The organism is Flagellimonas chongwuensis, assembly GCF_013376415.1.
In the GTDB taxonomy this organism is placed as follows: domain Bacteria; phylum Bacteroidota; class Bacteroidia; order Flavobacteriales; family Flavobacteriaceae; genus Flagellimonas; species Flagellimonas chongwuensis.
The window spans coordinates 1-115,343 of sequence record NZ_WYET01000007.1 but is presented as its reverse complement, the minus strand read 5'-3'; the positions used below and the strand labels follow the sequence as shown (position 1 = coordinate 115,343).

The window sequence follows — 115,343 nt, the reverse complement described above, 5'->3', positions numbered from 1 at the left end:
CCCAGAATTATAGAAACCTTTTTCTTCTTCGTTAAGCACGACTTTAAAATCCAATTTTCTTTCAATTAACTTTTCAAATCGGATTAAGGGAGTGAGTTTTACCTTGGACCTGTAAAATTGAGTAAAGTGATACTCCTTTAAAAACTTAGCTTTTGAGTTCAAAAACGGAAAAAAGAAGGTTACAGGAATATGATTGGCTATAATAACTAAATCGGGATTTAAATTTTTCAACAACTTTTTTAGCTTTCTATAGTTTTTGAAAACTTTTACAATGTTGTTTTTGCCAAAGTAGCTGCTATTTCTATCGTACAGAATACCTAAATCATACAAACTTATTTGTTCGGTAAATGGGTAGAAGGTCGCTTTACCTTCTTGTTCTGTAGTGACTACGTCAACTTTATGCTTTTTAACGGTGGACCAATAATTCGCTTTTATGTTGATTAAGCTATTAATCCCACCAATTTTATGAAGTTGGTCTGTTAGAATTACAATATTTAACTTTTGTTTTTCCATCTAACTATTTGTGGCAGGGATATTAATAGAGTTTTTAATAGATATTATAGAATCACACAGGGTTTTTGTGAAATTTTGCCCGCCTATTTTATCCAAGTGATGCCCATCGTAGGTTTTGAATTTGGTTGCAAAGAATTGTTTGTTGAAATTGAAATAAGGAATGTTAAATTTTTGTGCAGCCCTTTCCATATCACTGTCAAAACTTGGATAAAATAAATGCTCCTTTTCTATAAAGTCTGAATCAATAGGCATTCTAACTAAGATGACTTCACCATGCTCTTGAAGTCTGACGACTAGTTTATGAAAGCTTTCTAAACGTATGTCCGAAACCACATATTCTTCCATCATATTGTCAAATATTTTGGATTGTCCCTCTTTCCAAGCTTTAAAAATCGCTTCACTTTGAGGTAAGTTTTTTTCTTCTAACCAGCCATCTTTGTGCATTTCGGCGGATTGTCTAAAAATAGTTCTAAAATGGAAGTACTGGAGGTTTTTTAAAAGATATTCATAGTTTGGGTTCACATCTACATAGTGCATGTTATGTGGAGGACTATTTTCCTCTCTAAATTCTCCTTTGGCGTTGTCATTGTTTTTATCAGAACCAAACATCCAAGGAGTAACTGAAATAATAAATAAACCATTGGATGATGATGTATCTAGTTTTTTTAAAATGCTTTCATTATACAGGGGCCCCATTGAAGCTTGGGCAATGGTGAAACTATAATTGAAAACTGGCAAGGAATAGTCCTTACTTGATAGGGCCTCGTTCACAACACTTGGTTGTATTCCTTGCATACTCCTAGAATCTCCAATAATCATTGATTTTGCCTTGGGAGTAGTGAACTTAACGTAGAAATAATCCACATAGCCTCCATACTTTAGTAAAACAAGTGTAATCACAGCAAAGCAGGCTAATAGAAATATGAGTGTCTTAAATAAGTATTTCTTCATAACTGGTTAGAATTGGAAATAAATAAATGCGTCCGATGCTTTGCCAAAGAATAGGATGAATCCAAAAATTAAGAAATACGTACCCCATCGTAACAATACCGGTTGATTGGCAATAGAAAGGCCATGTTCTTTTTTTCGATTAAGCCACTCAACCATTAACATAAAAACAATCACTAAAACGGAGACTTTATCTAAATTATCAAAGGAATTGCCTTCAAACATAAAAATTCTCTTGATGTAAAGGAAAGCATCTTCAATAGTATTCGCCCTAAAAAACACACGTATAAAACAGGTCACAATAAAAGTTTCAAGAATTGCATAGCCTTCCCTCAAACTGGGCAGATAGCTGTTTGCGGCAACAATTTCTAAGTTTTTACGATTTCTCTTAAAAAGCATTAGAGGCACGTAATACAACGCATTTAAAAACCCCCAAAAAATAAATGTCCAATTGGCGCCATGCCAAAAGCCACTGACGAGGTAAATAATAAAAACATTTCGAATGTTTTTGTTTAAGCTGACCCTGCTACCTCCCAATGGAAAATACAGGTAATCTTTGAACCAGTTAGTCAAAGACATGTGCCATCTTCTGTAAAACTCTGCGATGTCACGTGCAAAATAGGGGTATGCAAAATTCTGTTTAAGATCAAACCCAAACAAACGGGCACTGCCAATTGCAATATCAGAATATCCTGCAAAATCGCCATAGAGCTGAAAAGCAAAAAATAGCATGCCTATAAATAACTCGCCAGATGAACTCGCTCCAGGATTGTCGAATGCAGCATCTACAAAAACAGCACAATTATCCGCTACAACAACCTTTTTAAAAAATCCCCACAACATCTGACGCATTCCATCCGCTGCTTTATCATAAGAGAATGTACGTTTCTTCTGAAATTGAGGCAATAGGTTTGTTGCTCTTTCAATAGGGCCAGCTACTAGTTGAGGGAAAAAGCTTACATAAGCAAAAAATTGAATCCAAGATTTCGAGGGTTCAATTTTCTCCCTGTAAACATCAATAGTATAGCTAAGAGTTTGGAATGTGTAAAAGCTAATGCCTACAGGAAGGATAATATGAAGAGTTACATAATCTGCTTTAAACCCAACTAGGTTGAAAAGATCAGTAAACGATTCTATAAAAAAATTAAAGTATTTGAAAAAGCCTAATAACCCTAAATTCATGAGCAAACTAATGCCCACAAGTATTTTTTTGGATTTTTTACTTTTTGCTTTCGGAATACTCTTACCTATTTGATAATCAATTAGTGAACTAAATGATATAAGAAAAAGAAAGCGCCAATCCCAGCAACCATAAAAAAAGTAGCTGATGGCCAAAAGATATATATTCTGGAACTTTAGAGACTTTTTGGATATCAACCAATAGAGGCCGAAGGCAGCAGGCAAGAAAATTAAAAATACGACTGAATTAAAAATCATTCTTAAAGGCTTAACTAATTTTTTTGTAGTTGCTCAAATAAATCATTCCATTTTTCACCGATAACGGACATTTGAAACTTGTCAACGCTCTTAAATGCGTACACTCCCATCTTTTTTCTCTTTTCTGAATTTCCGATTATATCTATAAGGGATTGTCCAAGGGCTTTAATATCGCCATTGGGGATTAAGAATCCATTTTTACCATCTTCGATGATATCAGAAGGCCCATAAGGACAATCAAAGGAAACCGATGGCACGCCACAAGCCATAGCTTCAATAATGACCATGCCAAAACCTTCGTACCTGGAAGAGAGAACATGAACAGAAGACTCAATAAACTTTTCCTTGATATTTTTTACTGGTTTAAATAATTTAATTGAATCTGAGAGATTTAATTTCTCAATATCTTTTTCGATTTTTTTTGATGGATCTTCACTACCATAAATATGTAATTTCCATTCAGGAAATTTCTCTTCTACGTCTTTCCAGCTTTTGACCAACCGATCATAGCCTTTTTGGAAAGATTGTTTACCAACAGCAATTACAATTTTGTTATTTAAAGTAGAAACCTCCCCTTTGCAAAATGGAAGTGGATTGGGAATTACAATGTTGTTTGGGAAATTCCATTCCTTTAGGTTTTGTTGTGTTAGAACAACAAATGCATCAAACTTTTGACCTCCTAATCTCATCAGTAAATAAATCAATCGTGTTTTTAATCTATTAAAAAGATTGTTGGGACCGATTCCTTTAGCCACTTCTTTGCTAACATGCCTTTCATAAATCATTGGCCTTGATTTTCTTATCAAAAGGGGAAGAAGCATGCCCTTTAACCCATCATCGCAAACCAAAATAATATCGGGATCAACCTTGGAAATGGTATTCTTGATCCCTTTTAAATAACCTTTAATATAATGGATAGGGGAGTTTTTTAGCTCAATATTATGTGTTTGGATCGCAGAACTAAAATCGAAGAAAAGGGAGTCTGTTGTGTCATTTAAAGTCAAAATGTGTACATCATGCTCGAGTTCATCTGTAAAATAGCTTGCTTTAATGGATAGAACCCTTTCCAATCCGCCCGGACCGCTTATTTGATTTGTGATGTAAAGAAGTTTCATAGTCTTTGGACCGTTACGATAATGCTTCTTTGACAGTTTTTTTCAAGGCGTTAGCCAGGTCATGGTGCTTTTCAAGGTTTTTTATGTTGGTATTTGCATCAACCTTTCCTTCAAGTCCAAAGTTGGAAGTAAAGTCCCCAGTTTGGCTATTAATATCTATTCGGTTAAAGAGTTCAAGAATGCCATCGAACCTACAAGAATCGACAAAGCTGTCAAAGCCATTAACAAATATGACCGGGGTACCTAATGCCAAACAAGGTAGAGCACAATGAATCCTTGAAGTAATAACCATTCTGGCACGAGCATACTTATTTAATAAATCTTCGGCCATTTGAAATTTTTGCTCATCTGAATATGTATTAGAAGGGGGCTCTTGATTAATAAATTCAGCTTTTTTTAATAATTCCTTACTAATAAAATTCTTAAGATGTTTGTTCTTTTTTCCGAGCTGAAATGCTTTCCCATTCAGAATGTTTTTAACTGTTATTTTTGGGTTGTAAAACACTTTTTCCGGCCTTGGATAGTTATAGAGCGGGTCAACAATATATACTTTGTCTTCACGCTCAGAATCATCAACCTTGTAGGAATCCAATGTTAAAGTAAGACAACCCGTAAAGTAGGCTTCAATTCCTTTTTCGTTAAGAGTATCTGCCGTGAATTGATCTCTACATCCAATAGGTTGGTGTTGCTTTAAGTACGATATCCCCTTCTCACTTAACATAAAAGGAGCGGCAGTATTGTTCATATGGAAAGAAACAAAAACAGGGTCGATATCATTTGAAGGAACCCAGTTGTGTATATTATGTGTGAACCACCCATTCATTATCAACTTTACTCTTTCTCCTTTGTAATTACCCAATCGCTCACGATTCAAGTAAACATCTACTTGGGGTAAAAACTGCTTGGCAGCAAGACTTTGGATGTTATCGCCGACATTGAAAAACTTTCGGTTTTCATCGTATGTTAATAATCCGTATTTCATTTGATTTTTTTTTTGTGGTTGAGTAAAAGTGTTGAGGTGAATAGTATTTTATTCTAGTATTTAATCTTCCTGTATATTTTTCTTAACCAAGGAAATTTGTTGCGTATAATAAACCGTCCCTTGGCTAGAATACCGGTTTTATTTTTCAACTTTGTTTCAATGATGGCATTAAGCTCTCCATTTTTGATTTTCTCAAGTTTGGCCCCTTCCAATTCTTTATCCTTAAAGACAAAAAACGAATTGGCTTTATCGGCTTTATCTTTTAGTTCGAGCCAGAAATATTGCATGCCTTTACTAGCTCCACCATGGTTTATTGTGGAAAAAATCTTATCATAGACACTTTCATCAACAACAAACCCATAATCGTTGGGATCCTCATTGTTTAATAGAATACCTAAGATAGTTCTAAAACATTTTTCACAATTACTACAATTAAAATCTGTACGTAACTCTGAATAACAGACTCTTAATCTGAAAGGAACTTTATTGGTCTTGGCAAACTCAGCTATTAAATCTACCTTATCTTGTCTTTTAAGTTCATATCCGTCATGGAATACCTTTGTGCCACACCATCTGATTGTCTCATCTGTTTTAGGTGTTGAACCCCATGCAATTTGGATTTCTTTCGTGTAAGATGAAGCTATATAGATGTTTTCATAGCCTCTATTAAAGCCAAGAGGGGCTAAAGAACCTATTAGAGAGAGCCCATGCTGTACTTTGCCCCACCAACCAATGTCTTTGAGAAGTAATTCGACTTGATAGGTGTAAAAACTTCTCACATTGGTTGTAATGTATTGTTTTTGATTTTTGGCCAACAACTCTTCATTTTCGATAAAGCTTTTGAAACGACCCCATTGCTCTGTATCTTCAATTTCTATATCAGCACCTAATATTGTAACAAGCTCGGGTTCTTTGTGCTTTATGCGTATATAGGTAGCGTAAGCATCCACACCTCCGCTAAATAACATTGCTGTTTTTTTACCAATACATTTATTCTCAACAAGAGTTTTTGCCTTTAAATTTCCTTTTAGGTTATAATCGGGGAACTGTTTTGCAAATTCATCTTTTAGGTCCTTCATGGAAGTGTAAAACTCACTATCTATTTCGTCGACTACAATATCAAAACCTGCAAACCATGCTATAGGAAGCCAATTGCTAATAAATGGAATCGCCAGAATGCTTTTGGGAACATGTGTTATGTTTTCCAGATACTTTATAAAGAGATTATCTTTTTGATTTACAAATTTGTTGATATCTGGGCTTGTGGTAAATGCATAGTCTATGCGTGTACCATTATCAGCAATTAAAATCTTATCTAGAGTAATCATAATCTATATTCCAAATTTGGTTCTTATACTAGAAAAAGTAGTTTTGAACAGCTGTTTTTCAAATTCTATCAGCCCTATTCTGTACATTACCAAGGCGTATACAATGGAATAACTGATTCCTTTCAAAACAAAATTGAACCAATCTTTTCCTGGAATGAATCTTATAAAATATCCAAAAACCAAAATTATTAGTATTGCCAAAAATGTTTTGTTCAGTAGTTCTTTAAAAAAACGAGGGATTTCCAAATGAATTACTTTATAGTAGTAAAAATTCATAATATTTTGAACAATAAGCCATCCGGATACCGTTCCCGCTATCATTCCTATAGCGCCATAACCTTTTGCTAGATAACCACCAAAAATGGTTCCCAGGATTAAAAAAATAAGGTAGATGATTGCTTTAAATGATAATTTATTTTGAGCCTCCAAAATGGAATTCCCAAAGGCTTGAACTAGAGGCAGGGTGTACGCAAACATGATTATAAGGGCAATTACCCATGAATCCTGATATGATTCACCTACCCAAAGAAATATGAACTGTTTTCCAAAGAGGATAAATGCGGTTAAGATAAACATTAAGACGATAAATGATAGACGTCCAATTTTTATCATCATGTCAGTTAGTTCCTTTGGGTTCGCATTAGTCACTGTCATTTGTGTTGCCCTAGGAAGAAAAACCCCGGAAATCGCGGTGGAAAATGCACCATAATAGGTGCCTAACATTACTCCTACTGCAAAGACCGCTACAATAGTGGGGTCGGTCATTATGCCAAGTACTAGTTGTCCAACTCTCCATTGAAATTGTCCGACAATTGCGAACACAAAAATCCAAAGTGAATATCCAAATATTTTTCTGAGAAGTTGTTTGCTAAATGAATGAAGTTTGATTTTTACTTTTAGTTTGACAATAACAAAATAAATCATAACCCCAAATAATACTAGATTCAAGCTAGCATCTAATATTACTAAAGAAAGAGCCCTCCCGCTCCAAAATAGAAGTCCAACTACTAATAGAGAGCGTATAACATAGTGAATTATTTTGGCAGTTTTAGGAAAGACAAATTGTTCGTAACCATAGGATGTAGCTTCAAATGTTCCAGCGGGTAAACCAACAGCTAGGGTAAACACCAAAATGACAAACATATTTTTTGCACTACCGATCTGGTCAGGAGTAAGAGAGTCTTTGAAAATTGATTCAATGTTAAAGTAACATATCGTGCCTATCACGACTACACAAAAAGAAATAATTGCATAGATAATCAGTGTGGTGGCCAAAAAGTTTTCCTCGCCAACCTTATCCTTTTCAGCCCTATATTTTGCAACAAACCTTACAACTGTATTGCCTAGGCCTAAATCTAAAATGGCAATATAGCCAACAAAAGCTCCTATTAAAGAGTAAAGACCAAATTCGGCATCACCAAGTTTTCGTATAATGAAAGGTGTTAGTAATAAGCCTACAATATTGGTTAGTATTATACTAGTATAGTTAAGAGCAGCCCCCTTTTTGATTTGGCTCATATGCTTTTAATTATTTAGTTGGGCTTAGCTATTACAACCTAGCCTCCACAGCTTCCTTAATAATGCCCTTCACGTCATAGAGTACACCATCTTGTTTGAGCAATGGCCTTAACTCCATTTCCAAAAACTTTTGATGGGCGACGGTGAGCACAACGGCATCAAACTTTTCATCAGGAAGGTTTTTAGTGATGGATAAACCATATTCATGTTCCACCTCGGCAGGGTTGGCCCAAGGGTCATATACAGTGACATCGGTGCCATAATCCATCAATTGCTTGATTACATCTACTGCGCGCGTATTTCGTACATCCGGACAGTTCTCCTTAAAAGTAATCCCCAACACCAAAACCTTGGCCCCTTTGATACGCAGGTCTTTTTTGACCATCAATTTGATGATTTCAGAGGCAACGTAGCCTCCCATACTATCATTCAATCGTCTACCTGCCAAGATAATTTCTGGATGGTAACCAAATTCTTGTGCACGTTGGGCTAAGTAATACGGGTCGACACCAATACAATGTCCGCCGACCAATCCTGGTTTAAAGGGCAGAAAGTTCCATTTGGTGCCTGCTGCCTCCAAAACAGCATGCGTGTCAATGTCCATGAGATTGAAAATTTTGGCAAGCTCGTTCACAAAGGCAATATTGATGTCCCTTTGGGAATTCTCAATAACCTTGGCTGCTTCGGCAACTTTTATGGTCGGCGCCAAATGTGTGCCAGCGGTTATGACAGAGGAGTAAAGCTCATCCACAACTTTTCCGATTTCTGGGGTGGAGCCAGAGGTTACCTTTAATATTTTTTCAACCGTATGTAATTTATCCCCCGGATTGATTCTTTCCGGAGAATATCCTGCATAAAAGTCCTCATTGAACGTTAATCCACTTATGCTTTCGAGTACAGGAATACATTCCTCTTCGGTTGCCCCAGGGTATACGGTAGATTCATAAATAACAACATCTCCCTTTTTCAATACCTTGCCCACGGTTTCACTGGATTTTTTCAATGGAGTCAAATCGGGCCTATTGTTTTTATCAACAGGGGTGGGGACGGTAATTACATATATATTGGCATTGGCAATATCATTGATTTTATTGCTGCAGTAGAGCCCGTTGGTTTCCAATGGTTTGTCTGTCAATACAGATTGCAACACCTCGTTTTCCACTTCCAGTGTGGAGTCCACTCCGGTCTGTAGTTCTTTAATTCGGGATTCGTTGATATCGAAACCGACAACAGGATACTTTGTGGCAAACAATCGTGCCAAGGGAAGGCCTACATATCCTAATCCTATTACAGCTATTTTATTGTTGTTCATGTTAGTGTTTTTGTTATACTGCGATGCTTTTGGACAGCGTATCTTGTTTTTCTTTGAATCCTATTTTTTTCCGATTTGATAATACTTGATTCCAATATTTTCCATTCGTTCCCCATCATACTGGTTACGACCATCAAAAATTAAAGGGTTCTTAAGGTTATTCTTGATTGCCATAAAATCTGGTGATCTAAACTCCTTCCATTCTGTCAAAAGCAACAACGCATCGGCATTTTCCAATGCTTCGTACCTAGAGTCGGCGTACTCAATATTTTTGTTGTCCTTTAAATAAAATTCTTTGGCTTCGTGAACCGCTTTGGGATCATAGGCCTGTATTTTAGCCCCGAGTTCTGTAAGTTTATTTATGATATAAATTGAGGGGGCTTCCCGCATGTCATCAGTTCCTGGTTTAAAGGATAGACCCCATACAGCAAATGTTTTACCAGATAAATCGTTCCCAAAATGTTCGATTACCTTGTCTGCAATGACCAATTTCTGTCTATCGTTAACATCCTCTACGGCATTGAGCAATTGTGCTTGATAACCGTGTTGTTGAGCTGTCTTCTTAAGTGCCTTAACATCTTTTGGAAAACATGACCCTCCGTAGCCGCTACCGGGATAGATAAAGCTGTAACCAATTCGGCTGTCGGACCCGATACCAATTCTCACCTTGTTTACATCGGCGCCCACCAGTTCGCAAATGTTTGCCACCTCGTTCATGAACGAAATTTTTGTGGCAAGCATGGCGTTGGCAACATATTTGGTCATTTCTGCAGAACGCACATCCATCACCAACATACGGTCCATGCTACTTCTAAAGAATGGAGCGTAAAGTTGGCGCATTTTTTCCGCAGTAGCTTTGTCCTCTGTACCAACAACAACCCTGTCCGGTTTCATAAAGTCGCCAATGGCATCCCCTTCTTTTAGAAATTCAGGGTTTGAAACTACATGAAAATCGATGTTGGTATTTCTTTTGTTCAACTCTTCTTGGATAACATCCTTTACTTTGTCGGCCGTCCCAACTGGAACAGTGGATTTGTCCACAATTATGAGAGGTTGGCTCATGTGCTTTCCAATTTCAGAAGCAACATTGAGTACGTATTTCAAATCCGCAGAACCATCTTCCCCCATCGGAGTGCCAACGGCGATAAAGGCCATGTCGCAATCTGCCAAACAATCCTTCAGCTGGGTGTTGAAGAATAAGGTTTTATTGTCAACATTGCGTTGTACCATAGCCTCAAGACCAGGTTCGTATATGGGGATAATTCCTTTTTTTAGGTTCTCTATTTTCTTTTCATCAATATCGACACAGGTAACTTTGTTTCCCATTTCGGCAAAACAAGTTCCTGTTACCAATCCAACGTATCCAGTTCCTATTATCGTTAAGTTCATTTTGTTCTCGTATTTTATTTAAGATTCTTCCAGTACCAATTCACGGCTTCTTTGAGACCTGATCTCATATCGTATTTGGGACTGTAGTTAAGTAGGGTTTTTGCCTTTTCAATAGAGGCTAGGGAATGGGGGACATCTCCTTGTCTGTTAGGACCATATTTTGGTTCGATTTGTTTTATCTGGGCATCAAACTCCCCTAAAAACTCCTTTAGAAGCCCAACAAGTTCATTTAGGTCGGTCCGCTCTCCAAAGGCTACATTGTATACTGTGTTTACAGCTTCTTCATTGGTACTTGTCAATGCCCTTACATTCATTTCGATGACATTATCAATATAGGTGAAATCCCTTGAAAAAGAACCATCTCCGTTAATGACCGGCGACTCGTGCTGCATTAAATGCATAACAAACTTTGGGATTACCGCGGCATAGGCGCCATTTGGGTCTTGCTTTCTTCCAAAAACATTGAAATAACGTAGCCCTATGGTTTGAAGCCCATAAGTTTTGGAAAAAATATCGGCATAAAGCTCATTCACATATTTAGTGATTGCGTAGGGGGACAGTGGCTTCCCTATCTTGTCCTCAACCTTTGGAAGTGACTCGGAATCGCCATAAGTTGAAGAACTGGCAGCATATACAAAACGCTTCACCTTGGCATCGCGCGCAGCTACCAACATGTTCAAAAATCCAGAAACATTCACTTCATTACTTGTAATAGGGTCATTTATTGACCTAGGGACTGATCCCAAGGCAGCTTCATGTAAAATGTAATCAACGCCCTCACATGCCTTTTGACAATCGGCAAGGTTTCTGATATCTCCTTCTATCAATTTAAAATTGGGATTGGATTGTAAGTGGGAGATGTTTTCTCTTTTACCTGTGGAAAAATTGTCCAGACAGGTTACTTTGTTTCCATTGTCCAACAATGCTTCACATAGGTTGGAGCCAATAAATCCAGCTCCTCCCGTAACTAAAATAGTATGTTCTTTGTTTAGGTCAAGGTGTGATATATCCATGGGTGTTTAAGAAAATTTCGAGCAAATATGAAGAAAAGTAATTAGAACCACGCTGGTTTTAGGTGAACTTTTGATAAAACGGATAAAATACATGTTTAGTGTTAAAATGAGTGTCTAATTGAGGAAAGAGGTGTTTTGGAGATCAAACCATTTATAGGGTAACGAGCTTATAATTCCATATTATTCATTTGAATTGCCATAATACGTTTTGTACCAGGCAACAAATTTTTTTACGCCGGATTTGATGGGTGTGTTTGGCCGGTAATTGTAATCTCTTTCCAGTCCTGATACATCGGCCCACGTTTTTTCCACATCCCCTGGTTGCATGGGCATCATTTCTTTAGATGCTTTCAAGCCAATTTCATCTTCAATAGCTTCGATAAAGTCTAGCAATTTGACACTTTTACTATTTCCGATGTTATACAGATGATAGAGGTTATCGGAATTATACGCAGCGGTATGCTTGTTTTCAACTATTTGGGTGATTCCTTGTACAATATCGTCTATATAGGTGAAATCCCTTTCAAGTTTTCCATGGTTGAAGACTTTTATTGGTTTATGGTTCAAGATGGCCTCCGTGAATAAGAACATAGCCATATCAGGTCGCCCCCAAGGACCATATACGGTAAAAAATCGCAACCCGGTGGTTCTTATCCCATAAAGATGACTGTACGTATGGGCCATTAACTCGTTGCTTTTTTTGGAAGCAGCGTACAGACTTATGGGATGGTCTACAGAATCAGTAGTGTTAAAGGGGATTTTTTTGTTCATTCCATACACACTGGAACTGCTGGCATACACCAAATGTTCGATATTATGGTTCTTACAACATTCCAAAATATTCAAAAATCCAACAATGTTGCTATCCACATAAGCTTCTGGGTTTTCAAGGCTGTAACGTACCCCTGCTTGTGCGGCCAAATTGCAAACGACATCAAAATGATTGTGATCGAACAATTGTGGCAAATTTTCACGGTCTTCAATGGACATTCTAACAAATTTGAAGCCTTTAAAAGAATCACTTGCCACGGTCTTATTTTGATGAAGTGCATTATCCGAATCGATACCGAGCTCTTTTAAACGGTCCAATTTTAACCGGACATCATAATAATCGTTGAGATTGTCGATACCCATCACATTATGGCCATTTTCAATCAACTTTAGGGTTAGATGATATCCTATAAATCCTGCACACCCGGTTACCAGAATTCTCATAGTTGAAAAGTTTATACAAAAATGGGGAATTAATGGAATTCGCGGACTACTTTTTAGTAAAACTAATTTGTGTTCTTATTTTAGATAGTATGGAGGGTTCTGTATGCACTGTAAAAAGTACAGTGCCGTAAACCGAGATTTTCACGTTTCACCGGATTGTAATTCTTTCAACTTACCATCATTCCAACACTTAATCGATTATTTTTTGTGTTTGGCGAATAGTAAAGCGAAATGGTTTCCAGCCCCAATTTTACTATTACATTTACTTTCGAGAAGAAATTCTTGTCCTACTTATATCAACCCAAAACTGATAATGGAAACCACAGTATTAAAAAAAATTTGGTTGTCACCGCCACACATGGGCGGAAATGAGGAAACCTATGTAAAGGAAGCCTTTGAAACCAATTGGATAGCCCCTTTGGGTCCCAACGTACAACAGTTTGAAAAATCAATTGAAGATTTTATAGGTAACAATGTCCACGCAGCCTGCTTGAGTTCTGGAACGGCAGCTATACATTTAGGTCTTGAGCTTTTAGGTATAGGCCATGGTGATGAGGTAATTTGTCAGAGCTTTACTTTTGCCGCCTCTGCAAATCCGATTACCTATTTGGGTGGCACGCCTATATTTGTGGACAGTGAAGAAGAAACCTGGAATATTTCCCCTGCCTTATTAAAGGAAGCCATTGAGGATAGATTGGCAAATGGTGAAAAACCCAAAGCCATTGTAGCGGTACATTTATACGGTATGCCCTATAAGGTGGATGAAGTCCACGCCATAGCAAAGGAATATGACATTCCTGTGATAGAGGACAGTGCCGAGGCCCTGGGAAGTTCATATCAAGGATTTAACTGCGGAAGTTTTGGTGACATAGGAATCCTATCCTTCAATGGAAACAAAATTATTACCACATCAGGTGGAGGTGCCCTACTTTGTAAAGATCAAAAAACTAAGGAAAAGGCCGTTTTCTTGGCCACACAGGCGAGAGATAATGCTCCCCATTACGAACACTCCCACATAGGTTACAATTACAGAATGAGCAATGTGCTCGCTGGTATTGGGCGAGGGCAAATGGAGGTTTTGGGAGATAGAGTGGCCGCAAGAAGAAAAAATTATGAATACTACAGGGAACACCTGTCGGATCAGTCCAAAATCACATTTCTGGAAGAACCTAAGGGTAGTATATCCAATCGTTGGCTCACATGTATTTTAACCCCTTCTTTTGAGGACAGGGAGGGCATACGAATTGCCCTTGAACATGAAAACATAGAATCAAGGCCGTTGTGGAAGCCGATGCATTTACAGCCAGTATTCAAGAATAACAATTCGTATGTAAACGGTGTCAGCGAAGACCTGTTTAACCGTGGACTATGTTTGCCAAGCGGGTCTAGTTTGCAAACTAGTGATTTGGAAAGAATTTGTGGAATTATCAAAAGTGAACTAAAATGATAAAGGAATTCTTTTTTAGGACCGGACAGCGATACGCATCAAAGTGGACCGTACTTTTGATCGATCTTTGTATTGTTTCTTTTTCCTTTATCCTTGCATACTTTATCAGGTTTAACCTGAGCTTCGATTTTGATGTGGAGCAGCTGTGGATGCAATTGCCGGTCGTAGTTGTATTGTTCTTTTTGGCCTTCCTTATCTCGAGTAGTTACAAGGGTGTGGTAAGACACACCGGTATAAAGGATGTTTACGCTATTTTTAATGCTGTATGTTTGGCAAGTATAGGAGCCATTGCCGTGGTAATGTTCAATAGGTATATGGTGTTCTTTGAAAAATTCACCATCCCTTTGTCCATAATAATAATTAATAGCTTGCTTACCTTCATAGCATTGTCTGCATCTCGGATGGTATTTAAGATTGCTTTTGAAAGCTTGATGAAAGGCAATCAGGTACCTACAAAGAACTTGATTATCTATGGTGCCGGGGAATCAGGAATCATTACATATAACACATTGACCAATCACTCCAAAATGGGAGCAAAGGTCATTGGTTTTGTGGACAATAACTTGCAGAAAGTAGGAAAGCAGATCAATGGGGTTAAGGTCTACGACAAGTCAATTTTGACGGAGGATTTTGTGAAGTTTCACAATGTCTCGGAAGTAATTTTCTCTATACAGAGTATCCATCCCAAACAATTGAGAACTCTTGTAAATGAGATTGTCGATCTTCCGGTAAAAGTAAAAATTGTGCCTCCTGTAGAAGATTGGATCAATGGAGAACTCAAGGTTTCACAGATCAAGCGTGTTCAGATTGAAGACTTATTGGACCGCCCACCTATCGAGATCAAGAACAGTAAGGTGTTGAAAGATTTCGAGGATAAGGTGATCATGGTTACCGGAGGTGCTGGTTCTATAGGAAGTGAATTGGTAAGGCAGATTTGCAAATACAACTATCGCTCTTTGATTGTTATCGATCAAGCGGAATCTGCGCTGTATGATTTGCAGCAAGAGTTGAAACAGGCCGGCTTTTTCAATTACGTGCCCATTGTGAGCGACATTAGGGATAAGAACAAGATGCGTGTGCTTTTTGAGCAATATCAACCAGATAGGATTTTCCATGCTGCGGCTTATAAGCACGTACCCCTTATGGAACAAAACCCATATGAGGCGATCAAGATCAATGTTGCCGGTACCAAGACCATTGTTGACCTTGCTTGCGAATATGAAGTTGAAAAGTTTGTGTTCGTATCGACGGATAAGGCGGTAAACCCGACCAACATTATGGGGGCCACCAAGCGAATTGCAGAAATGTACATAAGCTGCAGACAGCAAGAGGGCAAAACAAAATTTATTACAACAAGGTTCGGAAATGTACTCGGGTCAAATGGCTCGGTGATTCCTTTGTTCAGAAAGCAAATCGAGAAAGGTGGCCCATTGACCGTTACCCACAAAGACATTACCAGGTATTTTATGACCATTCCAGAAGCCTCGCAATTGGTATTGGAGGCCGGAGCCATGGGCAAAGGCGGTGAAATCTTTATTTTTGATATGGGAGAATCCGTTAAGATTATGGATTTGGCCAAGAATATGATAAGACTCTCAGGTCTCCATTATCCGGATGATATTGATATAAAAGTAACAGGGCTCAGGCCAGGAGAAAAGCTTTATGAAGAACTTTTGGCAAATGGAGAAAATACGCTTCCGACCTATCATGATAAGATTATGATCAGCAAGGTGCGTGAAATTGATTATGTGGGAACTCGAACCATGATAGACGAACTTTGTATTTCCAACTTGTTCTTTAAAGATAATGTGGTGAAATTGATGAAGGACATAGTACCGGAATATATTTCCAACAATTCAGATTTTTGTAAATTGGACAAGAAAACACCAATAAAGGAAACACCGAAAACCTCTAAGATTGGATATCCTCAATTCAATAACTAAACACTTTCCCGATGTATCAAAAAATTAAACACGCCATAATACTGCTTGCCATAGCCTGTGTTGTAGTCTCCTGCACATCATCAAAAAAAGTTGTGTATTTTCAAGATTCACAGGATTTTGAAACAATTGTTACCGAAAACAGATTTGAACCCAAGTTTAAGGTGGATGATGTGATTAGTATTTATGTGGCGACCCTAAACCCTGAGGCTAGTGCTCCTTTTAATCTAACCATAGGGGTTGCGGCCAACGGACAATCGGAATCATTGGACTATATCGTCGATAAAAACGGGGATATTGAGTTCCCTGTGATTGGAAAAGTAAATGTACTGGGATTGTCCCCAGAGGAACTTAAGGTTGATCTTAAGGAAAGGCTTTCATCTTACTTAAAGGATCCAATTATTAATGTAAGATTAAGAAACTTCACCGTAACTGTATTGGGTGAGGTACGTAGTCCGGGAACATACCCGATTATTGGAGAACAAGTGACCATATTGGAAGCGCTTGGATTGGCTGGAGATTTAACCATTAAAGGTAGAAGAGAAAATGTGATGGTGATTCGGGATTTTGATGGCGTAAAGGTGTATAATAGGTTGGACTTGACTTCCAAGAATGTAATGAACTCTCCTGCCTATTACCTCACACAAAATGATGTGGTCTATGTAGAACCAAACAAATCGGCTGCTGTCTCTTCTTCATTGGACAATAGAACTACGATAGCACTTTCAATACTTTCTTTAATCGTAACAACTACGTTGTTTTTGACACGTAATTAATTTACAATACCATTTCTAAATCTTAAATAGTAATCTTTGGAAAACAAGTTTTCATTTAAAAGTATTGATTTCAAGGAAATAATTAGACAGTATACGAGCAAGTGGTATTTGTTTTTGCTCGCAGTTATATTTTGTTTGGGTATAGCTTTCCTTTACAATCGCTATACGGCACCGCTTTATGATGCCCAGGCTCGAATCAAAATAGAGATGGAGGGAAACAATAACCCCGAACTTGCGGTTTTTCAGGATTTGGGTGCTTTTCAGGGACAGATGAATCCGATTATCGATGAGATTGAAATCATCAAATCTCGGTCTAATTTTGTAGAAGTTGTAAAAAAGCTTCAGCTGAACACACAAATTTTTAGATTGGGTAATATTCTAGATTCTGAGATATATAAAGACTCTCCTTTCAATTTGAATTTTAAAGAGTCGGATTCCATAGTAAGTCAATCTGGATTCAGCTTTTATTTAAACGTGATGTCAGATGCGACATTTGGTTATAAGAGGCAAGAAGATGAGCCCTATAAACAAAACACTTTTGGATCTAATATTTCAACTCCCTTGGGAGATATGATTATAACACCAAGTGTTGAAAACATAAAGATTTACAAGGATAATGAATTTAGAATTGTAATCAGACCTGCTACCGTGGTTGCTGATAGTTATCGAGGCCGTGTTCAAATAACTCCATTGGAACGGTCCTCTAATATTTTGTCCCTTTACCTTCAGGACAGGATTCAGCAAAGGGCACAGGACATTATCAATGCACTTATAGCAGTTTATAACGAAAATGCAATTGAGGATAAAAAGATTGCAGCGGACAAAACCTCCAATTTTATTGATGCCCGTATTACAGAGATTTACTCTAATCTTTACAGTGTGGATCAATCCGCGGAAGAGTTCAAGACCAATCGTGGAATTACGGATATTTCATCCGAATCCAATATCAACTTAAGTGTGGGTATGGAGAACCGGCAACAGTTGGAAAGTGCTTCTTTGCAATTGAATATGGCATCTTCCATGAAAGATATGGTCGAAAACCAAGACGGTTATGAAATTTTGCCATCAAACCTTGGCCTCTCCGACCAAACGATTACAGGAACTACCGCACGGTACAATCAATTGGTTGCAGAAAGAAACAGGTTGTTGGAAAGTTCCAGTAATCTGAATCCAGTGGTTCAAAATTTGGACAAGGAACTTAATACCTTAAAAAGTAGTTTGCTTTCAAGTTTGAACAATACCACAGGAAACCTGGAACTGCAGATCAATAGTTTGGCTCGGCAACAATCCCGAATCAACAGTAGGATTTATTCAGCTCCCGGAAATGAACGCGAACTACGTGATATTACACGGAAATTGGAGACCACGGAGTCTTTATACCTATATCTTCTGGAAAAGCGGGAGGAGGCTCAAATAGCCTTTGCCTCAGCTTCTCCACCATCATCCATTGTGGATGCTGCTTATAGCACCAGTTCTGCCCCCGTAGCACCTAACAAGATGATCAATTATGTGGCGGCCTTGTTCCTTGGGTTTGTACTTCCGTTCATGTTTATTTATGTGTCTGGGTTATTGGACAACACCTTAAATAGCAAACAGGATTTGGAAAGTGTCATAGGGAATAATATCCCAGTTATTGCCGAACTCCCTAAAATTGGAAAAAAAGACAGAAAAATTGTAAAGAAGGACGACCGTTCAGTGTTGGCGGAGTCCTTGAGGATTTTAAGGACCAATCTCAACTATATTCAAAAGAGCCAGAAATCGAAGCCGGACAATCTTATATTTATAACTTCCAGCGTTCCTGGGGAGGGTAAAACATTTATTTCATCCAATCTGGCCAAGATTTATGCCGATACTGGAAAGAAGGTCTTATTGGTGGGAGCTGATATCCGTAACCCTAAGCTTTATGATTTCTTTTCCAGTGACGAAAATGTGGAAGTGGGAAAGAATGTTCAACCCAGAAGAAGTACAAAGGCAGGACTAACAGAGTTTCTTGTCAATTCTGACTTAAAGGTCCAGGACATCACCGTTCCGGCACACATCAATGAAAACGAAATAGACCTTATATTTTCTGGAAAAATACCGCCAAACCCAACAGAGCTACTGATGAATCCTAGAATGGGCGAATTATTTGAGAAGGTATCCAAAATGTACGATTACGTTATTGTGGACACTGCACCATTGATGGTAGTAACCGACACGTTGCTTATTAGTGAGTACGCCAGCCAAATCCTATATGTGGTCAAAGCAGGTGCTACTGAACTTAAGGTCATCGATTTTCCGTTAAAGCTTAAAGAGGAAGGTAAGTTAAAAGGACTATCCTTTGTGGTCAATAATGTAAAGCAATCCGAATTGGGCTATGGTGGAAAATATGGGTATGGTTACGGAAAGTCCGTTAAGAAATGGTGGAGCTTCTCCTAATGATTAATAAAAGGTCTGAATGGTATTTTCAATAATCGGGAAGAGATGATCTAATGTCTTTTTTGATATTTTGGTTTCTTTCAGCAGCTTCAGTTGTCTGATGTTGTGGACATCACTTCCAACAAAATCGATCATACCATCGTTCAATAACCTTTCAGTTGTTTTATGCACCGCCTTTCCATAGGATTTAGGGGCCAACGACAGTAGATTGAGCTGGAACAATACTCCTTCAGATCTTAAGGATGCGTATTTCCCATATTTACCGTGATAGTACATATACCTTTCCGGGTGTGCCAATATTGGAAAATATTTGTGCTTGGCGATTTGGTCAACTGCTATATCAAAATTAAAGGATGGCTGTAAATACGACATTTCAATAAGTAAATAGTCTTTGCTCAAGGGCATTACCTTATTGGCTTCTAAGATATTTTCAAAATTATCATCGATCATGTGTTCAGCGGCATACTCCAGATTGACTTGCCATCCATCATTTTTTTGCAATTCACTAGAAAGTTGGCCATATGCCTTTTTGATTGAACTAGGGGTGTTGTCATAGTAATTGTGCATGATATGGGGCGTGCATATAAAATTAGTCACACCGAAATCAGAAAATCCTTTGATTAACTCCAACGAATCCCCAATAGTTTTGGCGCCATCGTCAATACCAGGTAAAATGTGGTTGTGGATATCCACAAGGCCGCTCAAATAATCGACCAAGTAAATTTTCTTCTGAAAAATACTTATCATGCATAAAATTTGGAATCCAAAGATAAAGTATATAAAAGCTTAATCCATAGCGGAAAATGAAATTAGAGCTTCCAGTTGCATTAAAATAAAAAAAACCGACCTAGAATAGGTCGGTTTGAAGATTTGCTACTTTATATGTCTTAACTAAACTCAATGCTAATATAAACTATGTGTTTAAGCACAGGAACTAATGAAAGATCAAAAAGGTTAATGAAAGACTAATAGGGTTAACCATTGGGTAATTAGCTGGTATATTTTTGTTTATTTAGCGGTATGCTGACCAAAAGGAACCTCTATGTTATTTTTTTTATAATCGCAGTTGTCGGTTTGTTGGTGGTGCAATACCAATATCTGAGAGTGGGACTAGGTTTGGCCCGTGTCCAATTTTCTGATAAGATGGATAGGGCTAGGGACAACATCAATAGTGAACTATCAGCGGTAAACTCATTGACCTATACACTAGGGAACACTATCAGAAAAGATACTTCCGAGGTTAAGATTGGGTTGGATAGCCTAGAGAAGGCCTCCCAATATTACCTGAATGACTATATATCTTACCAATTAAACCTTTCCGGAATTGATGCCCCTTTTACCTATAAACTGTATTCCCGCGATTCCACAACGTATTTGAGTTCCGTTCGCCCTCACATCAAAGCGCAAGAAGACCTTACTTACCCAATTAAAGTGAAGGGATATTTACCAGAATTGCTCGAAAAGGAAATTATTCTTGAGATTGGTTTTGAAGATTTGAACAGGTACTTTTTGGGCCAATTGCGAGGACTGATTGTTCCAGGACTATTATTCTTATTGATGATAATCATAGTGGTAATCTGGGTCCTTAGATCATTTTATTTGCAACGAAGCATCAATACTACCACGAACGATTTTATCAATAACCTGACACATGAATTAAAAACGCCTGTATTCTCCATAGGATTGGCAAGTAAGATCTTGGAAGAAGATGTGCCTGAGAATAAAAAAGCCGTGGTGGAATTGATTCGAGCCGAATCTAACAGGCTTAAAAAACATATCGATAAAGTGTTGGAGTTGGCCAGCATGGAGTCCGGAAATAAGCTGTTACAGTTTCAGGAAATCGATTTTAAACCAGAATTAGAGCGAATTTGCGAAGGTTTTAGTTTGTTGGCTAAGCACGAAGAAATCCAGTTTGAGTTCGAACTCGAAGAAGGTCCATACATTATTAGGGCTGAAAAGTTCCATCTGGAAAATGTGGTGGGCAACCTATTGGAAAATGCAAAGAAGTATTCGGACAATCCACAAATAAAATTGACCGCAAGCAAACAAAAAGGGCGATTGTTCATCAGGATTACCGATAATGGACAAGGTATTGCCAAGGAGGATATGCCCAAGATCTTCAAAAAATATTATCGGGTTAAAAATGGAGATGTCCACAAGGTAAAAGGATACGGCTTAGGACTGTATTATGTGCAAAAAATAATCAAAATGCACCGTGGAAAAATTACGGTGCAAAGCGAACCGGGACATGGAACCACATTTACCATGTCCTTTAAATTGACCAAAAATGGATAAAAAGTATAAGTTGATATTGGTTGAGGATGATAATTCCCTAGGGTATCTATTATCGGAATATTTAGGAATGAAAGGTTTTGTGGTCACTTGGGCCAAAGATGCTTCGGAAGCTGTGCTAAAAACCAAGACCAATGTTTTTGACTTGGCTATTTTAGACGTGATGCTCCCCGATATGGATGGATTTGAACTGTCTCAAAAGATCAAAGGAATCAATCCCGAGCTCCCCTTTATTTTTTTAACTGCAAGGTCGCTCAAGATAGATGTTCTCAAAGGATTTTCATTAGGTGCTGTAGACTATCTTAAAAAGCCCATAGATGAAGAGGAGCTCGTTGTGCGTATCAATGCATTATTGGCCAGGTTGGTAAAGGATGAGGAACAAGAAGTTCAAGTATCCGAATATGAGATTGGCGATTACGTTCTCAACATGGATAATTTTGAACTCAAATACAACGGGAAGCCTATCAAATTGACAGGAAAGGAATTTGACCTTTTGGCATTATTGGCAAAGAACAAAAATCAATTGTGTACTCATAAAGAAATCTTGACCACGGTTTGGGACAAGAATGATTATTTCAACAAAAAAAGTCTCAACGTTTTTATATCGCATTTACGTAAACATCTGGCGCACGACCCCAAACTGAGCATAGTAAATGTAAGCCGTCGTGGATTTATGCTGAGGGTGGAGGGCGAGTAGCAAAATACTGTGGCTTGGTTTTTGTTGCAGTATTGTGTGATGAGATTATCTGTTTGATTTATGTTGAAGATTTTTAAAAATAGTGCCCCGACCCCTTCCTTGAGCCAATTGGACAATTTATACGGCCAGACCATCTGTAAATGTCCTTTACAAGAACAAATTTCCTATTGTCAAAGAGTTATAGAAAGCTCCGAATATCATCTGGGACAATCATCTTGCCCCAAAAAGGATTCCAATCGATTAAAACAGCTTATACAGGCAGCCAGAGATGAACTTAAGCTATTACGTTCACAAATTGGTTCGTAGCAATTGAATTGGGATAAAAATCGGATTTCCTCCCCTGAGAACTTTTCAAAAGCCTTAATTTTAGGATTGAAAAATCAACCAAAATGAAGAAATCAATTTTATCCCTAACATTACTTCTTATCTGTTTAAATGGTTTTGCCACCGAGACAAAACTCATGGTACGTGCCAAGGCAAAGGATGCCAAGTTCGTTGGAAGTTCCATAGGAGGAGCCCACATAATTGTCCGTAACAGTTTGAACGATGAGATCATGGCCGAGGGCAATACTACAGGCGCTACGGGAAACACGGATTTGATCATGAAAAGTGCCCATGAACGTTACACGCAACTTAGCGATGATAAAACTGCCGGGTTTATGGCAATTTTGGATATTGCCGAACCCACTTTTGTAAGCGTAGAGGTGATTTCACCAATCAATAAGAAAAATGCGCGTGTACAGGCCAGTACGGAACTTTGGTTGATTCCAGGTAAACACATTTTAGGAGATGGTATAGTATTGGAAATACCCGGTTTTGTGGTAGATATTTTAAAGCCCAATACCCATCAATATATTGATTTGAAATCCATACCAGCCTCCGGGTTGCCCATAGAGGCCCATATCGTTATGATGTGCGGTTGCCCAATAGAAGTAGATGGAATTTGGGATTCCAAATTAATGGAAGTCAAAGCCATGGTCAAAAAAGATGGAGAAATTATAGGGGAGGTCAAATTGGAAAATCCGTCCCAAAACAGCTTTCAAGGCCACTTTGGAATCAAGGAAGCTGGATATTATCAAATCACTGTTTATGCCTACAACCCAAAAACAGGGAATACGGGAGTAGATATAGTCAACTACGTTATAAGAGATTAAGTATTTGCTTTTTAATGCTTTATCACCATGATTTTAGCTACCTTGATGGGCAAAAGGGAACGAAACCAACCAAGTTTTATGAAAAGAAGCATTCTGGCCTGTGCGAGTTTATTGATAATTTCAACCTCCTGTGAGTCAACAAAAAAAGAAGATTTATTGGCAGAGGGTATTCCGCTGCAACTGGCAGAGTACCGAGTTGGCCAGGTGTCCAATGTGGTCTATGGACTTTCTTTTGATATTCCAGCCGATAAAAATCGTCCAATAGCCTCAAAATTAAAGTTGGATGTGGACCTTCATGATCTTTCGCAACCCCTATATCTTGATTTTAATGCAGACGCTTCATTGTTAAAAACCATTCAAGTAAATGGTCAAAAGCAAGACGTTGCTCATCAACAAGAACATATTATTATTTCGGAAAACCTTGAGGAAGGGCCCAATACGATTGAAATTACCTTTAATGCGGGAGAACTGTCCTTGAATCGGAATGAAAATTATTTATACACCCTTTTGGTACCTGATCGTGCCAGTACATTGTTTCCTTGTTTTGATCAACCCAACATCAAGGGACGTTATGTAGTGGATGTTATCGCACCTGCCGGCTGGAAAGTTCTTTGCGGAGCACCATTAAGGGAAGCGGAGCCAAAAGGCGAAACGGTGCATTACTCATTTGAGGAAAGCGATTTTATGAGCACTTATCTGTTTTCTTTGGTTGCAGGGAAGTTTGAATCGGTTACCGAAAACCCAGGTGTGTTTGATATGACAATGCTTTATCGTGAAACAGATTCCGCAAAAATTGCTTACAGTGTCCCCAATATTTTCGACTTGCATCAGCGATCAATCGATTTTTTAAAAGATTACACCCAATATGAGTTTCCCTTTAAGAAATTGGATTTTGCGGCCATTCCGGGGTTTCAATACGGAGGAATGGAGCATGTAGGAGCTATTCAATACCGTCAATCTTCTATCTTTTTGGATGAAAGTGCTACGGAACGCCGTCGTATGGGTAGTGCCAAGCTTATAGCACATGAAACATCACATATGTGGTTTGGGGATATGGTCACCATGGATTGGTTCAACGATGTATGGATGAAAGAGGTGTTTGCCAATTTTATGGCCGATAAGATCATGAACCCGACCTTTCCCGAAATCAACCATAAGCTCCAGTTTATGATTTCCCATTACCGTGGTGCCTACGGTGAGGACAGGACGCGTGGTACCAATCCTATACGGCAACATTTGGATAACCTAAAAAATGCCGGTAGTCTTTACGGGGGCATCATATATAACAAAGCACCAATTATGATGCGACAATTGGAGGCTGCAATAGGGGAGAAGGCTTTCCGAGACGGTATACGCGAATACATACAGACCTATGCCTATGGAAATGCTACCTGGAACGATTTGGTGGAGATTTTGGATGAAAGGACGCCCATAAACCTAAAAGATTGGAGTGAAGTATGGGTAAATCAATCAGGCAGACCAATCATAACAGAAGGGATTGAGTATGAAAATGAGAAAATAGCAAGGTTTACACTTTCTCAGCAAGCAGAAGATGGAAGCGATAAATTATGGCCGCAATCCTTTGAGATAACCTTGGTATATCCGGATAGCACCAGAGTCATCCCAGTGACGATATCAGATAGTGTTGTAAATGTGAAGTTAGCGGAGGGACTCCCACGACCCGAGACGATAATTTATAACTCAAACGCCTTTGGCTATGGAGTTTTTCCTTTGGATTCGTCCAAATTGAACGTAATCCCAACGCTAAAAGATGAGGTCGCACGTGGATATGCCTATCTCAATGCCTATGAGAATGTTCTATCTGGGCAACTCCCTCCTCTTCAGGTTTTTGATCTATACATCGATGTAATCCTACAAGAGGAAAACGAATTTGTTCATGGCATGGTCAGTGGTGAAGCTTCACAATTGTTTTGGAGTTACTTTACCGAAGAACAAAGAGCGGAAAAACAGCCATTGGTTGAAAACTTGCTATGGAACGAACTGCTTAAGGATACATATGGGCCCAATATCAAGAAGAATATTTTTGGACTCTGGAAAGGTTTAGCATATTCCGAAAAAGCTAAAGAAAAACTGTACTCGGTTTGGACCAAGCAAGTGAAAATTCCAGAATTAAAGCTCAATCAAGATGACTACACCGATATGGCCATGTCACTTGCCCTATATGATCACCAACAGGCTCCAGCAATTTTGGAGACGGCCAAGACCGAATTGGACAACCCGGATAAGATAAAACGTTTTGAATTTTTGTTGCCGGCATTATCTTCCGATGTTGCCGTAAGAGAGACCCTCTTTAAATCTTTCAAGGATGCCAAAAACAGAGAAAAAGAATCTTGGGTAGGTACTGCCTGTGGATATCTGCACCATCCGTTAAGACAAAAAACCGCAATACAACAACTTCCGTTGGCATTGGACTTATTGGAGGAGATTCAAAGGACAGGAGACATTTTCTTTCCCAAAAGGTGGTTGTCCGCTACGGTTGGACAATATCAGTCCAAGGAAGCTTATCAAATGGTAGAAGAATACCTGAAGAGTCACCCGGACCTTGAACCTTCATTAAAAGGAAAACTCTTGCAAGCTTCCGATGATCTCTATCGATTTGTAAATATGTAGCCGATTATCTGGACCTCAAAACGGACGATATTCTTATGTTTTTGAAATTTTGAGTATGGACAAAATAGATGATTTGTGGATATTTGTATCACAAGGTCGGGAATTGATTTCACCACCTAATCTTTAATAAACAAAATCATAATGAAGAAAGTTTTTTTTGGCGTTTTGGCCATCGTGCTATTATGTAGTCACGATATGTTCCTAAAAATGGACAATTATTTCCTTGAGCCTGATACACAGGCAGTAATCCAACTATTTAACGGCACTTTTGAGAAGAGTGAAAATGTTATCGACAGGAACCGTATGCTCGATATGAGCTTGGTTGGGAATGGTCGGCGTATCCAAGTAGATTCAACTCAATGGACCGAAAAGGACAGTATTACATTTTTGAATTTTAAGACAGGTGCTCCAGGTACTTGGGTGGCAGGTGTTTCAACTGCAGCAAATAATATCGCATTGGATGCAAAATCGTTCAACGATTATTTAGAGCACGATGGAGTTGTAGACATGTTGGAATGGAGAAAAGAGAACAACGCTTTGGACCAGGATGCAGTTGAGAAATATTCCAAGCACGTGAAGACCATTTTTCAAGTAGGAGAAGAGCTGTCTGATGACTGGAAAACCGCATTGGGGTATCCTATTGAATTTATTCCACAAGAAAATCCCTATGATATTCACCCAGGCCATTCTTTAAAGGTTCAATTGCTATACAAAGGAGAACCATTGGCCAACCAATTGGTGATTGTTGGCACGGAGAAATCCGAAGAAAATTCCGCAATCGAACATAGTCATGATGGAGGGGAACCACATACGCATAGTAGTGGGGAAGCACCGGACCATGATCATAATTCTGGTTTGCAACTTCGTACTGATGACACTGGTATTTTAGAGTTTGAAATAACCAATGCAGGAGTATGGCATATGAGAACCATTTATATGGTACAGTCGGAGGAAGAAGGTCTCACCCACGAGTCCAACTGGGCCACACTTACCTTCGCGATAGGTTCTGGGCATAGTGCAGCACATGGTAGCGGTACCAAAGATGACCATCACGCACATGAAGAAGAAAGTTTTCCTAGCTACATTTTTCTTCTTGTTAGTTTGATCATTGTTGCCGGTCTTTTCTTCTACTTTAAAAAGAAGAAATAATGCCTATAAAAGCCATAAGGACTAAAACATTTATTTTAACCACACTGTTTTTTCCAACCCTTTTGATGGCTCACGATGTGAGCTCCAGCGACCAACTACTATTGGATAACGGAGGGCTTTGGTCCTACATTTGGGTAGGAGCTAAACACATGGTCACTGGGTACGACCATTTGCTTTTCTTGGCAGGGGTTATCTTTTTTCTGAAAGGATTTCGGGATATTATCAAGTTCATAACTATTTTTACACTAGGACATAGCATTACGTTATTGGGTGGAACCTATTTGGGTATTCAGGTAAATGAATATCTAATTGATGCAATAATTGCATTGAGTGTACTGTATAAGGGTTTTGAAAATTTGGAAGGCTTTAACAAATTGGGAGTTAAAGTACCCAATTTGTTATTCATGGTATTTTTATTTGGACTTATACATGGTCTGGGACTTTCCACACGATTACAGACCTTTGATATGGGACAAGATCAATTTTTGTTGAAAATCATTAGTTTCAATGTTGGTGTAGAGTTAGGACAAATCGTCGCTTTGATTCCAATTATTCTTCTGATTAATATATGGAAAGGTAAGTCTAGCTATGAAGCGTTTTATAAAGCATCCAACGTTTATCTGATAATTGCTGGATTCGGTTTGTTTGCCTACCAGATGTATGGATATTTTAATGGACATTGAGTCAGGTATTTACTATCCGTATAAATGGAAAATTCAATTGTGAAGTAACATCCAAAACAAAAAAAGACCACTTTTAAAGTGGTCTTTTTTGTAGCGAGAGGGGGACTTGAACCCCCGGCCTCCGGGTTATGAATCCGACGCTCTAACCAGCTGAGCTACCTCGCCGTTATTTCGCTAAGCGGGTGCAAATATATGTTTAAATTTTCGCTGAATCAAAATTCATTATTAATTTATTATTTGATATTTATTTTTATATCTTCCCAAATTATACAAAAGTTGAAGAACGATTAAAGAACACGACAATGAGTGATAAGGTTAAATTTGAACTGGAGTTTGTTATTCAAGCTTCACCTCAGTTGCTTTACCAATATATTTCCACTCCTTCGGGACTGTCTGAATGGTATGCCGATAACGTTAATTCCCGTGGAGAAATATTTACCTTTATTTGGGACGGTGCTGAAGAAAGGGCAAAATTGCTCAAGCGTAAAAGTGAGGAGTTTGTAAAGCTGGCATGGGAAGAAAATGAGGATGGTTCATTTTTTGAAATGCGGATAATAGTTGATGAGATAACAAAGGATGTTTCATTATTTATAACAGACTTTGCTGAGGATGACGAAGTTGACGAGGCAAGAATGCTTTGGGAAAACCAGATTTCCGACCTAAAACAGGTTCTGGGTTCAACCTAGTCCTTTTCTCAGGTAAACCGTATCTTTGGTCCCGATTTTAATCGGGACTTTTTTATGGTCAATTACAACGGAGAACTTTTAGCAACGGATAAGTCAATTTTTACAGGAAGCAACAGAGCTTTTAAATACGGCGATGCCCTTTTTGAATCGGTTAGGTACGTAAACGGTACCCTATTTTTTTGGGAAGACCATTATTTTAGATTAATGGCGTCCATGCGCATTTTGCGTATGGAAATCCCGATGGAATTCACCATGGAATTTTTAGAGGAGGAAATAAAAAAGACCATAACCTCCAATGCTCAGGATAGCGGCGCTGTTCGTGTACGGTTGACTGTTTTTAGAAACGAAGGAGGCCTGTATACCCCGACTACCAATCAGATTTCCTATGTAATCGAGACCAATACCATGGAGTCTCCCTTTTTTGTTATTGAAGAAGAAAATTATGAAGTGGAGTTGTTCAAAGATTACTATGTCAATAAGGATATGCTTTCCAATCTCAAGTCTACCAACAGGATACTTAATGTGGTAGCAGGAGTCTATGCCAAAGAAAATGGCTATGCCAATTGCTTGTTGGTCAATACCGATAAAAAGGTGGTAGAGGCCATTAACGGAAACCTGTTTTTGGTAAAGGGCAACGAAATCAAGACGCCGCCTTTAAGTGATGGTTGTATGGATGGTATCATCCGTAAAAATTTGATGAAAATCATTGCAGGTTCCGAAGAATACGATTTGGTCGAGGATTCCATCTCTCCCTTCGAACTTCAAAAAGTGGACGAACTGTTTATTACCAATTCCATTGCTGGTATTCAACCCATCAGTAAATACAGGAAAAAAGAGTTCGATAAAAAGGTGGCAAAAAGCCTTGTGGGAAAATTAAATGCGAAGGCCCGAATCGGTTAATTGAGCGAAGGGTTTTCGGGGGCATTCGACCATAAAACATAATCCCCGCCAAGTTCCATCATTTTTTCTTTCCAGAAGGCATTGGGCCCCTTTTCCAAAATGCTGCTTTCGTATTCATTGGGCAGCACTACCCACGATTTGGATGAAAGTTCTTGGTCCAGTTGGCTGATTCCCCAACCAGAGTAGCCCAAAAAAAAACGAATGTCCTGTTCGGTAATGGTTCCGTTGTTGATAAGGTCAACGGTCATTTCAAAATTACCGCCCCAAAAAATACCATCGGAAATTTCAATACTATTTTCAATCAGTTCTGGAACCTTGTGTATAAAATAAAGATTGTCCTGTTCCACGGGCCCACCATTAAAAACCTGAAAAGGAATGGTAATATCGGAAACAAGGTCGCAAATGGTATAGTCCAAAGGTTTATTTAAAATAAAGCCTACCGAACCTTCGTGATTGTGTTCAGCAATAAGTACAACTGACCTATTGAAAGAAACATCACCGGTAAGTGAAGGTTCCGCAACAAGTAAATTCCCTTTTTTAGGCTTTTGACTTACCATTTACATTTTTTCTTGTACTTAAATTTAACATATTATTCAATATATGCAAAAAACACAACGCATATAAACTAAAAAAGCACCCCTAAAGGAGTGCTTTCGTATATTAAATAAATAATTGATTAGTTAACTGCACCGCTCAATTCAGCACCTGCTTTGAACTTTACAACGTTCTTAGCGGCAATCTTAATAGTAGCTCCAGTTTGTGGATTTCTACCTTCTCTAGCGCTTCTTTTAGAAACTGACCAAGAACCAAAACCTACCAAGGAAACTCTGTCTCCTTTTTTAAGCGTTCCTTCTACATTTCCCAAGAAAGATTCCAATGCTTTTTTTGCTGCTGCTTTAGTGATGCCAGCATCAGCTGCCATAGCATCGATTAATTCTGTTTTGTTCATAATGGAATTAAATTAATTGTTGTTAATATAATTTTAATGCTGAACAAATTTATATGGATTTGCGTCTCACGCAAGTAAAACCAAGGGAAATCGGGTTTTTTGTTGATAACTTGAAACGTTTGTTGATAAAGTGGGAAAAAAACGACAAATTTTCGCAGCCCAATCATAGCAAGGGCTTAGCGCAGGTGGGCGTCATTTTCTAGATTTAACCCATTTAAAACCTCGTTAACCTGCATTCTTCGTTTTCCGGGAAGCTGTAATTCCAAGAGTGAAATGTAGCCTCCTTCTACAGCAACCTTTAATGATTTCTTCTCTACAAGAATTTTTCCAATACTATGGTTATGCTCAGCCTGAAGCTTTTCTGTTTTGAAGATTTTTATTTGGTCTTCTTTGCCGTCGTTTATCAACATGGTCCACGCGCCGGGGTAAGGGCTCAATCCCCGAATATGGTTGTAAATGGTTTCCATGGAAGCGCTCCAATCGATGCGGCAGGTATCTTTATGGATTTTTGGAGCGGGTTTAAGAGTTTTATTCTCGTTCTGTGGTTGTCGGGTGGCCGTTCCAGCTTCAATCTGTTTGCAGGTTTCCACAACAAGGTCAGCTCCAATGACCATCAATCGGTCGTGCAAATCGCCTACGTTATCGGTGGGCAATATCTTTTCTGTTTGTTGAAGGACAATATTTCCGGTGTCAATTTTTTCATCAATAAAAAATGTGGTAACACCTGTTTCTGTTTCTCCATTTATTATTGCCCAGTTGATGGGTGCCGCCCCACGATACTGGGGCAGGAGGGAAGCGTGAAGGTTAAAGGTCCCAAATTCCGGCATTTGCCAAACTGCTTTGGGCAGCATTCTAAAGGCGACCACTACCTGCAAGTTGGCATTTAGCGCTTTTAATTCTTCCAGAAAGCCTTCGTCCTTTAAATTGGTAGGTTGCAATACCTTTAAATTATGCTGTACCGCAAATTGCTTCACAGCAGATTCTTGCATCTTACGGCCACGGCCGGCAGGCCTGTCTGGAGCTGTTATGACACCGACAACATTAAAATCGGCTTCCAGTATATTTTTTAAGGTTCCCACGGCAAAGTCGGGCGTACCCATAAATACAATACGAAGGGGATTATTTTTTGATGTACTCATTCTTAAAATTTAGGGAGACCAGCTCATCTTCCAGTAACCGCTCCAATGTTCTTAAAAGTTCTTTTTCATTTGCCCCAATGGCCTTTTCAAGCTGTCGGGAGGTGTGCGGACGGATTTCCAAGAGCTCCATCACCCGGTTCTCCAAATCGTGTGGAGAAGCCACTACCTTTTTCTTGGTGCAAATATCGCACGTACCGCACTTTTCACTGGTCTTTTCACCAAAATAATTAAGTAAGTATAGGCTGCGGCATAGTTTTTTATTGGAAACGTACCCCAACATCGCCGCCATATTATTCTGTTTAACCTGATTAAAATCTTTGATTTTCTTGGCGAACAGGTTAATTGTGTGGTCGTCTTCACGTGGTACCAAAAACGTAATTTCCAGATCAGAAGTATTGTTCACGTATTCTGCAATGCTATCGTCTGCAAGCTGTTGCAAGAGTTGTTTCAAACGTCCCTCGGCCATACCCGTTTTTTTGGACAGCATGTATAGGTTGATCTTGGTCTCGTATTCTGTAATACCACCATAGGTGCGCAGAATGGTCTGTATGATTGGAGCGGTCTTCCTGTTTTTGTCCAAATAATCGAATATCTCATTCTTGGACGCGACAAACTGAAGTGTGGTTTTCTCCTTAAAATTCTCCGATAGCGATAAAACCGAGTTTTGATCTAATATGCGGATGGCATTAAAGGTCATGTTGGGGTTAAAGTCGTAACGTTTACAAAATTCGTTGAACTTGAAGGACAAAGGTTCCGAAACCAATTCCCCGTAAGATATCTGGAAAAAGTTGTTGAGTTTGGAATACACCTGCTTCACAAAGGAAACATCGGGCAATGTGGACAAAAATTGTTGTTTGGCCTTATCCTCATCTTCTTTGGATGTGATAATAATGGCCGTTGATGGCTCCCCGTCGCGACCAGCTCTTCCTGCTTCCTGAAAATAACTTTCTAAACTATCCGGTATTTGATAGTGAATAACCAAACGAACATCCGGTTTATCAACTCCCATGCCAAAAGCGTTGGTGGCCACCATCACCCGTACCTTACCGTTTAACCAGAGGTTGAGTTTATCTTCTTTATCGGATTTAGGAATCCCTCCGTGAAAAAAAGATGCCGATATACCATTTTTGATCAAAAAGTTGGCCAATGAAATGGACATTTTTCTCGAACGTACGTACACAATGGCGCTACCGGAAATCCGCTCCATATATTTTTTGAGCTGGTACAGCTTGTCCTCAGAGTGTTTTACCCTAAATTCTATATTGGAGCGAGAAAAGGAATCTTTAAAAATCGCCACATTTTCCAATTCCAAATTCGCCACAATGTCATCTACAACGCGCGGCGTAGCGGTAGCCGTAAGGGCCATCATGGGAATACCGGGAACCAATTCTTTTAAAATGGAACAATCCAGATATGCTGGCCTAAAATCGTTTCCCCATTGGGATATGCAGTGTGCCTCATCAATAGCGATAAGGTTGATGTTCATTTGCTGGATACGTTCCTGGATAATGGATTGCTGTAGCCGCTCTGGGGAGAGATACAAGAACTTATAGTTGCCATAGACGCAATTGTCCAGAAGGTCGTTCAATTCACTGGGCGGAATGCCACCCGTTAAAGCAATGGCCTTGATTCCTCTTTTTTTTAACTGTGATACTTGATCTTGGATAAGCGCCACCAAAGGTGAGACTACAATACAGATGCCTTCTTTGGCGAGTGCGGGTACCTGATAGCAAAGGGATTTTCCGCCCCCGGTGGGCATTAATGCGAGAACATCTTGCCCGGATAAAACGGTGTTGATAATGTTCTTTTGGGATCCCCTGAAATCATCATAACCCCAAAATTGTTTTAAAATGCCTGTGGTGTCCTTATGCACTATAATTTTTTAAGTGTTTCCAAAATAAAATCAATCCGGTTTGGGACGTCATCTTTTGGCACTTCAATGGGGTTATAGCCAAATTTTGTATAAATTTTCATCAAGGAGTCATGAATACTCTCCGCTTCCTCAAATGTTTCCATTCGTTCATTGTCCGACACATAGATTTCTTTCCAGGGTGGAACAATAAAAATGGAGTCGTACCTGTGGTTTTTGCAGTGAGAAGTAAAAAAGTCATCGTACTCTTGTCCAAAAAAGTCCATGTAGGCCAATACGTCCGGTATACCACGGTCAAAAAAACTGACCGGGACATCTATTTTAAGGGACTCCTTGTAGTGCGATGTTCTTCCTTCCAACAAATCTTTGTTGAACTGCAATGCATCATCCACAAAAACCAAGGGGTTGGAAATATAATGTTCGGTTTGTCCCTCTTCTTTCGCTTTAGAGGTCATATCACGGATAATCTCATGAAAGCAATGGTAACCCATGCCTTCCAATCCATTAACAATGGAAGTCTTACCAGTTCCCGGCGCTCCCGTGATGACTATTTTCTTCTTTCCCAAAGACCTTGAATTTATGTTACAAAGTAATGAAATCGACTTAAGGAAAAAAAATTGACCGGTAAGCCATATATTTGTATAAAAATGAGGTATGGATAATAAGGATACGGAGGAGTTTTATGCAAAGTTAAAGGACCAGTTACTGGAAAGCACTAGTTGGCCATCTACCTACCTTTATAAATTTATAGTCCCGACAGATGAGCACCGAATTTCACAGATACAGGATATTTTTGACAACACCGGTGCCGTAATCGAGTCAAAAAAGTCCAAAAAAGGTACTTATACCAGTTTGTCCATCACAGTAAATTTGAAAGATCCAGATGCTGTGATAGAAAAATATAAGGAAGTATCGGTGGTAGAAGGCGTAATTTCTTTGTAGGCCCTTTATTTGCTATAATTTTATTACTTTGCGAACGTTATCGGATTACTTTCCAAGTATCAAATCTCTAAACACATTACTTTGAACGAAATATTTAATTTAGAATACAACACGGAGCGTCCACATCTTTTTATCCCGGAGTACGGTCGTCATTTCCAAAAAATGGTAGATCATGCGGTGTCCATTGAAGACCGTGACGAACGAAACAGAGTGGCCAAATCCATTATTAGTGTAATGGGAAATTTACAGCCCCATTTAAGGGATGTTCCCGATTTTCAGCATAAGCTTTGGGACCAATTGTTTATTATGGCCGATTTTAAGTTGGATGTGGATTCACCATTCCCGATTACTTCTAAAGAGATGTTGCAACAACGTCCGGAACCATTGGATTATCCACAAAACCATCCAAAGTACCGTTTTTACGGAAACAATATCAAAAGAATGATTGATGTTGCCGTAAGCTGGGACAAAGGTGATATGCGTTCAGGTTTGGAGTATGCGATTGCCAACCACATGAAAAAGTGCTACTTGGTTTGGAATAAGGATACGGTAGAAGATAGCGTCATCTTTAATCACCTTAAAGAGCTTAGTGATGGACAGATTGATTTGGAAAAAAGTGACGAGAGCCTTACCGAAAGTGGACAGTTTCTTAAAAATAAACCGAGTAGGTCGTCCAATAACAACAATAACAGAGGAAAGAAAGGACAGAGAGGCCGTAAAAAAAGATATTAAACTCCAAAGGAATTCATGGGTACATTTCGAATAGAAGGTGGGCACCAATTGCATGGTGAAATTACACCTCAAGGGGCAAAGAACGAAGCACTACAGATTCTTTGCGCTGTTTTACTTTCAGAAGAAAAAATTACCATAAATAACATACCCGACATTGTAGATGTCAATAAACTTATTGCCCTTTTAGAAGATTTAGGTGTAAAGATTCAAAAGAAAGGCAAGGGGTCGTATACTTTCAAGGCAGACGATGTAAACCTGGATTATCTACAATCTGCAAAGTTTAAAGAAGATGGAAGGGGACTAAGAGGGTCCATAATGTTGGTTGGTCCACTTTTGGCAAGATTCGGAAAGGGATATATTCCAAAACCAGGAGGAGATAAAATAGGAAGAAGAAGACTGGATACCCATTTTGAAGGTTTCATTAAATTGGGAGCACAGTTCCGTTACAATAAAGAAGACCATTTTTATGGGGTAGAGGCCGATAAACTAAAAGGGACCTATATGCTTTTGGATGAAGCATCGGTCACGGGAACGGCCAATATTGTAATGGCCGCAGTTTTGGCCGAAGGTACTACCACCATTTATAATGCCGCTTGCGAACCTTATCTGCAGCAATTATGCAAGATGCTGAACCGTATGGGGGCTAAAATCTCTGGTATCGGTTCCAACTTGTTGACCATTGAGGGGGTGGATTCTTTGGGAGGTACCGAACATACCATGTTGCCCGATATGATAGAAATTGGTAGCTGGATAGGTTTGGCCGCCATGACCCAGAGTGAACTTACCATTAAGAATGTGAGCTGGGACGATTTGGGCGTAATTCCCAATGTGTTCCGTAAGCTGGGAATAACCGTGGAAAGAAAAGGAGATGATATTTTTATCCCAAAACATGAAGACGGTTACGAGATACAAAACTTTATCGATGGATCTATCTTGACCATCGCAGATGCTCCGTGGCCAGGACTTACCCCGGATTTGTTGAGTATCATTTTGGTTGTGGCAACACAGGCCAAGGGAGAGGTGCTTATCCATCAAAAAATGTTCGAAAGCCGTTTGTTCTTTGTGGACAAACTTATTGATATGGGAGCAAAGATTATTCTTTGTGACCCTCACCGGGCAACAGTGATAGGGCATGATTTCAAATCTACACTAAAGTCCACCACCATGGTATCCCCCGATATTAGGGCAGGAGTGTCCCTTTTGATCGCGGCCCTTTCCGCCAAGGGAACTTCCACCATACATAATATCGAACAGATTGATCGTGGTTACGAAAACATCGATGAACGCTTGCGTGCCATTGGGGCAAATATTGTGAGGGTGTAATCTGATTACTTCTCTACCAATTTCCCATCTGGATAAAGTGCGAAACGTCCCCTGTCCTTGTCATGCACATTGTCCGGATGCGGCCATGGCCATCCTCCAAACTGCGTAAGGCGGTAATCCTCCATTACTTTTTGAATTTCTTCTTGCGTGTTCATCACAAAAGGTCCGTATTTGGCGACAGGTTCATCAATGGGTTTTCCTTGCAGTATCATAAAATGCGCTGTTTTAGAACCTATTTTGATGTTCACATCTTGCGTTGGGTTCAAAACAATTCCAAAATTTGGATTGATTTTTTGGCCCCCGATAAAAATTTCATCACCGTCATAAAAATAGAGCACACGGTTTACTTCAGGAGAATTTGCCTTTGGCAACGTGTATTCCGAATCTGAATCTACATGAATGTTCCAAACAGCTACCTCGTTATCTGGATTGGCTGCCCATGAATCGGGAGCGGGGTCAATTGGGTTCACGTTTTTGTAAGTACCCGCTACGACTTTTATTTTGGCGTTTTCCTCTTCAATCATCGGAATATCCTCGTTCCAGAGCATTTTAAAATGTGGGTCCACAAACTTTCCGACTTTAGGTAGGTTCAACCAAATTTGAAAAAGTTCCAACGTGTTTTCCTCATCATCTTTTAGCAGAGGAAACATTTCCGAATGTTGTACACCTCTTCCTGCGGTCATCCATTGTACGTCGCCCTTGCCAAATCTACCGGCGGCCCCAAGGGAATCGGAATGGTCGCAGAAACCCTTATTTACGATGGTAATGGTTTCAAAGCCACAATGTGGATGGAAGGGAAACCCGGGAATTGTTTGACCATGGTACATACGCCATTTGGCACTGGGATTAAAATCGCTTCCCAGACTTCTACCTTTTAGCAAGGACTCGTCTGGTCCCATATCACCGTTTCCTTTTGGAAAATGGTCCAAATGGTACACACTGAACAAAAATGGGTCTAAGGTTTGCCAAGGAGAACTCAATGGAAAGGTTTGTATAACGGGATTTTTCATAGCGTTGTTTTTAATTTTATTAAGATCAAAAGCCTGCGGGGGCGCAGGCTTTTCAAATAAATTATAATTTAATTATTTACCAGGAATCGGTGGTGGGCCATCGATCATGGCCTCATATTTAACATCACCTTTTCTTGTTTTATATTCTTCTTTTACTTTTTCTACCAATTTAGGGTCATCAAATAAATCTAGCATGGTCATGCCCATTGCTTTGGAAGCATAGATCATTCCTTTATGGCCAATGCTCATTCCTCCACAGGCAACGACTGCCCAAGAGTGCCATGGCGTATCTTTTGGAGCAACAGTAACCCCGAGATTAATGTTTGGTACGTTCCAGCTTACATCACCCACATCGGTAGAACCTCCGCCAGGAAGTGCCTGCGTCTCCTTTAGGGGATGAACCTCTCCATCCATGCCCACTTGTGGCTTTCCGGTCGCTTCTTGAATGGCTTTACCATAGGTAATCTCTTCGTCAGTGTAAGTAATCGGGCCTAAAAGCTCCAAATTATTCTGCATGATCTTACCGCCTTCACGATTTACCAAAGTTTCGTAAATACCTGAAATCAATGAGTATTTGTACTCGACATTGGCCATAATAGCGGCACCTTCGGCCATAGCTTTAACACGCTCAAAAGTTGGTAACATTACATCCCTCTTTGGATCACGAACACGTACCCATAACCTTGAGTAGTCGGGAACCACATTTACCACTTGTCCGCCATCTTGAATGTGATAGTGGATGCGCGATGTAGGTTTAATATGTTCTCTATAGTAATTGATTCCTGTAGTGTACAATTCCAAGGCATCGGAAGCACTACGGCCATTCCATGGGTCGGCGGAAGCGTGAGCGGCTTGTCCATAAAATTCTACCATAAAATCCACCAAAGCCAAACCACTCTGTACATCGGCTTCGATTTCGGCGGAGGGGTGCCAGCTTACATTCACATCAACATCGTCCCAAAGTCCGGCCTCTACCATCCAAACTTTTCCGAAAAACTTTTCTTCCGCGGGAGTTCCAAAGAATTTTACGGTTCCCTTAATTGTACCCGCTTCAATTTGTTCCTTAATGGCAATGGCCGCTCCCAAACTGGCGGCACCGAACATGTTATGTCCGCAACCATGCCCAGGTTCGCCCTCGATTCTGGGGTCTTTAGAGGGAACGGTGTTTTGTGAAAGTCCAGGGAGGGCATCAAACTCGCCCAACACACTGATTACAGGCGAACCGGAACCGTAAGTGGCGATAAATGCCGTTGGAATGTCCGCAACACCACGGGTAACGGTCATTCCATTTTCTTCGGCATAATCGGCAAGCAATTCGGCAGAAATGGATTCTTCAAAAGCAGTTTCGGCTAAGGCCCAAATGGAATCACTGATTTTAATCAAGTTTTCTTTGTGTTTTTCCACGGAAGCAACAACGGCTTTTTTGTCCTTGGACATCTTCTGGGCGGATAGGTTAAGCGACACCAATCCCAAAAGGAGTAAGGTTGAAAGTTTTTTCATTTTTAAGGTTTTGAGTTAGTTATGTCCTGTTGATTTGACCTAGTTTTTTTGAGATAAAACAAAATCGTCCCAACAGAGAACTAAAATTAACGAAAAAGCTTCAACTTACCGCTTCTTTATACGTTTTTAGGCATCGCTCGCGGGCCATTTTATGGTCGACAATAGGCTCGGGATAATCCATTTCTTGAAGGTCTGGAACCCATTTATTGATGTATTTCTTATCCTTATCAAATTTTTTAATCTGTGTAGTGGGATTAAAAATTCTGAAATAGGGTGCCGCATCTACACCGCTGCCTGCGGCCCATTGCCAGTTACCCACGTTACTGGCCATTTCATAATCGAGAAGTTTTTCGGCAAAATAAGCTTCGCCCCATCGCCAATCGATTAAAAGATGTTTGCATAGAAAGCTAGCAACAAGCATGCGCACCCGATTGTGCATATAACCGGTTTTATTCAGCTCCCGCATTCCTGCATCTACCAATGGGTATCCTGTTTTTCCATTTTTCCATTTTTTGAATTCATCCTCGTTGTTGCGCCATTCGATTCTGTCGTATTTGGCCCGGAATGCTTCATTGACTGTATGTGGAAAATGCCAGAGAATCTGCATAAAAAACTCTCGCCAAATCAGTTCGTTCCAAAAGATCTCGTTTTTTTCATCTATTGCTTTTTTGACCATTTTACGGATGGAAACAGTTCCAAACCGCAAGTGTGGTCCCAATCGGGAGGTTCCTTTTTCCTTTGCGGGATAGTCCCGTGTATCTTCATATTTCTGAATCAAATCGGAAGTGACCGTGAAATCGGGGACTTTAATGGAGGATTCCTTAAACCCTATATCTTCCAATGAAAGTCGGGGCAAGTTCTTGGACTGATGTAATTTTTTGTTAAGGTCGTTCAAGGTATCGTACTCTACCAAGTGTATGGACGGATTAAAATTTTCTTTCCACTTCTTCATGAATGGGGTGTACACCACATAGGGGTCTCCATCATCTTTTACCACTTCGTCCTTTTCAAAAATTACCTGATCTTTAAACGTGTTGAACTGGACATCGTTTTTCTCCAAAAAGGATTTTATTTCCTTATCGCGCTCTTTAGCATAAGGCTCATAATCATGGTTGGTGTAAACGGCTTCAATGTTATAGTCTTCCAATAATTGTTTGAAAACTTTTTTGGGTGTATCGTGAAACTGTGCTATTCCGCCATCGTGGTTAACACCTAATTGATTACTTATTTTTTGGAGTTGTTCGTTTATAAAGGTTACCCTTGCATCATCTTTTGGGAGGCTTTCCAGTATTTCGGAATCAAAAATGAATATAGGCAATACGGGGACATCATCTTGAAGTGCTTGATATAATCCAACGTTATCATCCAGACGCAAATCTCGCCTAAACCAAAAAATATTGATTTTATCTTTCATGAATTTACGTTTAAGCTGGACATTCCGCCATCAACTCCGATAACCTGTCCTGTTATCCATGAATTATCGGAGTCTAATAAAAAGGTGGCCATATTAGCTATATCCGTTGTGCTGCCGACTCTTTTCAAGGGGTGTCTTTCCGACATCATCTCTTTTTTCTTTTCGTTGTTCAACAATCGTTCCGATAAAGGCGTGTCTACTAAAGAAGGAGCTATAACATTCACTCTAATTTTAGGAGCATATTCGGCAGCCAAGGCCCGTGCAAAACCTTCGATAGCTCCTTTGGCTGCCGAAACACTGGTATGAAAAGGCATTCCAGTACCAACTGCTACGGTGCTAAAGAATACCATGCTGGAACCTTCGTTCATTCTATTGATGATGGATTTGACTGTTTTGGCCAAGGCAATAAAATTGATCCCCATATCCTTTTGAATGGTATCGACCCCCATGGTTTTGAACGGCTTCAGGTTGATGCTGCCAGGACAGTAGACAAAGCCGTCGAGCTTTTCGGGGATAGATTTTTCGGAGATATCTTCGTTTAGAACATCAAAAGAAATGTGGGTAACGTCCACGCTTGAAAGTTGCTCATTAGTTCTACTGGCGACAAATACCTGATTTTCTTTGGAAAGCTTTTTTGCCATCTCCAAACCTATGCCATAGGAACCACCAATCAATAATATATTCTTCTTCATTTTAAACTTTTCTGATGTTTAAATAGTTTTCTTTTCCTTCCACCTCACCGAATAGCTCAGCAAGTTTTTTCTCTCGAAATTCAAAAATCTTTTGTAGTTGTCTTTTCACCAATATGGGATGGACGAGTTGTCCCAAAAAGCCGAAAGGCAATTTGTAATCGATAATATCCTCCATTTCCACCCCTTCGGGAACTTCTTTTAAAAAGTGTTTGTGGTGCCAAAGGGAGTAGGGGCCAAAACGCTGCTCGTCCACAAAATATTCACCTTCTTTAACATGGGTTATCTCAGTAACCCATTTAGTGGAAACAAAAGGAAATGGTTTTACTATATATTGTATCACTTGGCCTTGGAACATTGGTCTATCCGCACCGGCCAAAATATGGAAACCCATGTGTTGAGGTGTTATTACTGCTAGGTTTTTTGGGTCAGATAAAAAGTCCCAAGCCCTCTTTTTGCTTATGGGAAATACTTGCCTAGATTTCAATTGATACAGTTGCATCTTAACGAGTTTATACAAAGATAGTAGTAAAATGTTTAATAAAAATAATAAATAGTTAAACAAAAATTAAAATGAAAGCAATTAATCCTTATTTTTGTTTTAAGATTTAATTAACAAATAGAGCATCGCTTTATCTTAATTTTGATTTGCTGAACATTTAATTTTATACAACAACTATGAAAAATTTTACACTCTTATTGTTTGCGGTGTCTATGTGTTTTTCGCTACAAGCACAAATACAGACACCAGCACCCAGTCCTGCTTCAACTTTGGAGCAAAAAGTGGGATTGACCGATGTTACCGTTAAATATTCCCGTCCCGCAATGAAGGGAAGAAAGGTATTTGGCGATTTGGTTCCTTTTGGAGCTATTTGGAGAACTGGCGCCAATGAAAACACTACAATTTCCTTTAGTGACGATGTTATTGTGGAGGGAAAGGAATTGAAAGCAGGCACCTATGCCATTTATACAAGGCCGGATGAGGCGGTTTGGGAAGTTTTCTTTTACACTGCAACTGACAATTGGGGGACTCCACAGGAATGGGATGCCTCTAAAGTTGCTGCTACAGTAAAAGTTGAAACATTTGACATTCCAATGCCCATTGAAACTTTCACCATTACTTTTGATGACCTTCACAATAACGGAGGAACTCTTGGAATTATGTGGGAGAATACCTATGTAGGGGTAAAATTTGTTGTTCCAACTGTGGACAAGGCGATTAAAAGCATCGAGGCGACCATGGCGAACAAAGAGGACCTGACCGCCAATGATTATTTTGCCGCAGGTTCCTATTATTTTGCCGAGGGCATGAATATGGAACAGGCAAAAGAATGGGTTGATAAGGCCGTTGAAATGGGTGATGGCAAGGCATTTTGGATGATGCGCACACAATCGTTGATTTACGCAAAAATGGGCGATAAAAAGGCTGCTATCGAAGCTGCTAAAAAATCCATGGCTGCTGCTCAGGCCGCTGGCAACCAAGATTATGTAAAAATGAACAAGGACTCTTTAAAGGAGTGGGCCGAAATGTAATTAGATCCTATTTTTAAATAATAAAGAAGCCCACTTTTTAGTGGGTTTTTTATTGTTCAATGGGAGAATTGCCCAAGAAGTTATCGAACAATTGTGTGATTATTGCCAACAGAATTACCAAAACACACCCGAAAGCATTCAACCATAGATAGGACATCCAGTCCAAATACCAGCCAATGATCACAATTATTTGGGTAACTATGGCCGCTACAAACACCGCATTTCCCTTTACGAACTTAAGAAAGAAAGCCAGTAAAAAAATACCAAGCACATTTCCATAAAAAATGGAACCTATGATGTTAACCAGCTGAATCAAATTATCAAAGAGACTGGCAACGTTTGCAATTATGATAGCAATTATTCCCCATAGTAGGGTAAAGGCCTTGGTTGCCTTTAAATAATGTTCTTGGCCATGCTTTTTTCTTACGTTCCTTTTGTATAGGTCCAATGCGGTAATGGTGCCAAGCGCATTCAACTCAGAAGCTGTTGATGACATGGCGGCTGAGAGTATAACGGCCAAAAGAAGACCAATTAGTCCCACAGGTAGGTTATTCAGTATAAAATGGATAAAAACATAATCTTTGTCGTTGGTCTCCACCGTTGCATCTGCTTTTGCAATCAGGTCCTTGGCAGTTTCTCTATTTGCTGTTTCTTTTTCATTGATTTTTATGATATCCTGTTTGGCCTGTTCAATGGCATTGTATTCCTTTAATTCTAGTGCAGCGGAAAAGGAATGTTGTGCCATGCGTTTTTCCTTTTCCAATTCTTTATGGTCGCTCTCAAGGGCTTGATAATCATTGGCGTAATCTGACTGCATGATAGCTTCGGTGGCAGCAGGGTTAAAGTTCAATGGCGAAGAATTATACTGGTAGAAGACAAAAACCATAGCACCCACCAAAAGGATGAAAAACTGCATTGGAATTTTAAAAATTCCATTAAAAATCAATGCCCATTGACTTTCTTTAACACTCCTACCGGACAAATAGCGTTGTACTTGGCTTTGATCTGTCCCAAAATAGGCCAAGGCCAAAAAGAAACCACCTGTGATTCCACTCCAAAATGTGTATCTATTGTTGGTGTCAAAAGAAAAATCAAGAATGTTGAGTTTGTTGTTCGCCCCGGCTATTTTTAAAGCTTTATCAAAAGAAATATCGGTGGGAAGAGCTCCCAAAATAAAGAAAAACGCAAAAAACATTCCCAGCATTATGATGAACATCTGTTGCTTTTGTGTAACACTTACCGCTTTGGTACCTCCCGAAACAGTATAGATAATCACCGAAATACCTATGATTATGTTCAAAGTTCTCAAGTCCCACCCCAAAACGGCGGAGAGGATTATTGAAGGCGCAAAAATGGTAATCCCTGCTGCCAAACCACGTTGTACCAAAAATAGTAGGGCGGTTAGTGTACGTGTCTTGAGATCAAAACGACCTTCGAGCATCTCGTAAGCGGTGAATACCTTTAGCTTTTTATAAATGGGGATAAATACCAAACAAATGACAATCATGGCCAAGGGAAGTCCAAAATAGAATTGAACAAACCCCATACCGTCGTGGAAGGCTTGGCCGGGAGTGGACAAAAATGTGATGGCACTTGCCTGTGTTGCCATTACGGATAAGCCAATGGTCCACCATTTTACATCGTCACCTCCGCGAACATAATCGTCTACACTATTGTTGCCACGGGTTTTCCAAACACCGTAAGCAACGATAAAAATCAGGGTACTACCAAGAATAATCCAATCGAGTAATGCCATTCAGGGTTTAATTGTTTAATATCATTATGAGGTAAAACACTAAAATATATATGGCATTCAAAAGAATAACAATGCTGTATTCTTTCTTCCATTCGAATTTGGTATCCATATTATCCTTTGACATTATTGTCGCTTTTTACTTCATCTTTTCCTATGGAAAGCATATTTGCAAACAGTTTATATGCTCCCGAAACCCCAACAGGCAATTCCCTGAAAAAGCTCAGTCCTGTGTAAATATAGTGACCTTCTCCATATGGTGCTACTATAAGGCTGCCCTGTTTTTCTGTTTCACCTTCATCTTGCATGGAGAGGATAGGCGTAAACTCTGAGCTCCATTGGCTTGGGTAATACAGTCCCCGTTCCTGCACCCATCCATCAAAATCTTTTTCCGTGATGGTGTTTGGAAAGTTTACCAATGAATTGTTGGGTGCCAATATTTTTACCTCTGCATTCTCGTCAGTAACCCTGTCGCGGGAAAGGGTGACCTCGTAAGGTGCAATATTTTCAAATTGACTTGCCCATCTTCCTGCTGTGTTATACTGAACGATCATAGTGCCACCATTCTTGACATAGTCAAACAAAACGGGTTGCTTGAACTTTAGGGCGTCCACAACATTGTAGGCCCTGATGCCCACAACTACAGCATCATACTTGTCCAAATCTCCATTATGGATGTCGTTTGGGTCTACTACATGTACTTGGTAACCGATTTGTTCCAAACTTTCGGGAACATTGTCTCCCGCACCCATAATATAGGCAATGTGCTCACCAGATTTTCTTATATCCATACGAACCACTTTGGCTTCTGAAGGAAGCAGAATAGATTGTTTTGGAATATGATTGTAATCAATTTCTACAAGTTCATCTCCATAAATTTTACTGCCGACGCTTACTTTAGGTTCAATTTTTCCTTCACTTTCATTACTTGGAGGGGTAACCTCAAATATTACTGAAATTTCCTCACCTTTCTGGGCTATGGAGAATGGAATGCTGTTTGGAGAAACTGCCCAGCCAGAAGGATGATTCAATTCCACTGTACCTGACACATCATTTTTTCCGGCTCTGATTTTTACCTGTACGCTTTTTGTGTCGGAATTGGCGAATATCAAGACTTTCTCATCAATTTTGGAGGTAACCTCGGGCAAAATAGCAAATGGCTCATACAATTCTCCTCTATCGGGCTTAGAGTAGCGGTGGACGACTGATTTCTCGAATGGAATTTCCACACCATCGATTTCCAGATTGAAAATTGCCTTAAAGGCACTTGGGGTTTCGGGTTTGCCAATTAGGCTTTGGTTATTTACCGTATAGGTCCCCAAAGTTCCAGGTTCGTTCAACCAATATGGACTAGTGTAAGGGGTGTTTGCGGGTACAGTAAAGTTAACCTCGAAATTCTCCTTTTGATTGTCTCCCAAAACCTTATTCGGTGTTAGTTTGGCACCGGCCCCAACAATTTGAATATCTTTTAAAGTGACATTTTGCGATGATCTATTGATAGTTTCAATATTGATTGTTGCTTTGCTGCCCGGAGTTGTGGAAGCACTTGCTGAACTGGCCTCCAAATATAATCCTGCAGCGGCCGAAATTATATTTTTTAACTCTTCCGATTTAAGGGTTCTCCAGTGCTTATCCTCAACTTTTTGAAGTAATTGATAGGCCTTGACAAGTTCGGGAATGTGCTTGGATGGGTCCTGGAAATCAAAATTGGCCTCCACCTTGTACAAAATATCTCCTACTGCCTCGCCTCCTTTTACTCGGGACCAGGTTGTATTGATACCCTCAAAAACGTCATTGTTTTTAGGCATATCGCCTTTTAAAAGCTCAATGTATTCCATATCGGAACCCCTATCAGTCAGCCTACCAAACCCTTGACAGAGGTGTTGACTTCTCGCCATTGAAGCTATTTCGTTATTGGAAAGCCCTAGTTCCGGATAGTAGGTGCCAACATCCAAACTTACCATACCTGATTTGTCCACTTGTTCAAATGCTTCTTGACTTCCGTATTGCCACCAAGATGTGTTGTAGAAAATGCGCTTTGGCTGCCATGTGGTTGTCTGTTCCAATTGCTCGGAATAAACATTGGGGTCATTAGCCAAATCAAATGCCTCCATACTTAAAATGGCAGAGGATGTATGGTGTCCATGGGTCGAGCCCGGGGTCCTGTGATCAAAACGATTGATGATAACATCGGGTTTAATTTGTCTGATTGTCCAGACTACATCGGCCAGGACTTTATCTTTGTCCCAAATTTTCAATGTCTCTTTTGGATGTTTGGAAAAACCAAAATCGTTGGCGCGTGTAAAGCGTTGTTCTCCGCCATCCATATGTCTTGCCGCCAAAAGTTCTTGGGTTCGCAACACTCCCAAAAGTTCACGCAATTCAGGGCCTATCAAGTTTTGCCCGCCATCTCCACGTGTCATGGAAAGATATACTGTTCTTGCCTTTTCATGGTTGGCCATATAAGAAATAAGGCTAGTATTTTCATCATCCGGATGCGCGGCAACATAGAGTGCCGTTCCCAAAAAATTCAATTTTTGGATTTCATGAAAAAGCTCAGCAGAGGTAGGCTTATCGGGCTTTTGGGCAAAGGAGTTTGTGACTAGTAATGTGGTTAAAGAAAGGAGTACCCAAAAATGCTTCATAGTTGGTCGTTTAGCGGTTAAATCAAATATAGGTAGTTTGTATTCAGTTATTGGTTTGTTTAGAAGAGTTTTAACGCTCTCCGAGTGTTATTAAAGGGACTTAAAGCCCCAAACTATCCCTTAAAACTAGATTTTTATTTTCATTTTGTTTCCAATAGGCCGTTTTCAATGTCTTGATTTTGGATGCGGACGTGGTCAATGTTTTTGCGTTTGAACCAAATCCACTTTTAAATTCTTCCTCCCAACTTACGATGGAATATGGGAAGTTTGTCGTGAAATTTATCATCAAATTTCGTTCCAAATTTGGATAGGAAATAGTGTAGGTTGTAATTCCCTCTTTTGATGAAATTTGGGCAATGGCATTATATGGTTTCACTTCTTGATGCCTTAACCTTAAATACTCCAGAGCAGGTATTATTGAAATTTCACCGGTAGGAAGATTTTCTGGGTTTATTCTGATTTTGGTCCAAATTTCATTTTCTAGGATTGCTTTTTCCATAGAGAAATTTTGGTCTGCCTCACCTTCAAAATAAGAATGCGAAGTAAACTCAAATTGATTCCTATTGTTCAACTGGGAATACACGTGTCCACACCATTCCTGTACGGATAAACTTGTTTTAAGCGCATGTTGATTGTCATAAACGGGATAAAAGGTGCTGCTCATAATAGAGTAGGGGTAAATACCTGTCAAAAACTTTTTGGTGGCATTCAATTTTAAGACCGATATGTTCTCGGGATTGTTGTTGTTTGCCTTTACCTGTTCTTGGGGCAGAAAGGGCTCGTTCACATAAATTAAAACAGCTTTACCATCCCTGAGCTCACCATATCTTGCTTGTTCCAGTTTATAGGATGTGATTTCTGCTTCGCCGGCATACCAATATGCTTTGAACTCGTCAGAAAGCGTGGTCCTCGGTTTTAGAGTGTCTTCTTTTAGTGAGGTAGAAGATGTGGAATCATCAGTTTTTTGACCGTTGTCATTGCATGCTCCCAATAGGAAAAAAGCCACTAAACTGACTAATATCTTGGCTGAATCTGAAGGTTTCATAAAACAGGATTTACGTAAAGTTACGCATCCAAACTCAAGAAACCAGATTTATCAAGGTCTCATAGACCAAATCGGTAGGAAGTCCTACCACATTGTTATAAGACCCTTGGATTTCCGAGATGCCTATCATTCCTATCCACTCTTGAATACCATAAGCTCCAGCTTTATCGAACGGTTGGCAACTTTCAATATAGTAGTTAATCTCTTCATCCGAAAAATCTTTCAACTTCACTTTGGTAACGCCACTAACGGTTTTTTGGAAATGTTTTGAAGTGAAACATACGGATGAGATTACCTCGTGCCAATCACCGGAGAGGGTGCGAAGCATTTTAAAAGCTTCATCATGGTTGGCTGCTTTCGCTAAAGATACACCGTTGTGCCAGACTACGGTATCCGAAGTAATCACAATTTGATTGTCTTCCAAATCATTCATGAACGGTGTAGCCTTTAATTTGGCCAGATATTCAGATATTTCCCCCCCTCTCAGTTCTTCGGGGTAGATTTCTTCCACGGATTTGGGCCGTACCTCAAAGTCGATTCCCAATTCTTCCAAAAACATTTTCCGTCTTGGTGAACCGGAGCCTAGAATGATTTTTTTGTCCTTGAGCTTTTCTTTGAGTGGATTCTTAGTCATTCTTGGCGCTAAAATTATCGTTCCAGTCCCCACGAACCTTTAAAACCTGTTCAATAATATCTCTAACGCAGCCATCGCCACCATTTTTATGGGAAACATAATCAGAAATTGCCTTTACCTCTGGCACCGCATTTTGTGGAGAAGTAGCAAGTGCTACCATTTTCATAGGAGGAATATCTGGCATGTCATCTCCCATGTAAACAACGGTTTGTGGGTCAATTCCATGAATTTCCATATATTCTTCCAATGGCTCTTGCTTGTGGTGGGCTCCCATATAAAAATCGGTAACCCCAAGACCTTTTAAGCGCTCTTTTACCCCTTGGTTGGTCCCGCCTGTAATTATGCAGACGTTATATCCTTTTTGTATTGCAGTTTTTAGCGCATAGCCATCTTTAACACTCATTTTACGGAGCAATTCCCCATCAGTGGTGATCAAAACTGTTCCATCGGTAAAAACTCCGTCAACGTCAAATACAAATGTGGTAATGTTGCTCAATAGCTCTTTATAATTCTTCTTCATGGGCTTGTATTATGGCTTGGCTCAATAATTTATAGAGTGTAATGTGTTCTTTTTTGTTTAGCAGTTCTTGGTGGCTTTTCATACTCTTGATATCGTTACGGCGTGCCGGACCCGTCTGCGCGTCCTGGGGTGACATGTTCTGAATTTTATGGGCCGTTTCCATGATCAAAGGTTTCAATAAGTCAAAAGAAAGGCCTTCTTCCAAACAAAGTTCTTCACCAACACTATAAAGATAATTGGTAAAGTTGTTCACAAAAACAGCCGCAAGATGCAATTTTTTTCGCTGTTCTGAATCAATATAATGTACGTTTTCGGAAATAGATTTAGACAAGGTATTCAAAGTTTCAAAAGAATCTTTTCCTTCTGATTCAATGCAAATGGGAATGTTTGAAAAATCCACTTCTTTATCCTTGGTAAAGGTCTGTAGCGGATAAAAAACACCTTTGTTGGCAGCTTGTATGGTATTTAAACTGATGGCGCCCGAAGTGTGGGCTACGATTCCATTTTTATCCATCAAAAATTCTGAAACTTCTGAAATGGCGTCGTCCTTTACCGCTATCAAGTAAACATCTGCATCAATTATGGCATTAAAATCATTGGAAATAGTGGAATACTCGGAAAACTGCTGTAATTCTTTCACATTGCGGCCCACAACCTGCACCACATCAACACCATCTGCTTTTAAAAAAGCGGTGTAGAGGTGTTTGGCGAGGTTCCCGGTACCAAAAATCACAATCTTTAGCATGCCCAAAACTACAAATTTAGGGTAGATGGATTATACTGAGAATTAACAAATATGTACGATTTTTATTCTTCTAGGCAGTAAGGAAGTTCTAAAAAGGCCGTATTTTTGCAAGCCGAAAGTAGACCGAATTTCCATGATTGATATCCTTAAGAAAACACTTTTTTCCACAAGACTTATGGCTGTTCTATTTTTGGTTTTTGCTGCGGCATTGGCCATGGGAACTTTTGTGGAAACTTGGTACAGTACCGAAACCGCACGAATTTACATCTATAACGCTACTTGGTTCGAGGCCATTATGGTCTTTTTTGTAATCAATTTTTTCGGAAACATTTACAGATATCGGTTGTTGCAGTGGGAAAAGTGGCCCGTACTGATCCTTCATCTTTCGTGGATTCTGATTATTATAGGTGCTTTTGTGACCCGTTACATTAGTTACGAGGGGATGATGCCCATTAGGGAAGGCGCAACAGAAAAAGTTTTTTATTCGGATAAAACCTATTTGACTGCTTTTGTTGATGGAGATATCAATGGAGAAACCAAACGAAGGGTGCTGGAAGACGATGTCTTGGTAACGCCTGAAGGAAAACGTACTAGTCTACCATGGAAATCCGATTTTAATGGTCAACCATTTTCCATCTCTTATGTCGATTTTATAAAAGGTGCGGAAAAAGGATTGATTCCGGACGAGAATGGCACCGAATATCTTCAGATTGTTGAAGCTGGAAATGGACAACGCCATGAGCATTATTTGGAGAATGGGAAAATAGCCAGTGTACATAATATTCTTTTTGCCCTGAACAACGAAACCGACGGTGCCATCAACATTTTTTATGATGAGGAGAACGGTTATCGCATCAAATCACCTTTTGAAGGGGATTTTATGAGAATGGCAGACCAATTTAGAGGTGAGGTAACAAGCGATAGTATTCAGCAACTACAACTACGCTCGCTATACAATATGGGCGGGATGCAGTTCGTGGTTCCAGAACCTCTAGTTAAAGGAAGCTACGGTATTGTTAAAGTTCCCGATGAAGAAATTACCAAGGTTACGCAAGATGCTCTGGTGGTTTCTATTTCTGCAAATGGTGAAAGCAAGGAAGTAAAATTGCTGGGTAGCCAGGGAACAGCTAACTTCTCAGATAAAATTAATGTAGGTGGACTGGATTTCTCTTTGAGTTATGGTTCTAAAGTTTACGAACTACCATTTTCCATTGAATTGAACGATTTTATCGCGGAAAAATATCCCGGGACCGAAGCAGGATACGCTTCCTTTATGAGTAAGGTTACCGTACACGATGACCGTCCTTTTGATTATGATATTTATATGAATCATGTGCTGGACCACCAAGGATACCGATTTTTTCAATCCAGTTTTGACCCCGATGAAAAAGGAACAGTTCTCTCCGTAAACCATGACTGGTGGGGTACATGGATAACTTATATTGGATATTTTCTATTATATATAGGTTTGATGGGAATTATGTTCTTTGGAAAAACACGTTTTAGGGATTTACAGGATATGCTTAAAAAAATAAAGGAAAAGAAGGCTGCTTTGACCACAATTGCACTATTATTTGCCTTTGTATCTGTAAATGCACAAGATGCGCACGAACATTCAACCATACCCACTCAAAAACAGATTGATTCTGTAATCCAAGCTACTACTGTGGCAAAGGAACATGCAGAAAAGTTTGGTGCATTGGTCATCCAGGATGAAAACGGTAGAATGAAACCCGTTAATACCTTTGCTTCTGAATTATTGCGAAGATTGAGCGGAAATGACAAATACAAAAAACTTTCCGCCAACCAAGTATTCCTTTCCATGATGTTGAACCCGGGTGTTTGGTATACTGCAGACATAATTGCTTTGGGAGATAAGGGAAACGATAGTATTCGTAAGGTTGTTGGTGTTCCCCAAGACACTAAGTTTGCCAAAGCAACTGACTTTTTTGATGCCAAAGGAAATTATAAGCTCAGACCTTTTTTAGAAAAGGCAACATCCAAGGCGAACCCCAATAAATTTGAAAAGGATTTTAAAAAGGTAGGGGAACGTTTAAGCCTGTTGGACATCGCATTGAGTGGGCAAATAGTAAAGATTTTTCCATTGCTGAACGATGAAAACAACAAATGGATTTCTGCTGTGGAGTATCGTGGTGGGGAATATCAAGTTCAGGATTCGCTCTATGCCAATTTCATCAAAAATGCGATGCCCTACTATTTGAATTCATTGCAGCAGTCGATTGTTACCGGAGACTATTCGCAACCCGATAGATTGCTTGATGCCTTCAAGCAGAACCAGAAAAATCACGGGGAGGAGATATTGCCATCCGATAACAAGGTGAAGATTGAGATTGTTTACAACAAGTTGGATCTTTTCAACCGTTTGTACAAGTACTATGCAATGGTCGGTTTGCTATTGTTCTTTGTTCTGATAGCAAAGATTTTTAAGGAGCGCAAAATTCTTGATGCCATTGCGTATGGGTTGAAGGGGACCATTATCATATTTTTTATATGGCATACCATAGGTTTGATATTGCGCTGGTACATATCCGGGCACGCACCTTGGAGTGATGCTTATGAAAGTATTCTATACGTATCATGGGCAACTATGGGGATAGGTTTGGCACTTGGTAGAAAGAGTGAATTGACCATTGCTTCCAGTGCTTTTGTGACCTGCATGTTGTTGTGGGTAGCGCATCAAAGTTGGGTAGATCCTGCCATTGCAAATTTGGTTCCAGTATTGGATAGCTATTGGTTGATGATTCATGTAGCGGTAATTGTGGGTAGCTATGGGCCATTGACCGTAGGAATGATCTTGGGTGTGGTCGCATTGTTGCTGATGGTGCTTACCACCAAAAAGAACAAAAAGCGAATGGACATCAATATAAAGGAGCTGACCGTTATCAACGAACTGGCACTTACAGCAGGTTTGGTGATGCTTACCATAGGTAACTTTTTGGGAGGTCAGTGGGCCAACGAAAGTTGGGGCCGTTATTGGGGCTGGGATCCTAAGGAAACTTGGGCTTTGGTTTCTATTATGATCTATGCATTTGTTCTACACATGCGATTGGTTCCCGGTCTTCGTGGCAAATGGATTTACAATTTTGCCAGTATTGTTGCCTATGCAAGTATTATGATGACCTACTTTGGGGTAAACTTCTATTTGGTAGGACTGCACAGTTATGCCAGTGGTGATCAAGTAATAACCCCAAGCTTTGTGTGGTACACAGTACTCGGGGTCTTTATTTTGGGAGGTATCAGTTTTTGGCGGTACAAGGTACATTATGCCAAAAAATAGTTTATTGCTCCATTAAAAGCTTCATGATTTCTTCTGCGGCCACATTGCCTTTTTCTTTTAGGAAAGGCCTAGAGGTATTGTCTCCCAGCTCAAATACAATGGCGGGCATTCCGTGGTGTACATAAAAATACTTGCTGGAAACCATCGTCGGGTCGATTTCATCAGATGCGCTTAGATTGGTCTTCTTTTGTGGTAGTCTTTGGCTGATTTTCTCTATCCAGTCGAAAATGATTTTTCCTTTTTTACCGGTCACCGTAGTATCAATGGGGTAGTAGATGTCGTCCCAAGTGGAGTGGAAGTCTGCTCCGAAAACAAAATCATAGGTTTTATCCTTTTCTACGAGAAAATCACGAATGTTTCTGGTTTCAGGTTGATTGAAGTTCTGCCAGTCGCGATTTAGGTCAATTCCCCCCATATTGTGTCTCCAATGTCCGTTGTCGGCTCCATCGGGATTCATCAATGGTACTACAAAAACCGTGTGCTCTTGTCTAAACCCTTTGGCCAGTTCCGAATCGCCGGAAATGGTTTCGATGAAGGACTTCATAGCCAAGAAGCCTGTTACTTCAGGTGGATGTTGTCTGGAAATAATCATAATTGCCTTTTTGGAATCCTTACTCTCATTGATTTCCATTAAGTACATGGTACGTTTCTCTTTTGAAAGACCGATTGGATAGTTCTCAATAAACGGTTTTTGGCTCAAGGAGTCCACCCATTCCTGCACTACAGATGATGTGTAAAGCTCTTGTGCGGTTATCCAAGTTGGATTTTCGGTCACACTGATGGTCAATTCCGCTGATTCTGGGGCCGCTTCGATACCAAATTCACCCTCGCCGGGATTGATGGCCTTAAATCTTGTGCTGTCCAGTGGAGTAAAGTTTCTTCCGTCGGTACTGATTTTTGGATAATATCTGCTTCTCGAATCTTGATAATTCAACTGAACCGTAATGTCGCGTGGTTTTTCTGACCAGACCTGAAAGGCGTACCATGGACTCACGTTGATTGGGGTATTTTCGGCGGTCACCCAAATAGTGTAGTGGTCGTTGCCATCATTGGCTACACCGTTCAATCGGGCACCATCAAATTTATTGGAAAAAAAAGTGGTACTATCGTTGAAGGCCCAAACACCTCTCCATTGTTTTTGGATAGGTTTGTCAACCGTAGGTACGACTGGACTTTTTCCTTGCCCTTGGTAACCTGTTTTTTCTTCTGGTTTTGTAGTTTCTGAACTTTTTTTACAAGATGTAGTAAGTACCATGGAAGAAAGTATTCCAATGGCAATCAAACTTTTAATACGCATGGTTTTTGAACTATTTGAGTTGGTTTGGTTACGAAGGTAACGACATGAGTCGGAGATCTAAATAAAAAATTTTTAATAATATATCGGATTTTTTTGCATATTTGCATCATCATGAAGCTATAAGAATTATGTACGCGATAGATGTCACCATTGGGGAAACCCGATTTATGTAACCGAACACTTTTCGGAAACTTGACATTTCACTTGTTTTTTTTACACGTAATTCTTAGATAATGACACATCAACATACAAATTCATTTAAAAAATTTATTCAGTATTTCTGGATAGCTATTTCTGGTAAAGAAACTGAGTTTACCACTGGAAGCATCCGAAAGGCCATTTTTATGCTTTCCATTCCCATGATCTTGGAAATGCTCATGGAATCAATCTTCGCACTGGTAGATATTGCCTATGTCTCCAAAGTGAGCGTTAATGCTGTTGCAACCATCGGTTTAACGGAATCCGTGATTACATTGGTCTACGCGCTTGCCATTGGCCTTAGTATGGCCGCCACGGCTGTTGTTGCCCGTAGGATTGGCGAAAAAGATGTTGACGGTGCACGTATTGCGGCCGTACAGGCTATTAGTCTAGGTGTGGTAATTTCCATTATCATTGGTATTGTCGGAATCATGTTTGCCAAGGATATTTTAGCATTAATGGGGGCAGAGCCCGATTTAATTGCCGAAGGATATGGTTACACCCAATTTTTAATTGGAGGTAACATAACCGTGGTGCTATTGTTCTTAATCAATGCGATATTCCGTGGTGCAGGCAATGCATCCATTGCCATGTGGGCTTTAGTGCTCTCTAACGGGCTCAATATTATTTTAGACCCCATGTTCATTTTTGGTTTTGGTCCAATTCCGGAAATGGGTGTAAAGGGTGCGGCCGTAGCTACCAATATCGGTAGGGGAACCGCGGTACTTTTTCAATTGGGGATTTTGTTCTTTGGTTGGGGCAAAATCAAACTAATGGCCAAGGACTTGGTTTTGAACTTTAAGGTGATGCTTAATTTGATTAAAGTTTCCTTGGGAGGTATCGCTCAATTCTTGATAGGAACCTCCAGTTGGATTTTCTTGATGCGCATTATGTCGGAGTTTGGAAGCGAAGTACTGGCAGGGTACACCATTGCCATTCGTGTAATGATGTTCACGTTGATGCCATCTTGGGGTATGAGCAATGCCGCTGCCACTTTGGTCGGTCAAAACCTCGGGGCAAAACAGCCGGATAGGGCCGAGCAGTCCGTTTGGAAAACAGGAAAGTACAACGCTTACTTTATGGGAACGGTTTCTTTGGTCTATCTAATTTTTGCCAATACCATAATATCGTGGTTCAATACAACGCCAGAAGTTGTAAAAAGCGGAGCGCTTTGTCTTCAGGTACTTGCGTTGGGATATGTATTTTATGCCTACGGTATGGTTATGACACAAGCTTTTAATGGAGCGGGGGATACAGGAACTCCCACCAAGATAAACTTGATTGCATTTTGGGTTTTCCAATTGCCATTGGCCTACATATCGGCTCTGGTTTTGGGATGGGGTGCGACCGGTGTTTTTGTCGCCATCACCGCGGCGGAAGTACTTATTGCGGTTTTGGCCATGGTATGGTTTAAAAAAGGGAATTGGAAGAAAGTCCAAGTATGATGGGTTTCGTATCTTTATCCTAAAGAAAACCAACATGAAAAACGATAAAAAAGGACTCAATACCATCTGCACCCACGTTGGGGAGTTGGAGGACAAGGAGTTCAAAGGAGCTGTTTCCCCTTTATACATGAGTACATCCTATCAATTTGAGGATGTAGACATCAAAAGATACCCAAGATATTACAACACGCCCAATCAAGAGGCATTGTGCAAAAAACTGGCAGCCTTGGAGCATACCGAGGCCGCTTTGATTTTTGGTAGTGGAATGGCCGCAATCAGTACCGCTCTGATGGCTTTTCTTCAATCTGGCGATCATGTGGTACTTCAGCAGACCATTTATGGCGGTACGTATCATTTTGCCGTTAGCCAATTCGAGAGATTTGGCATTGAGTACTCATTTACCACAGGTTGGGAAGTAGAGGATTTTGAGAAAGAAATCAAACCCAATACCAAAGTGTTGTATTTAGAAACCCCATCAAACCCCTTATTGACCATTACTGATGTGAAAGGCGTGGCGGATTTGGCCAAGAGAAAAGGAATCTTATCAATGATCGACAATACCTTTGCCAGTCCCATCAATCAAAACCCAGTTGATTTTGGAATCGATGTAGTAGTGCACAGTGCCACAAAGTACATGGGCGGACATTCCGACATCTGTGCAGGTGTTGTTGCGGCATCCCAAGAAAACATGGACAAGGTTTGGCAAACAGGAATTTGTTTTGGAGGAAGCCTTAGCGATTATACTGTGTGGCTATTGGAACGTAGTTTGAAAACGATGGCCATTCGTGTAAAGGCCCAAAATGAAAATGCCTTGAAGTTGGCCCAATACCTTCAGCATAACAATGATGTGGACAATGTATATTATCCGGGACTAAAAGATCATCCCGGGCACGAATTGGCCAAATCACAGATGAAAGGTTTTGGAGGCATGCTCTCTTTTGAATTGAACCCAGAAATAGATGCGTCCAGATTCTTTAAGGAGTTAAAGTTGATCAAACCATCCATGAGTTTGGCAGGTATAGAAAGTACAGTGCTTTCGCCGACACAAACTTCACATGCATTGATGAGTCCGGAGGACAGAGCAAAACAGGGGATAAAGGATTCTTTGATTCGTTTTTCCCTTGGAATTGAGGAAACGGAAGATTTAATAGCGGATATTGAACAGGCAATAGCCAAGGTAAAATCCATGACCGTTACGGCTTAAGATTCTTATGAAGTTAGATATTTTAGTATTCGGAGCGCATCCAGATGATGCCGAACTGGGAGCAGGTGCCACCATAGCAAAGGAAGTTTCCAAAGGAAAAAAAGTAGGTATCGTTGATTTGACCCGTGGCGAACTCGGAACCCGGGGCTCTGCAGAGATCAGAGGCAAAGAAGCGGCCAAGGCTGCAGAAATTTTAGGGGTGACCGTGCGTGAAAACATGGAATTTGCCGATGGTTTTTTTATGAACGATAAGTGGCATCAATTGGAATTGATCAAGATTATTAGAAAATATAGGCCGGAAATAGTGCTTTGCAATGCTATCGAGGACCGTCATATTGATCATGGCAAAGGAAGTAAACTGGTAAGCGATGCTTGCTTTTTAAGCGGTTTGATGAAAATTGAGACCAAAATGGACGGAGACGACCAGTGGCAAAAAGCTTGGAGACCGAAGTTGGTCTATCATTTTATCCAGTGGAAAAACCTGGAACCGGACTTTGTGGTTGATGTTTCTGGATTTATTGATACAAAGACCAAGGCCATAATGGCCTACGGGTCCCAATTTTATGATCCAGACAGCGAAGAACCGGAAACACCGATTAGTAGCAAAAACTTTACCGATAGTGTAAATTACCGTGCTAGAGATTTAGGTAGAATAATTGGTGTGGAATACGCGGAAGGCTTTACAGTGGAACGCTACATAGGTGTGGACAGCCTAGATGATTTGATCTAAGAGGCTTTTTGATATCTGTTTTGGGCTTTTGGAAGGGTAAAATAGAAGGTTGTGCCTTTACGGGGTATACTTTCTACCCAAATTTCACCATTGTTTTTGTGTACCATCTCCTTACATAGGGAAAGACCAAGTCCTGTCCCTTTTTCATTATTGGTACCATACGTGGTAATGTTGGAAGAATCCCGGAAAATGGTCCTTTGCACTTCAGCGGTCATACCAACTCCGGTATCCCTAATGGAAATTTGCCACATATCGCCCTTCTCCTCGGCTTCAATAGTAATAAGCCCATTCTCTGGGGTGAATTTTATTGCGTTGCTTAAAATATTTCTTATTACGATATCAATTTGGTTGTTATCGGCCCAAATTCGTGGATTTTCAGGAAGTTGATTGATTATTTTTATGGATTTGCTCTGGGAAATCTCTGAAAGTAATTTAATATTATTGTTCACCAAATAGGACAAGGAAACCCTTTTTGGTTTGGTAACCACACCGTTAAGCTGGTTAAGCCCCCAAGAAAGAAGGTTGTTCAATGTAAAGGATATATTGTCCACATCCGTTTTTAGTTTAGGAATGAAGGAGACCAGTTCCTTTGTGGTTATATCCCCTTCAGTAAACATTTTCAAAATGCCCTGCAAACCTCCGATGGGGCCGCGCAGGTCGTGACCAATTATAGAGAAGAGCTTGGTGTTGGTTTTATTGATTTCATGCAACTGGGCTTCACGCTGGGTCACTGCCTGCGATTTGTCCTTAAGCTCTTTGTTCAGTTTTTTCTGAATATTTTCACTCCTTCTGATCACAAAAGTGATGATACTCAAAATCAAAAGTATGATAACGGAGAAATAGATGTAATTCCGTTGCTTGGCAAGAGCTTCTTCGTTGGCCTCGATTAATTCCTTTTTCTCTTGTTCGTACCCTAACTTGGTTTCCAAAAGTGATAAACTTTGCTTGTTCTTGTCCATAAACAATGAATCGGACAAGGTCTTGAAAGATTCAAGATAGGATAGAGCTTCTGTATTGTCACCCTTTTTTTTGTAGACTTTGTACAACGTTTCAGAACAGTCTATTTGACCTTGCAAGGATTTGATCTTGTTGGACATGGCCAATCCTTTTTTCGCATATACCAAGGATAGGCTATCGTTTTCCAATCCAAAATATACTTTTGCCATACCATTCATCAACTGAATTTGAATACGGTCATCCTCAATCTGGTGTTTAAAGAGCATATCGCTTTGATCATACCAATAGAGGGCCCATTTGTATTTTTTTTGATCTAGATAAATATCTCCTTTCACTTGATAGGCATATGCAAGCCAGTCATAAATTTTATGCTTTTCAAACGTGACAATGCTTCTGTTGATATTGAACATTGCATTTTTATAGTCTTTGGCATCTTTATAAAGAGAAGCCATGTTACTCTGTGTTTCTGCATCCACGACCTCATTGCCCAAGTTTCTATTGAATTTTTGCACGGTGTCATAAAACATCAGTGCATTTTTAAAATCCTTTTGGTCAGCGTATAAGCCGGCGATATTTTCGTTGAGTACAGATAGTGTTGATTGATCGTTGATTTCCCTGGCCAAATCTATTCCCTTAAGGTTAAGATTCAAGGCTTCCGCATAGTTTCCTTCAAAGCTATAGTTTTGGGCCATGGTATTAATGATGGACAATTCGGAATCTATGTCACCTATGTACTTGGCAAGTTCAAGTGCCTCTTTGAACATTGGAATGGCCTCGTCTCTGTTCCCTTTATTGTAATGGTAGGATCCCAGTGCGTTGAGTCCCCTGATAATGCCGTGGGGGTAGTTGATTTCCCTACTGTATTCCAGTGCTTTATTGGCGATGGAATATAAACTATCGCTGTCCAAATATTGATAAGAGAAAGCAAGGTCGGCCACAAGCTTGATATGAGTCGTATCCTTAGGGTTGAACCTATTGGTGGATTTGAGGCTCTGTAGCTTGTAGGCCAAGCTATCTCTTTCGTTGGAAGATTGTGCTTGAACTGAGGACGAGGTACAGAGCAAAAGGGTGCAAACCACTATGGAATATAGTGTCTTTTTACGGTTGATTATGAGGTTTTTTTCTGACAGCACCCAGTTAAAAATATATGTGGCAAAAATAATTTGACAACACGATTTTGGAAATTAATTGTTGTGAAATGTTCAAAAATGTGTGTTTGGTCTTAAAAACGTGCTTTTTATCGGAAAATTATACCTCAGGAGTTTTATAATTGACCATCACATTTTCAGAAGGTTGGAATGACAATGGATATGGATTGAAATAATAAATCACTGGAATTTTAAAAATATTTTGGTTGAATCATAACAAAAAAGTATTTTTGCATCCGCTTTAAATGGTGGTTGTAGCTCAGCTGGTTAGAGCGCTGGATTGTGGTTCCAGAGGTCGCCGGTTCGAACCCGGTCTTCCACCCTTGAGTTTGTAAAATCCCAAACCATTTTGGTTTGGGATTTTTTTGTTTTTATTCTTAGATAATAAAAAAGCCCTCTATTGTGAGGGCTTTTATTTTTTTAAGTTTTCGGAGTTTAATCGGCAGCTTTGTCCACCACCAATCTTCCCGGCCTATTCGCTATTTCCCAAGCCGTATGGAAAATAAGACGTGTCCGGTTTTCCAAAAGATCATAGTTTATCTTGTCGGGTGTATCGCTAGGGCGGTGGTAATCCGCGTGCGTACCATTAAAATAGAAAATGATCGGAATATTGTTCTTGGCAAAATTGTAGTGATCGCTTCGGTAATAAAAACGGTTGGGGTCGTTCTCATCATTATACGTGTAATCAAACTCAATATTGCTGTATTTTTTATTGACCTCTTCGGACAGATTGTGCAATTCTGTACTCAATTTATCCGAACCTATCAAATACAGGTAGTTCCTAGCTCCCTCATAGTTAGGGTCAATTCTCCCTATCATGTCAATATTTAGGTCTGCCACGGTATTTTCCAACGGGAAAACGGGTTCAATGTCGGTATAATATCTAGAGCCCAACAAACCTTTTTCCTCGCCCGTAACATGCAAAAACACTAAGGAACGCTTAGGACCATTGCCCTCATCGGCAGCTTTCTTAAATGCTTCGGCTATCTCCAACAACGCTACGGTTCCAGAACCATCATCATCGGCCCCATTATTAATATCTCCGTTCCCCGTAATACCAATATGGTCCAAATGGGAAGAAATAATTACATATTCATCCGGTTTTTCTGTTCCTTCGATAAACGCCACCACATTTTCCGAACCGACTTCATCATTTCCGCTGGTGATATCCATTTTGATGTCGGTAGCAATTGATTTGGGAACATTATCCTCTTCAATATCATTTTTCAAGGCCTTTATGGCATCCTCATTTAAATAGATAAGGATATCATCGTTGCTATCGGAAGCCAGCTGCATTCTGCCGCTGTCATTGTTCTTCATAAACTGAAAATAGCCTTGGAACCGAGGAAAGCTCAACATATCATAATAAAGTACACCGATGGCCCCTTTTTCTTTAGCGATATCACGTTTTTTTCCAATCGCTTCGGATGCGTTGCTCCAAACGGACTTTTCCATACTTCCTGTAATCACATAGTTTCCGCTATCATCTACAGGTTCTCCGGCTTTGATCAACACAAATTTTCCTTTTACATCAATTCCACTGTAATCCGAATAGTCGCCATCTTCGATCCCATATCCGGCATAAACTACCGTATTGTAGTTTCCTTTGGCTTGAGAGAAGGTCAATACACCTTCACCAACGTCAAAAGATGTGCCGTTGATGCTTAGATTGCCCTCGGGAACTTTAGATACCTCCAAAGGTACCTTTTGAAAATAGTCGCCATTGGATTGTGCAGGGGGCACATTTAAAGATTGGTAGTGCGCCTTAATGTACTCTACCGCCTTCTTTTGGCCAGGGGTCCCGGTTTCCCTACCTTCAAACTCATCCGAGGCGTAGGTATATAGGTGTTCTTTTAAGTCTTCTTGGGTAATTGTTTCCGCGTAGGGAACAGGGTCAACAACTGGTTTAGGGCCTTCTGAAACTGTTTTCTGTGAAGAATTGCAAGCAAAGGCCAATCCCAAGACCAGTAAAGATAATTTTTTCATTCGTCTGTATATTTTCAAAATCCTCCAAAAATAGTCAAAAGTTTGGTAAAGAAATCTGTTTGTGCCGATTAACATTCTCCGGCCCTTTACGTATCTTGGCGCCTCTATTATGAATACCTTAAAGTAGGGCAATGGGCAATAACAAAAGCGTAATTGTGGTCGGTGGTGGAATCGTGGGACTTTCCACCGCATACTATTTACATAAGGCAGGACATGTGGTAACCGTGTTGGACAAATCGGATATTACTTCTGGAGCTTCGTTTGTAAATGCAGGATACTTGACCCCGAGCCATATCGTTTCTTTGGCCTCACCGGGTATGATTACGCAGGGGTTGAAATATATGTTCAATTCCTCCAGCCCTTTTTATATGAAACCACGGCTTGACTTGGATTTTTTTAGATGGACCTTAGATTTTAAAAGGGCTTCCACTAAAGCGAAAGTAGAAAAAGCCATGCCGGTAATACGGGATATCAACCTTTTGAGCAGGGAGCTGTACGAAGATATCCAGGCTTCCGGTGATTTGGGGATTTTTAATATTGGTGATCAAGGCTTGTTGATGGTGTACCAGACCAATAAGGCGTTTGAACATGAAATGGAAGTGGTTGAAAAAGGTGCCGAACTGGGTTTGGTGGGTAAACATCTTTCAAAAGAAGAATTGAAAAGGATTGAACCTAATGTTGATTTTAATGCCGAGGGTGCGATACTTTGGGAATGTGACAGGCACACCACACCACCTTTGATCATGAAAAGGATGGTCGAGTATTTAGAAAGTGTAGGCGTTGCGATTAAAAAAAATGAAGAGGTTATCGATGTATCCGTAGAAGAAGGAAGAATTTCAGAAGTAAAAACACCCCATCAAACATACAGAGCAGATGAGGTTGTTTTTGCAGCAGGTTCGTGGACATCGGAACTTTCCAAAAAATTAAATTTGAAATTACCATTACAGGCTGGTAAGGGATACCGCATCAATATGGAAGAGACCACGAACATTACAATGCCGGCCATATTAATGGAGAAAAAAATTGCCGTAACCCCAATGGAAGGGTTTACCCGATTTGCTGGGACCATGGAGTTTTCCGGTATCAATCATACCATACGAAAGGAAAGGGTAGAGGCTATAGCTAAAGGGGTGGAGGACTATTACAGAGGACTACAAATTCCGGAAAGTGCCAAGAACAATGCAAAATGCGGACTTCGACCAGTTTCGCCCGACGGTCTTCCGTACATAGGAAAGCCCAAGAATTTGGACAATCTAACCATTGCCACAGGTCATGCGATGATGGGCTGGAGCCTTGGTCCGGCAACTGGAAAATTGGTGACCGAAATTATATCAGGGAACAAAACTTCCATGGATATTTCCTCATTTGACCCCCAACGTAAATTTTAGGTGATTTCTTTTCGATTGTGGCAGGATATATGCCGTTAAGATTTTTCAGTTGAGTATTTTACGATTAATTTTACAGCATGAAAAAACACTATACCATCTTTTCCTTTTTTTCATTTTTGCAGATTATCGGACTTTGGTCCCAAGAGGTACAAATTTTCAACGTGGAAGATTTTGATCTCAAGGGTCCTGTAAAATCATGTTTGGTAACTACGGACTATGGAAAGGAGCTGTTCGAGTTCAATAAGAATGGTGTGTTAATAAGAACCATAACCCAATACAACGATACTGACCAGGACATTACCTATTATAAATATGATAATGGAGAGTTAATGGAGAAGCGAATGGAAAGTTATAAGGGCAAGGTTTTGGACGAGTCTACTTCCATGGCGAATTTCTATGAGATTGATACCGTTCCCAACAGAAAGGTTATCGAAAAAATCATCTCATACGACAAACAGTTCTTGGAGCAGCAACAATACCATTATGATGACGAAGGGAAATTGATAAAAATGATTTCCTCAAATGATGAAGGGGTTGATGAGACCACTTTTGAATACTCTCAGGTAAAGAATGAGCAAACAGTGAGCACCTTTACCAATGGAATTTTACAAAAAACTGTGAGGACCTCTACCAAAAAGGGACCAAATGGTACCCAAAAGGTTGTGTTGACCAAAGAATATATTGACGGTGAGCCCAATACTGCCTTGGAAGAAGTTTTTAATGCAGACGGAAAGGTGGTGACCAGCGAAGACTTTTTATACGACGTAGCAGGGAAAGAATTTGTATCGCAAAAAAAGAGATTTTACTATTACACTGACGGTAAGTTGAGCAGAATGGTGAAAAAAACGGTGAACACAGAATCTACCGATAAATACATTTTTCAGTTCGATAATCACACACCGAGCAATTGGGTAAAACAAATTGTAACGCCCAATAATACCTATATTACAAGGAACATCGAATATTATCAACAAGAAACAGCAAAGGAAGAGACAAACGATTAAACTTATTTCGTCAGTCCTTCAATAATTTCAGGCTTCACTTCGTGTCCACCCTCAAAAACCAAGGTTTCTGCCTTGTTTTGAAACAGCCTGTCAATTTTCACTTTTTCCCCTTTTAATCTATCAGGTGTCAAAAACTCATCTTGATCACCATACACTATTTTAATCGCTGTGGCGTCGAAGTCCATAAAATCAAAATCCTTGGGTGTCAATTCATTGGGAATGCCCCCGGCATATAATGCAACTAATTTACAATTCGCCTTTTTGCTGGCCAGCCATCGGGTAGCTACGGAAACTCCTTGCGAAAATCCAAAGAGAATAAGGTTTACATCATTTGGTATGCTCTCGGCTTCAAGCACTGCATCAATATAATTAAAGACATTTTTTACTTCTGCTGCCGTATTTTCTTTGGTCAACCAACTGGCACCAACATATTTGTACTCATTTTTCAGATAATATTTGGACGGTGCCTGAGGAACGATAATGTAGTTTTCATCAGTATTTAATCCCTTAAAATATTTCACAAAATAACGGCTCAAATAGCCTATTCCATGAAAAACCAACCATACATTCTTGGTTTTGGAGGTTAAATCGTTCTGGGTCAAGTATGTATTTTCGGTAGTGTATGTAACAGTCTTCTCGGTATTGGACATGTTTAAAATTGCTTATTTAGATATTGGCAAAGCTTTATGTAATTTTACAAAAAAGTAGAAGGATGAACGAGCATAAAGAGAAGATTCTGTCTGTTTGCAACGAAATTTGCAAGGGCACATTAATGGAAACATTGGATATTACCTATATTGATGTTGGGGAAAACTTTCTCTTGGCCAAAATGCCTGTCACGCCCAAAGTTCACCAACCCGATGGCGTTCTACATGGAGGAGCATCGGTGGCTTTGGCTGAAAGCGTGGGAAGCGCCGCATCCTATATTTTCTTGGACGGACAAAAGTTTTTTGTTCGTGGAATCGAAATTTCGGCAAACCATGTCCGTTCCATTAAGGAAGGCTTTGTATATGCCAAGGCATCCATTCTTCACAAAGGGCGAACCACTCAACTGTGGGAGATAAGAATCACCGACGAGGAGGACCGTTTGATTTCCAACTGTAAATTGACCACCATTGCGCTACCCAAAAACTAAGGATTATCAGGAGATATGGGATAGGGCAGAGGCCAGTCTCGAAGAAGGCTTGCCTTTTGCGTTGTACAGAAAACCTGATGAAATTGAAATTCACGGCGTTTTTCAGTCGAATAATACACTACATCACTCCAAAGATTTTACAGAGAAAGGCTTCGTTTTTGCACCATTCAATTCAGAAAGCAACGCAGTCCTTATCCAGCCGGATAATGTGTTGGAGGGAAGTTTCAGAACCGAAAACGAACCATCCACAAAGACTATTTCTCTGGATGAATCAGGAAAAGGAGCCCATATAGATTTGGTAAGGAATGGCATCAAGGAAATTGAAAAAGGAAGGTTGCAAAAAGTAGTGCTCTCAAGAAAAATCGAGGTGCCCATTTCCAAGTCACCTCTGGAAATATTCGAAACACTTCTCAATACCTACCCAAACGCATTTGGGTATCTTTTTTACCACCCCGAAGTTGGAACGTGGTGCGGGGCAACTCCAGAAACATTGGTGAAGATAAAAGATAAGAAATTACAGACCATGTCGTTGGCCGCTACCTTACCCTATGTCGATAACAAAAAGCCCGATTGGGGTGACAAAGAAATCGAGGAACAACAGATGGTCTCCGAGTATATTGGCGATAAATTGGCCCATACCATGGAACGTTTGGAAATAGATGAAGCAGAGTCCGTACGAGCCGGTAACTTATGGCATTTGCGCTCGGAGGTAAGCGGAACCATGCTGCCTAACCTAAAGGTTAAGGAAGTAATCAAGGCTTTACATCCAACCCCTGCCGTATGCGGAATTCCAACCAAAGAGGCACAGCAATTTATACAGGCCAACGAAAATTACCAAAGAACCTTCTACACGGGCTTTTTGGGAGAGTTGAATCTACGGGCTCAAGGAGAGCTGTCCCTATTCGTCAACCTACGGTGTATGCAGTTGGAGACTGATATTGCTTCTATTTTTGTTGGTGGCGGAATCACGGAAGCATCTGATCCAGAAAGCGAATGGATAGAGACCCAGAACAAGAGCAAGACTATGCTGGGTGTTCTGTAAATTGATGCTGGTTATTTAGGCTTTTTACCATCCAGATGATGTATTTTTGTAGTCCATGATGTACTCAGATATACCCGCTGCACAGACCTTGGTTTTGTATTTTAAATCAAAGGGTGTTAAAAATATTGTTATCTCTCCGGGGTCCAGAAATGCCCCATTGACCATAAGTTTTACCAAAAACTCGTTTTTCAACTGTTTTAGCATTGTAGATGAACGCTGTGCCGCTTTTTTTGCGATGGGCATGGCACAGCACTTACAAGAACCCGTTGCAGTGATTTGCTCTTCGGGCAGTGCCATGTTGAATTTTTACCCTGCCGTTGCGGAAGCCTATTATAGTGATATTCCATTGGTCGTGGTATCTGCCGACAGACCCAGTTACAGAATTGATATTGGTGATGGACAGACCATACGACAGGAAAACGTGCTGGAAAGGCATATTGGCTATTCTGCTAATTTGAAGCAGGACGTTTCCCATGCAACCAAGACCATTTCAAAATATGGAGAATCCTTGTTGGGAAATAGTCAGGAAGAAGTACAGGTGCATAACGAGAAAGAGATAGCCAAAGCACTGGCAATTGCTTTTGATGAAAAGTACCCCGTTCATATCAATATTCCATTTGAGGAGCCTTTGTATGGAAGGGTAGAGGAGCCTTCTATCCAGATACAAAATATTGAAATTGAGACAGGCTTAGGCACCTCTACGGAAGAAAATTGGGATGAGTTGTCCAAAATTTGGAGCAACAGTTCTAAAAAAATGATTTTGGTTGGCGTTAATCGCCACAGTGTCATTGAAGCAGAGGTCTTGGAAATGTTGGCAAACGACCCAAACACCGTGTTGTTCACCGAGACTACATCCAACCTGCATCATCCAGATTTTTTTGAGAGCATAGACAGTATTATCGCACCGATTGAAAAATCCGAAAACAGGGAAGAGCTTTTCCAAAAGTTGCAACCTGAACTCTTGGTAACCTTTGGAGGGTTGATCGTTTCCAAAAAAATAAAGGCATTTTTGAGGGAGTACAAACCCGAGCAGCATTGGCATATTGATACCAAGAAAGCTAACGACACTTTTTATTGTTTGACAAAGCACATCAAAATCAATCCCAATCAGTTTTTTAAAAGAATGGGGGCAAATGGTTCTGATGAGAGCAATTTTAAAACGTTTTGGGAACATAGAAAAGATAACTACGAGAAAAAGCGCAAGGATTATTTGAAGGAAATTCCATTTTCCGATTTTATGGCTTTTGACCGTATCATTAAAACCATACCCAAAGGGTATCAGGTACATTTGGCCAATAGCTCCACGGTAAGGTATGCACAACTTTTTGCCATGGACCCTTCCTTGCAAGTGTTCTGCAATCGTGGAACAAGTGGAATTGATGGCACAACTTCCACAGCTATAGGCAGTTCCATTTACAACAACATGCCAACCGTTTTGCTCACAGGCGACCTTAGTTTTTTTTATGATAGTAATGCGCTGTGGAACAAGTATTTGAGACCTGATTTCAGAATCGTACTCATCAACAATTCGGGAGGTGGCATTTTTAGGATCTTACCGGGCAAGGAGGATACCGAAGAGTTTGAGACCTTTTTTGAGACCAGCCACCAACTATCTGCAAAGCATCTAGCAGAAATGTATGGTTTTGACCACATCACAGCAAAAAACGAGAATGAATTAGAGGTTGGATTGGAGGAATTTTATTCAAGCTCGGAAAGGCCAAAAATCCTAGAAGTCGCAACACCACGGGTTTTGAACAATAAAATTTTGCTTGGGTACTTCGATTTTATATCTTAGAAGCCTAGCTATAAAATCCATTAAGAACACTAACATACTATGAGTAAAAGAGACGAATTAATTGAAAAGTACGCCGAGGACATCAAAAGTAAATTTGGACAAACCCCAGATATGGATTTGTTGACAAAAGTTGCCATAGGTTTGGGACCAGCCATTTATAATTTGGATGCTTCCAAAGTTTCTGGGTCTGACGAAAAGGAACTGGAAACGGTAAAGAACAATTTCTTGATCAAGAAATTGGGATTGGCTGAGACACCAGCTTTAATGGAATCTGTTAACAGCGTTATTGATGCGTATGGAAAATCGGAAAAAAATAAACATCGTGCTGTCATCTATTATATGTTGACAAAACACTTTGGAAAGGAATCGGTTTATAATTAAGATTACGAACCATGTAAAGAAGCTGTCCAAATTAGGGCAGCTTTTTTTATACCCATAATTTACAGCTACCTTTGCCTTATGATAGAATTGGGAAACTACAATACCCTTAAGGTGCTCAGAAGCACTAGTATAGGACTTTTTTTGGGAGATGATGAAGGCACGGAAATACTTTTGCCGAACAAATATGTGCCCGAGGATTTTGAAATTGACCAAGAAATGCAGGTGTTCTGTTATCTGGACAATGCGGAACGTCCGATTTCGACCACTTTGAAGCCCAAAATCATTCGAAACGGATTCGCCCATTTAAAAGTAGTAGAAGTGGGTGCATATGGTGCCTTTATGGACTGGGGGTTGGAGAAACATTTACTTGTTCCCTTTAGGGAACAGTCCCAACGCATGGAGGAAGGCAATACATATATTGTTCATTGTTATATGGACGAAGAGAGTATGCGCTTGACCGGTTCAAGCAGGGTAGATAAGTTTTTATCCAATGAAAATGTAGCGTACCAACAAAATGATGAAGTCGACCTTTTAGTGCACCGAAAGACTCCATTGGGTTGGGAAGTAATCGTGGATAATCGTCACAAAGGACTCATATTTGATAGCGATATTTTTAAGCCGGTCAATGTTGGTGATTACCTTAAAGGATTTATCAAAAATGTAAGGGACGATAAAAAACTAGATATTTCCCTGCAGCCCATAGGAGCAAAAATGCTGGAACCAACGGCTAAAATGATTTTGGATAAGCTTGTACAGAACGAAGGATTTTTACCCTTGCATGATAAATCATCACCTGATGAAATCATGAGCACCCTTCACATGAGCAAAAAAGCTTTCAAAAAAGGAGCGGGCATTTTATATCGACAGCGAAAAATAAACATTCAAGAAGATGGCATCTATTTATTGTAATAAAAGTCCTGGAGAGCAGATTATTGCAAGCTTTAGAGCCATAAAGTTTTTTTCTTTGAACAAATATTTTATTTTTGTAACAATTCAGATTAACTTATTGGTTGTTATGCTTTTAGCGTAGCGCATAATTATAACTCCCTATACAATATGCCTTTTATTGAAGAAAGCGATTTGTTGGACCTTCATAAGGATATAGACAAGGCCCAGATTATCAACGAGAGACTCCTCGATCAAATAAAATTCAAAAATAAAGATTTAAAAAAGATTAAACTACAGCGAAACATTTTGTTGGGTTTTGTAGGTCTCTTTGTAATCGGAACCTTGGCCATTACATCGTTTACGGCCGGACTGAGCAGTAAGCAGTCCTTCGAAAACCAAAGCAACGTCTTGGTATCATTGGATAGTTTGGATGTCATAAAGGCAAGAATAAACAATCTGAAATCCCAGAACGAAGAGTTGAGCTTGGTAAAGGAATTTTACTTGGCCAAAGAGTTTTTGAACAAAGAAAAAATCTATTCAGTCCAAGTAAAATCATTTGTCGAAAACAATGTGACCTTGGCCTCCGAAGCGTTGACAAATACACTTTTTGTAAAGACCAATCCTTTTTATGCCTATTCACTGGGAAATTTTGAGACTTTGGAAGAAGCTCAGAAATTTAGAAAACAATTGGTGCAAATGGGTTTCCAAGATGCATTCGTAGCATCTTATAAGGATGGCCAAAGAGTTAAAATAGAAGATCCGTATTAATCTTGGGAAACACTAAGGCTTGGGTACAAGCTGCTAGACTGCGCACACTCCCTCTTTCTTTTTCGGGAATCATTGTAGGCACCGGATTGGCCGTAATGGAAGGCCAGTTCGATGGTACTATATTTATTTTGGCCCTCTTGACCACTGTTGGCTTTCAGGTTACCTCAAATTTTGCCAATGATTATGGTGATGGGGTAAAGGGAACCGATAACGAAGATAGGATAGGGCCTGTTAGGGCCATCCAAAGTGGTTCAATAACCAGGGACTCCCTCAAAAAAGGGATAATCATTTCCATTGTTATAAGTATGCTAATCGCCATAGCACTTATTTATTTGGCTTTTGGCTTTGAGAATTTCTTTTACATACTGATTTTTTTTGTACTTGGTCTTTTAAGCGTTTGGGCCGCTATAAAGTATACTGTTGGTTCCAATGCTTATGGTTATAGAGGGATGGGGGATTTGTTCGTATTCCTGTTTTTTGGATTGCTCGGGGTATTGGGCAGCATGTTTCTCTATACAAAATCCTTAGATTGGAATGATGTATTACCAGCTGTTGCCATTGGTTTTTTATGTGTTGCGGTATTGAACCTGAACAATCTTCGAGATGCCGTATCGGACAAAAAACACGGTAAGATAACAATGGTAGTAAAAATGGGGTTCGATAATGGGAAGCGTTATCACTTTTTCTTGATATTGATGGCCTTGTGCTGTTTCGCATTGTTTATTTGGATAGAAGGCTTAAGTTGGAAAACGTCTTTTTTTATGTTGGCATTTGTTCCCCTTTTGATACATTTACGCAAAGTAGGGCTGACACAAAATCCTGGAGATTTGGATCCAGAATTGAAAAAAGTGGCCCTGAGTACCTTTCTTTTAGCTATTTTATTCTTAATATCTGTTAATATTTTTTTGTAAATTTGAATACAACCAAATAAACTTGTAGGAACTTGGAACATCCGATAAAAATTTTAATCGTAGAGGATAATGTCATCATCGCAGATGACATGCAATCCATGTTGGAGGAAATCGGCTATGAAATTGTGGACAATGTAATTGTTTATGAGCAGGCCGTGGACGTATTGAAAAACAATCATGTGGACCTTGTCCTTATCGATATTATTTTGGCCTCGGACAAAACAGGTATCGACCTTGGAAAGCATATCCGCAATACCTATAACATCCCGTTCATATTTGTTACCTCCAACTCAGACCGCGCCACGGTAGAGAACGCCAAGACAGTAAAACCAGATGGCTATTTGGTAAAACCTTTTGAACAACAAGATCTTTATACCTCGATAGAAATAGCACTTTCCAATTTTAACTACGAAAAAAAAGGTAATCAGAAGATAGCGGATGACGATGCAGCAGACGAGATAACATCCAATTCCATATTGAAAGATTCTATTTTTGTCAAGAAGCAACATCTTTATTACAGAATCCAGTTTAGTGATATTCAATTTATTAAGGCCGATAACGTTTATTTGGAAGTAAATACGGCTGATAAAAAGTTTTTGGTACGTTCCCCCTTAAAGGATTATTTAGAGAAATTACCGAAGAATAAGTTTTATAGGGCGCATAAGTCATATATCGTTAATGTAGATCACATAGATGCCATCAACTCAAAGGATATTATGATCAATAATAACTTGATACCTATTTCAAAAGACTTTAAGGAGTTTATCCTTTCTTCGATGAATAGCTGATGTCAAAGAGATTTAACAAAATATATAAGCGCTCCATTAGGGCGCTTTTTTTATGCGACAACACTTTTATAAGAGAAAGACAACAACTTTTTAGGAGTTCGCAACAATATTTTTCTTGATGGGTGAATCGGTCATATTTTAGCAATGTTAATAATTCAGAAAGTAATTTTTTCATTTTCATATAGTGTTCTCGTAAAAGGGTCTTGTTGTAAAAAGCAGGGCCTTTTTCAATTTTACAAGTATCCTATTTTACTGGAAGATTCCATAAAAGGCAGAAAACATCGATAAACTGTAACTTCACATACTGTTTGGATTGTTTCACAACATAAAACAACACTTTCACAACAATAACGGTCAAGTCTATAGCTTGCAATTTAATTTTGTAGTCAAACTAGCGTTCTTTATATACCCCATACCTTTTAATTTCACATAATGTTCAATTTTGGCATTGATTTAGGATATCGGGTACAATAAAGGAAAAAAGGGCACGATAATAATATAGGGCTTACGGAATATTTCGGCGGTCACTGTATCAATTAAATTAATGGGACGTTACGTAAGATATTTATTTACCATAGTATATTTTGTTTTTCTTTTTACCGCTTCGGCTCAAATAACCACCGGAGAGGAACAAAGTGTACTTACCGAATTTGAGGATAAAGACAATGCTGATCAACGGTTTGAAGTATTTTTCAACTCTCTAGATCGATACAATGTAAACTCCGCGTACGATTGGTTGGATACCATCAAAATTTACCTCTCCAATGCCGAAAAAACCTCCGATACCACTGCTTCACAACTTTATAAGGTGATGCAGGCACAGGTTTACAACGACTTGGGTGAATACGACAAGAGTACTGCCTTGGCAAAGGAACTTTATGATGTCAAAGATTCATTGGACTCAAATTCCCAGAAAATTGTTTTAGATGTGCTCGACGATAACTACGCGAATCTTCAATTGTTCGATAAACAAATCGAAATAAGAAAACAAAAACGAGAGTTGGGCCTCACCAATAACGTTTCCTTTTACGACATCTACAGTAATCTTGGTTTGTACAGAAAGGCCAGGAACCAATATATAATGGAGGTAAAGCCGACCATTGCCGATAACGAAAGCTTTAAACTCGCCCAATACCATAGCAAGGTCGGCAATTATTTACGTCTCGATGATTCTGCACCTACGGCTTTGAGCGAGCTTAAAAAAGCGAACTCCTACCTTGGAGTGTACATGAACGATATTTCCACTCAAAAGAGTGAATCGGACATATTCGAAAGTGAACTGCTAAAAGCAGAAATAGAGGGGAATATTGCTAAATGCCATGTAATGCTGGGAGAATATGAGGAGGCTATACCTCTATTGGAAACGAGCATTGAAACCTTAAAGAAATCACCGAACAATAATGATCAGAGTGAGGTGGTGGAGAACACCATGTTCTTGGCCGAGGCCAATCTGCAATTGGAACGCTTTACCGAAGCAAAAAAGCATTTGGATACCGAGTTTGACAATATTACCGTGCTTCAAATCATTAAAAGGAACAGTCTTTTAGCGGCTTTTTATGATAAGGTGGAAAATTACAAGAATGCTTCCATCTACTACAAACGCAACGAAAGAATAAAGGATTCGTTGGCAAAAAAACAATCGGCATTGATCAAACAACAATTGGTGACCATTGTGGCCAATGAAGATTTAGAGAATTCCCAAAGGCTTATCGACGAGCAAAAGCGTATCAACGAGCTGGCACGTAGCGAAATGAAAGCCAAGGATGAGCGGATCAACCTAGTATTTATTTCATTGATATTTACCTTGTTGGGTTTTGCTGGACTGGTTTATGCCTATCTAAAAAGTATAAAAAATCAGCGATTGATCGCCGAACAAAAACATATTATCGAAAACTCTCTGGTAGAAAAGGATTCATTGTTGAAAGAAATCCACCATAGGGTTAAGAACAACCTTCAAATGGTGAGCAGCCTATTGAGTTTACAGACGAAGAACACCCGTAGCAAAGCAGCAATAGTTGCTTTGGAAGAAGGGAAGAGCAGGGTGAAGGCCATGGCATTGATTCATCAAAAATTGTATCAGAATGATGACCTCTCCGTAATTGAGATGCAAGGATATATTGAAAGTTTGATCAATAGCGTGCAATCCGTTTACAAGAAGGGCGGACACAATATCAGTATCACCATTGATGCGGAAGGTACCGAGCTTGATATTGACCGCGCGATTCCATTTGGATTGATCTTGAACGAGCTTGTGTCGAATTCATTTAAATATGCCTTTCCCGAAAACGACGACAACGGAAAAATCTATATTCACCTTCGTAAAAACGGGGACCAGGGCTATTTTGAGTATACCGACAATGGCGTAGGACTTCCGGATGATACCGATGAACGATCAAACTCCTCAATGGGCATTCGTTTGATCAACAGATTGGTAAATCAGCTTCAATCCAAATTAAATGTGGACAGGCAGGTTGAAGGAGTCCGTTTTTGGTTCAACTTTAGTTGATTTGGCCATATATGGTCTTGTAGGATTCAAAAAAAAACTAAATTTGAATCCACTCCATGAAAGCAAGCTATAAAAAGTATATCCTCAATTTTAAAGTTCCCAGCGGTACTTCGCGCGGGGTTATGACGCAAAAGGAAACCTGGTTTATCTTAATAAAAAGTGAAAAAGGATTTGGTATAGGCGAATGTGGTATTTTACGTGGATTAAGCGTGGATGATAGACCTGATTACCAAGAAAAATTGCAATGGACCTGTGCCAACATCCATTTGGATAAGCGAGAACTATTGAATAAACTTAAAGAGTTTCCCTCCATCCAGTTTGGACTTGAACAAGCATTGTTGTCCTTACAATCCACCGATCCATTTGAATTATTCGCTTCAGATTTCTCCCAAAAGCAATCACCGATTCCAATCAATGGCCTCATTTGGATGGGGAACACAGACTATATGCTCAAACAATTGGAACAAAAACTAAAGGATGGTTTCGGTTGCATCAAAATGAAAATAGGAGCCATAGATTTTGAAAAGGAAATATCCATACTAAAATCCATTCGAGAAAGATTTTCCCCTGCAGACATCGAACTAAGGGTGGATGCCAATGGCGCTTTTGAACCCGAAGAAGCACAGGAAAAGTTGGAAAGGCTGTCGCATTTCAAGATACATTCCATTGAACAGCCTATAAAAGCTGGCCAATGGCAAGAAATGGCCAATCTTTGTGAAAGTACTCCACTTCCTATTGCCTTGGACGAGGAATTAATCGGTGTTTTTGATGTAACGGAAAAGAAGAAACTGTTACAAACCATACAACCACAATACATTATTTTAAAGCCAAGTTTGGTGGGGGGTATTGGTGGCAGTAATGAATGGATAGCTTTGGTAGAAGAAAACAACATAGGGTGGTGGATAACCAGTGCATTGGAAAGTAACATTGGATTAAACGCAATAGCACAGTTCACGTATTCTTTGAATATCAAAATGCCACAAGGATTAGGAACTGGAAGTCTGTTCACCAATAATATTGATAGTCCTTTGGAAGTTTCCGAAGGCAAACTTTTTTACAGGCAAATGAGGACCTGGAATATGGATTTAATACAGGAAATATGTACATAGAACAAGCATATAAAGGTTTAACCGAGCGTTGGAGATATTTTGTTGGATTTTTGATCATTATCATTGGGTGGCAATTTTTGGGAGGTATACCCTTAATTGCGGCAATGATCTTAAAGGCGGAGTCAATCAATTCAATATCCACGGATTATGGGGCTATGGCCGATACCTTGGGCCTCAACTTTTTCTTTTTATTGGTGTTGCTCACCTTTTTTGCGGCCATGATAAGTTTATGGGTGGCTGTTAAATTCATACATAGACTTTCGTTTAAGGACTTTACCACATCGAGAAGACGAATCGATTGGAAAAGAATCACATTTTCATTCGTTTTATGGGGAGTGGTGTCGTCTGCACTGGTGTTTTTGGACATTTACTTATCACCGGAAAACTACCAGTTTTCCTTTGAAACAGGTCCATTTTTAGTACTATTGTTGATTTCCATCATCTTTATACCTATCCAGACTAGCTTCGAGGAATATTTTACAAGAGGCTACCTTATGCAGTCTATCGGTATTGCATCAAAAAATAAATGGTTGCCTTTTGTGGTGAGTTCGTCCTTGTTCGGATTGTTACATATTCTCAATCCAGAGGTTGATAAATTGGGGTATGGCATCTTAATCTACTACATAGGAACAGGTTTCTTTTTGGGTATTTTGACATTAATGGACGAAGGATTGGAATTGCCCTTGGGTTTTCATGCGGCCAACAACTTCTTTACGGCGCTCCTTGTCACCGCTGATTGGACAGCATTCCGAACCCATTCCATTTACAGGGATGTTTCCGAACCAGTTTTAGGATGGGATGTATTAATTCCGGTGTTTGTAATTTATCCAATTTTACTGTTTATTTTCTCTAAAAAGTATGGTTGGAAAAACTGGAAGGAGAAACTTTTTGGAAGAGTTTTGTCAAGGGAAGAATATTTGGCACTAAATGATGGAAAATCCGACTTGGCATAAGATACACTCTGACTTTCAATTAAATAATGTTTCCTATTCGACTGAAGGGCTTGCAAAGTTCGCTCAAGAATTAAAAGAAGGCCTACCTTTTCAAAAGTCTATAGGTGATTTTTTGTTGGATTGGACCTCCAAAGAGTCTACCGTCCAAGTTAAAACTTCGGGGTCAACAGGAAAACCAAAGACCATAGTCCTTAAAAAAGAGCATATGGTCAATTCGGCCTTGGCCACAGGTACATATTTTGGGTTAAAGCCAGAACAGAGAGCACTTTTATGCCTTCCTTGCACAGGTATTGCCGGCAAAATGATGTTGGTCCGTACCATGATTCTCGGGCTGCATTTAGATATGGTAGAACCTTCTTCAAGCCCACTAAACGATACTGATAACATCTATGATTTTGTGGCCATGGTACCTTTGCAGGTCCAAAATTCGATGCATCAAATGGATAGGGTAGGCCAAATTATAATCGGTGGTGCCCCTGTGGATTCGAATTTAAGAAACGAACTATCCAAATTGCCTGTCCGTGCTTATGAAACCTATGGAATGACGGAAACCATCACTCACATTGCGGTAAAAAAGATAGATGGAAAGAAAGTGAATCCATTTGAAACTCTTCCAGATGTTTCTGTCTCACAAGATGACAGAGGATGCCTTGTGATTGAGGCACCGAAAATTTCAGACAGTAATATCATCACCAATGATGTGGTTGAGCTTATCAATAAAAATCAATTCCTTTGGTTGGGCCGTTATGATTCCATAATCAATTCAGGGGGAATCAAAATCATTCCTGAAAAAATAGAGCAAAAGCTTTCAATCCTAATAGAGCCACGCTTCTTTGTAGCGGGCTTACCAGATGACCGATTGGGTGAAAAATTGGTGCTTGTAATGGAATGTGAACCAATGAATAAAGCAGGACTACTAAAAGCTATTAAGGTTTTGCAAGGGGTATCAAAATATGAAGTTCCCAAACAAGTGTATTTTATGAAATCCTTTGTGGAAACCTCAACAAGAAAGGTGGATAGAAAAAAAACCTTGGAACAAATAGGCTAAGTTTTGTACATTCAAAACTTTAAAAATCAACCATGCGAAAAACCATCAACCTAGTACTTCTGCTCTTACCTTTTATTGCTATTTCCCAACAAATCCTTCCCGAAGTGGAACGGGCACGGGTTGTGGACGAAATACTCGATGAAAGATTCAATAACGTACTTCCTAAACTAATGGACGATGCAGGTTTGGATATGTGGGTATTGATTTCCCGAGAATACAATGAAGATCCTGTACTACGAACCATGTTGCCAGCAACTTGGCTAAATGCCAGGAGAAGAACGATAATTCTGTTTTATAGGGATAAAGAAAAGAATACCATCGATAAACTGGCCGTTGCCCGTTACAATATTGGAAAAAGCATTATTTCCGCTTGGGATAAGGAAAAGGAGCCTAATCAGTGGAAACGTTTGATGGAATTGATTTCCGAACGGAACCCGGAGAAAATAGGACTTAATTTTTCTAAGGACCATAATATTGCGGATGGATTGGATAAGACGGATTACGATGAGTTTATGGCCAATTTACCCAAAAAATACCATTCTAAGGTAGTATCTGCAGAACAGTTGGCTGTACGCTGGATAGAAACCAGGACACCACGGGAAATGACTATTTTCAACCAGTTGACGGACATTACCCATGATATTATTGCCGAGGCTTTTTCAGAAAAAGTAATCACTCCAGGAATAACCACAACAACCGAAGTGGAGTGGTGGATGCGTCAAAAAGTTACTGATTTGGGATTGGAAACTTGGTTTCACCCTACAGTTGATGTGCAACGTACCAGTGAGGAATTGGTAGGACATCTGTATTCATTTTCAGGAAGACCGGACGATGAAGTTATTCAACGTGGAGATTTGTTGCATTGCGATTTTGGTATCACCTACTTGCGTTTGAACACGGATTGTCAAGAATTAGCCTATGTTCTAAAACCAGAGGAAACCGAAGCCCCCTCGTTTTTGGTAAATGCCTTATATGATGGGAATCGTGTACAGGATTTCTTGACCCAGAATATGGTCAAGGGCAAAGTGGGGAACGAGATTTTGGCGAAAGCTCTTAAAGATGCCAAGGCCTCAGGTCTGCAACCATCCATTTATACCCATCCATTGGGCATGTATGGCCATTCTGCCGGTACAACCATTGGTATGTGGGATTCCCAAGGGGGAGTCATGAAGGACGATGGCGAAAATTACCCATTGAACCCGAACACCGCCTATGCCATTGAATTGAATGCAACGGTCAACATCCCGGAATGGAACAGGGATATCCGAATTATGTTGGAGGAGCCCGGTTTTTTTGGTGAAGATGGCTTCCGCTATATTAATGGTAGACAAACGGAATTACTGCTTATTCCAAGGCCAAAATCGCACTTGGGCAACTGATTATATGTAAATCAGGCAATCCTCTGATTTTTGCAGGAATATTCATTTAGCTTCCCAGTTTGATTTATGGTAAATCTATAAAGAAGGATGATTCGCCGATGGTAAATTGGCTTTGGCCAATGGTCAGATTTCCATCATTCCATAGTGAAGAAAAACCATCTTTGCAGTTGAGGTAAAACTAATCCATCAATTCATATCGCTGTTTCATCAATTGAAAAGGCGCATTCATAAATCAACACGCACAACATGCCTATAAATATTTAGTTTAGAAAATATTTTAAACTTAATTTATGGATAAATTTAAAGGTATGAGCATGGACGAGATTTGCATGCATGCCAAAACGCTTCGAGAGCAAGCTAAATCAACAAAGTATTGGGAGCTTAATATTAAAGCCCTTCTAGAAAGCAATAATGAGATTTATGAAGGACCTATTTCCAATGAGGATATGGAAGCTTGCTTTAATTATGTTTTAGATTTTTATGACCCTAATAAATTGATAGAGGAAGGTGAACTTCCCAAGGAAGAATATGATTTTTATATAGATGAATATACAGGCAACCCATTTTGGTCTTTATTTGATGTAAATGAAGAAGGCCAAGTAGTGGATGTTTTTTTATATGAAACTGATGATTGTGAAGCAGTAGGCGATTTTCTTGACAAGAAATATAAGCTACGCCCTTAAACCTAATTGCTTCAGTTATACCTGCAGCACTCCCATATTAAACTTTTTCTCAATGGGTGCGTGGTTCGCCGCTTCGATTCCCATAGAAATCCATTTACGGGTCTCCAACGGATTGATTATGGCATCTGTCCAAAGTCTAGCAGCAGCGTAATACGGTGATATTTGGTCATCGTAACGCTGCTTTATTTCATCAAAAAGTTGCTTTTCCTTTTCCGCATCAACAGGCTTGCCACTTTTCTCCAAACTGGCTTTTTCAATCTGTAAAAGTACCTTGGCGGCAGAGTTTCCGCTCATCACGGCAAGTTCAGCACTTGGCCAGGCCACGATTAACCGGGGGTCATAAGCTTTTCCGCACATGGCATAATTTCCGGCTCCGTAGCTATTCCCAATGACAATGGTAAATTTAGGAACCACCGAATTGCTAACAGCATTCACCATTTTGGCACCATCTTTAATAATTCCACCGTGCTCACTTTTGCTGCCCACCATAAATCCGGTCACATCCTGTAAAAACACCAAGGGAATTTTCTTCTGGTTACAATTGGCGATAAAACGGGTGGCCTTGTCCGCAGAATCGGAATAGATGACACCTCCAAACTGCATTTCACCCTTTTTGGTCTTTACCACTTTGCGCTGATTGGCAACTATGCCTACGGCCCAACCATCGATACGTGCGTATCCGGTTAAAATGGTCTGTCCGTAGCCTTCTTTATATTGTTCAAACTCGGAGTCGTCCACCAATCGCTTGATGATCTCTACCATATCGTATTGGTCGCTTCGGGATGCTGGTAAAATTCCAAAAATGTCATCGGGTTCTTCAGTGGGTTTTTTAGGTTCAACCCTGTTAAAACCTGCTTTGTCGAAGTTACCTATCTTGTCAACAATATTTTTGATTTTGTCCAAGGCATCTTTATCGTCTTTGGCTTTGTAGTCAGTTACGCCGCTAATCTCAGAATGGGTTGTAGCACCGCCCAAAGTTTCGTTGTCAATGCTTTCACCGATGGCAGCTTTCACCAAATAACTTCCGGCCAAAAAAATGCTTCCTGTTTTGTCCACGATCAAGGCTTCGTCGCTCATAATCGGTAAATAGGCACCACCGGCAACGCAGCTTCCCATAACTGCGGCTATTTGTGTGATTCCCATACTGCTCATTACAGCATTGTTCCTGAAAATGCGGCCAAAATGCTCTTTATCCGGAAATATTTCATCTTGCATAGGCAGGTATACCCCCGCACTGTCCACCAAATAAATAATGGGCAATTTGTTCTCAATTGAAATTTCCTGGGCCCGTAGATTTTTCTTCCCGGTAATAGGAAACCAAGCACCGGCCTTTACCGTGGCATCGTTTGCTACAACCACACATTGCTTGCCTTTAACGTAACCAACTTTAACCACCACTCCACCAGAAGGACATCCTCCGTGTTCTTCATACATATCCTCTCCTGCAAAGGCTCCAATTTCAATGGATGGGGCCTCTTCATCGAGTAGATAATCCATACGCTCCCTTGCGGTTAGTTTACCTTTGGCATGGTGCTTCTCGATACGTCTCTTGCCGCCACCGAGCTTCACTTTCGCCAATCTGCGCTTCAGGTCAGACAGTTTTAATTTATTATGGTCTTCGTTCTTATTGAAGTTTATATCCATTCTACTATAAATTCATTTAGCTGGTTAAAGATAAGGAGTTATAATTATTACTTTTGAAGATATGGAAACCAAAATAAGATGGGGCATTGTTGGCCCGGGAAAAATAGCTAGAAAATTTGTTTCGGACCTTTTGCTCGTAGAGGATGCAAAGGTAACTGCCGTAGCATCAAGGTCAATGGAAAGAGCTCAAGAATTTGCCGAAGAGTACGATGTAAAACATACTTTTGGAAGTTACGATGAATTGTTCCGATCGGGAACAGTGGATGTTGTTTACATAGCCACGCCCCATAATTTCCATAAAGATTTGTCCATTAAGGCGCTTGAGAATGGCATAGGAGTTTTATGTGAAAAGCCGATGGGTGTCAATAGGAACGAAGTGGTAGAGCAGGTAAATGCCTCAAAGAAGCACAATGCCTTTTTGATGGAAGCTATGTGGTCCCGTTTTAATCCATCCATCAAAAAAGTAAAAGAATTGGTCGATGCTGGTGAGATAGGGGCGCTAAAATATCTTTATGCGGATTTTGCATTTTATGCGCTCGACAGGGATGAAGATTCCCGATTGTTGAACCCTAACCTGGCTTCGGGAACCATTTTGGATATTGGTATTTATCCCATTTTTCTATCCTACCTATTACTGGGCATGCCCGAAAATGTTATGGCAAGTTCAAAATTTCACAGTAACGGAACGGAACTCCAGACCAGCATGATTTTTGATTATCCTGATGCTCAGGCTATTTTGTACAGTGGTTTTACGAGTCGATCGCGAATGGAAGCCGAGATTTCTGGTAACAAGGGACAATTATTTTTAAAATCTAGATGGCACGAAGCAGACGAATATACGATGGTGAAGGAAGACGAAACCAAAAAGTTCAGTCTACCCTTGAAAGGTATTGGTTACTATTATGAAATTCTAGAGGTTCATGAATGTTTAAGAAACAATAAAATTGAGAGTGATATATGGTCGCATCAAAATAGCCTTGATTTGTCAGAGTTATTGGACACTGTCAGAAAAAAGTGCGGTGTTAGCTTTCCTTTTGAAACATAATCCTTAATAATGACTTTACATTATCTCGATTTTTACGATATTTGAAATTCTTCAGAAACTAACAGAATGGGAATGAATAAAAACACAGTGCTAGCTTGGGCCACATGGATTATGATTTTTGTGGGAGTCGGTATGATCGCACTTGGAGCTTTTAAATATGATGAAGTAGCGGGCTGGGGCTTTGCTGCTGTTGGAATCGGTTTTTTTGCCGTAGCTTGGGTGTTCAATGCCCTAAAAGGTAGAGTGTAGGCTCTTTTTCTTAACAATTTAATTCAGTAATAGATGTCAGACGATAAGAAAGTCATTTTTTCAATGTCTGGGGTTACCAAGACCTATAAAACGGCCAATACCCCAGTGCTTAAAAATATATACCTAAGCTTTTTCTATGGAGCCAAAATTGGGATTTTGGGTCTTAATGGATCAGGTAAATCCACTTTGCTCAAAATTATTGCAGGGGTCGATAAAAATTATCAAGGAGATGTGGTGTTTTCACCAGGGTATTCCGTGGGCTATTTGGAACAAGAGCCACAGCTGGACGAGAACAAGACCGTTCTTGAAGTAGTAAAAGAAGGTGTTGCCGAAACTGTCGCCATTTTGGATGAGTACAATAAGATCAATGATATGTTCGGTCTTCCAGAAGTGTATGAGGATGCAGACAAGATGCAGAAATTGATGGATAAGCAAGCAGCGCTCCAAGATCAGATTGATGCGTCAAATGCTTGGGAGTTGGATACAAAATTGGAGATTGCGATGGATGCGCTTCGCACGCCTGAATCCGATAAGAAAATAGGGGTGCTCTCTGGTGGAGAAAGAAGAAGAGTGGCCTTGTGCCGACTATTGTTAAAGGAACCTGACGTTTTATTGTTGGATGAGCCTACCAACCACTTGGACGCCGAATCCGTGCACTGGTTGGAGCACCATTTGGCTCAGTATAAAGGGACGGTTATCGCTGTAACACACGACCGTTATTTCTTGGATAATGTTGCAGGCTGGATTTTGGAACTGGACCGCGGAGAGGGAATTCCATGGAAAGGGAATTACTCTAGCTGGTTGGACCAAAAGGCAAAACGATTGGAACAAGAAAGCAAACAGGCCTCCAAACGGCAAAAAACATTGGAACGCGAGCTGGATTGGGTGCGTCAAGGTGCAAAAGGAAGACAGGCCAAGCAAAAGGCACGTCTAAAAAATTATGACAAACTCCTAAGCCAAGACCAAAAACAAATAGAGGAGAAGTTGGAGATTTATATTCCAAATGGGCCTCGATTGGGAACCAATGTAATCGAGGCAAAAGGTGTTAGCAAGGCCTTTGGAGATAAATTGTTGTACGAGGAACTTAATTTTAATCTTCCACAAGCGGGTATCGTAGGTATAATTGGTCCGAACGGTGCAGGTAAGACCACCATATTCAAAATGATTATGGGCGAGGAAAATCCCGATAAAGGAGAATTTATTGTTGGGGATACGGCCAAGTTGGCCTATGTGGATCAATCACACTCAAACATTGACCCGGAGAAAACCATTTGGGAAAACTTTAGTGATAGCCAAGAATTGATCATGATGGGAGGAAAGCAAGTAAATTCCCGTGCCTATTTGAGTCGATTTAATTTTTCAGGAAGCGAGCAGAACAAAAAAGTGAATATGCTATCCGGAGGTGAAAGAAACCGCTTGCATTTGGCGATGACCTTGAAGGAAGAGGGCAACGTGCTGCTATTGGATGAGCCAACCAACGATTTGGATGTAAATACACTACGCGCGTTGGAAGAAGGTTTGGAGAACTTTGCGGGTTGTGCGGTGATCATATCTCACGATAGATGGTTCTTGGATAGAATCTGTACCCACATTTTAGCATTCGAGGGCGATTCACAAGTATACTTCTTTGAAGGTTCTTTCTCTGATTATGAGGAGAACAAAAAGAAACGCTTGGGAACGGATATCATGCCCAAGCGTATCAAGTACAAAAAATTGATTCGTTAATAAAAGGGGGAGGAATTATTCTTCTCCACCGAGATTTTTGATTCCTTCCTCCAATAATTTTTTCGCTTTTTCCAAATAAGCTTTTTGGTGGGCAGCTAAGCTATTGGCATCTTGACCATTTCCAGAAGTAGACCCAATGGAATTTGAAAGTTCTACCAATTGTTGAATGGCTTGTTCCGCGGAATGGAGTTTATCACCCGCATGTTTTTCAAAAACTTTTATCATTTCCAGTTCCATGGATTGCACGGAAGCGGTCTCCGAAACTATTTCTTCAGTTTCATCATCGGTATAAATTTCTTCAGAAACGACCGATGGGGACGTTCCAAGAGTGCACTCATCTATAATGGTTATAAGTTCGTTAATTTCACTAATGGCCTTTTTGGTAAAAAACCTTCCAGCTTCCCAGTCAGCGGGCTCTATAGCCTTGTCTAGGGTCTCCATTGCATCCAAGGTCTTGTTTTTGGCCTTCTCACAGCTACATTCTTCCATAAAGCTTTGTCCGCTTTCCAAAGCGGTAAGGGCTCTTTCGGCGTAGTACATTTGGTGCTCAAAGTTAGTGGCTTCCATGGCTTTTTTTCCATGACTTAGCGCATAGGTAACTTTAGCATAAAAATTATCACATTGATTGGAGTAGGTAGTTTGTATGGCAAATAGAAGTGCCAACACTACAAAAACATGGGATTTGGGAGCCATATTCGAGTATTTGATTTAGGTTACTAAGTTTGTTTTCTAACGGCTAAACTACAACATTATTTCATTTTTTAGTAATCTTCTGTTGGATACCAATCCAATTGTACTACCTCAATGTTAGAATCACCCTCGTTCACCAAGGTTTTAAACTTGTCCACATCACTTACATCAGGTCTACCTCTAAAGTGGTATGGATAAACTTGGGCAGGTTTAAATTCCAATACGGCATCGGCTGCACTTTCCACTGTCATGGTATACGGAAGGTTCATGCAGATGAATGCTTTATCAATATTTTCCAAAGCACGCATTTCAGGTATGTCCTCAGTATCTCCAGAGAAATAAATGCGTTCATCACCAAAAGTGAACACATAGCCATTTCCTCTTCCTTTTACATGAAAGTCTTTAGCTTCTTCCCGTAAATTGTACATAGGTATGGCTTTTACTTGAAAACCAGCAATCTCTTTGCTTTCCCCATTTTTCATAGTGGTTGTTTTGGAGGAAAGATTTTCTTCCATTTGTAAAACCACCGCATCGGGAGCAATTATTTTGCCCCCTTCCAAATCCAATTCGTTCAAGGTTTCAGGATTAAAATGGTCGCCATGTATATCCGTAATAAAAATGATATCAGGTGACTTTTGACCTTCAAAAGCTGCCTTCCCGCCAACAGGATCTATATATATGGTATGGTCGTCCCATTCGATTACGGCGGTGGCATGTTCAATGGGAATAATCATGGCAGCAGCTGGTGCTTCAGCCTCGATTGCGGTTTCCTCAACATCCGCTGTATCTTCCTGTTGTTTCTCCTTTTCCTTGCAAGAAACCATCAACAATGCTAATACGCTAATGGTTACGAATATATTTTTTCTCATAATGGATTCTTTTTTATCCTTTTAAAAATAAGGGATTATAGGCAGAATTGTAATTTTTTGTGAAGATTATTTTCATCCAAATAATCCAAACATAAATCTGATGCGTATATAAACCAAATACGATTGATTAAAAAACCTTAAACGTAGAATCAATTAAAACAAAAAGTTATGACTGAAACAAAAAATAACAATAACGGATTGAAAGTAATAGCAGGTCTGTTAGGGGTAGTTCTTTTGGGAACCATTATTTACACGGTTAGTCTTTATCAAGATAAAAAAGCTACATCAGAAGCACTTACTCAAGAAAAAGAATTGGTTGTAGAGGATTTGAACAATTTGAAGTCCGAGTACGACAAAGCTATTTTGGAAAGCAATGCTACCAATGAAGAATTGGTTGCCGCTAGAGACAACATCGCAAAATACATTGATTCTGTAAGTAGCATGAAAGCTGATATCGCTACACTTTCCCGTTACAGAAGACAAGTAAGCGTACTTAAAGCAGAAAGAGAAGAATTATTGAAACAAGTTGATTCCTTGACGCAATCCAACAGCTTGTTGGCTATGCAAAGAGACAGCACTTTTGCTGAATTGGAACAACAAACTGTATTCAACGATTCTTTGATTATCCAGAACACTCAATTGGCAGATGCCGTTGAAAAAGGTTCTGCACTTAACCTTAGCACTATAAGCGTTGATGCTATTAAAGAGAGAAACAGTGGTAAATTGGTATCTACTTCCAGAGCTAGAGCCACTGATAAATTCAAAGTTTGTTTTACCATTGCCGATAACGTAATCGCTGAAGCTGGTGACAGAGAATTTTATATCGAAGTTCTTGGGCCACAAGGAAATGTATTGGGTGAAGGTTTGACAAAAACTACAGAAGAAGGTAATTCTCTTACCTATAGTAAAGGAACCAACTTCTACTACGAGAACGATGCTTTGGATGTTTGTGATTATATAAACAAGCCTAGTGGTGATTTCCAAGATGGAAACTACATGGTAAATGTTTATGATAACAAATTGAAACTGTTGGGTACTTCCAGCTTTGAATTGAAATAGTAACACACACTATCACCATAACTAAAAATGCCCGTCCAATTTTGGATGGGCATTTTTTATTGCTATTGGTTTGAAACTTATTTTAAACTTCCCACCATATCTTCCGGTTTTACCCATTCATCATAATCTTCTGCGGAAACATACCCTAGATTAATCGCCTCTTCTCGCAAGGTAGTACCATTCTTATGTGCAGTATTGGCAATCTCGGCAGCTTTGTAGTATCCGATTTTGGTATTCAAAGCGGTAACCAGCATCAAAGAATTGTTCAGTAAAGTTTTAATGGTCTCGTGGTTTGGTTCAATTCCAGCAGCACAGTTTTCATCAAAACTTACACATGCATCTCCGATAAGTTGAGCAGATTGCAAAATATTCGCCGCCATAACAGGTTTGAAAACGTTCAGTTCGTAATGGCCTTGTGTTCCACCAACGCTAATGGCCACATCATTGCCCATAACTTGGGCGCATACCATGGTAATGGCCTCGCACTGTGTGGGGTTTACTTTACCTGGCATTATGGAACTTCCCGGTTCGTTGGCAGGGATTATAATCTCCCCGATACCAGAACGAGGGCCAGAGGCCATCATACGGATATCGTTCGCAATCTTGTTCAAAGAAACCGCTAATTGTTTAAGTGCACCGTGGCTTTCAACAATGGCATCGTGCGCTGCAAGTGCCTCAAACTTGTTTTCTGCAGTAACAAAAGGTTTTCCAGTAAACTCGGCAATATATTTAGCCACAAGAACATCATAACCCTTTGGCGTATTCAGTCCGGTACCTACGGCAGTTCCTCCAAGGGCAAGCTCGCCAAGGTGTGGCAAGGTGTTATTCAATGCTTTTAAACCATGATTCAATTGTGAAACGTAGCCGGAAAATTCCTGGCCCAAGGTTAGGGGAGTGGCATCCATAAGGTGAGTCCTACCAATTTTCACGACATCCTTGAATTCTTTGGATTTTTTCTCCAAAGTATCTCGTAGTTGTTCAACACCTGGAATAGTGACCTCTACAATTTTTTTGTAAGCCGCAATGTGCATTCCCGTAGGGAAAGTATCGTTGGAGGACTGGCTTTTGTTCACATCATCGTTGGGCTGGATGGTTTTTTCGCCCTCTCCGATTTTTTTACCGGCAATTTCGTGTGCGCGGTTGGCAATCACCTCGTTCACGTTCATGTTGCTCTGGGTTCCCGAGCCTGTTTGCCATACGACCAAGGGAAACTGGTCATCGTGCTTTCCTTCAAGAATTTCATCACAAACTTGAGCGATCAAATCTCTTTTTTCTTGGCTTAGCACTCCCAATTCGTGGTTCGTATAGGCTGCGGCCTTTTTTAAATAGGCAAATCCGTATACAACATCCAAAGGCATAGATGCCGGTGCACCAATTTTAAAGTTGTTTCGGGAACGTTCGGTTTGGGCGCCCCAATATTTATCGGCGGGTACTTTTACCTCGCCCATGGTGTCTTTTTCAATCCTGAAACTCATAGTTTAAAATTTTGTCACACAAAGGTAGGATATAGGGGATTTATATGGTAATTGATCTAGATAAATACACTTTTTTTATACATCTATTTGCTTTTTTTGATAAGAAGAAAGTATCTTTGTTAAAACAAAAGGAATAAAGATGTTTGATTTTGACCAATATTTAGGTTTTCTAGCTTTTCTAACAATTTTGACAATCGGTTTTTGGTTGATGATATTCTTGTTGACCTTTGTAGTACCTTACTGGTTGATTGGCAACCTAAGGGAAATGTATAAAGAAAGAAAAGAGGCCAAACGAGCCCAACTAGAAGAATAAGATATAACAAAAGAAGCCTCCTCGGCTTCTTTTTTGTTTTTAACTGATGTACAAAATTGGTTGTCATGGATTTGATGACTAATTTTTTTTGCTATAATTTTTCTGTTCAAGATAACACAAAAAAAAAGCAGCCAACTGACTGCTTTTTTAATTTAAGTCCCGGGGGAACGTATTCGTTTTTTTAAAACTGTCCTTCTTCGAAATCTTCACCACCTTGTCTTTCCGGTCTGCCTCGTTTTTTCTGTTCGTTGATACGATAGATGAACGAAACCCTTATCTGGCGCTGTCTCCATTGGAATTCACTATCCTGCTCGAAAAAGTCTGTCGTAGTGAACGAGCTTCTCTTTCTTGAGTTCAAAAGGTCTTGAACGTTCAAGGAAATAGTGGCATTATCATTTAAAAGATCTTTACTGAACGCTAGGTCGATTGACAAGATACCATCAGAACGCCCTTGAATATCATCGGATGCACCTCGGTAGAACGCATTGGTCTGCCAGTCAATTTTCCAGGGCAATGTAACCTTGGAACTAAAGCGCCCAAACCAGCTATTGTTGGATTGACTATAATCGACCCCATTGAATTCTCCATCAAGACTGAACCTAAAGAAGTTGACACTACCGTTCAATCTAAGCCATTTGGTAGGATTGTAAAGCATACCAACTTCAGCACCTGTTCTATCATTTGTTGCTAAGTTAAATGGGATGTTCCTGATTACTTCCACTTGCGAACCACCTGGCCCCGTAATGAAAACTTGCTCCTGAACCCTTTGAAATGCATCGGTCTCTCTTTGATAGTAGACAGAGGAAGTCAAGGTAAGTTTATCCCATCGCTTTAAGTACCCCAAATCAAATGCATTTGAAAATGCAGGTCGAAGGTTAGGGTTACCCTGAAAAATATTGGTCCTACTGCTTCTTGATGGGAATGGATTCAAAAACCAGCTCCAAGGACGATTGATTCGTCTGTTATAGCCCAAAGAAACATTCTCTCTTTCAGTGAATTCATAAACCAGGTTTACCGTGGGGAAGAGACCTGTATAGTTATTATCAAAATCTGTGTCTATAGGGAACGAAAATTCTTCCTGTAGTTCCTCTTCTGTAAGTTCTGACTCGATTTTACCCTTTAGTTGGGTACTCTCCATCCTAAGACCTAAGAGAAAATTAAAGTCACCGAATTTTGAACCGTATTGCGAATATAGTGCATGTACATTCTGAGTGAAATCAAAGAGATTTGTTTGATTTACGTTAACTTCAAGAACTCCGCCTGAGTTTTCTTGTAGCAATCGGTAATCTGTAACCTCATTTTCAAAAGTTCCACGATAACCGGCTTCGAACTGAGAACCTTTACCAAATGGAAGCACATAATCGGTTTGTACCAAGTATTCTGTTTGATCTTGTATAGAAGAAATTTCTTCCATTGGAATGGTTATATCCGTATTGGCTGTATTGTTGTAACGAACAGGTTCGGATATATATCCATTTTGAACTTCTTCATCGACAGAGAACTGTACATCAGCCGTCAACACTTGTCCATCTTCATCAAATCTATTAATATAATTAAGAGAAACTTGGTGGGTATTATCCTTTTCTGTTTCCAACTCGCTTCTTGTGGTGCCAACCTGTGGATTATTGTTTAAAAAATAATCGTTCACGTTGGTAGTAAGATCTTCATCGCTACCTGTTCTGTAAAAATAGGAACCGGTTATGGATGATTGTTCATTAAAGAAATATTCCATTCCAAAATTTGCATTCACCCCGCGATTAATTCTGCTGATATCCCTATCTTCAACATTTCTATCGTAAGCGATACTGTCCAAAAAGGCGTCTTGTCTTGGGTCGAAATATCTAGTATCAAAAAATCCGTTCCCAGGCCCTTCTCTATATCGGTAACCAACTGTGGTAAAAAAATTGAACTTGTTTGTTCTAAGGTTGGCATTGGCGGTGATTCCACCATTGGTCGGGTGCCCCCCGTACAAATTAACGGATCCGTTAAAACCTAGCGTTTTCTCTCTTTTTAAAACAATATTTAGGATACCGGCAGTACCTTCGGCATCATATCTTGCAGATGGACTGGTGATAACCTCAACTTTTTCAATAGCATCTGCAGGTAATTGTTGAAGCGCTTCGGTAGACCCAAAACCAGCAAGGGCAGACGGTTTTCCATTGATCAGGATACGAACGTTTTCGTTCCCGCGAAGACTAATGGCACCATCAATATCAACATTTACGGAAGGAACATTGCTTAGTGCATCACTAATCGTTGCGCCACTAGTGGTCAGGTCTTTTCCGATATTATAGATTTTTTTGTCCAGCCTAACTTCCACAGTAGTTTTTTCTCCTACAACTTCAACTTCGGCTAATTGGGCTACGTCCGGGGACAAGGTAATTGAACCTAAATCGGTATCGGAATTAAAGGTTTGTCCTTGTCGAGAATACGTTTTATAAGAAATAAACTCGACCCTGATGTTGTAAGTTCCGGGAGCAGTCTCTATTTCAAAGTTTCCATCGAGGTCCGTAATTCCTCCGGTTACCTGATCTGGACTATCTGCTTTTTGCAGCACGAAAGTCGCATATTCCAAAGGTTGGCCTGATTCTGAATCGGTTACCTTTCCTGAAATTGTAATGGGTTTTTGGTTTTGCTGGGCTAATCCCTGAAATGCAGTCAATAAGATTAGTAGCAATGGGATAAATATCCTTTGCATAGTTTGATTTTTACGCTGCAAAAATTGAAGGAAAAAAAGTGGATGCGAAATATAAATCCCCCAACAACGTAATTGAACCTGCGAATGACCTTAAAGAATTGTTAACCCTTGTTCTTTTTCTTCTTTTTCTTTTTCTTCTTGGCCTTGAATTGGTTTTCTTGTAGTTCCATAAAGGCTTCAAACTTGTCTTCGGGAAGGCCTGCTTTTAGTTCGGCATCTTGGCGCCGCTTTATTTTTTCGACCTCTTCTTTCATCTTTAGGGGTTCCAAACCAAGAATTTGAAGTTCTATTCGTTGTTGAACTGATGTGACCAATGAGGTCCGCACAACGGCCTGCTCAAAAGGATCTAAATCTATGGCCTCGGTAATGGATGGCATTTGTTCGTCCACAAGTTCTTCGGCTGTAGGTGGAGTCTCCTCTTTTTGACTTTCAACAGGGCCTGCTTGGGGGACATAACTTCGTCCTCTCCCGTATCTGCCATAACCATAAGGGGAGCCGTAGCCGTATTGGGCGACAACATCGTTCATGGCCAGTAGGCCAATAAATAAGGTTATTAGGAAGAGTGTTTGTTTACTTTTCATAAAGGTAAAGATACTATTTAGGTCGGATTTTACGGCCCAACCTGTGTTAAATGTAATTGGTTCTCAGAATTATAGCAGACCCGATATATTCTCGGGAGGTCTTCCTACAACTGCTTTTTTTCCATTAACCACAATCGGGCGCTCTATCAATTTTGGGTTTTCGGCCATGGCTGCGATCACTTCATCATCGGTAAGGGGTTTTCCTTTAAATTTTTCCTTCCAGATGGCTTCCGTCTTCCGAACCAAATCAATTGGGGCAATACCTAAATACTCTATCAATGATTTAAGTTCTTCTTTGCTAAGAACGTCATCCAAATATTTTACAACTTCAAATTCCTTTCCCGATTTTTCCAAGATGGCCAATCCCTCTCGAGATTTCCTACATCTTGGATTATGGTATATTTTAATCATGATTATCTATTAATCTTGTTCTTCTTTCTGCCCCATCATCATTAAATAGGCCTTTAAAAATGCATCAAGATCACCGTCCATAACGGCATCCACATTTCCTGTTTCCTCACCTGTCCGTACATCCTTCACCAATTTGTAAGGATGCATTACATAGTTACGGATTTGGGATCCCCATTCAATCTTCATTTTGGATGATTCAATTTCGGCCCGGGCCTCTTGTTTTTTGCGAAGCTCTATTTCGTACAACTGCGATTTCAACATTTTCATTGCCGTGGCCCTGTTATCGTGTTGTGATCGAGAATCCGAGCATGAAATTTGGATGCCGGTAGGTTTGTGTACCAATTGTACCTTGGTTTCTACCTTGTTCACGTTTTGCCCACCAGCTCCACTGGAACGTGCTGTGGTTATCTCGATCTCTGAAGGGTTCACTTCGATTTCAATGCTATCGTCCACCAATGGATATACATAAACCGAGGCAAAGGATGTATGCCTTTTAGCATTGCTATCGAAGGGGGAGATGCGCACCAGACGGTGTACACCATTCTCGCCCTTGAGCCAACCAAATGCATATTCTCCTTCAATTTCCAAGGTTACGGTCTTTATACCGGCAACGTCGCCATCTTGGTAGTTAAGTTCTTTGATTTTGTAACCGTTCTTTTCGGCCCACATCATATACATGCGCATAAGCATGGATGCCCAATCACAACTTTCCGTACCTCCCGCACCAGCAGTAATCTGAAGAACTGCGGTAAGCTCATCGCCCTCATCGGAGAGCATATTCCGGAACTCCAATTTTTCAATGGACGAGATGGATTTTTCAAACTGTTTGGTGACTTCGTCTTCGGATACCTCACCAGCCTGCTGAAATTCCATAAGAACCTCAAGATCGCCTACCAAAGTTTTGGCTTCCTCAAAATCCTCCACCCATTTCTTTTTGGATTTTATCGATTGCATCTGTAATTGGGCCTCTTGTGGATTGTCCCAAAAGCCCGGAGCAAGGGTTTTCTCTTCCTCGTTCTCTATTTCAATAAGTTTGGCATCGATGTCAAAGATACCTCCTTAACGCACCAAGGCGCTCAATAAGATCTTTTTGCTGATCTGTAGTTACCATCTAATATATTTTGGGGTAAAAATAAGTTTCTTTCTTCACATGACCTTGCCGAATATGGAATACTGTAATTAAAATCTCAACAGTAAACAATGGATACTAAAATGGAAATATGTAAAATTCTGTACTCAATTTTATCAATTTCTATTTTACGGTCAGTTAAAGATTTATGTGAACGCTTTTTAAAAATGATTTCCATATTTTTAAGCAATATTTCAACCAAATTATGAAGAACACAACTACTCTAATCGCTTTATTTTACTTTACTTGCCTTTCTTTGGGAGCACAAACGTTTGAAAAGACCAAGGATTTTCAAAAATTCAGTGGATATTTCAATTTTTTCTATGATGATTCTACTGATAAAATCTACCTGCAAGTAGATAATCTAGAAAAGGATTTTTTATACGTCTATTCGTTGAGCAGTGGTATAGGTAGCAACGATATTGGCTTGGACCGCGGACAGTTGGGTAACGAACAAGTGGTGTTCTTCCGCAAAGCGGGCAAAAAACTGTTATTGGTTCAGCCCAACTTGGAATATCGGGCCATAACCGATAACGAATTGGAACGTAAATCGGTGGAGCAAGCCTTTGCAAAATCTATTTTGGAAGGTTTTGAGATTGTTGAGGAGTCCAAAGGCAGTTATTTGATAGATATTACCGATTTTTTAATGCGAGACGCCCACGGAGTTTCCAACCGATTGAAACGTTCCAAGCAAGGTTCGTATAGTTTGGATAAGGGAAAAAGTGCTTGGGCCTTTGACCGTACCAAGGCGTTCCCTAAAAATGTTGAGTTTGATGTTGCCCTAACTTTTAAGGGAGAACCGGAAGGAGCTTGGATTCGTTCCGTGACCCCTACGCCAAGCCTGGTTACCGTAGCCCAGCATCATTCGCTGATTGAACTACCTGATGAAAATTATGAAAAGAGATTGTACGACCCCCGAAGTGGCGGATACCCATTCTCTTATTATGATTATGCCACTCCTGTGCAAGAATCATTGGTAAAGCGATTTATCAGAAGACATCGTTTGCAAAAGAAAGACCCTAATGCCGAAGTAAGTGAAGCAGTAGAGCCAATCATCTATTATTTAGACAATGGGACTCCGGAACCTATCCGTTCTGCATTGATGGACGGCGGAAAATGGTGGAATCAAGCTTTTGAAGCAGCAGGTTACAAAAATGCCTTTCAAATGAAAATTCTGCCCGATGATGCAGACCCACTGGACATCAGATATAACGTGGTGCAATGGGTGCATCGCTCGACCCGGGGATGGAGTTACGGGGCCAGTGTTGTGGATCCACGGACCGGAGAAATATTAAAAGGGCATGTAAGTTTGGGAAGTTTGAGGATTCGTCAAGATTTTATGATAGCTCAGGCCTTAATGAACCGACCTTTCGAAGAAAGGGACGACAATTACCAGCCCATGTTGGAACTGGCCTTGGCCAGAATACGCCAACTTTCTGCACATGAAATAGGACATACGTTAGGGTTTACCCACAACTTTGCAGCCAGCACCAATGATAGAGCCTCGGTTATGGACTATCCACACCCGCAATTTGAGTTGGAAGGAGGTGAAATCAGTTTTAAAAATGCTTACGATACAGGAATAGGAGAATGGGATAAGGTTATTGTCGCCTATGCCTACTCGGATTTTCCAAGCGGTACAAACGAACAAGAAGCATTGAATTTTATTTTAAAGAAAGCCCAAGACGATGGTCTTCGCTACATATCCGATAGTGATGCGCGCCCAAAGGGAGGAGCACATGCACTGGCACATTTATGGGACAACGGTAAAAGCGCCAGCCAGGAATTGGAAAGTATGTTAGAGATCCGTGAAAAGGCCATCAAGAACTTTTCAGTGGACAATATAAGAACAGGTGAAGCCTATTCCGTTTTGGAAGATGTTTTTGTACCAATATATTTCTTCCATAGATATCAGACCGAGGCAGTTTCAAAGGTTATCGGGGGATTGGACTATAATTATGCTGTAAAAGATGGCGGACAAATACCAGTGAAACCCGTTAATGAAACAGTACAAGAAAAGGCAATGGAATCCATTTTGAAGACATTGGATGCTGAAGTTATTGCAGTTCCTAAGGAAAAGCTAGATCTTTTTCCTCCAAGAGCTATTGGTTTCGGTCGTTCAAGGGAATCCTTCAAAGGTAGGACCGGCGTAAGTTTTGATGCGCTGTCCGTTGCTGAAACCGCTGCTGATATGACCTTGGAACTATTGCTTCATCCTGAGCGAGCTTCCCGTTTGATCCAGCAAAAAAGTTTGGATAAAAATCAAATGGGGCTTAAAGAGGTTTTGGACGAAACCATAAAAGGTACTTTTGATCTTTCCCACCGTGATGATTACGAGGAAGAGGTTCAGAACACCATCAACTTTAGAGTGCTTTACCATATCATGAACCTTGCCGCCCATAATGATGTGCATCCACAAGTGAACGCCATCGCCAATGAAGTGCTCAATAATTTAAAAACCCAATTGTTGACAGATGGTAAAAACACAATCTCTGCTGAAATGGTAAAAAGAATTGATGCGTTTATGGAAAAGCCGTCGGAATTCAAACTTGTTCCAGTTTCTACAATTCCAGATGGTTCACCCATCGGAATGGATTGTATGGACTAAATTATTATATGGAAATAAACTTAATAAGTGATACGGTCACTAGACCTTCGGCCGGGATGTTGGAGGCCATGATGAATGCAAAAGTAGGGGACGATGTTTTCAAAAACGATCCTACGGTAAATGAATTGGAAGCCAAAGTGGCCGAGTACTTTGGTATGGAAGCTGCACTATTTTTTCCTAGCGGTACAATGACCAATCAAACGGCGATAAAAATCCACACCCAACCCGGGGACCAGTTGATATGTGATAAATACGCCCATGTCTACAATTATGAGGGTGGGGGAGTGAGCTTTAATAGTGGGGTTTCCTGTAGATTGGTAGATGGTAACCGTGGCATGATGACCGCTGAACAGGTGGAAGCCTCCATAAACCCACCAGATTTTTACCACAGTCCTTTGACCACATTGGTCTGTATAGAAAACACCACGAACAAAGGTGGTGGTGCCTGTTGGGATTTTGAGGAATTGAAAAAGATTCGAAAAGTCTGTGATGCCCACAATCTAAAATATCACTTGGACGGTGCCCGACTTTGGAACGCTCTGGTGAAAAAAGGTGAAGACCCAAAAACATACGGGAAGTTGTTCGATACCATAAGTGTATGTTTGAGCAAGGGTATGGGATGCCCCATAGGTTCCGTTTTAGTGGGAAGCAAAGCCGATATAGATAAGGCCATACGAATCCGAAAAGTGTTCGGTGGAGGAATGCGTCAATCCGGTTTTTTGGCCGCAGCAGGAATCTATGCTTTGGAAAATAATGTAAATCGATTAGCTGAAGACCATCAAAAGGCTGAACAAATAGGGGATGTGCTTCAATCGTTGGATTTCATCAAAAAAGTGGAACCCATTGAGACCAACATCATCATATTTGAAATCAACGAGGCTAAGATGTCGTCCGAAGCATTTTTGGAACAACTGTCCAAAAATCAAGTCTCTATCATAGGTATGGGGCAGGGCAAACTGCGCATTGTAACCCATTTAGATTATACAGACTCCATGCACCAGCATTTCCTAAAGGTTTTAAAAAGTATAGGGTAAGAATGTGATACTTCTAGCGCAGTCCAGACGTAGTAAAAGGTCTCGACTGCGCTCAACCTGATACATTACTTCATAAAAGCATCCATGCCGGGGATATTCGGCATGCCCTCTTTGGCCACGGCCGCCAACTCGGCTTCGTTTACTTTAGTGGCCTTTTCTATGGCTTTGTTCAAGGTAAGCACCAAATAATCCTCTAATTGATCTTTGTCTTCCAAAAGGGAATCATCTATTGTAATGGATTTTATTTCACGGTTGGCCGTTAAAGTGACTTTGAGCAAATCGTCCGATGAGGCCTCATCAATCATTACGGTGTTCAATCGTTCTTTTGTAGCTTCTACTTTCTTCTGGGTCTCTTTTATTTTTCCCATCATGCCCATTAAATCTCCAAACATATCTTTAATTTTTAAAAGTATTTGTGGTTTTGGCTTGTTCTGGATTATGAAATCAGATACAAACTTGTACTATTTGTTCAATGTAAGCTCAAAAGTAGTAAATTGGTGAAAACACTGACCAATGAAACAATCCTATCTAACAATACCTTTTCTGGTATTATGCCTTATTTTTGCATCCGCTTGCAAAAACAACAAAGACGAATCAATGAACATTACGCCCCCTGTTGCCCCTAAACATCCGACCCAACTCGAAAAGCACGGAGATGTTAGAATAGATGATTACTATTGGATGAACAATAGGGAAGACCAACAGGTTCTTGACTATTTGAACGCAGAGAACGAGTATTTCCAAAAAATGACTGCCCATACCGAAAAATTCCAAGAGGAACTTTTTAAGGAGATGAAGGGTAGAATAAAGGAAGATGACTCATCAGTACCTTATAAATTGGATGGCTACTGGTACATTACTCGATATGAAGAGGGTAAAGAATACCCCATTTATTCCAGAAAAAAGGAAAGTTTGGAAGCAGAGGAGGAATTGTTGTTCGATTGTAACGAAATGGCCAAGGACCATGAATACTTCAATCTACGAGGAGTTTCCATTAGCCCGGACAATGCTATGGCTGCTTTTGGGACGGATACAATTTCCAGAAGACAGTACAACATTCAGATAAAAAACCTGGAATCAGGAGAGATTTATCCTGATATCATTGAAAATACAACAGGAAGCTCTGTTTGGGCCAACGATAACAAGACCCTTTTTTATACCAAAAAGGACCCGGTAACCTTACGTTCCGATAGAATTTTCAAACACGTATTGGGAACTTCTTCCGATGAAGACGAGGTGGTTTTTCATGAAAAGGATTCAACCTACAATACGTTTGTGTACAAGACCAAGTCTAGAAAATATATTGTAATCGGTTCAGGGAGCACATTGACGTCGGAATACAGAATTTTGAATGCAGATGATCCCGAAGGGGAATTTAAAATATTTTCACCACGAGAAAAGGGAGTTGAATATTCAATTTCCCACTTTGAAGGTGACTTCTACGTACTGACCAACAAGGACAAGGCGACCAACTTTAAGTTGATGAAAACCGATGAGAACAATACATCATCTGAGCATTGGGAAGAGTTTATCCCTCACCAAGAGGATGTTTTGTTGGAGGATGTTGAGATTTTTAGGGATTACTATGTGGTGACCGAGCGCAACAATGGCCTCAACCAAATGAAGATTGCCAAATGGGACGGTTCGGATAGTTATTATTTGCCTTTTGATAGTGAGACATACGTTGCCGGCCCTTCCGTGAATTTGGATTTTGATACCAAAGTGCTGCGTTATTATTTTAATGAAATGGGCGAGCCATATGCCATCATCGATTTTGATATGGAAACGCAGACCAAAACTGTTATGAAACAACAAGAAGTTTTGGGCGGTAAGTTCAATCAAGATAACTATAAAACGGAGCGTTTGTGGGCCACCGCAAGGGATGGAAAAAAAGTTCCCATTTCCATAATCTATCACAAAGATACGCCATTGGATGGCACCAGTCCGTTGTTACAATATGGCTATGGATCATATGGTGCTACCATTGACCCTTATTTTTCTTCGATTCGATTGAGTTTATTGGATAGAGGATTTATTTATGCCATAGCGCATATAAGAGGAGGTGAATATTTGGGAAGACCTTGGTACGAAGATGGCAAATTGTTGCACAAAAAGAACACCTTTACGGATTTTATTGATGTTTCCAAGTTTTTGATAGACCAAAAATATACCAGTTCAGAGCATTTATACGCTATGGGAGGCTCCGCGGGTGGATTGCTGATGGGTGCCATCATTAATATGGAACCTGAACTCTACCATGGTGTAATTGCTTCCGTACCCTTTGTGGATGTGGTTACAACGATGCTGGATGATACCATTCCGTTGACAACAGGTGAGTATGATGAATGGGGCAATCCGAACGAAAAGGAATACTATGATTACATTAAGTCTTACTCCCCATATGACAATGTAGAGGCCAAAAATTATCCACATTTATATGTATCCACAGGCTTGCACGACTCCCAGGTGCAATATTGGGAGCCAGCCAAGTGGGTAGCTAAATTAAGAGAGTATAAAACAGGGGATAACCTTTTGTTCTTGGACACCAATATGGATGCAGGACACGGTGGAGCTTCTGGAAGATTTGAAGCCTTAAAGGAAACAGCAAAGGAATATGCCTTCATTTTAGATCTCGAAGGAAAAGCCCTTTAAAAATAAAATGTTACATTTGCACGGAACAATTACTTATTTTAAATAAGAATTGTTCCCCTACCTAATACCAGTTATGAAGAAACAGATAAATGCGCACAGCAATATTCTAGACTTAATTGGAAGTACCCCCTTAGTCAAGCTTAACAAAATTACCGCCCCGCTTACAGGAAATTTTTATGCTAAACTGGAATGCTTTAACCCTGGACACTCTTCAAAAGATAGAATCGCAATTCATATTATAGAGGAGGCCGAACGAAAAGGTATTCTTAAACCGGGTAGCACCATTATAGAAACAACATCGGGCAACACAGGTTTTAGTATTGCCATGGTGAGTATTGTTAAAGGATACAAATGTATTTTGGCCGTAAGTTCAAAATCATCACCGGATAAAATAGATATGTTGCGTTCCATGGGAGCAAACGTATATGTTTGTCCAGCGCATGTTAGTGCAGACGACCCACGTTCCTATTACGAAGTGGCCAAGCGCTTGCATAGCGAAACACCAAATTCTATCTATATCAACCAATATTTTAACGAGTTGAACATAGATGCCCATTATTCCAGTACAGGACCTGAGATTTGGGAGCAGACCAATGGTCAGATTACCCATTTGGTGGCATGTAGCGGAACAGGCGGAACAATTTCAGGTATTGCTCGTTATCTTAAAGAGCAAAATCCAAAAATCAAGGTTTTGGGTGTTGATGCTTACGGTTCTGTATTGAAAAAATATCATGAGACCGGAGAGTTCGATCACAATGAAGTGTATCCTTACAGAATTGAAGGTTTGGGTAAGAACTTGATTCCGGCGGCTACCGATTTCAATGCCATTGATAGATACGTGAAGGTTACCGATGGCGAAAGTGCCCACATGGCCCGTAAATTGGCCCATACTGAAGGTATTTTTGCAGGATATACCAGTGGAGCAGCCACTCAGGCGTTGTATCAATTGAATACCGAGGGTGAATTTACAGAGGATAGCAATGTTGTTGTTGTTTTCCCTGACCACGGATCAAGATATATGAGCAAGGTATACAGCAACGAATGGATGGAAAACCAAGGGTTTTTCGATATCCAAAATGCCGAAGTACCAGAAGAAATCAAGTATATTAAATAAACCAGTACCACATAAACACCTCAGAACGGCAATGTATTTCATTGCCGTTTTTTTATGTTCATAATTCTTTATGGAAGGTTCGTAAAAATATATACTTTTGCAGATGAATTAATATTAAGGTAGATGAGAGATTTATTCGATAGAATCATTGAGAACAAAGGACCTTTAGGAAAATGGGCTTCACAAGCAGAAGGCTATTTTGTTTTCCCCAAACTGGAAGGACCCATTTCCAACAGAATGAAGTTTCAAGGTAAGGACGTGATAACGTGGAGTATCAATGACTATCTCGGCCTGGCCAATCTACCTGAAATCAAAAAAGTGGATGGGGAAGCTGCCATGGAGCATGGAGCTGCCTACCCAATGGGTGCCCGAATGATGAGTGGTCACACCGATCTACACGAACAATTACAGAACGAATTGGCCGAATTCGTCAACAAAGATGCCGCTTACTTATTGAATTTTGGCTACCAAGGTTTTATGTCGGTAATCGACGCTTTGGTCTCCAAGGATGATATTATTGTTTATGACGTGGATTGCCACGCTTGTATTATAGATGGTGTTCGTTTGCATATGGGCAAGCGTTTCACCTTTAAGCACAACGACCCCGACAGTTTGGAGAAAAACTTGGAGCGTGCTACCAAATTGGCCAACGAAACCGGAGGTGGAATCTTGGTGATTTCCGAAGGTGTGTTCGGTATGCGTGGAGAGCAAGGAATTTTGAAAGAAATCGTTGCCCTAAAGAAAAAGTTCCAATTTAGGTTGTTGGTAGATGACGCCCACGGATTTGGAACCCTTGGTAAAACTGGAGCAGGAGCAGGAGAGGAGCAAGGTGTTCAGGATGAAATCGATGTATACTTGGCCACTTTTGCCAAGTCTATGGCCAGTATCGGAGCTTTTGTGGCAGCAGATAAAGAAATCATTGAGTATTTAAAGTACAACCTAAGGTCTCAAATGTTCGCCAAATCGTTGCCTATGCTATACGTGAAGGGAGCATTGAAAAGACTGGATATGTTGCGTACCATGCCGGAACTTAAAGCTAAGCTTTGGGAAAACGTAAACGCTCTTCAAAATGGATTGAAAGAAAGAGGTTTTGATATTGGTACCACCACCAGTTGTGTAACTCCAGTTTACTTGAACGGAAGTATTCCAGAAGCAATGGCCTTAGTGAAGGATTTGCGTGAAAACCATGGAATTTTCTGTTCTATAGTGGTATATCCAGTAATTCCGAAAGGTTTGATTTTACTCCGTTTGATTCCAACGGCAACCCACACTATGAAGGATATCGAGGAAACGCTTGATGCTTTCTCTTCAATTAGGGAGCGTTTACAGAACGGAACTTACAAAAGACTTTCAGCAGCTGTAGCTGCGGCAATGGGCGAATAATTGTCCCATACTACAATATTTCTAATATATTTTAATTGCAGCGGACTTTGTTCCGCTGCAATGCGTATTGGGTGTTACCGCGTTGCCATCTTCCTTGCCGGACTTCGTTTTCGTTAAAAGGATTTAAGCTGGTATCACCATTATAATATTGCAGATAAATTGCGGGCTGACCTTGGTATGATACCAGTTGCCAAGTTCCTGAACTGCTTTCGCCGGAAACTCCTTGGGAATTTCCGCCATAATCACCTTCCACAATGAATGAACCATCCATGTTCATGGAAAAAGTGCCATTGTCACAAAAATTTACATAGGTAATGGAACTGGCCATGCTATCGTTTACATTGGAGGTTCGCTGATAAAACACTAACTGACTTCCAGAAATTATGTTCAGTAAACCTTGATTGTCCAATTCTGGATATTGGTCATTTACAATCTCAGTTGGTGACATTTCATTTAATTGAGTGTTGATAGTATTAACAGGCTTACTGTTGTCCTTCATGTAAGATGTCAAATCAAAACCACCTAGATTGTGTAGGTCCGAATATTTATAAAATGGCCCGTTATATCCAGTTGCGCGGACTTTCATCTTGGTTCCGGTCAATGTGGCCTCGAAACCCATGGGCCCTTCCAATCCATATATTTCACCATTTAATTTATTGAACGACCCTGTAGCCCTAATGGCAAAGCTGGCACCTACTGCAGCAAGCAAACCATGGTACTCATCACCAACACGTTTAAACTGAATTGAAATGCTATTTGACCCATTAACGAAAGTCCCGACGAAATCTGAACTTTGTCCAAAACAACTAAATATCGATAGCATTGTAACGGTTAAGGTCAGCGTAAACTTTTTCATAGCTAGTGGGTTGATACATTAAATCTATCAAAAAGAGGGCTGACCCACAATATTATTAGATGTCTGGCACTATTTGAGGCAACATTTAGGTTTATGGATTCAATCTTTCAATAATCAAGGACGAAAAAAGATTGACACCGGTCTTGATACAGCTCTCATCAACGGCAAAATTCGGTGAGTGTGTTTGGGCTATAATCCCTTTTTCATAATTGGAGCCACCCATAAAAAAGTATACACTTGGTACTTTGGGTTGAAAAAATGCAAAGTCATCACTACGACCGTCAGCTACAACCCCATGTAAACGAAGTACTCTGTTCTCCCCGTAGATATCCGACAATTGTTCCAAACTCTCATTGACCAATCTTTCATTGTTGTCAAGGGTAGGGAAGACGTTTACAAGTTCGGCGGTACTAAAATCTTCCGCAAATTCAGAATCCGCTATCTTCTTTTTTAGAGAAGGAATGGCGGCATCTCGTTGTTTTTTGTCACTGAAACTTATAAAACCACTGATTTTTACACCATTATTGGCTTCCTTAATTGAAAAATTATTTTTGTCTACCGTAGTATAATTTTTGTAAATAGACTTTGTTCCAGCGATTCCTATTTCTGGGTCGCCCATGTTCTGCATGTTCCAGAATTTGCTTTCGGGAGAGACATTTTCAAGGGATAGGATTGCCTGTTTTGCAAATTCGTACAACGCATCCTTATTATTACCTTTCTTAAAAAAAAGGTCCACTTTTTTGTAATCTGAAAACATTTCTTCAGGTTTAGCGGCAATAGTGCCTGCGGGGAATGGCGTAACGTGCATGGCGTACATTTCCTCGGGCTGAATCATATCGAACAAGCCATCGTCCATCATTGCCAGAGCCCCTTTTATGTTCTCTTCGGATGGCTGAAATACAAAATATATTGTTCCCTCTAAATCCTCTTTTTGCTGTACCAAAGTATTTGCAATGCCAAGAGCTACCGCAGTGTGTACATCGTGACCACAAATGTGCCTTACTCCTTCATGTTTTGATGGAAAGTCAACTACGTCGGGAGCTTTGGATGGCATTGCATCAATATCGGCCCGCCAGGCAATCTTTTTACCAGGTTTTACGCCTTTTAATATGCCAACAACGCCATAACCGCCAATTCCTGTTTTTACCTCCAGTCCAAGTTCCGTTAAGTATGCGGCTATTTTTGTCGATGTTCTTTTTTCCTCTCCACCTACTTCAGGGTACATGTGCAGGTCCCTTCTTATTTTGACCAAACTATCAAAAATCTGTTCGGTATGTTGTTGAATTTCCGTATGGATATTTTTAGTGGTATTTTGACCTAAAGTGGAAATGGTTACCAAAAGGAAAAAGAATATAGTTAATGTGTTAGATGGTGTCTTCAGCATGATTATTAATTTTGTTTTGTTTGATGCAACAAAGATGCAGACCAATATTTGGTGCTACCTGACACATATGTGACAATCTTATTTTTTTGCGATTTTACTTCGTATTCTGCTCAAGGATTGTCTTTCAATACCCAAATAGGAAGACAAATGCGTTAGGCTTATGCGGTTGATCAACCCAGGGTTGTCTTTTATAAAGTTTAAATAGCGCTGTTCAGCAGTATCAAAAAGGAAGCTTTCCACTCGGTCCGTTTGAATTGTCAGCACCTTTTCGGCAATAAGCCGCCCATACCTTTCGTGGCTTTTGAAGTTGGTATACCCCACTTGGATATCATCATAGGCAAGTTCTATTATAATGCAGGGTTCCAGACATTCCATATAATATTTACTGGGACGTTGCTGTATAAAGGCCGGATAGTCAGTGGCATATTCATTTTCTTTCACAAACCCTGTGGTAATGGTCTTTCCTTTTTCGTTAATGTAGTATCGCCTTAACAATCCCTTGCAAACGAACCCCATTTTTATTTGAATTTCCCCGCTCTCAAAAAAGAAATCCTTTTTCGCATACTCCTTTATAGACAGTTGTGAGCGAAAGAGCGTTAGTTCTTCGGAGGATAAGTTTACAAATGATTGGAGGTAGTCTTCGAGGTATTGTTGATAGGATTTTTCCAAGGATTAAATAGGCTTATATTTAAGTGTTTTTGGGATTGCTCAGAACCCTGTTTCACTTTTCAACTTTTTATTCAAGGTAACTAAAAAATCTTTTTTTTGCCCAATATCTTTAAGGTTTGCCTCGAACGTTATGGTCCTGTTTATTTTGGGGAACGATAGTCTTCCTTTAGCAATGGAGTAGGTGACCAGTACATTTAAATAATTGTAAGTGAAAATAAATTTTTGGATGTAGTCTGTAGGCACTACTTCGAAACCTACTCGCTGTGCTGTTCTTTTATTGATGATATAGCTTGTTCCCTGCAGCTTGGTAGTTGACCCCATGTCAGTGTTGTTAATAAGATTAAGCAATCCCTCAACATATTGCTGAATAATAAAGGTTCTCCGCTGATTCCCGTTCATTTTTTTATCTATTACAAAGACATAGTCGAACAATGTGCCTCCATGAATTTTGATAACACCGTCTTTAGGTTTTTCCGAGAGCATCAATAATGAATGATAACGAAGTTTACCGCTTTTTTTCATGGACGGGACATCAATGAAAGGAGCTACCAGCGTGAGCACTCCCAAAATGACGATAATACCAAAAAAATAAAATTGGGAAACCCAAGCCAACCAACAGGATAGAATTATGACAAACAGGGCCAACAGAAGAATCCAAATCAGGATTCGGCTTTGCTCTTTTTTGGTTTTGCTGTAGAATCTATGCGTCAATTAATTACCTGTCCTAAGAATTTTTTCCATCTTTTTACCCTTGGCGAGCTCATCTACCAATTTATCCAAATATCTAACTTGCCTAGTGATGGGGTTTTCAATTTCCTCAATGCGATAGCCGCAAATCACACCTTTTATCAGTTCTGCATTAGGGTTCAATTCCGCTAAATTAAAAAAGGTTTCAAATGTGGCCTTTTCAGCAATCAGTTCTTCCATTTTTTTCTTGTCAAAACCAGTTAACCATGTTATTACTTCGTCGAGCTCTTCTACGGTTCTTCCTTTCTTTACGACCTTGGTAACATAGTGCGGATATACCGATGCAAAAGTCAGTTTTGCCACTCGCTGATCATGTTCCGGTGTTGTTTTCATATTACTTAAGTCTTTCCAATTTTCCTTTTCGTTTCACAATATTTTTGTAATCCCATTGTACTTCCTCGGATTTCGATAACCAACGTTTAAGGTCTTCAGTATTGACTTCTGCAGCATCATTATAGAAAATGGAGGCATCCTTGAATTTTTTCCCCCGAACAGACAATTCATCTTCGTTAAAGTCAGCCCCGCTCCAAAACATTAAACGTATTCCTTTTTTCTGTTTGCTATAACCCGCTATAGGGTTCCCCTCCAAGAACCAGACGGGATGGCCGTGCCAAATTTTATTTTCGGTATGGGGAAGTTCACGGTCAATAGTGGCTTGGAGTAGGTCGCAAATATCTTTTTCCGAAGGATTTAGCCCATTGTTATATGCTTGGATTTCTTCTTTCATAAGCATGGTGGTATAATTAAACCTGTATTACGTATGAAGTTATGGATTTTATTTTGGCGCCTTTGGCCCCTTTGAAGACATAAAAATCTGAGAAGGCATATTTTTGGTTGTTCTCTGTGGTAATAATTCCATTTACGGCCCCTTCTTTACCGTGGGACATTACTTGATGAAGAATTAATTCAGAAGTTTTCTCTTCTTTCATTTTTTCCAGTTCAAAGATAAACTGTTGTTGACCTTCAATTTTTTTATCTCCAATTATGTTCCAAACAATATCCTCCGTTACGCTCTTTTCAAGAAACGCTACATCCCCTTTGGCAAATGCAATATTGAAATTTTTTAAAAACTCCATTTTTGGGGAATTTCCACAATTGGGGGTCGATACAATTTTTGTCATACTATCGGTTTGGGCTTTTCGCGGAGGTTCAGGTCCTCATAAGTTGTTGGATTAAAGTTAACAAGAAAGTTGCAATGGATGATAACCCATGTTTTCAGCGCAGAGGCTTTTACTTATCCAGTGCAAAATTTACAATGCGTTCAACGTGGATTTTTGTTGTGTCGAATACAGGGAATTCAAAATCGGTTTGTCCGATTAGCATAGGTATCTCTGTGCATCCCAAAATAAGTCCTTCAGCTCCTCTTTCTCTCAATTCATTGGTATACCGCACAAATTTTTGTTTGGATGTTTTACTTATAATTCCTTTTCCAAGTTCATTTTTTACAATATCCTGTATATCTTCAATATCCTTTTTTTCTGATGGAACTATAGCTTCAATATGATATTCCCTCAGTTTATTTCGGTAAAAATCCATTTCCATTGTAAATTTTGTACCTAATAATCCAACCTTTAGTAGTTTATGTCGTCGTATTTCTTCTGCTGTGGCAGATGCTATATGAACAATTGGAATTCCGAGTGTTGATTGGATTTCGTCAGCAAACAAATGAGCCGTATTGGCACATAGCACAATAAAATCTACATTGTTTGATTTTAAACTCTTGCAAGCATTAAGGATCAAATCGTAAGAATTTGTCCATCCTCTATCTTGTATATCAGAAAAATTCAGGGAATATAGTATGCATTCAGCAGAGTTTAGTCCTCCTAATTTTTCGTTGATGCTTTGGTTTATATATTTATAATAGTCCAACGTGGAAGTCCAACTCATCCCACCAACCAATCCTATTTTTTTCATTTCAGTACCGTTCTGTTCTTTATTTTTTTTCTAAACATTGTGCCCAAAGCTATTTTTTTAGTGTTCTATAGTATAAGTTCCAAGTTCCGGAATTCGATTCTACAATGTCTGGAAAACCATCGCCGTTCAAATCCCCTGTTTCTATGTTATAGGTATCGTCCATTAAATCTTCCCTCAAACCAATTTCTTTAAACGTTCCATTTTTTTGTCCTAAATAAACATAGTTTCTTTCTTCCGAGTTTCCCTCAATGATGTCCAAATATCCATCTTGATTTAAATCAGATATCTTAATCGAGGAAGTATTACGTTCTGATTTAAAATCAAAAACGCGATTGAAAGCCAAGCTTTCATCACCGAAGTAAATACTGTTCTTAGAACCTAAGTTTCCAGTTACAATATCCAAGAATCCATCTTTATCAAAATCCCCAATATCGATTGAACGAGTTTGATCCTCTTCATTGCCAAATGCTATGATTTTTATAAAATTCTGTTTCCCGTCATTTATATAAACTCGATTTTTGCTCTGTCTTTCCGCTGTTATCAAGTCCAAAAAGCCATCTTTATTAATGTCAACCGCTTTAGTTTGTATTGTCTGGTCGGATTTATTCCCGAAAGCGATTGTATTTTCAAAATTTCCCTTTCCATCATTTAAGCAAATTTCGTTTTCAGCTTTTCGATTCGATAGGATTAAGTCAAAATCTCCATCATTGTCAATATCTACTATTTCAAGATTTCTCGAAGCCGATATTGAACCAAAAGAGGTTGCATGATCAAAGTTTTGATTGGGCGAACCAAAATAAATTTTATTGGGAATGTTGTCATTGGCGACAGCAATGTCCATAAACCCATCATTGTTGAAGTCGGCACTTTTGATGGCATAGGAAGCATCAAGAAATTTTCCGATGGGTTGAGCTACTTTAAAGCCTCCTTTACCATCATTGTAATAAATATAATTCTGTTCTGCCCAATGTCTACCATTTGCAACGAGTGCATCCAAATCCCCATCTTTGTCAATGTCAAATAAGGTTATTGATGCGGTTCGGTTTGATTGTGTTCCTATTGAAAAGAATCCGTCAGCATTGAAGAACGTTGTTTCTTGAGCCGATCCGTTTATTGTTATTGTGAGCAGAATAAGGAATGTTAGTGGTATTCTCTTTTTTTTCATAATCATGGGTAACCCTATCACGTATTGGTCGTAGCTGATTTTACACGCAAATATTTAGGTTTTAAAGATATGAAAAAGCCAAAGAGAAGGATTTGTTCCTATGGCTTAAAGCTAAACGTCACTTTTTTACCTCTCTCCGACCCAATGTGGATAAATTGGTGTTTGCTCTGAAATGTTGTTGAGTAGGTCTAGGTGTTCTTTGGAGAGGCTCCATCCAACAGAATCGATGTTCGAGAGCAGTTGTTTTTCATTTCTCGCCCCGATGACGATATTGGAAACCGTTTTGTTTTGAAGTAACCAGTTAATGGCGATCTGTGGAATGGATTTTCCAATTTCGTTACTGATTTTTTCCAAAACATCTACCACATTCAGAAGAAATTCGTTTTCGACCGGTGGTGCGCCAATATCTCCGCCCGATTTTATTCTACCGCCCTTCATTTCCATTCCTCTTTTTATTTTTCCCGTCAATCGTCCCCAACCCAAAGGACTCCAAACCATCAGCCCCATTTTTTGGTCTTCCAAAAGAGGCATCAGTTCCTGTTCGTAATCACGACCAATTAGAGAATAGTAGCCTTGATAAACAATATATTTTTCCAAATTGAGCTTTTCCGAAATTGATAATGATTTCATCAGCTGCCAAGAAGCAAAATTTGAACAGCCGATATATCGTACCTTGCCACTTTTTATCATATTATCAAGTGTGCGTAAGGTTTCTTCAATTGGTGTATTTTGGTCAAAACCGTGCATTAGATACAAATCGATATAATCGGTATCCAATCGTCTTAAGCTGTCCTCGAGCGCATTCATCAAGTGGAATCTTGACGACCCTCTTTCGTTGGGATGTTCTCCCATTTGGAATGTGGCTTTGGTAGAAATGATGCTTTTCTCCCTTTTTCCTTTTAACGCTTTTCCCAAAACAATTTCCGAATCACCTATTGAATAGACATTTGCTGTGTCAAAAAAATTAACACCCCTTTCAAGGCAAATGTCAGTAAGCCGTGTGGCTTCGCTTACATCAGTTTGCCCCCAACGTTGGAAAAATTCATTGGTTCCGCCAAAAGTGCCTGTTCCAAGGCTCAACACAGGTACTTTTAAGCCTGATTTTCCTAAATTTCTGTATTCCATTTTATCTGTTTTTATATTAAAATTATTTTTCTCTTTTTATACTGATGATGGTCATTATGATAGCGATTACCAAGAAGGTCGCACTCATCAATGTGATTGAGGATAATCCCAATGCGGTTGAGATGAGCGTTCCACCAATGGCAGAACCCAATGCGATACCAATATTGAAGGCGGAAATATTCAAGACTGAAGAAACGTCTTCGGTGCCCGGTAGATATTTTTCTGAAAGTTGGATGAGATACAACTGCATCCCGGGAACGGTTGCAAAGCCAATAAAACCCATTGCTGCGACCAAAAGGAGAGCAGGAATTTTATAAGGCAATAAGGTAAACATCACTCCAAACGTAATCAATAGTATTGTGAACAAGAGAAGGAGTTTTTGGGCCGGGTTTTTATTGGAGAACTTTCCACCCAGAAGGTTTCCAAATGCTACGGCAATCCCATAAAGTAACAATATTAGGGTAATTTGATTTTCCGAAAACCCTGAAATGGTTCCCAATAAAGGTGATAAATAGGTAAATGTTCCAAAAATTGCCGCAAACGAGAATAGTGTGATGGAAAAACCCAGTAGCATTGACTTGTTTCCCAAGACCTTAAATTGGTCTTTAAGCCGAATGGGATCGCTCTGTTTCATACCATTTGGTAACCAAAGCTGGTTTGCCAACAAACAAATAAATCCTATGGCGGCGATTCCACCAAAGGTATATCGCCATCCAAATTGCTGACCAATGTATGTTCCCAAAGGAACACCGGTTACCATACCAACGGTTAAGCCTGTGAACATAACCGCAATTGCTGAAGCTCTTTTTTCTTTGGAAACCATACTACTGGCAATATTCGCTCCAATGCCCATAAATACTCCATGTGCAACGCCCGACATAACTCTTGCAATAACCAAAAGGATAAAATTGAATGAAACGGAGGCTAAACCATTACTGACCACAAAGAGCAGTACTATGGAAAAAAGTAATTTTTTGCGGTCCACTTGATTGGTAAACACGGTAACAATAGGTCCGCCTATTGCTACACCAATGGCATAGGAAGTTACCAGCCAACCTGCCGAGGCTACACTTATTGAAAATTCTTTGGCAATGGTGGGCAAGAGGCCGATCATAACCACCTCGGTGGTTCCGATGGCAAAGACACTCAGTGTCAACGCCCAAATGGCAATGGGCATTCGGCTCTGTTCTGCAGCTAATGCACTGTTATTTTTCATACGACAAAGTTCCGATGGGTATGGCAGGCCCAACAGGACATTTGTCAAAGATTTGGTGTGAGAAATGTCACATTCTACGCTTCGGTTTTCGAGAGGCGGCTCAATGTTTCTCGGGTAACGCCAAGGTAGGAAGCTATCATTGCTTTAGGAACCCTCTGAATCAAACCTGGATATAAAGTAATGAGGTTATGGTACCGGTCGTTGGCGTTACTGCTTAAAAAGCAGAGGATTCGTTTTTGAAGGGCAATGTAGCCATTGGTCGTTTTTTTGAGGAAAAAGTCTCGCATTTTGGGGAGTTCGCTGCTCAATTTTTCTTTGTTCTCCAACGTAAGTGAAAGTGTTTCGGTATCTTCAAGGCAGTCAACGATCAGTGTCGATTTGGTTTTGTGGTGAAATGCTTCGGCATCCGTAATCCACCAATTTTCCATTCCAAATTGTAAGATATGTTCCTTTCCATCAAAGTCAAGTCTTGAAACCCTCATTAATCCTTTAACCACGAAAAACTCAAAATGGGCATAGTCGCCCTCGTGCAAAACTATTTGATGTTTTTTGAACGATTTTTTTTGAAAATGCTCCAGTACAAAGTCAAATTCTGTATCGTTCAGTTTTACAATTTCTTCTATTTGTTTTCTTAAAGGATGCTCGTTCATTATTTTGATCGCGGATTCTTAGGGTTGCATACAATGGTCTTCCAACGGACCTGGTTGTGATAACATGGTGGCTGGTGGGCCTTGGCTGCAGTACAAAATTAGTATTGTTGTTTAATTGAGGGCAGGAAGGGCAATGAATTATATTTACATTTCTTATTCGGATTCAACGTATTTTTTAAAATTCCCTAGTATAGCTTGCCAGCCTGCACGCTGCTGTTCGTCAGAATTCGTTCCCTCTGTATCAAAGGTTTCACTGACTTGAATTTCATTTCCGTTTTGAGTGAATTCAATGTCAACTTTTCGTCCGTCCGACATCTTATATGAAATCAATTCTTTTTCAACGATTTGGTTATATGTTCCCTCAAAATCAAATCCCATACTACCATCTTTAGCTTCCATTCGCCACGAAAATTTTTCATTCGGTCGAAGATTGTTCTCAACTTTTGGACAACACCATTCGTCCGTTGCAAAATTCCAGTTCTTAATATGCTCCGGAGCTGTCCAATAATTCCAAACTTTGTCAATGTTAGCTTTAACAGAAACTTTGACCGCTATTCTATTCATATTTCTTCACGTATTTGTTGTCTTAAAAGTAGGGAATTTAGTTTAAGGCAGGAGGGAAGTAATGAATTATAGCCAGTGTGGCGTGAGTGTTAGGAGACGCAAATTTATAAGGATAACGTGATTTAATTTTTAAAAACGTTCTAAGATTTGATTGCCTGAATCTTCAAGAAATACAGAAATTGCTTTCATGGCAAGCCCTCTTCCGTTATCCCCATTGGTCATAACTATTAAACCCCTATTTGATTTTGGTAGAATAACCACTAAGGAGTTCACCCCTTGATCACTGCCTGCATTGAATAGGGCATATTCATCATTAGGTAGGTCTTGAAATACAATCCACCCCAACCCAAAATCAATACCTTCCCGAACTTTTGAGTGGGGTCGTCCCATTTCTTCAAACAGAGAACCGTTAAGGTAAGATTCGTTAAGCAATGATTTTGTCAGTTTGATAAAATCCGACAAATCAGTCAGTAAATTATCTGCTGCATTGGCTTTATATGATTTTTCATAATCATAAGCTTGGCCTTCGTTGTTGTGAGAGCCTGCAAAATCAAGGTTTTCCATTTTTTTATTCCAGACTAAAGTGCTGTTTTCCATTCCGATGGGTTTAAAAACAAGCGTGTCTACCAGCTCTTCAAATGAGGTCTCAAATTTATGTTCCAAGGCTCTTCGCAAGTATTCAAACCCTTCTCCAGAATACTGGAATTTCTCTCCGGGTTCAAAGTCAAAGGATAATTTTTCGTCTTCATACATGTACCTCCAGTTTTTGAACCCACTTCTGTGGCTTAGAATAGTTCGTGGAGTCAACTTTTGATGTCTTACATCATTTTGGATATCCGGGTCAATCCAAAATTTGTATAAGGGTTCATCTAAATCCATTTGCTTCTGCTCTGCAAGTTTTAAAACCGCTAAAGTGGTGATTGTCTTGGTTAGCGATGCCACATCAAAAATGGTGGAAGATGTAATCTCATTGCCCTGGGCGTCCACTCCCTTGAGAACGGTTTGGACCACTTTACCATTCTCAATTTGTGCAATGGCTATTCCGGGTACTTTTGTCTCTTCCAACCACGTGTTGACTTCTTGTTCAATCTCTTTATGGGATGGTTCTGTTTTTTGAGCCATTAGGTTGCTAAAAAACAATACTAGGGTACAGGTAATGTAAATAGATTTCATTTTACTTCTTCTAAATGAATTGACGGTTTGCTTTAAGACGAAGCAAACCTGAAGTTGTTACATTAGAAGGGGCGGTAGCAAATCCGAGTGGTTTGGATCATAGTTCAATGCTCCGTATTTGAGGTTATATATTGTTGAGTGTACTGTTTCTTAATATTCAAAAGTTTCATAGTGAGCTACCTTCTCCTCAAACTCTAAAAGATATTTTTTGTCCTCCTCGTAATACCTTGCTTTTTCGAAATCATCTCCGGCAAATTTTTTTATACTTTCATATGAGTCCCATTCGGTTACAGTCAGAAAGTGACACTTATCTCTATCTATTCGCCTCAATATTTTTGCAGATAAATTTCCGTCCACGTTCCTATAATCGGAAAGCCCAGTTTCTTCCACGTACTTTAAATATTCATCGGCATATTCCGAATTGGTTATTCCGTGCCAAATTCGCGTAATTTTCATTTTTTACATTCTTGTTTGGTTAATAAACATTCCGCATAGCGGTCGCTGATATGATTTTGTTTTTGGTTAAACCGTTATTTTTATCTCTTTTGCAGATTGAAAACTGTTCCTGCCGGGTCTTGAATCCAGTGCATATCTTCTGGAAGCTCTTCAAGTTCATCACAGGTTTCTACTCCTTTCGATTTTAAATAGCTTGTGGCTTGTTCTACATTCGGTACTGTAAGTTGTAACCAAGTTTCCGAATGTGTATAATTATCCACACAGTCTAACCAAATTACATTATTTCCAAATTTCACTTCATGGGTTTTTGATACAGTTGGATTGGTAATTGGTCTTTCTTCCACATCCAACTTTAAGATATCTCTGTAAAAGGCAACCGTTTTCTCATATTTACTTTTGGGAATCTTTATTGCTATGTTAATTCCTGCTTCAAATTGTGCATTCATAATGATTCTTTTGGTTTTTGTTGATAGTAATTTTAAATGACCGAGAACGGTTTCGGTCATGAGTAGTGAGTCGTTTAGCGCTTAACTTAGCAAGTACATACTAAACTGAAAATCCGTGAAGATTTTCAGAAGTAGGCGAGAACAAGCAATTACTTATAGCCATCTTAAGTTTGATTCTGATTAAATTATAGTCATAAATCAGAAAGAACAAAAGAGAGGAACAAGGTCAATATAGCCATGGGAAGTTTCGATTCCGTCAACATTGATGACCC

General features: G+C 39.8%; 103 protein-coding genes and 2 tRNA genes (1 of these 105 running past the window's edge). 47 read left to right on the top strand and 58 right to left on the bottom strand.

What is annotated here, in order from left to right:
- The 11 genes from GUA46_RS13350 to GUA46_RS13300 all read right to left on the bottom strand — a co-directional run.
- Positions 1–513 carry the 5' end (the start) of a glycosyltransferase gene (locus GUA46_RS13350; protein ID WP_176620907.1) on the bottom strand. Its footprint begins 612 nt before the window's first position, so only the first 513 of its 1,125 coding nucleotides appear in the window; its start codon is at positions 511–513; its stop codon lies beyond the left edge, outside the window.
- Complete coding sequence (locus tag GUA46_RS13345) at positions 514–1,464, bottom strand: hypothetical protein (protein ID WP_176620906.1); 951 nt, start codon at positions 1,462–1,464, stop codon at positions 514–516. It abuts the gene before it with no gap.
- Between the two features lie 6 nt (positions 1,465–1,470).
- On the bottom strand, positions 1,471–2,796 hold the full coding sequence (locus GUA46_RS13340; RefSeq protein ID WP_313790870.1) for an MBOAT family O-acyltransferase: 1,326 nt from the start codon (positions 2,794–2,796) through the stop codon (positions 1,471–1,473).
- A gap of 116 nt (positions 2,797–2,912) precedes the next feature.
- The gene (locus tag GUA46_RS13335; RefSeq protein ID WP_108244223.1) at positions 2,913–4,013 is read right to left on the bottom strand and encodes a glycosyltransferase family 4 protein; all 1,101 of its coding nucleotides are present in this window, start codon (positions 4,011–4,013) and stop codon (positions 2,913–2,915) included.
- A gap of 13 nt (positions 4,014–4,026) precedes the next feature.
- A complete protein-coding gene (locus tag GUA46_RS13330) occupies positions 4,027–4,995 on the bottom strand; it encodes a polysaccharide pyruvyl transferase family protein (RefSeq protein ID WP_176620905.1) in 969 nt (322 codons plus the stop codon).
- 53 nt (positions 4,996–5,048) lie between these two features.
- A complete protein-coding gene (locus GUA46_RS13325; RefSeq protein WP_176620904.1) occupies positions 5,049–6,323 on the bottom strand; it encodes a hypothetical protein in 1,275 nt (424 codons plus the stop codon).
- 3 nt (positions 6,324–6,326) lie between these two features.
- On the bottom strand, positions 6,327–7,841 hold the full coding sequence (locus tag GUA46_RS13320) for an oligosaccharide flippase family protein (RefSeq protein WP_108244220.1): 1,515 nt from the start codon (positions 7,839–7,841) through the stop codon (positions 6,327–6,329).
- Between the two features lie 31 nt (positions 7,842–7,872).
- Positions 7,873–9,153 (bottom strand): nucleotide sugar dehydrogenase, encoded by a 1,281-nt coding sequence (locus GUA46_RS13315; protein WP_108244219.1) that lies wholly within the window; start codon positions 9,151–9,153, stop codon positions 7,873–7,875.
- Between the two features lie 60 nt (positions 9,154–9,213).
- The gene (locus GUA46_RS13310) at positions 9,214–10,542 is read right to left on the bottom strand and encodes a UDP-glucose dehydrogenase family protein (protein ID WP_176620903.1); all 1,329 of its coding nucleotides are present in this window, start codon (positions 10,540–10,542) and stop codon (positions 9,214–9,216) included.
- 14 nt (positions 10,543–10,556) lie between these two features.
- Entirely contained in the window at positions 10,557–11,555 is a 999-nt protein-coding gene (locus GUA46_RS13305) for an SDR family oxidoreductase (protein ID WP_176620902.1), read from the bottom strand.
- 180 nt (positions 11,556–11,735) lie between these two features.
- Positions 11,736–12,770 (bottom strand): NAD-dependent epimerase, encoded by a 1,035-nt coding sequence (locus GUA46_RS13300; RefSeq protein WP_176620901.1) that lies wholly within the window; start codon positions 12,768–12,770, stop codon positions 11,736–11,738.
- A gap of 313 nt (positions 12,771–13,083) precedes the next feature.
- Here GUA46_RS13300 and GUA46_RS13295 point away from each other — a divergent pair, with 313 nt between their 5' ends.
- From GUA46_RS13295 to GUA46_RS13280, 4 genes are read left to right on the top strand one after another with little or no spacing between them, the layout of a single operon-like run.
- Entirely contained in the window at positions 13,084–14,217 is a 1,134-nt protein-coding gene (locus tag GUA46_RS13295; protein ID WP_176620900.1) for a DegT/DnrJ/EryC1/StrS family aminotransferase, read from the top strand.
- Positions 14,214–16,160, top strand: coding sequence for a polysaccharide biosynthesis protein (locus GUA46_RS13290; RefSeq protein ID WP_176620899.1), 1,947 nt, complete (start codon positions 14,214–14,216; stop codon positions 16,158–16,160). The genes GUA46_RS13295 and GUA46_RS13290 overlap by 4 nt, the downstream gene beginning before the upstream one ends.
- An 11-nt stretch (positions 16,161–16,171) precedes the next feature.
- Positions 16,172–16,933 carry a polysaccharide biosynthesis/export family protein gene (locus tag GUA46_RS13285; protein ID WP_108244213.1) on the top strand — a complete coding sequence of 254 codons (762 nt, stop codon included), beginning with the start codon at positions 16,172–16,174 and terminating at the stop codon, positions 16,931–16,933.
- Positions 16,934–16,969: 36 nt separating this feature from the next.
- Positions 16,970–19,351 carry a GumC family protein gene (locus GUA46_RS13280; RefSeq protein ID WP_108244212.1) on the top strand — a complete coding sequence of 794 codons (2,382 nt, stop codon included), beginning with the start codon at positions 16,970–16,972 and terminating at the stop codon, positions 19,349–19,351.
- A 3-nt stretch (positions 19,352–19,354) separates the two neighbouring features.
- Here GUA46_RS13280 and GUA46_RS13275 read toward each other — a convergent pair whose 3' ends face one another.
- Positions 19,355–20,098: a tyrosine-protein phosphatase gene (locus tag GUA46_RS13275; RefSeq protein WP_176620898.1), complete on the bottom strand. Its 744-nt coding sequence runs from the start codon at positions 20,096–20,098 to the stop codon at positions 19,355–19,357.
- Between the two features lie 273 nt (positions 20,099–20,371).
- Between GUA46_RS13275 and GUA46_RS13270 the strand changes: the two genes are divergently transcribed.
- The 7 genes from GUA46_RS13270 to GUA46_RS13240 all read left to right on the top strand — a co-directional run bounded on the left by GUA46_RS13270 (position 20,372) and on the right by GUA46_RS13240 (position 27,957).
- Positions 20,372–21,646, top strand: coding sequence for a sensor histidine kinase (locus GUA46_RS13270; protein WP_176620897.1), 1,275 nt, complete (start codon positions 20,372–20,374; stop codon positions 21,644–21,646).
- Positions 21,639–22,340: a response regulator transcription factor gene (locus GUA46_RS13265; RefSeq protein WP_176620896.1), complete on the top strand. Its 702-nt coding sequence runs from the start codon at positions 21,639–21,641 to the stop codon at positions 22,338–22,340. Before GUA46_RS13270 ends, GUA46_RS13265 begins: the two co-directional genes overlap by 8 nt.
- A gap of 60 nt (positions 22,341–22,400) precedes the next feature.
- Positions 22,401–22,646, top strand: coding sequence for a hypothetical protein (locus tag GUA46_RS13260; protein ID WP_176620895.1), 246 nt, complete (start codon positions 22,401–22,403; stop codon positions 22,644–22,646).
- 83 nt (positions 22,647–22,729) lie between these two features.
- Complete coding sequence (locus GUA46_RS13255) at positions 22,730–23,494, top strand: hypothetical protein (RefSeq protein WP_176620894.1); 765 nt, start codon at positions 22,730–22,732, stop codon at positions 23,492–23,494.
- 78 nt (positions 23,495–23,572) lie between these two features.
- Positions 23,573–26,125 carry a M1 family metallopeptidase gene (locus tag GUA46_RS13250; RefSeq protein ID WP_176620893.1) on the top strand — a complete coding sequence of 851 codons (2,553 nt, stop codon included), beginning with the start codon at positions 23,573–23,575 and terminating at the stop codon, positions 26,123–26,125.
- Between the two features lie 141 nt (positions 26,126–26,266).
- Complete coding sequence (locus tag GUA46_RS13245; protein WP_176620892.1) at positions 26,267–27,274, top strand: DUF4198 domain-containing protein; 1,008 nt, start codon at positions 26,267–26,269, stop codon at positions 27,272–27,274.
- A 65-nt stretch (positions 27,275–27,339) separates the two neighbouring features.
- Positions 27,340–27,957, top strand: a complete 618-nt coding sequence (locus tag GUA46_RS13240) for a HupE/UreJ family protein (RefSeq protein ID WP_229418508.1) — start codon at positions 27,340–27,342, stop codon at positions 27,955–27,957.
- A gap of 91 nt (positions 27,958–28,048) precedes the next feature.
- On the opposite strand, the gene GUA46_RS13235 is transcribed toward GUA46_RS13240, so the two are convergent.
- Positions 28,049–28,122: transfer RNA gene (locus tag GUA46_RS13235), tRNA-Met, on the bottom strand.
- Positions 28,123–28,259: 137 nt separating this feature from the next.
- Between GUA46_RS13235 and GUA46_RS13230 the strand changes: the two genes are divergently transcribed.
- A complete protein-coding gene (locus GUA46_RS13230) occupies positions 28,260–28,643 on the top strand; it encodes an START-like domain-containing protein (RefSeq protein WP_176620890.1) in 384 nt (127 codons plus the stop codon).
- A gap of 54 nt (positions 28,644–28,697) precedes the next feature.
- A complete protein-coding gene (locus GUA46_RS13225; RefSeq protein WP_176620889.1) occupies positions 28,698–29,543 on the top strand; it encodes an aminotransferase class IV in 846 nt (281 codons plus the stop codon).
- Here the strand turns inward: GUA46_RS13225 and GUA46_RS13220 are convergent.
- The 5 genes from GUA46_RS13220 to GUA46_RS13200 all read right to left on the bottom strand — a co-directional run bounded on the left by GUA46_RS13220 (position 29,540) and on the right by GUA46_RS13200 (position 34,067).
- On the bottom strand, positions 29,540–30,100 hold the full coding sequence (locus tag GUA46_RS13220; RefSeq protein WP_108244200.1) for a YqgE/AlgH family protein: 561 nt from the start codon (positions 30,098–30,100) through the stop codon (positions 29,540–29,542). The genes GUA46_RS13225 and GUA46_RS13220 overlap by 4 nt on opposite strands.
- 119 nt (positions 30,101–30,219) lie before the next feature.
- Positions 30,220–30,492 (bottom strand): HU family DNA-binding protein, encoded by a 273-nt coding sequence (locus GUA46_RS13215; RefSeq protein ID WP_014034238.1) that lies wholly within the window; start codon positions 30,490–30,492, stop codon positions 30,220–30,222.
- Positions 30,493–30,668: 176 nt separating this feature from the next.
- Complete coding sequence (gene fmt / locus GUA46_RS13210) at positions 30,669–31,631, bottom strand: methionyl-tRNA formyltransferase (RefSeq protein ID WP_176620888.1); 963 nt, start codon at positions 31,629–31,631, stop codon at positions 30,669–30,671.
- Entirely contained in the window at positions 31,612–33,504 is a 1,893-nt protein-coding gene (locus GUA46_RS13205) for a RecQ family ATP-dependent DNA helicase (protein WP_176620887.1), read from the bottom strand. The genes fmt and GUA46_RS13205 overlap by 20 nt, the downstream gene beginning before the upstream one ends.
- Positions 33,504–34,067 (bottom strand): AAA family ATPase, encoded by a 564-nt coding sequence (locus GUA46_RS13200; protein ID WP_176620886.1) that lies wholly within the window; start codon positions 34,065–34,067, stop codon positions 33,504–33,506. The genes GUA46_RS13205 and GUA46_RS13200 overlap by 1 nt, the downstream gene beginning before the upstream one ends.
- A gap of 88 nt (positions 34,068–34,155) precedes the next feature.
- Here GUA46_RS13200 and GUA46_RS13195 point away from each other — a divergent pair, with 88 nt between their 5' ends.
- From GUA46_RS13195 to murA, 3 genes are all read left to right on the top strand, one after another.
- On the top strand, positions 34,156–34,443 hold the full coding sequence (locus GUA46_RS13195; protein WP_108244196.1) for a DUF493 family protein: 288 nt from the start codon (positions 34,156–34,158) through the stop codon (positions 34,441–34,443).
- A gap of 81 nt (positions 34,444–34,524) precedes the next feature.
- On the top strand, positions 34,525–35,175 hold the full coding sequence (locus tag GUA46_RS13190) for a DUF4290 domain-containing protein (protein ID WP_176620885.1): 651 nt from the start codon (positions 34,525–34,527) through the stop codon (positions 35,173–35,175).
- A 15-nt stretch (positions 35,176–35,190) separates the two neighbouring features.
- Positions 35,191–36,498: a UDP-N-acetylglucosamine 1-carboxyvinyltransferase gene (murA, locus tag GUA46_RS13185; RefSeq protein WP_108244194.1), complete on the top strand. Its 1,308-nt coding sequence runs from the start codon at positions 35,191–35,193 to the stop codon at positions 36,496–36,498.
- A 5-nt stretch (positions 36,499–36,503) separates the two neighbouring features.
- Here murA and GUA46_RS13180 read toward each other — a convergent pair whose 3' ends face one another.
- The 5 genes from GUA46_RS13180 to GUA46_RS13160 all read right to left on the bottom strand — a co-directional run bounded on the left by GUA46_RS13180 (position 36,504) and on the right by GUA46_RS13160 (position 41,613).
- Positions 36,504–37,508 carry a pirin family protein gene (locus GUA46_RS13180; protein WP_176620884.1) on the bottom strand — a complete coding sequence of 335 codons (1,005 nt, stop codon included), beginning with the start codon at positions 37,506–37,508 and terminating at the stop codon, positions 36,504–36,506.
- A 72-nt stretch (positions 37,509–37,580) separates the two neighbouring features.
- On the bottom strand, positions 37,581–39,008 hold the full coding sequence (locus GUA46_RS13175) for an amidohydrolase (RefSeq protein WP_176620883.1): 1,428 nt from the start codon (positions 39,006–39,008) through the stop codon (positions 37,581–37,583).
- Positions 39,009–39,108: 100 nt separating this feature from the next.
- Positions 39,109–40,422 (bottom strand): cryptochrome/photolyase family protein, encoded by a 1,314-nt coding sequence (locus tag GUA46_RS13170; RefSeq protein ID WP_176620882.1) that lies wholly within the window; start codon positions 40,420–40,422, stop codon positions 39,109–39,111.
- The gene (locus tag GUA46_RS13165; RefSeq protein WP_176620881.1) at positions 40,419–41,114 is read right to left on the bottom strand and encodes an SDR family NAD(P)-dependent oxidoreductase; all 696 of its coding nucleotides are present in this window, start codon (positions 41,112–41,114) and stop codon (positions 40,419–40,421) included. The genes GUA46_RS13170 and GUA46_RS13165 overlap by 4 nt, the downstream gene beginning before the upstream one ends.
- A gap of 1 nt (position 41,115) precedes the next feature.
- On the bottom strand, positions 41,116–41,613 hold the full coding sequence (locus tag GUA46_RS13160; protein WP_176620880.1) for an SRPBCC family protein: 498 nt from the start codon (positions 41,611–41,613) through the stop codon (positions 41,116–41,118).
- Positions 41,614–41,789: 176 nt separating this feature from the next.
- Between GUA46_RS13160 and GUA46_RS13155 the strand changes: the two genes are divergently transcribed.
- The gene (locus GUA46_RS13155; protein WP_176620879.1) at positions 41,790–42,644 is read left to right on the top strand and encodes a DUF2911 domain-containing protein; all 855 of its coding nucleotides are present in this window, start codon (positions 41,790–41,792) and stop codon (positions 42,642–42,644) included.
- A gap of 49 nt (positions 42,645–42,693) precedes the next feature.
- Here GUA46_RS13155 and GUA46_RS13150 read toward each other — a convergent pair whose 3' ends face one another.
- From GUA46_RS13150 to GUA46_RS13125, 6 genes are all read right to left on the bottom strand, one after another.
- Entirely contained in the window at positions 42,694–44,400 is a 1,707-nt protein-coding gene (locus GUA46_RS13150) for a sodium:solute symporter family transporter (RefSeq protein WP_176620878.1), read from the bottom strand.
- Positions 44,401–44,510: 110 nt separating this feature from the next.
- On the bottom strand, positions 44,511–47,042 hold the full coding sequence (locus tag GUA46_RS13145) for a PIG-L family deacetylase (protein ID WP_176620877.1): 2,532 nt from the start codon (positions 47,040–47,042) through the stop codon (positions 44,511–44,513).
- Positions 47,043–47,142: 100 nt separating this feature from the next.
- Complete coding sequence (locus tag GUA46_RS13140) at positions 47,143–48,087, bottom strand: septum formation inhibitor Maf (RefSeq protein ID WP_176620876.1); 945 nt, start codon at positions 48,085–48,087, stop codon at positions 47,143–47,145.
- Between the two features lie 34 nt (positions 48,088–48,121).
- Positions 48,122–48,721, bottom strand: a complete 600-nt coding sequence (locus GUA46_RS13135) for a Maf family nucleotide pyrophosphatase (protein ID WP_176620875.1) — start codon at positions 48,719–48,721, stop codon at positions 48,122–48,124.
- Positions 48,714–49,241, bottom strand: a complete 528-nt coding sequence (locus GUA46_RS13130) for a KdsC family phosphatase (protein WP_108244182.1) — start codon at positions 49,239–49,241, stop codon at positions 48,714–48,716. Before GUA46_RS13130 ends, GUA46_RS13135 begins: the two co-directional genes overlap by 8 nt.
- A complete protein-coding gene (locus tag GUA46_RS13125; RefSeq protein WP_176620874.1) occupies positions 49,225–49,986 on the bottom strand; it encodes a Rossmann-like and DUF2520 domain-containing protein in 762 nt (253 codons plus the stop codon). The genes GUA46_RS13130 and GUA46_RS13125 overlap by 17 nt, the downstream gene beginning before the upstream one ends.
- Positions 49,987–50,119: 133 nt before the next feature.
- On the opposite strand from GUA46_RS13125, the gene GUA46_RS13120 reads away from it, so the two are divergent.
- A complete protein-coding gene (locus GUA46_RS13120; RefSeq protein ID WP_176620873.1) occupies positions 50,120–53,284 on the top strand; it encodes a cytochrome c biogenesis protein in 3,165 nt (1,054 codons plus the stop codon).
- 1 nt (position 53,285) lies between these two features.
- On the opposite strand, the gene GUA46_RS13115 is transcribed toward GUA46_RS13120, so the two are convergent.
- Positions 53,286–54,581 (bottom strand): M14 family metallopeptidase, encoded by a 1,296-nt coding sequence (locus GUA46_RS13115; protein WP_176620872.1) that lies wholly within the window; start codon positions 54,579–54,581, stop codon positions 53,286–53,288.
- Positions 54,582–54,814: 233 nt separating this feature from the next.
- Here GUA46_RS13115 and GUA46_RS13110 point away from each other — a divergent pair, with 233 nt between their 5' ends.
- From GUA46_RS13110 to bshB1, 3 genes are read left to right on the top strand one after another with little or no spacing between them, the layout of a single operon-like run.
- Positions 54,815–56,224: an MATE family efflux transporter gene (locus tag GUA46_RS13110; RefSeq protein ID WP_176620871.1), complete on the top strand. Its 1,410-nt coding sequence runs from the start codon at positions 54,815–54,817 to the stop codon at positions 56,222–56,224.
- Between the two features lie 34 nt (positions 56,225–56,258).
- Positions 56,259–57,428, top strand: coding sequence for a trans-sulfuration enzyme family protein (locus GUA46_RS13105; protein ID WP_176620870.1), 1,170 nt, complete (start codon positions 56,259–56,261; stop codon positions 57,426–57,428).
- A 7-nt stretch (positions 57,429–57,435) separates the two neighbouring features.
- On the top strand, positions 57,436–58,158 hold the full coding sequence (gene bshB1, locus GUA46_RS13100) for a bacillithiol biosynthesis deacetylase BshB1 (RefSeq protein WP_176620869.1): 723 nt from the start codon (positions 57,436–57,438) through the stop codon (positions 58,156–58,158).
- On the opposite strand, the gene GUA46_RS13095 is transcribed toward bshB1, so the two are convergent.
- Positions 58,155–60,248 (bottom strand): ATP-binding protein, encoded by a 2,094-nt coding sequence (locus tag GUA46_RS13095; protein WP_176620868.1) that lies wholly within the window; start codon positions 60,246–60,248, stop codon positions 58,155–58,157. The genes bshB1 and GUA46_RS13095 overlap by 4 nt on opposite strands.
- A 262-nt stretch (positions 60,249–60,510) precedes the next feature.
- Between GUA46_RS13095 and GUA46_RS13090 the strand changes: the two genes are divergently transcribed.
- Positions 60,511–60,586, top strand: a tRNA-His gene (locus GUA46_RS13090).
- 112 nt (positions 60,587–60,698) lie between these two features.
- Here GUA46_RS13090 and GUA46_RS13085 read toward each other — a convergent pair.
- Entirely contained in the window at positions 60,699–62,249 is a 1,551-nt protein-coding gene (locus GUA46_RS13085; protein WP_176620867.1) for a M28 family peptidase, read from the bottom strand.
- Between the two features lie 131 nt (positions 62,250–62,380).
- Here GUA46_RS13085 and GUA46_RS13080 point away from each other — a divergent pair, with 131 nt between their 5' ends.
- Both GUA46_RS13080 and GUA46_RS13075 read left to right on the top strand, forming a co-directional pair.
- Positions 62,381–63,637 carry an NAD(P)/FAD-dependent oxidoreductase gene (locus tag GUA46_RS13080; RefSeq protein WP_176620866.1) on the top strand — a complete coding sequence of 419 codons (1,257 nt, stop codon included), beginning with the start codon at positions 62,381–62,383 and terminating at the stop codon, positions 63,635–63,637.
- A gap of 77 nt (positions 63,638–63,714) precedes the next feature.
- On the top strand, positions 63,715–64,641 hold the full coding sequence (locus GUA46_RS13075) for a hypothetical protein (protein ID WP_176620865.1): 927 nt from the start codon (positions 63,715–63,717) through the stop codon (positions 64,639–64,641).
- Between the two features lie 2 nt (positions 64,642–64,643).
- Here the strand turns inward: GUA46_RS13075 and GUA46_RS13070 are convergent, their stop codons facing one another.
- Positions 64,644–65,291 carry an alpha/beta hydrolase gene (locus tag GUA46_RS13070; protein WP_176620864.1) on the bottom strand — a complete coding sequence of 216 codons (648 nt, stop codon included), beginning with the start codon at positions 65,289–65,291 and terminating at the stop codon, positions 64,644–64,646.
- A gap of 62 nt (positions 65,292–65,353) precedes the next feature.
- Here GUA46_RS13070 and GUA46_RS13065 point away from each other — a divergent pair, with 62 nt between their 5' ends.
- The 14 genes from GUA46_RS13065 to GUA46_RS13000 all read left to right on the top strand — a co-directional run bounded on the left by GUA46_RS13065 (position 65,354) and on the right by GUA46_RS13000 (position 80,027).
- Positions 65,354–65,776, top strand: coding sequence for a PaaI family thioesterase (locus tag GUA46_RS13065; RefSeq protein ID WP_176620863.1), 423 nt, complete (start codon positions 65,354–65,356; stop codon positions 65,774–65,776).
- Positions 65,757–66,818 carry a chorismate-binding protein gene (locus GUA46_RS13060; RefSeq protein ID WP_218109559.1) on the top strand — a complete coding sequence of 354 codons (1,062 nt, stop codon included), beginning with the start codon at positions 65,757–65,759 and terminating at the stop codon, positions 66,816–66,818. Before GUA46_RS13065 ends, GUA46_RS13060 begins: the two co-directional genes overlap by 20 nt.
- 55 nt (positions 66,819–66,873) lie before the next feature.
- On the top strand, positions 66,874–68,613 hold the full coding sequence (menD, locus tag GUA46_RS13055) for a 2-succinyl-5-enolpyruvyl-6-hydroxy-3-cyclohexene-1-carboxylic-acid synthase (RefSeq protein ID WP_176620862.1): 1,740 nt from the start codon (positions 66,874–66,876) through the stop codon (positions 68,611–68,613).
- Between the two features lie 39 nt (positions 68,614–68,652).
- Positions 68,653–68,994 carry a DUF2853 family protein gene (locus tag GUA46_RS13050; RefSeq protein ID WP_108244169.1) on the top strand — a complete coding sequence of 114 codons (342 nt, stop codon included), beginning with the start codon at positions 68,653–68,655 and terminating at the stop codon, positions 68,992–68,994.
- A gap of 78 nt (positions 68,995–69,072) precedes the next feature.
- On the top strand, positions 69,073–69,903 hold the full coding sequence (locus GUA46_RS13045; RefSeq protein ID WP_176620861.1) for a CvfB family protein: 831 nt from the start codon (positions 69,073–69,075) through the stop codon (positions 69,901–69,903).
- 147 nt (positions 69,904–70,050) lie between these two features.
- On the top strand, positions 70,051–70,650 hold the full coding sequence (locus GUA46_RS13040; protein WP_108244167.1) for an SPOR domain-containing protein: 600 nt from the start codon (positions 70,051–70,053) through the stop codon (positions 70,648–70,650).
- Positions 70,651–70,652: 2 nt separating this feature from the next.
- Complete coding sequence (gene menA / locus GUA46_RS13035; RefSeq protein WP_176620860.1) at positions 70,653–71,561, top strand: 1,4-dihydroxy-2-naphthoate octaprenyltransferase; 909 nt, start codon at positions 70,653–70,655, stop codon at positions 71,559–71,561.
- Between the two features lie 32 nt (positions 71,562–71,593).
- Positions 71,594–72,349, top strand: a complete 756-nt coding sequence (locus GUA46_RS13030; protein WP_108244165.1) for a LytR/AlgR family response regulator transcription factor — start codon at positions 71,594–71,596, stop codon at positions 72,347–72,349.
- Positions 72,350–72,893: 544 nt separating this feature from the next.
- Entirely contained in the window at positions 72,894–74,855 is a 1,962-nt protein-coding gene (locus tag GUA46_RS13025) for a sensor histidine kinase (RefSeq protein WP_108244164.1), read from the top strand.
- A gap of 56 nt (positions 74,856–74,911) precedes the next feature.
- Positions 74,912–75,964: an o-succinylbenzoate synthase gene (locus tag GUA46_RS13020; protein WP_176620859.1), complete on the top strand. Its 1,053-nt coding sequence runs from the start codon at positions 74,912–74,914 to the stop codon at positions 75,962–75,964.
- Positions 75,955–76,917, top strand: coding sequence for a CPBP family intramembrane glutamic endopeptidase (locus tag GUA46_RS13015; RefSeq protein ID WP_176620858.1), 963 nt, complete (start codon positions 75,955–75,957; stop codon positions 76,915–76,917). Before GUA46_RS13020 ends, GUA46_RS13015 begins: the two co-directional genes overlap by 10 nt.
- Positions 76,892–77,965 (top strand): AMP-binding protein, encoded by a 1,074-nt coding sequence (locus GUA46_RS13010; RefSeq protein ID WP_313790869.1) that lies wholly within the window; start codon positions 76,892–76,894, stop codon positions 77,963–77,965. The genes GUA46_RS13015 and GUA46_RS13010 overlap by 26 nt, the downstream gene beginning before the upstream one ends.
- Before the next feature lie 32 nt (positions 77,966–77,997).
- Positions 77,998–79,344 carry a M24 family metallopeptidase gene (locus GUA46_RS13005; protein WP_176620857.1) on the top strand — a complete coding sequence of 449 codons (1,347 nt, stop codon included), beginning with the start codon at positions 77,998–78,000 and terminating at the stop codon, positions 79,342–79,344.
- Between the two features lie 290 nt (positions 79,345–79,634).
- The gene (locus GUA46_RS13000) at positions 79,635–80,027 is read left to right on the top strand and encodes a hypothetical protein (protein ID WP_176620856.1); all 393 of its coding nucleotides are present in this window, start codon (positions 79,635–79,637) and stop codon (positions 80,025–80,027) included.
- 15 nt (positions 80,028–80,042) lie between these two features.
- Here the strand turns inward: GUA46_RS13000 and GUA46_RS12995 are convergent, their stop codons facing one another.
- Positions 80,043–81,671, bottom strand: a complete 1,629-nt coding sequence (locus tag GUA46_RS12995; protein ID WP_176620855.1) for an acyl-CoA carboxylase subunit beta — start codon at positions 81,669–81,671, stop codon at positions 80,043–80,045.
- Between the two features lie 61 nt (positions 81,672–81,732).
- On the opposite strand from GUA46_RS12995, the gene GUA46_RS12990 reads away from it, so the two are divergent.
- From GUA46_RS12990 to ettA, 3 genes are all read left to right on the top strand, one after another.
- Positions 81,733–82,716 carry a Gfo/Idh/MocA family protein gene (locus GUA46_RS12990; protein ID WP_108244158.1) on the top strand — a complete coding sequence of 328 codons (984 nt, stop codon included), beginning with the start codon at positions 81,733–81,735 and terminating at the stop codon, positions 82,714–82,716.
- A 66-nt stretch (positions 82,717–82,782) separates the two neighbouring features.
- Positions 82,783–82,965: a CAL67264 family membrane protein gene (locus GUA46_RS12985; protein WP_108244157.1), complete on the top strand. Its 183-nt coding sequence runs from the start codon at positions 82,783–82,785 to the stop codon at positions 82,963–82,965.
- 33 nt (positions 82,966–82,998) lie between these two features.
- Positions 82,999–84,690, top strand: a complete 1,692-nt coding sequence (gene ettA, locus GUA46_RS12980) for an energy-dependent translational throttle protein EttA (protein WP_108244156.1) — start codon at positions 82,999–83,001, stop codon at positions 84,688–84,690.
- Positions 84,691–84,705: 15 nt separating this feature from the next.
- Here the strand turns inward: ettA and GUA46_RS12975 are convergent, their stop codons facing one another.
- Positions 84,706–85,383: a hypothetical protein gene (locus tag GUA46_RS12975; protein WP_176620854.1), complete on the bottom strand. Its 678-nt coding sequence runs from the start codon at positions 85,381–85,383 to the stop codon at positions 84,706–84,708.
- A 68-nt stretch (positions 85,384–85,451) separates the two neighbouring features.
- Positions 85,452–86,249 (bottom strand): MBL fold metallo-hydrolase, encoded by a 798-nt coding sequence (locus GUA46_RS12970; protein ID WP_108244154.1) that lies wholly within the window; start codon positions 86,247–86,249, stop codon positions 85,452–85,454.
- 168 nt (positions 86,250–86,417) lie between these two features.
- Here GUA46_RS12970 and GUA46_RS12965 point away from each other — a divergent pair, with 168 nt between their 5' ends.
- The gene (locus GUA46_RS12965) at positions 86,418–87,308 is read left to right on the top strand and encodes a hypothetical protein (RefSeq protein WP_108244153.1); all 891 of its coding nucleotides are present in this window, start codon (positions 86,418–86,420) and stop codon (positions 87,306–87,308) included.
- 77 nt (positions 87,309–87,385) lie between these two features.
- Here GUA46_RS12965 and fumC read toward each other — a convergent pair whose 3' ends face one another.
- The 5 genes from fumC to prfB form a co-directional block, all read right to left on the bottom strand.
- A complete protein-coding gene (gene fumC, locus GUA46_RS12960; RefSeq protein ID WP_176620853.1) occupies positions 87,386–88,783 on the bottom strand; it encodes a class II fumarate hydratase in 1,398 nt (465 codons plus the stop codon).
- 494 nt (positions 88,784–89,277) lie between these two features.
- Positions 89,278–91,794 (bottom strand): TonB-dependent receptor, encoded by a 2,517-nt coding sequence (locus tag GUA46_RS12955; protein WP_176620852.1) that lies wholly within the window; start codon positions 91,792–91,794, stop codon positions 89,278–89,280.
- A gap of 101 nt (positions 91,795–91,895) precedes the next feature.
- The gene (locus GUA46_RS12950) at positions 91,896–92,375 is read right to left on the bottom strand and encodes a hypothetical protein (RefSeq protein WP_176620851.1); all 480 of its coding nucleotides are present in this window, start codon (positions 92,373–92,375) and stop codon (positions 91,896–91,898) included.
- Positions 92,376–92,444: 69 nt separating this feature from the next.
- A complete protein-coding gene (arsC, locus tag GUA46_RS12945) occupies positions 92,445–92,786 on the bottom strand; it encodes an arsenate reductase (glutaredoxin) (protein WP_108244149.1) in 342 nt (113 codons plus the stop codon).
- 9 nt (positions 92,787–92,795) lie between these two features.
- Positions 92,796–93,897 (bottom strand): peptide chain release factor 2 gene (prfB, locus tag GUA46_RS12940; RefSeq protein WP_176620850.1). Its coding sequence is split into 2 segments (ribosomal slippage): positions 92,796–93,833 and positions 93,835–93,897, totalling 1,101 coding nucleotides; the frame shifts between segments, so codons are not numbered across the junction.
- A 223-nt stretch (positions 93,898–94,120) separates the two neighbouring features.
- Here prfB and GUA46_RS12935 point away from each other — a divergent pair.
- Together GUA46_RS12935 and GUA46_RS12930 are read left to right on the top strand one after the other, a co-directional pair.
- A complete protein-coding gene (locus GUA46_RS12935; protein WP_176620849.1) occupies positions 94,121–96,523 on the top strand; it encodes a zinc-dependent metalloprotease in 2,403 nt (800 codons plus the stop codon).
- Between the two features lie 8 nt (positions 96,524–96,531).
- Positions 96,532–97,557 (top strand): threonine aldolase family protein, encoded by a 1,026-nt coding sequence (locus tag GUA46_RS12930; protein ID WP_176620848.1) that lies wholly within the window; start codon positions 96,532–96,534, stop codon positions 97,555–97,557.
- A gap of 65 nt (positions 97,558–97,622) precedes the next feature.
- Here GUA46_RS12930 and GUA46_RS12925 read toward each other — a convergent pair whose 3' ends face one another.
- Complete coding sequence (locus tag GUA46_RS12925; RefSeq protein WP_108244146.1) at positions 97,623–97,949, bottom strand: YbaB/EbfC family nucleoid-associated protein; 327 nt, start codon at positions 97,947–97,949, stop codon at positions 97,623–97,625.
- A 121-nt stretch (positions 97,950–98,070) separates the two neighbouring features.
- Here GUA46_RS12925 and GUA46_RS12920 point away from each other — a divergent pair, with 121 nt between their 5' ends.
- The 3 genes from GUA46_RS12920 (at position 98,071) to GUA46_RS12910 (ending at position 102,706) form a co-directional block, all read left to right on the top strand.
- Positions 98,071–100,209, top strand: a complete 2,139-nt coding sequence (locus GUA46_RS12920; protein ID WP_176620847.1) for a S9 family peptidase — start codon at positions 98,071–98,073, stop codon at positions 100,207–100,209.
- A 73-nt stretch (positions 100,210–100,282) separates the two neighbouring features.
- Positions 100,283–101,323, top strand: coding sequence for a cysteate synthase (locus GUA46_RS12915; protein WP_108244144.1), 1,041 nt, complete (start codon positions 100,283–100,285; stop codon positions 101,321–101,323).
- Positions 101,324–101,446: 123 nt separating this feature from the next.
- A complete protein-coding gene (locus tag GUA46_RS12910) occupies positions 101,447–102,706 on the top strand; it encodes a cysteate-C-fatty acyltransferase (RefSeq protein ID WP_108244143.1) in 1,260 nt (419 codons plus the stop codon).
- Between the two features lie 31 nt (positions 102,707–102,737).
- On the opposite strand, the gene GUA46_RS12905 is transcribed toward GUA46_RS12910, so the two are convergent.
- The 16 genes from GUA46_RS12905 to GUA46_RS12830 all read right to left on the bottom strand — a co-directional run bounded on the left by GUA46_RS12905 (position 102,738) and on the right by GUA46_RS12830 (position 115,131).
- The gene (locus GUA46_RS12905) at positions 102,738–103,562 is read right to left on the bottom strand and encodes a hypothetical protein (protein ID WP_176620846.1); all 825 of its coding nucleotides are present in this window, start codon (positions 103,560–103,562) and stop codon (positions 102,738–102,740) included.
- A gap of 91 nt (positions 103,563–103,653) precedes the next feature.
- Entirely contained in the window at positions 103,654–104,946 is a 1,293-nt protein-coding gene (locus GUA46_RS12900; protein ID WP_176620845.1) for a M20 metallopeptidase family protein, read from the bottom strand.
- A gap of 78 nt (positions 104,947–105,024) precedes the next feature.
- On the bottom strand, positions 105,025–105,615 hold the full coding sequence (locus tag GUA46_RS12895; RefSeq protein WP_176620844.1) for a Crp/Fnr family transcriptional regulator: 591 nt from the start codon (positions 105,613–105,615) through the stop codon (positions 105,025–105,027).
- A gap of 39 nt (positions 105,616–105,654) precedes the next feature.
- Positions 105,655–106,326 (bottom strand): hypothetical protein, encoded by a 672-nt coding sequence (locus GUA46_RS12890; protein ID WP_176620843.1) that lies wholly within the window; start codon positions 106,324–106,326, stop codon positions 105,655–105,657.
- The gene (locus GUA46_RS12885) at positions 106,327–106,695 is read right to left on the bottom strand and encodes a DUF2200 domain-containing protein (protein ID WP_108244138.1); all 369 of its coding nucleotides are present in this window, start codon (positions 106,693–106,695) and stop codon (positions 106,327–106,329) included.
- Between the two features lies 1 nt (position 106,696).
- Positions 106,697–107,089 (bottom strand): DUF1801 domain-containing protein, encoded by a 393-nt coding sequence (locus tag GUA46_RS12880; protein WP_176620842.1) that lies wholly within the window; start codon positions 107,087–107,089, stop codon positions 106,697–106,699.
- A gap of 16 nt (positions 107,090–107,105) precedes the next feature.
- Complete coding sequence (locus GUA46_RS12875) at positions 107,106–107,483, bottom strand: nuclear transport factor 2-like protein (protein WP_108244136.1); 378 nt, start codon at positions 107,481–107,483, stop codon at positions 107,106–107,108.
- A gap of 109 nt (positions 107,484–107,592) precedes the next feature.
- Positions 107,593–108,276 (bottom strand): aspartate/glutamate racemase family protein, encoded by a 684-nt coding sequence (locus tag GUA46_RS12870; RefSeq protein ID WP_176620841.1) that lies wholly within the window; start codon positions 108,274–108,276, stop codon positions 107,593–107,595.
- 49 nt (positions 108,277–108,325) lie between these two features.
- Positions 108,326–109,441, bottom strand: a complete 1,116-nt coding sequence (locus GUA46_RS12865) for an FG-GAP repeat domain-containing protein (protein ID WP_176620840.1) — start codon at positions 109,439–109,441, stop codon at positions 108,326–108,328.
- Between the two features lie 126 nt (positions 109,442–109,567).
- On the bottom strand, positions 109,568–110,566 hold the full coding sequence (locus GUA46_RS12860) for an aldo/keto reductase (RefSeq protein ID WP_176620839.1): 999 nt from the start codon (positions 110,564–110,566) through the stop codon (positions 109,568–109,570).
- A gap of 22 nt (positions 110,567–110,588) precedes the next feature.
- Positions 110,589–111,782 (bottom strand): MFS transporter, encoded by a 1,194-nt coding sequence (locus GUA46_RS12855; RefSeq protein ID WP_176620838.1) that lies wholly within the window; start codon positions 111,780–111,782, stop codon positions 110,589–110,591.
- A 74-nt stretch (positions 111,783–111,856) separates the two neighbouring features.
- The gene (locus tag GUA46_RS12850) at positions 111,857–112,432 is read right to left on the bottom strand and encodes a Crp/Fnr family transcriptional regulator (RefSeq protein ID WP_176620837.1); all 576 of its coding nucleotides are present in this window, start codon (positions 112,430–112,432) and stop codon (positions 111,857–111,859) included.
- A gap of 153 nt (positions 112,433–112,585) precedes the next feature.
- Complete coding sequence (locus tag GUA46_RS12845; RefSeq protein WP_176620836.1) at positions 112,586–112,996, bottom strand: SRPBCC family protein; 411 nt, start codon at positions 112,994–112,996, stop codon at positions 112,586–112,588.
- Positions 112,997–113,125: 129 nt separating this feature from the next.
- Positions 113,126–114,169 (bottom strand): serine hydrolase domain-containing protein, encoded by a 1,044-nt coding sequence (locus GUA46_RS12840; protein WP_176620835.1) that lies wholly within the window; start codon positions 114,167–114,169, stop codon positions 113,126–113,128.
- 150 nt (positions 114,170–114,319) lie between these two features.
- Complete coding sequence (locus GUA46_RS12835; protein WP_176620834.1) at positions 114,320–114,625, bottom strand: antibiotic biosynthesis monooxygenase; 306 nt, start codon at positions 114,623–114,625, stop codon at positions 114,320–114,322.
- A gap of 80 nt (positions 114,626–114,705) precedes the next feature.
- Positions 114,706–115,131 (bottom strand): VOC family protein, encoded by a 426-nt coding sequence (locus tag GUA46_RS12830; RefSeq protein ID WP_229418507.1) that lies wholly within the window; start codon positions 115,129–115,131, stop codon positions 114,706–114,708.
- Positions 115,132–115,343 lie beyond the last annotated feature (212 nt).

Coding starts and splice junctions, on each gene's coding strand:
- GUA46_RS13345 (WP_176620906.1), bottom strand. CDS start 1,464: ATGAAGAAATACTTATTTAAGACACTCATATTTCTATTAGCCTGCTTT.
- GUA46_RS13335 (WP_108244223.1), bottom strand. CDS start 4,013: ATGAAACTTCTTTACATCACAAATCAAATAAGCGGTCCGGGCGGATTG.
- GUA46_RS13330 (WP_176620905.1), bottom strand. CDS start 4,995: ATGAAATACGGATTATTAACATACGATGAAAACCGAAAGTTTTTCAAT.
- GUA46_RS13325 (WP_176620904.1), bottom strand. CDS start 6,323: ATGATTACTCTAGATAAGATTTTAATTGCTGATAATGGTACACGCATA.
- GUA46_RS13320 (WP_108244220.1), bottom strand. CDS start 7,841: ATGAGCCAAATCAAAAAGGGGGCTGCTCTTAACTATACTAGTATAATA.
- GUA46_RS13315 (WP_108244219.1), bottom strand. CDS start 9,153: ATGAACAACAATAAAATAGCTGTAATAGGATTAGGATATGTAGGCCTT.
- GUA46_RS13310 (WP_176620903.1), bottom strand. CDS start 10,542: ATGAACTTAACGATAATAGGAACTGGATACGTTGGATTGGTAACAGGA.
- GUA46_RS13305 (WP_176620902.1), bottom strand. CDS start 11,555: ATGGATATATCACACCTTGACCTAAACAAAGAACATACTATTTTAGTT.
- GUA46_RS13300 (WP_176620901.1), bottom strand. CDS start 12,770: ATGAGAATTCTGGTAACCGGGTGTGCAGGATTTATAGGATATCATCTA.
- GUA46_RS13295 (WP_176620900.1), top strand. CDS start 13,084: ATGGAAACCACAGTATTAAAAAAAATTTGGTTGTCACCGCCACACATG.
- GUA46_RS13290 (WP_176620899.1), top strand. CDS start 14,214: ATGATAAAGGAATTCTTTTTTAGGACCGGACAGCGATACGCATCAAAG.
- GUA46_RS13285 (WP_108244213.1), top strand. CDS start 16,172: ATGTATCAAAAAATTAAACACGCCATAATACTGCTTGCCATAGCCTGT.
- GUA46_RS13275 (WP_176620898.1), bottom strand. CDS start 20,098: ATGATAAGTATTTTTCAGAAGAAAATTTACTTGGTCGATTATTTGAGC.
- GUA46_RS13270 (WP_176620897.1), top strand. CDS start 20,372: ATGCTGACCAAAAGGAACCTCTATGTTATTTTTTTTATAATCGCAGTT.
- GUA46_RS13265 (WP_176620896.1), top strand. CDS start 21,639: ATGGATAAAAAGTATAAGTTGATATTGGTTGAGGATGATAATTCCCTA.
- GUA46_RS13260 (WP_176620895.1), top strand. CDS start 22,401: ATGTTGAAGATTTTTAAAAATAGTGCCCCGACCCCTTCCTTGAGCCAA.
- GUA46_RS13255 (WP_176620894.1), top strand. CDS start 22,730: ATGAAGAAATCAATTTTATCCCTAACATTACTTCTTATCTGTTTAAAT.
- GUA46_RS13250 (WP_176620893.1), top strand. CDS start 23,573: ATGAAAAGAAGCATTCTGGCCTGTGCGAGTTTATTGATAATTTCAACC.
- GUA46_RS13245 (WP_176620892.1), top strand. CDS start 26,267: ATGAAGAAAGTTTTTTTTGGCGTTTTGGCCATCGTGCTATTATGTAGT.
- GUA46_RS13240 (WP_229418508.1), top strand. CDS start 27,340: ATGGCTCACGATGTGAGCTCCAGCGACCAACTACTATTGGATAACGGA.
- GUA46_RS13230 (WP_176620890.1), top strand. CDS start 28,260: ATGAGTGATAAGGTTAAATTTGAACTGGAGTTTGTTATTCAAGCTTCA.
- GUA46_RS13225 (WP_176620889.1), top strand. CDS start 28,698: ATGGTCAATTACAACGGAGAACTTTTAGCAACGGATAAGTCAATTTTT.
- GUA46_RS13220 (WP_108244200.1), bottom strand. CDS start 30,100: ATGGTAAGTCAAAAGCCTAAAAAAGGGAATTTACTTGTTGCGGAACCT.
- GUA46_RS13215 (WP_014034238.1), bottom strand. CDS start 30,492: ATGAACAAAACAGAATTAATCGATGCTATGGCAGCTGATGCTGGCATC.
- fmt (WP_176620888.1), bottom strand. CDS start 31,631: ATGAGTACATCAAAAAATAATCCCCTTCGTATTGTATTTATGGGTACG.
- GUA46_RS13195 (WP_108244196.1), top strand. CDS start 34,156: ATGGATAATAAGGATACGGAGGAGTTTTATGCAAAGTTAAAGGACCAG.
- murA (WP_108244194.1), top strand. CDS start 35,191: ATGGGTACATTTCGAATAGAAGGTGGGCACCAATTGCATGGTGAAATT.
- GUA46_RS13180 (WP_176620884.1), bottom strand. CDS start 37,508: ATGAAAAATCCCGTTATACAAACCTTTCCATTGAGTTCTCCTTGGCAA.
- GUA46_RS13175 (WP_176620883.1), bottom strand. CDS start 39,008: ATGAAAAAACTTTCAACCTTACTCCTTTTGGGATTGGTGTCGCTTAAC.
- GUA46_RS13170 (WP_176620882.1), bottom strand. CDS start 40,422: ATGAAAGATAAAATCAATATTTTTTGGTTTAGGCGAGATTTGCGTCTG.
- GUA46_RS13165 (WP_176620881.1), bottom strand. CDS start 41,114: ATGAAGAAGAATATATTATTGATTGGTGGTTCCTATGGCATAGGTTTG.
- GUA46_RS13160 (WP_176620880.1), bottom strand. CDS start 41,613: ATGCAACTGTATCAATTGAAATCTAGGCAAGTATTTCCCATAAGCAAA.
- GUA46_RS13155 (WP_176620879.1), top strand. CDS start 41,790: ATGAAAAATTTTACACTCTTATTGTTTGCGGTGTCTATGTGTTTTTCG.
- GUA46_RS13150 (WP_176620878.1), bottom strand. CDS start 44,400: ATGGCATTACTCGATTGGATTATTCTTGGTAGTACCCTGATTTTTATC.
- GUA46_RS13145 (WP_176620877.1), bottom strand. CDS start 47,042: ATGAAGCATTTTTGGGTACTCCTTTCTTTAACCACATTACTAGTCACA.
- GUA46_RS13140 (WP_176620876.1), bottom strand. CDS start 48,087: ATGAAACCTTCAGATTCAGCCAAGATATTAGTCAGTTTAGTGGCTTTT.
- GUA46_RS13135 (WP_176620875.1), bottom strand. CDS start 48,721: ATGACTAAGAATCCACTCAAAGAAAAGCTCAAGGACAAAAAAATCATT.
- GUA46_RS13130 (WP_108244182.1), bottom strand. CDS start 49,241: ATGAAGAAGAATTATAAAGAGCTATTGAGCAACATTACCACATTTGTA.
- GUA46_RS13125 (WP_176620874.1), bottom strand. CDS start 49,986: ATGCTAAAGATTGTGATTTTTGGTACCGGGAACCTCGCCAAACACCTC.
- GUA46_RS13120 (WP_176620873.1), top strand. CDS start 50,120: ATGATTGATATCCTTAAGAAAACACTTTTTTCCACAAGACTTATGGCT.
- GUA46_RS13115 (WP_176620872.1), bottom strand. CDS start 54,581: ATGCGTATTAAAAGTTTGATTGCCATTGGAATACTTTCTTCCATGGTA.
- GUA46_RS13110 (WP_176620871.1), top strand. CDS start 54,815: ATGACACATCAACATACAAATTCATTTAAAAAATTTATTCAGTATTTC.
- GUA46_RS13105 (WP_176620870.1), top strand. CDS start 56,259: ATGAAAAACGATAAAAAAGGACTCAATACCATCTGCACCCACGTTGGG.
- bshB1 (WP_176620869.1), top strand. CDS start 57,436: ATGAAGTTAGATATTTTAGTATTCGGAGCGCATCCAGATGATGCCGAA.
- GUA46_RS13085 (WP_176620867.1), bottom strand. CDS start 62,249: ATGAAAAAATTATCTTTACTGGTCTTGGGATTGGCCTTTGCTTGCAAT.
- GUA46_RS13080 (WP_176620866.1), top strand. CDS start 62,381: ATGGGCAATAACAAAAGCGTAATTGTGGTCGGTGGTGGAATCGTGGGA.
- GUA46_RS13075 (WP_176620865.1), top strand. CDS start 63,715: ATGAAAAAACACTATACCATCTTTTCCTTTTTTTCATTTTTGCAGATT.
- GUA46_RS13070 (WP_176620864.1), bottom strand. CDS start 65,291: ATGTCCAATACCGAGAAGACTGTTACATACACTACCGAAAATACATAC.
- GUA46_RS13065 (WP_176620863.1), top strand. CDS start 65,354: ATGAACGAGCATAAAGAGAAGATTCTGTCTGTTTGCAACGAAATTTGC.
- menD (WP_176620862.1), top strand. CDS start 66,874: ATGATGTACTCAGATATACCCGCTGCACAGACCTTGGTTTTGTATTTT.
- GUA46_RS13050 (WP_108244169.1), top strand. CDS start 68,653: ATGAGTAAAAGAGACGAATTAATTGAAAAGTACGCCGAGGACATCAAA.
- GUA46_RS13045 (WP_176620861.1), top strand. CDS start 69,073: ATGATAGAATTGGGAAACTACAATACCCTTAAGGTGCTCAGAAGCACT.
- GUA46_RS13040 (WP_108244167.1), top strand. CDS start 70,051: ATGCCTTTTATTGAAGAAAGCGATTTGTTGGACCTTCATAAGGATATA.
- GUA46_RS13025 (WP_108244164.1), top strand. CDS start 72,894: ATGGGACGTTACGTAAGATATTTATTTACCATAGTATATTTTGTTTTT.
- GUA46_RS13020 (WP_176620859.1), top strand. CDS start 74,912: ATGAAAGCAAGCTATAAAAAGTATATCCTCAATTTTAAAGTTCCCAGC.
- GUA46_RS13015 (WP_176620858.1), top strand. CDS start 75,955: ATGTACATAGAACAAGCATATAAAGGTTTAACCGAGCGTTGGAGATAT.
- GUA46_RS13010 (WP_313790869.1), top strand. CDS start 76,892: ATGATGGAAAATCCGACTTGGCATAAGATACACTCTGACTTTCAATTA.
- GUA46_RS13005 (WP_176620857.1), top strand. CDS start 77,998: ATGCGAAAAACCATCAACCTAGTACTTCTGCTCTTACCTTTTATTGCT.
- GUA46_RS13000 (WP_176620856.1), top strand. CDS start 79,635: ATGGATAAATTTAAAGGTATGAGCATGGACGAGATTTGCATGCATGCC.
- GUA46_RS12995 (WP_176620855.1), bottom strand. CDS start 81,671: ATGGATATAAACTTCAATAAGAACGAAGACCATAATAAATTAAAACTG.
- GUA46_RS12990 (WP_108244158.1), top strand. CDS start 81,733: ATGGAAACCAAAATAAGATGGGGCATTGTTGGCCCGGGAAAAATAGCT.
- GUA46_RS12985 (WP_108244157.1), top strand. CDS start 82,783: ATGGGAATGAATAAAAACACAGTGCTAGCTTGGGCCACATGGATTATG.
- ettA (WP_108244156.1), top strand. CDS start 82,999: ATGTCAGACGATAAGAAAGTCATTTTTTCAATGTCTGGGGTTACCAAG.
- GUA46_RS12975 (WP_176620854.1), bottom strand. CDS start 85,383: ATGGCTCCCAAATCCCATGTTTTTGTAGTGTTGGCACTTCTATTTGCC.
- GUA46_RS12970 (WP_108244154.1), bottom strand. CDS start 86,249: ATGAGAAAAAATATATTCGTAACCATTAGCGTATTAGCATTGTTGATG.
- GUA46_RS12965 (WP_108244153.1), top strand. CDS start 86,418: ATGACTGAAACAAAAAATAACAATAACGGATTGAAAGTAATAGCAGGT.
- fumC (WP_176620853.1), bottom strand. CDS start 88,783: ATGAGTTTCAGGATTGAAAAAGACACCATGGGCGAGGTAAAAGTACCC.
- GUA46_RS12955 (WP_176620852.1), bottom strand. CDS start 91,794: ATGCAAAGGATATTTATCCCATTGCTACTAATCTTATTGACTGCATTT.
- GUA46_RS12950 (WP_176620851.1), bottom strand. CDS start 92,375: ATGAAAAGTAAACAAACACTCTTCCTAATAACCTTATTTATTGGCCTA.
- arsC (WP_108244149.1), bottom strand. CDS start 92,786: ATGATTAAAATATACCATAATCCAAGATGTAGGAAATCTCGAGAGGGA.
- GUA46_RS12935 (WP_176620849.1), top strand. CDS start 94,121: ATGAAGAACACAACTACTCTAATCGCTTTATTTTACTTTACTTGCCTT.
- GUA46_RS12930 (WP_176620848.1), top strand. CDS start 96,532: ATGGAAATAAACTTAATAAGTGATACGGTCACTAGACCTTCGGCCGGG.
- GUA46_RS12925 (WP_108244146.1), bottom strand. CDS start 97,949: ATGTTTGGAGATTTAATGGGCATGATGGGAAAAATAAAAGAGACCCAG.
- GUA46_RS12920 (WP_176620847.1), top strand. CDS start 98,071: ATGAAACAATCCTATCTAACAATACCTTTTCTGGTATTATGCCTTATT.
- GUA46_RS12915 (WP_108244144.1), top strand. CDS start 100,283: ATGAAGAAACAGATAAATGCGCACAGCAATATTCTAGACTTAATTGGA.
- GUA46_RS12910 (WP_108244143.1), top strand. CDS start 101,447: ATGAGAGATTTATTCGATAGAATCATTGAGAACAAAGGACCTTTAGGA.
- GUA46_RS12905 (WP_176620846.1), bottom strand. CDS start 103,562: ATGAAAAAGTTTACGCTGACCTTAACCGTTACAATGCTATCGATATTT.
- GUA46_RS12900 (WP_176620845.1), bottom strand. CDS start 104,946: ATGCTGAAGACACCATCTAACACATTAACTATATTCTTTTTCCTTTTG.
- GUA46_RS12885 (WP_108244138.1), bottom strand. CDS start 106,695: ATGAAAACAACACCGGAACATGATCAGCGAGTGGCAAAACTGACTTTT.
- GUA46_RS12880 (WP_176620842.1), bottom strand. CDS start 107,089: ATGAAAGAAGAAATCCAAGCATATAACAATGGGCTAAATCCTTCGGAA.
- GUA46_RS12875 (WP_108244136.1), bottom strand. CDS start 107,483: ATGACAAAAATTGTATCGACCCCCAATTGTGGAAATTCCCCAAAAATG.
- GUA46_RS12870 (WP_176620841.1), bottom strand. CDS start 108,276: ATGAAAAAAATAGGATTGGTTGGTGGGATGAGTTGGACTTCCACGTTG.
- GUA46_RS12865 (WP_176620840.1), bottom strand. CDS start 109,441: ATGAAAAAAAAGAGAATACCACTAACATTCCTTATTCTGCTCACAATA.
- GUA46_RS12860 (WP_176620839.1), bottom strand. CDS start 110,566: ATGGAATACAGAAATTTAGGAAAATCAGGCTTAAAAGTACCTGTGTTG.
- GUA46_RS12855 (WP_176620838.1), bottom strand. CDS start 111,782: ATGAAAAATAACAGTGCATTAGCTGCAGAACAGAGCCGAATGCCCATT.
- GUA46_RS12850 (WP_176620837.1), bottom strand. CDS start 112,432: ATGAACGAGCATCCTTTAAGAAAACAAATAGAAGAAATTGTAAAACTG.
- GUA46_RS12845 (WP_176620836.1), bottom strand. CDS start 112,996: ATGAATAGAATAGCGGTCAAAGTTTCTGTTAAAGCTAACATTGACAAA.
- GUA46_RS12840 (WP_176620835.1), bottom strand. CDS start 114,169: ATGAAATCTATTTACATTACCTGTACCCTAGTATTGTTTTTTAGCAAC.
- GUA46_RS12835 (WP_176620834.1), bottom strand. CDS start 114,625: ATGAAAATTACGCGAATTTGGCACGGAATAACCAATTCGGAATATGCC.
- GUA46_RS12830 (WP_229418507.1), bottom strand. CDS start 115,131: ATGACCGAAACCGTTCTCGGTCATTTAAAATTACTATCAACAAAAACC.